We start from the raw sequence: 99,129 nt of genomic DNA on the forward strand, positions 1-99,129 counted from the left end.
CAGCCTCGGTGGCCTGACCGTCGGCGCCGCCGTCGGTCGCAGGCTCGAGGCGCGCGGCGACCTCGGCGGCGTCGAGGGGGCCGAGCAGGCGCAGCAGGTCGGCGATGCCCTCGAGGCCCCGAGCGCGGCGCTCGGGGTCGAGGCGCTGCGCTTCGCGCTCGAACTGCGCGATCACCTCCGGGTCGAGCAGCTCGCGCATCTCGACCTTGCCGAGCAGCTCCGACAGCAGCGCGGGATCGACCGAGAGCGCGGCGGCGCGGCGCTCGGCCAGCGGGGAGTCGCCCTCGTACATGAACGCGCCGACGTAGCCGAACAGCAGATCGCGCGCGAACGGCGAGGGCTGTGCGGGCTCGGTCTCGATGAGGCGGATGCGGCGCTCGCCGATGCCGCGCATGAGCCGCAGCAGCGATGGGACGTCGTAGACGTCCTGCAGCACCTCGCGGAGCGTCTCGAGGATGATCGGGAAGGTCGGGTACCGGCGGGCGACCTCGAGCAGCTGCGCCGACCGCTGCCGCTGCTGCCACAGTGGCGTGCGCTTGCCGGGATTGCGCCTCGGCATCAGCAGCGCGCGGGCCGCGCACTCACGGAACCGTGACGCGAACAGCGCCGAGCCGCCGACCTCCTCCGTCACGATCTGGTCGAGCTCGTCGGGGTCGAAGACGAACAGGTCGGCACCGGGCGGCTCGGCGGTGGCGTCGGGGATGCGCGCGATGATGCCGTCGTCGCTCGCGACGGCGGACCCGTCGACGCCCAGCCGCTCGCGGATGCGGGCGTTGACCGCGAGCGCCCACGGTGCGTGCACCTGCATGCCGTACGGGGAATGCAGGATGACGCGCCAGTCGCCGACCTCGTCGCGTCCGCGTTCGACGGTCAGCTGGCGATCGGTGGGCAGGGTGCCCGTGGCTTCGCGCTGCTCGGCCAGGTACGCGAGAAGGTTGTCCTGCGCGAAGTCGTCGAGCCCCGCTTCGCGCAGCCGCGACTCCGCCCTGTCGGGCTTGGCGGTGGAGACCTCCCGTGAGAACCTGCCGAGCGCTTCGCCCAGCTCGGCCGGACGGCCGATGCCGTCGCCGTGCCAGAACGGCACCTTGCCGGGCTGCCCGAACGCGGGCACGACGTTGACGCGGTCGTGCGTGATCTCGACGATGCGCCAGCTGGTCGTGCCGAGGGTGAAGACGTCGTTGACGCGCGACTCGTAGACCATCTCCTCGTCGAGCTCGCCGACGCGGGCGTTCTGCGACTCCCCGGCGATGAAGACGCCGAAGAGGCCGCGGTCGGGGATCGTCCCGCCGCTGGTGACGGCGATGTGCTGCGAGCCCGGCCGTCCGGTGATCACGCCGAGGTCGCGGTCCCACACGACGCGCGGACGCAGCTCGGCGAACTCGTCGGACGGGAAGCGCCCGGCGATCAGGTCGAGCGTCGCCTCGTACGCCGAGCGGGGGAGCGAGCGGAACGGCGCGCTGCGCTTGAGCGTCTCGTACCAGCCCTCCACGTCGACGGGTCCGACGGCGGCGGCCGCCACGGTCTGCTGGGCCAGGATGTCGAGCGGATTCTGCGGGATCGCGATCGCCTCGATCTGCCCGGCGAGCATGCGCTCGGTGACGATGGCGGTGTGCAGCACGTCGCCGCGGTGCTTGGGGAAGAGGGCGGCGCGACTGACCTCGCCGACCTGGTGGCCCGCGCGGCCGATGCGCTGCAGGCCCGACGCGGCGCTGGGTGGGGCCTCGACCTGGATCACGAGATCGACGGCGCCCATGTCGATGCCGAGCTCGAGGCTCGACGTCGCGACGACGCAGCGGAGCACGCCGGACTTCAGCTCCTCTTCGACCTGTGCGCGCTGCTCCTTCGAGACGGAGCCGTGGTGGGCCTTGGCGAGCACCGGATCAGCGCCGGCGGTCGCGCCCGCCTGCGCCATCATCGCCGCCGGGACGGTCTGGTCGGGAAGTTCCAGTCCCAGCCGCTCGGAGTAGATCTCGTTGAGCCGGCCGGTCAGCCGCTCCGCGAGGCGGCGCGAGTTGCAGAACACGATGGTCGACCGCTGCTGCAGGATGCGGTCCACGATGGCCTCTTCGACGTGCGGCCAGACCGATCCCGTCATCTCGGTCTCGCCGGCGCCGGTGGCACGCTGCTGCCCGGACGAGCCGTCGGCGAACCAGTCTTCGTCGATGACCTCGCCGTCGCCGGCGGGAGCGTCGGCCGCGGCATCCGTCCCGACCCAGGTCTCGGGGTCGGACGTGAAGGGGCTCGGGGGAGGCGGCGGGTTCAGCATGTCGCCGATCGGCACGACGACGCGCATGTCGAACGCCTTGGTCGCGCGCGGCGCGACGATGTCGACGGGCTCGGCGCCGCCGAGGAAGCGGGCGACCTCGTCGATCGGGCGCACGGTCGCCGAGAGGCCGATGCGCTGCGCCGGCGGAGCCTCGGGGGCGAAGGAGCGGCGCAGGGAGTCGAGCCGCTCGAGGCTGACCGCAAGATGGGCGCCACGCTTGGTCGCCGCCACCGCGTGCACCTCGTCGACGATCACCGTGTGCACGTCGCGCAGCGTCTCGCCGGCGCGGCTCGTCAGCATGAGGTACAGCGACTCGGGGGTCGTGATGAGGATGTCGGGCGGCGCCTGCACGAGCTTGCGGCGGTCCGCCGCCGGCGTGTCACCCGATCGCACCCCGACGGTCACGTCCGGAACGCTCAGGCCGAGTCGCCGCGCGGACTGCCCGATGCCGACGAGCGGTGAACGGAGGTTGCGCTCCACGTCGACGCCGAGTGCCTTCAGCGGCGAGATGTAGAGGATGCGGGTGGCCGAGGCATCCGTCCGCTTCCTTCCGCGCCCGGACGACGGCGCGTCGGCCGGCGCGGCCGCCTTGTCGTGGAAGACGCGGTCGATGGCCCAGAGGAACGCCGAGAGCGTCTTGCCCGAGCCGGTGGGCGCCACCACGAGGGCGTGCTTGCCCGCCGAGATCGCCTCCCACGCGCCCTTCTGGGCGTCGGTGGGAGCGGGGAAGGCGCCGCGGAACCAGTCCTGCGTGGCAGGACCGAACCTCTCCAGGACGTCGCCCATCCCTCCATCTTGGTCGGGATCGCCGACATCCGGCCAGGGCTTGCCCACGAGTCTCCCGTAGGCTCCTGACTGCGTGTCCCCCTGCACGCACACTCACCGCCGAGGATCGACATGGACCCGAAGCCGTCGAGCGAGCCGGACCCGTCGGCGCCGCTCACCCGCCGCGCCAACCCGGCGCTCAGCACCCGGTTCAGCCGCCGCGCGAGCACGTTCGCGCTGGGCGGCCTCGTCGGCGCGCTCGCGGTCGCGCTCCTGATCGTGGTGACGTCGATCATCTCGACGCCCCGCGACGCGGCGCCGCTGGTGCCGGGTGCGCCCGACCCGGTGGCCGAGGTGCACCCGACGCCGCGACCCACCCCGACCGCGACCCCTACCCCCACCGTCGACGTGAGCGAGTCGGCGGAGGAGGAGACGGATGCCGCGCCCGACGACCCCGCCACGGCACCGCTCGCCGACCCGCAACCCGCACCCGAGCTGGAGCCCGCGCCGAGCGAGCCGGCTGCGGAGGAGGACGACAGCGAGTCGACCACTCCCGGCCGCAGCGGCACCGCCCCCGGACAGACCAAGGAGCCGAAGAAGCCCTGACCTCCTCAGCGGCGGAGGCGACCGGGCCGGACGGGGTCAACTGGAGCCCGCCGGGGCGGGGTGATCGACGGGGAGCCCGGGTCCACGTGCCGGGCGGTGTACGGGGGCTGCCGAAGCCGTGGCCGAATCGTTGCGGGCCGCGGTTCGGAGACGGCAGGTGTCGCCGATAGAGTCGCCGCACCCCCCCTTCGATGGAGATGATGTGCGACGATCCCTCGTCCTCGCCCTTGCCGCGCTCGTCGCCCCTGGACCGCTCACGGCGTGCGCGCCGGGCGCTCAGCCCGAGTCGACCGCGACATCGGTGCCGACCGCCGACCCCGAGCCCGCCCCCTCGCCCACGCCGACCCCGACGCCGACGGTCGTCCCGGCGGGCCACCGGCCGCCGCAGGTGTTCGGCGGCGACTGCGCGGTCGCCGTGCCGGCCGAGGCGCTGACTGCCGCGACCGGCATCAGTGGCATCGTCGTGACGCCGCGCGACCATCCGTGGATGCGCTCGATCGGCAACGTCGGGGGTCTCGCCTGCGAGTGGCGCGCGGAGGGCGTCTCGGGCGACGTGACCGTCCTTCCGAAGCGGGCGCTCGACGGCGCGGCTCTGCCTGCGGCAGAGGCGGACTTCTACTTCGGGGCCTGCGATTGGGGCTGCTCGTGGCGCGGCGAGTCCGACGACCTCGTGATCACGGGGTATTCGTCGGACCTGGCGGCAAGGGGTCGCGACGAAGCCGACCGGATCGGCGCCGCGATCACCGCCGGCATCGTCGCGCGGGTGGATGCCGCGGGGCTGAACTGGCAACTCGACCGGGCGCAGTGGTGGACGACGCAGCAGTGCGACGACGTCGCCGCCCGGCTCGGCGTGCGGCTCGGTGCCACCGTCACCGCCCAGGCTGCCGGCTACCACGACCCGCCCGGCGCGGCCACCGCGCTGGCCGACATCGCCTCGCACCGGACCTGGTGCGCCTTCGAGAGCGACGGCCGACAGCTCGCCCTCGCGACACTGGATTCCGGCGCGGCGTGGGATGTCCCTGCGGCGGGACTCGGTCGGTCCGTCGATCTCACGGTGCCGGGGGTGACGAGCTACGTGTCCGACCAGGGCGGGTACCTCGGCGGGCAGGTGTACGAGGCGACCGGCGGGGTGAACGCCATGACGGTGGAGGTCGCGACCGACGCCCCGTGGCCGGTTCAGGAGCTCGCCACCGCCCTCGTCGCGGAGTTCGTCGCATCCTGACCCGCAGCTCGACGCGATCAGTGCTCGTCGGGGATCAGGATCCAGAGCACCAGGTACATCAGGATGGAGACCCCGAAGAAGACCGTCGCGGCGACCGTGAGCACGCGCACCGGCACGACGCTGCAGCCGAACCGGTCGGCGATGCCCTGACAGACGCCGGCGAGCATGCGACCCCGCGTGGGGCGGACCAGGCGATGCATGGGTTCATCATCGTCCGGCGCATCCGGCCGCGCCAGGGGGGTCAGCGCTCGGAGGGGACCAGCAGCCAGAGCAGGACGTAGATCCACAGCGACAGACCGAAGAAGAGGACGGCCGCCACGGTGAGGATGCGGACGAGGGTGACGTTCCACCCGAACCGGTTGGCCACCGCGGCGCAGACGCCCGCGATCCATCGGCCCTGCTGAGGTCTGACGAGTGCGTTCATGGGTACCATCCTCCGCTCCCGCGTTCGTGGCCGCACGGGTGCACACCCCCGGTTCGCGCCGGGGGCCGGGCCGCGGCATCCTCCCCTCATGTCGTGCGAGGATCCACCCTCCCGCGATTCCGGAACCGCGAGAGGGTGGATCCTGCACAGGGAGCACGGTCAGCGCTCGGTGCCTCGCGCGTCAGTGTTCGCTCAAGCGGCCGTCCCGGTCGAGCTCGAGCACGAGGTCGACGCCGATGCGCTCGAGGAACGCGTCGTCGTGGCTGACGACGAGCACCGCGCCGCGGTAGGCCGCGATCGCGTCGACGAGCTGGTCGACCGTGTCGAGGTCGAGGTTGTTCGTCGGCTCGTCGAACACGAGCAGCTGCGGAGGCGGATCGGCGAGCATCAGCCGAGCCAGTGCGACGCGGAACCGCTCGCCGCCCGACAGCGTGCCGACCGGACGCTCGACCGCGGCGCCCCGGATGAGGAACCGCGCGAGCCGGTTGCGCAGCTCGACCATCGTGACGTTCGGCGCCGACGGGGCGACGTTCTGGAGCACGGATGCCGCGTCGTCCAGTCCGTCGACCCGCTGCGGCAGGTAGCCGACCCGGTCGGTGTGGAGCTCGGCGCGTGCGCAACTCCGGAATTCTGCGTCGGCACCGGGCGACTCACCCGGAATTCCGGGGGAGTCCGCCTGGCTCTGCGCGTCAACTCCGGAGTTACGAACCACCTGTGTCGGCGCATCGACTCCGGAGTTGCGAACCGCCGAGCCGACGCCGACCAGCTTCTCGAGCAGCGTCGTCTTGCCGGCGCCGTTCGGACCGATGAGGGCGACCCGCTCGGGGCCTTGGATCACCCAGGACCGCGACCCGTCGCCGAGGGTGGCGATCCGGCGCCCCGCCGGAACCCCGGGGTCGGGCAGATCGATCTTGACGACGTCGTCGTCGCGGACGCGCCGCTCGGCCTGGTCGAGGGCCTCCCGCGCGGCCGCCTCGCGATCGGCCTTCTCGCCGCGCAGCTTGCCGGCCGAGACCTCGGCGGCGCGCTTGAGGTTGCCGGCGACGATCGGCGGCACGCGCTTCTCGAGCTGGGCCTTCCTGCCCATCGCCGCGCGGCGCGAGATCGTCGTCTCGGCCTCGATGCGCTGGCGCTTCTCGCGCCTGACCGCCTGCCGCGCGGCGCGTTCCGCGTCGCGCGCAGCGCCCTGCTCGGCGTCCAGCCAGGCGCGCCACTCCGAGTACGGGCCGCCGAAGACCGACAGCTCGTTCGCGTACAGCTCGGCGGTGTCGTCCATCAGCTTGAGCAGCGACGTGTCGTGGCTGACCACGACGAGCGCACCGCGCCACGAGCGCACCATGTCGTGCAGGCGCGCGCGTGCCTCACGGTCGAGGTTGTTGGTCGGCTCGTCGAGCAGGGCGATGGACGCGCCGCGCAGACGGATGCCGGCGATCGCGGTGAGCACCGCCTCGCCGCCCGACAGCTGCCCGACGCTGCGGTCGAGCATGTCGGGGGCGAGTCCGGCCTCGGCCAGCGCCGCATGGGCGCGGGCCTCGATGTCCCAGTCCGAGCCGACCGCGTCGAAATGACGCGGATCGGCGTCGCCGGATTCGATGGCGCGCAGCGCCCGGAGCGTCTCGCCGACGCCGAGCAGGTCGGCCACGGGCCGGTCGACGTCGAGGGTCAGCCGCTGCGGCAGGTACGCGGCATCCGCTGTCCGTGCGATGTGTCCCGCCGACGGCGTGAGCTCGCCGGAGATGAGACGCAGCAGCGTGGACTTGCCGGAGCCGTTGCGGCCGACCAGGCCGGTGCGGCCGGAGCCGAACGAGCCGGACACCTCGGCGAGCGCCGTGGTGCCGTCGGGCCAGGTGAATGTCACCCGGTCGAGGACGATGACCGGGGTGAGGGTGTGTGCGGGCATGAGGGCCTCCTGTGTCAGTCGAGCGCTGACACCGGTGGCCGTGACGCATCCGGGCATGCCGGATGGGAGTTGAGAACGGCCTGTCGACGGGCCAGCGCGGAATCAAGGGCGCTGGTGCGTCGAGGTACGACGGATCAGCGCGATTACAGCGCGGTCACGTCGATGATGTCCAACGGACTTCCTCACGTAGGGGACAAGGCCGGGAGCAACGATAGCGGATGCCGGATGCCCGTGGGCTGGGAATCTCCATCGCGCGGGGGAGTCGGCGACCGAAGCGGGCGTCCTAGCGTCGAGGCATGACCGAGGAGAAGGCGCCTGACGGATTCAACGGCACGGCGTGGGGTGCCGGCATCGCCCTGGGCGTCGGCGTCGGGACCTCGCTCGGCGTGGCGCTCGGCAACATCGCGCTCGGCGTCGGCCTGGGGCTGGCGTTCGGCGTCGCGCTGGCTGTGGCGCTCAGCGCGCCGGGTCGCCGCTCCGGCGGCGGCACGGACGGCGGCGGCGGGGCGGCAGCGGACGGCCGCGCCGATGGCGAGGACGGCGGGGGTGGAGGCGCCGCCGACGGCGGCGGAGGCGGAGGAGGCGACTGATCCGGGGCGTCAGCCCGCGGCAGCGGCGTCGAGGTCTTCGAGGCGCTTGTCGAGGAAGGTGCGCACGTCGTCGAGCTCCTGCTCCGACACGCTGTGGGTGAGACCCTGGTACACCCGGCCGCTGAGGTCGACCCGCTCCGGGAGCCACTGCGTCGTGTAGTCGACGAGGAACCCGGGGATCACGTCGTCGTTGGTTCCGCGGCCCCAGAACACGGGCGGCCGGCGCTCGGCCAGCTCGGCATCGCGCGGCAGGTCGCCGGGCGTGACGTATCCCGACAGGTTGACGGCGAACGCGAAGCGCTCCGGATCGAGCCGCATAGCCTGCAGCGACACCGCGCCACCCTGCGAGAACCCGAGAAGACCGACGGATGCCGCACCCTGCGCGTGTGCGTCGATCCACGTGATCACCGCCTCGGCCGCGCGGGTCACGTGGGACGGATCGCGGCTCTCGAGCCCCTCGATCGGGTACCACGACCGGCCGGGAGCGGGCCAGGGCGGCAGAAGCGGCGCCGCGAGGCTCGCGACGGCGAACCGCTCGGGCAGATAGGAGCGGAGCGGGTAGAGGTCGTGCTCGTCGGCGCCGTAGCCGTGCAGGAGCAGCAGCAGGTGGCGGTCGCCCAGCGCGTCGCGCTCGGTCGACCACAGCACCGCGTCGGCGTCGAGGACGAGTGCTTCCGGCATGCCCTCATCCTGGCACGCGGGCCCGACAGCGGGGCAGGCAGCCCGTCCCGTCGACGGGGCGGCCAGCCGCGCCGCGGGCTCGGCGGGAGTGGGCCTTCGGGCGAGGCGCCGCGCCGACCTCGTGATCGGCGGGTTCCGCGGGGTATACAAGAGGCATGTCCGTGCGCACTCCAGACCCCGAACCTGCGGGCGACGAGCCGTTCGGCCCGCCGGCCGGCAACATCTCGAACCCTGCGTGGCTGAGCGACATCGAGCTCGAAGAGGCGCGCCGACGCCTGCCCATGCTGTACGTCGAGGGCGTGCCGGTGCGCACGGACGGCATGGGGCAGGTCACCCAGGTCGGCATCCTGCTGCGCGCCACGCCGGTCGGCGAGATCTCGCGCACGATCGTGTCGGGCCGCGTGCGCTACGGCGAGACCGTGCGCGACGCGCTGTTCCGGCACCTCGAGAACGACCTCGGTCCGATGGCCTTCCCGCTCCTTCCCCCGCAGCCGACGCCCTTCACCGTGGCGGAGTACTTCCCGCTCCCGGGCGTCAGCGCCTATCACGACGATCGCCAGCACGCCGTGTCGCTCGCCTTCGTGGTGCCCGTCACGGGCACGTGCGAGCCGCGTCAGGACGCGCTCGAGGTGACGTGGCTGACACCAGAGGAAGCGGCATCCGACGCCCTCTCGGCAGAGATGGAAGGCGGACGCGGCACCCTCGTGCGCATGGCCCTCGCCAGCGTGGGCGCGCTGCGCTGAGTCGGCGCGCACGGTCAGGGATCGTGCTCGCCAACCGTCGGGGGCGCCCCCTAGGCTCGCAAGGGTGACCCCCGCACCCCTCCCCTTCCCCGCCGATGCCGCCGGGTGGGCGGCCTTCGCCGCCGACCGTCCTGCCGAGAGCCTCGCAAGAGTCGCCGAAGTCGATGCGCGGCTGAAGACGGAGTCCGCCCTGACCACGTCAGAGCGCCTCGAACTCTGGAACGACGCCGACATCGCGCTGGCCTCCGCGCTGAACGAGGCGTATGTCCTCAGTGAGGCCCACCCCGACGCGACGGTCCGCGAGGCCGCGGAAGCCCAGGTGCAGGCCGTGGAATCGCTGTCGGCCGCCCGCCTCCTCGACCACGACCTCTGGGTCGCCTTCGCAGATGCCGAGGGCGACGGGCTCGACGACGACCAGGCCCGGCTGCTCGCGCATCTGCTGCGCGACTTCCGCCGCGGGGGCGTGGGGCTGGACGACGAGGGTCGCGAGCGCGCCCGCCGGCTCGCCGACCGCGACACCGAGCTGTCGCTGACGTTCTCGCGGAACATCCGCGACGGCCGCCGTGAGATCACCGTCCCCGCCGACGCGCTCGCGGGCCTGCCGCAGGACTTCATCGACGCGCACCCGGCCGATGCCGACGGGCGGGTCGCCCTGTCGACCGATTACCCCGACCTCATGCCCGTCCGCGAGTACGCCACCGACCGCGACACCCGCGTCGCGCTGCTGAGCGCATACAACGACCTCGCGTGGCCCGAGAACGATCCCGTGCTCGCCGAGCTGCTGGAGGTCCGCGCCGAGCGTGCTCGCCTGCTCGGCTATCCGGACTGGGCCGACTACGAGACCGAGACCCGCATGATCGGCGGCGGGGTCGAGATCCCCGCCTTCCTCTCGCGGCTCGACGAGGCCTCGCGCGAGTCCGCCGACGCCGAGTATCCGCTCCTGCTCGAGCGCCTCCGGCGCGACATCGCCGACGCCGACGTCGTCTCGACGGCCGACTTCTGGTACCTCCTCAGCGCCATCAAGCGCGAGCAGTACGACGTCGACGCCCAGCTCGTGCGCTCGTACTTCCCGTTCGAGCGCGTCGTCGACGGCGTGCTCGGCGTCACCGGGCGCCTCTTCCAGGTGGAGTACGTCCCCGTCGACGCTCCCGCCTGGCACGACGACGTCCAGACGTTCGACGTCGTGCGCGACGGCGACCGCCTCGGCCGCATCCATCTCGATCTGCACCCGCGCGAGGGCAAGTTCAACCACGCCGCGTGCTTCCCGCTCGCGCCCGGTGTTGCCGGTCGTGTGCTGCCGGAGGCCGCGCTGCTCTGCAACTTCTCGCGCGGCAAGCTCGAGCACGACGAGGTCGTGACCTTCTTCCACGAGTTCGGGCACCTCGTGCACGACATCCTCGGCGGACGCCAGCGCTTCGCCCGCTTCAGCGGGGTCACGACGGAGTGGGACTTCGTCGAGGCGCCGAGCCAGCTCCTGGAGGAGTGGGCGTGGGATGCCGGAGTCCTGGCCTCGTTCACGGCGAACGACGGCGGCGACCCGATCCCGGCCGACCTGGTCGCGCGCATGCGCACCGCCGACGCCTTCGGTCGCGCCCTCGAGGTGCGCCGGCAGCTGGGCCACGCGAACGTCTCGTACCACCTGCACGTCGATCGTCCTGCCGATCTGCAGGCCGAGACGGAGCGGCTCTACGCGTCCACCAGCCCGGTTCAGCCTCTGGCGGGACTGCACTCGTATGCCGGCTTCGGCCACCTCACCGGGTACGGCGCCTGCTACTACACGTACCAGTGGAGCCTCGTGATCGCGCGAGATCTGCTGAGCGGATTCGCGGACGGGCTGATGGACCCCGCTGCGGCGCGGCGCTACCGCACCGAGGTGCTCGAGCGCGGCGGATCACGCGACGCGCGCGACCTCGTCGAGGCCTTTCTCGGGCGCCCGTCGTCGTTCGACGCGTACGGGGCGTGGCTCGCCGGAGACTGACCCGCCGCGCGCGTTTCGCGGACACAGCCGGGGGAGGTATGGTTCAGTCACCCCGATGCGCAGTCACCTGCGACACAACCCCCCGGTGTCGTCGAGGACGGTGCGGCCACCGCTGCTCGCGCGCGGCGCTCCGACGCGCCGGCGCGCCGGCGCGAGGACGCACGCCTCCGCCGAGCGCTCTCGCCGACACAGCCAGCCAGAAGCGGAGAACACCGATGTCCGACCACGCCGTGAGTGCCGGAAACCCGGGCCAGGACGACTCGAACACCTTCGACAACCTCATCGGCGAGACGGCGGTCACCGCCTTCGGGTCGGGCTTCACGACGACCTTCCGCGGCTACGACAAGGACGAGGTCGACGCCGCGATCGCCGGCCTCGACGCGCGGGTGCGCGCGGCCACCGACGAGGTGGCGCAGCTCAAGCAGCACCAGCGCCGCGCCGGCGCCGCGGTGGCGCAGAGCCGTGCCAAGGCCGAGCGACTGGAGGCGGAGCTGCAGGCCGCCGCCGAGCGGCGTCAGGCCGAGATCGACGCGGCGATCGCGGCCCGCCAGGCCGAGGCGGACGCCACCCTCGCCGCCCGCCAGGAGGAGATCGACCGGCTCGAGGCGGCGCTGGCCGAAGCCGAGTCGGCGCGCCGCGCCGAGGTCGAGCGCGTCGCGGCCGAGGCCTCGGCCGCGCGCGAGCAGGAGGGCGACGCCGCGCAGCGGCTTCAGGGCGAGCTGGAGGTCGCGAACGCCAAGCTCGCCGACGCCGAGCAGCGGATCCAGGCGCTCAGCGACGAGCTCGTCGGCGCCACCACCGAATCGCCGAACCGTCAGCAGTTCGAGGAGGTGCTGCGCGTCGCCGAGGACCAGGCCAGCCTGCTCATCCGCAACGCGACCATCCAGGGCGACCGCCTGCTCGAGGCCGCCCGCGAAGAGATCGCCAACCGTCGCTCGTCGGCGCAGGCGGAGGCCGACGGGATCATCTCGCAGGCGCAGCACGACGCGCAGCAGGTGCGCCTCAAGATCGACACCGAGCTGACCGCGCACGAGGCCCGCATCGAGCGAGAGACCGCGCACGCGGCCGAGAAGGTGTCGCAGGCCGAGCGCGAGGCCGCTGCGATCCGCTCCGAGGCCGAGAAGGGTGCGGCCGTGCTGCGCTCGACGGTCGCGCGCGAGACCGCGCGCGACCGCGCCGAGGCCGAGGAGGCGGTCCGCGAGCTGCGACTGCGCGCACTCGAGTTCGAGGCATCCCTCACCCGCCGTCAGGACGACGCGCACCAGGAGTTCCTGGTCCTCCACAACCAGGCGGTGGCGCACGCCGAGCGCATCACGCAGGACGCCAACGAGCAGGTCGCGGCGTCGCTCGAGCACGCCCAGCGCGTCTCGGTGAAGGCCGAGGACTTCGAGCGCCTCATGCGTGCGCAGTCGCAGCAGATCGAGGCCGACGCGCAGCTGCGTGCGCGCGAGCACCTCGAGCAGGCGCACGTCAAGGCCGAGCGCATCATCGATCTGGTCACCACGCACTCGCAGGCGGTCCTGCGCGACGCCGAGGACCGCACCCGCCAGCTGCGCTGGCAGCAGCACCAGCTGATGAGCTTCATGGCCGAGGTCAAGGAGCTGATCCGCCCCGAGACGGCGCTCGCCGCCGCCGCGGCGAAGATCGTGGGAGAGGACGCTGACGCGGAGACGGATGCCGCGCCCGCCGCTGACGCGGAGCCCGAGGCTCCGGAGGTCGAGTCCCCGGCCGCCGAGGCCTCGGCGGCCGAGCCCGACGTGGCCGAAGCGGAGGTCGAGGTGGCGGATGCGCCGGCCGAGGACGCCCTCGCGGACGCGGCGGAGGACGCCGAGGCTCCTGAGGCGGAGGGCGCCGAGGCTCCTGCGGTGGAGGAGTCCGAGGCTCCTGAGGCGGAGGACGCCGAGGCTGTTGAGGCGGAGGACGCCAGGGCCGAGACCGCCGAGTCCGGCGACGAGCAGCCTGGGGACGCCTCCGCCGAGCACGAGCACCACGACGGTCACGAAGACGCCGCGGCCGACGACCGCACCGAGGCGCGGCACGAAGACTGACCCTCGCCGGTCGTTGAGCGAAGGGCGCTCCAGCGCCCGAAGACGAAACGCCTCGAGCCTGCGTTCTGCGCCGAGCTCGGGGCGTTTCGTCTCGCTCGTTCCTCGCTCGCTCAACGGCCGCGGGTAGGCGCTGTGGCGGCCGCCGTTCCTCGCTCGCTCAACGGCCGCGGGGTCGCGCTGTGGCGGGCCGCCTCCGGGACTCGCTCTGCTCGCTCGCTCAACGGCCGCGGCCGGGCGGGGGGCCGCGGCCGGGACTCGGACTTCCGCCCGGGCTCGGATGAATCTGCCGAGCTCCTCCGAATCTCGGCAGATCCCCGAAATTCGGCGACAGAGCTGACAGAGGCGACCTAGGCGGCCGAGGTCTCGCGCGCGATCGCGGCGAGGAACGCGTCGATGTCGTTCTCCGAGGTGTCGAAGCTGCACATCCAGCGCACCTCGTTCTTCGCGGCATCCCAGTCGTAGAAGCGGAACGACGTCCGCAGGCGGTCGGCGACCCCCTCGGGCAGCGTCGCGAAGACGCCGTTGGCCTGCGTCGGCTGCGTGAACGCGACGCCCTGGATCGAGCCGTCGGCGAGGCCCGCTTCGATGCCCGTGCGCAGCCGCTGCGCCATCGCGTTCGAGTGCGACGCGTTGCGCAGCCACAGGTCGCCCTCGAGGAGCGCGAGCAGCTGCGCCGAGACGAAGCGCATCTTCGACGCGAGCTGCATGTCGAGCTTGCGCAGGAACTTCAGTCCCTGCGAGGTGTCGGGGTTGAGCACGACGACCGCTTCGCCGAGCATCGCGCCGTTCTTGGTGCCGCCGAAGCTCAGCACGTCGACGCCCGCATCGCGCGTGAAGTCGCGGAACGGCACCCCCAGCGAGGCGGCGGCGTTGGAGAGGCGCGAGCCGTCCATGTGGACGTTCATGCCCAGGCCGTGGGCGTGGTCGGCGATCGCGCGGATCTCGTCCACCGTGTAGAGGGTGCCCAGCTCGGTGGACTGTGTGATCGACACGACGAGCGGCTGGGCGCGGTGCTCGTCGCCCCATCCCCACGCTTCGCGGTCGATGAGCTCGGGCGTGAGCTTGCCGTCGTCGGTGGGAACGGTGAGGAGCTTGATGCCCGCCACGCGCTCGGGCGCGCCGCCCTCGTCGACGTTGATGTGCGCCGTGCCCGCCGTCACCACCGCGCCCCACCGGGGGAGCATCGACTGCAGGCCCACGACGTTCGCGCCGGTCCCGTTGAACACGGGGTACGCCTCGACGCCCTCGCCGAAGTGGCGGGCCATGACCTCCTGCAGGCGCTCCGTGTAGGCGTCTGCGCCGTACGAGACCTGGTGGCCGTCGTTCGCGGCGGCGATCGCCGCCAGCACCTCGGGGTGGATCCCGGAGTAGTTGTCGGAGGCGAAGCCGCGCAGGTTCGGATCGTGGAGCGTGGTCACAGGGGTCCAATCTCGGTCGCGGCGGCCGGGAGCGGCCGCGGAAGTTCAGAGGGAGGGGTCGGTGAGTTCGACGATGGTGTCGTTGAGGTCTGCCGCGTCGGTCATCCACAGGTCTGAGAAACGCTGCGCCAGCGCCCCTTCGAGGCCCGAGAGGCTCTTGGTGCGGAAGATGACGGATGCCGCGGCCAGCGGCCTGCCCGCATCGCGGGCGTCCTTCGCGAAGCCCTGCGCGACGGCGCGCGCCCATGCCTCGCTGGCGGCCTTGACCGCGGCGTAGTTGGCGCCGCCGGCGAGCGGGCGCTCGACCGCGGTGGACGACACGATCGCGGTGCGTGCGGACTCGGACGCGCGCAGGTCGGCGTCGAACGCGCGGCTGACGTGGCGCAGGGCGCTGAGCGAGCGCTCGAGGAAGCGATAGTCGTCGTCGCTCTGGCCTGCGAGGCCGCCGCCGCCGCGCCAGCCGCCGACGAGGTGCAGCACGCCGTCGACGGGGCCGTCCGCCTCGCGCACGCGTTCGGCGAGCGCGGCGACGTCGCGCTCATCGGTCAGATCGCACACCTCGGTGCGCACGGCGCCGGAGGAGCCGACGGAAAGGGGTCCGGCATCCGTCTCCAGAGCCTGCGCGAACCGCCGCAGCTTGTCGGGATCATGCCCGACCGCGACCACGCGCGCGCCGGCGTCGCGCAGCTCGCGAGCCGTGGCGAGACCGGACTCACTGGTCGCTCCCGCGATGAGGACGAGTCTGCCTGCGACGCTCATTCCTCCACCCTTTCACGTCGACATCGCGGTTTCTCGTCGAACAACCACGTCATCGGTGCCGACAACGTGCGATCTCGCCGAGAAACCGCGATCTCGACACAGGGTTGGGGCGCTGGGCGCGAGGGGCCGGGTGCGACGCGCCGGGGAGGGGCGGGATCAGGAGTCGCGGCCCGTGATGCCGGCCGTGGACTCGATGACCGGCTTCATCTTCTTGTCCAGCGCCTCGAAGAACATCGACAGCGGGAACTCGTCGTCCATCACCGCGTCGGTGTAGCCCTTGGGGGCTCCGGCGAGGATCTCGTCCGGCAGTCCGCGAGCCCACTGCGACGCCGGGTTCGGCGTGAGCGTCCCCCGCACGAGCTCGTACGCGGCGAGCCAGTGTGCTGTCTTCGGCCGGTCGATCGACCGCCAGTACAGCTCGTCGATCGCCTCGCCGAGGGCGACGACCGCGGCGGGCACGTCGTCCCAGTCGAACGCCAGCGCCGTGTCGGTCCAGTGCAGCACGTCGCGCTGGTGCAGCCACGCGAACAGCAGCTGGCCGCCGAGCCCGTCGTAGTTGCGCACGCGCGAGCCGGTGATCGAGAACCGGAAGATGCGGTCGAAGATCACGGCGTACTGCACGAGCCTGGCGTGCTCGAGCATCTCGGCCTCGGCGGGGTCGAGTGCTCCGTCAGGCTCGGCAACCGCCTTGGCAGCCAGGCGCTTCTCGATCGCGACGCACTCGCGGAACGCCGTGAGGTCGCAGCGCAGCTCCTCGAGCGAGTAGAGGAAGTACGGCATCCGCTGTTTGATCATGAACGGGTCGAACGGCAGGTCTCCGCGCATGTGGGTGCGGTCGTGGATGATGTCCCACATCACGAACGTCTTCTCGGTGAGCTGCTGGTCGTCGAGCATGCGGGCGGCCTCGGCGGGCAGCTCGAGCTTCGTGATCTCGGCGGCGGCGCGCACGACGCGGCGGTAGCGGGCGGCCTCGCGGTCCTGGAAGATCGCACCCCACGTGAATACGGGGATCTCGCGCATCGCGACCGTCTCGGGGAACAGCACGGCGCTGTCGGTGTCGTAGCCCGGTGTGAAATCGAGGAAGCGCAGCGACACGAACAGCTTGTTGCCGTAGTCGCCCGCCTCGAGCTGCGCGATGAACTCGGGCCAGATCACCTCGACCAGCACCGCCTCGACGTGCCGGTCCCGTGAGCCGTTCTGGGTGTACATCGGGAAGACGACGAGATGACGGATGCCGTCGACCCGGTGCCGCTGCGGCTGGAACGCCGTCAGCGAGTCGAGGAAGTCGGGGATGCCGAAGCCGCTGTCCGCCCAGCGCTCGAAGTCGCGCACCGACGCGGTGAGGTACTCGGCGTCGTGCGGGAAAGCGGGGGACAGGGCGCGGATCCCGGCCACGATCTGTGCGACGTGGTGGCGGGCCCCGTCGTGGGAGGCGGCTTCCGGAATCGAGCCGTCCTGGATCTGGAGACCCTGGAGCGCGGTCGCGGCCGCCTTGAGGCTCAGCCACGCGGCGCTGTGCTCGACGCGGTCGGCGTCCTCGACGACCTCGGGTTCGCCGACGATGACCTGCGTGGCGCGGGCGTGAGTGGACATGGTGAACCTCCGATCTTCGAGTGTGATTCCGTGCTCGATTCTAGAGAACTTCCCCCTCGTTCATGATCCCGCAGGAAATTTTCCTGTCGGCGACTAGACTCGTGCCATGCCCGGGCTTGATGACGCGATGGATGCGGCGATCGTGCGCGAGGTCTCGCAAGACGCCCGCGCGACCCTCGCCGACCTGTCGGCGGCGGTCGGGCTCTCGGTCTCGGCCGTCCAAGCCCGCCTGCGCCGGCTCGAGAACCGCGGCGTCATCACCGGGTACCGCGCCCTGGTCGACGCCGAGGCCGTCGGCAAGGCGCTCGCCGCGTTCGTCGAGATCACGCCGCTCGACCCCGCCCAGCCCGACAACGCGCCGGAGATGCTCGAGCATCTGCCCGAGATCGAGGCCTGTCACTCGATCGCGGGCGACGCGAGCTACATCCTGCTCGTGCGGGTCGCCTCGCCGCGGCATCTCGAATCGCTGATCCGCGACATCCGCTCGGCCGCCTCGGTCAACACGCGGACCACCGTCGTGCTGCAGACGTTCTACGAGAACCGCCCGATCCTCCCGGCCTGACGTGGGGAGCGCCGGAGCCCGCAGCGCAAGTCCCGGTCTCGGCGACGGCGCGTGGGTAGTCTCGCCGTATGGACCTCGCCCCGGCACCGGATCGGCGCGGCCGCGGCGTGCTCATCGTCCGCAACGCCGCGTCGGGCACGGCTGTCGTGCGGGCAGACCCCGCCGGCACGTTCGCCGAGCGCCTGCCTGAGGCGGTCGTGCACGAGCTCGCGGAGGGCGAGGATCTCGCAGACGTCGTGGCCGACGCGATGGGGACGGATGCCGCACCCGCGGTGCTCGGGATCTACGGCGGCGACGGCTCGGTCTCGCGCATGGCGCATCTCGCCCGCCGATACGGCCGGCCGCTGCTCGCACTTCCGGGCGGGACGTTCAACCACTTCGTGCGCGCGCTCGGCATCGACAGCGTCGCCGCCGCCCTCGACGCCTACGAGGCGGGAGCGACCGTCGAGGTCGGCGTCGCGGACGCGACGGCAGATGACGACGAGCCGCTGACCGTGCTCAACGTCGTGTCGGTCGGCGCCTATCCCGAGCTCATCGAGGAGCGCGAGCGCCGCACCAGCCTCGGCAAGTGGATCGGCGGCGTGGTCGCGACGGCAGCCGCCCTCCGCCGCGCGGAGCCGCTCACGATCGTGCACGAGGGCCGCCGGGCGCGCGTGTGGTCGGTGTTCGTAAGTGTCGGGCGCAACGATCCCGACCGCGTCGCCACGATGCAGCGGCAGGAGGCCGAGACCGGCGTGCTCGACGTGCGCATCCATCACGCGCGAGGATCGAAGGTGCGGGCTCTCGCCTCTCTCGCGTTCGGCAAGCGCACGGCGGCGGTGCTGCGGGCGGTGCGGCTGTTCCCGCGCGACGAGGACGTCGAGCGGCTCGTGGTGCGGGAGCTCGACCTGCAGGTGCGCCCCGAGCCCGGGCATCCGTCGGTCTTCGTCCACGACGGCGAGCTCGAGCAGCGCGCCGCCGGCGGGTTCCGGCTCCGCTGCGCGGCCGTTCCCGCCGCGGTCACCGTGTTCGCCCCGGCGGCCGAGGGCTGACGCTTCAGCCGTTTCGACGGCGGCGCCCGGAGCGGGGTGTCCACGGGCGCGCGGACGCACCCGGGCGCGACGCCGCCCCCGCGGGCGAACCCGGGCGCGACGCCGCGTCGCCCGCCTCAGTCGTGCTGGGGGAACCCCAGGTTGATGCCGCCGTGCGACGGGTCGAGCCAGCGCGAGGTGATCGCCTTCTCGGCGGTGAAGAACTCGAAGCCGTGCGGGCCGTAGGCCTTGGCGTCGCCGAAGAGCGACGCCTTCCAGCCGCCGAACGAGTGGTACGCCACAGGCACCGGGATCGGCACGTTAATGCCGATCATGCCGACCGTCGCCTCGCGCTGGAAGCGCCGCGCGGCGCCGCCGTCGTTCGTGAAGATCGCGGTGCCGTTGCCGTACCGGCTGGCGTTGATGATGCCGAGACCCTCCTCGTAGCCCTCGACGCGCACGACCGACAGCACCGGTCCGAAGATCTCGTCGGTGTAGACGGTCGACGACGTGGGCACGTTGTCGATCAGGGTCGGCCCGAGCCAGAACCCGTTCTCATCGCCGTCGATCTCGACGTCGCGGCCGTCGACGACCACCGACGCGCCGTCGGTGCCGGCGACGTCGATGTAGGAGGTGACCTTGTCGCGGTGCTGGCCCGTGATCAGTGGACCCATGTCGCAGCTGCGGGTGCCGTCGCCGACCTTGAGCCCTGCCATGCGGTCCGCCACCTTCGCGACGAACTCGTCGGCGACGGAGTCGACCGCGAGCACCACCGAGATCGCCATGCACCGCTCGCCGGCCGACCCGAAGCCCGCGTTGACGGCGGCGTCGGCGGCCAGATCGAGGTCGGCATCCGGCAGCACCAGCATGTGGTTCTTCGCGCCACCGAGCGCCTGCACGCGCTTGCCGTTCGCGGTCGCCGTCTCGTAGACGTACTTGGCGATCGGCGTCGAGCCGACGAACGAGATCGCCCGCACATCGGGGTGCTCGAGCAGCGCGTCGACGGCCTCCTTGTCACCGTGCACGACGTTGAAGACGCCGTGGGGGAGGCCCGCCTCGGTCAGCAGCGCAGCGAGCCAGTTCGCGGCCGTCGGATCCTTCTCGGACGGCTTCAGCACGACCGCGTTGCCGGCCGCGAGCGCGATCGAGAAGAACCACAGCGGCACCATCGCCGGGAAGTTGAACGGGCTGATGATGCCCACCACGCCGAGCGGCTGGCGCAGCGTGTACACGTCGATGTCGGTCGAGACGTTCTCGCTGTACGCGCCCTTGGTGAGGTGACCGAGCCCGCACGCGAACTCCACGACCTCCATGCCGCGCGCGATCTCGCCACGGGCATCCGACAGCACCTTGCCGTGCTCGGCGGTGAGGATCTCGGCGAGCTCCTCCTTGCGGGCGTTGAGCAGCTCGCGGAAGGCGAACATCACCGCCTGGCGCTTCGCGATCGAGGCGTCGCGCCACTGCAGCCACGCCGCGGACGCGGCATCCACCACTTCCCCGACGTCTTCGCGCGACGCGAACCGCACTTCCTTCTGGACCGTTCCCAGCGCGGGGTTGAACACCTGGCCGGTGCGCTCGGACGACCCGGCCCAGGGGCCACCGCCCATCCAGTGATCCAGAACCACCGTCTCGGTGCGCGGCAGGGTGTCAGTCATCGTGTTCCTCCTTCGGAAGCCCTCCTCGTGAGAGGGTGTGCACGTGTCACGCGAGGTCGCCTTCGACACTCGTCAGGGCTTCATCGTAGATCGCCATCGCCTGTCGCACCTCCTCGTCGGTGACCACGCACGGCGGCACCACGTGGATGCGGTTGTCGGCCGCGAACGGCAGCAGGCCGCGCGAGGTCAGCTCCTTCTTGAGGCGTCCGATGACGTCGGCGCCCACCGGCTCGCGGGTGTCGCGGTCGGAGACGAGCTCGAGCGCCCAGAACACGCCCTCGCCCCGGACCTCGCCGATCAGCGGGTGCCTCGAAGCCAGCTCGCGCAGGCCGGGGCCGATCGCCTCTTCGCCCACGCGGCGGGCGTTGTCGACGATGCCCTCCGACTCCATCGCGTCGATCGAGGCGACGATGGATGCCGCGGCCAGCGGATGCCCGGAGTACGTGAGCCCGCCGGGGAAGACCCGGTCGTCGAACGTCGCCGAGATCTCGTCCGAGATGATCACGCCGCCCACCGGCACGTACCCCGAGTTCACGCCCTTCGCGAAGGTGATGAGGTCGGGCACGACGTCGTAGCCCTGGAAGGCGAACCACCGCCCGGTGCGTCCGAAGCCCGCCATCACCTCGTCGAGGATGAGCACGATCCCGTACTTGTCCGCGAGCGCCCGCACCCCGGCGAGGTAGCCGGGCGGCGGGAGCATGATGCCCGCCGTGCCGGGGATGGACTCGAGCAGCAGCGCGGCGATCGTCGACGGTCCCTCGGCCTGGATGACCCGCTCCAGGTGATGCAGCGCCCGCTCGGACTCCTCTTCGGGGGTCGTCGCCCAGAACTCCGTGCGGTACAGGTACGGCCCGAAGAAGTGCACGTGGCCGCGGGCGTACTGATTCGGCATCCGTCGCCAGTCGCCCGTCGCGACGATCGCCGCCCCGGTGTTGCCGTGGTACGAGCGGTAGGTCGACAGCACCGTGTCTCTCCCGGTGTGGAGGCGGGCCATGCGGATGGCGTTCTCGACGGCGTCGGCGCCGCCGTTCGTGAAGAAGACCTTGGCGAAGCCGTCCGGCGCCTTGTCGAGGATCCGCTCCGCGGCGAGGCCGCGGTGGAGATTCGCCGTGGCCGGGCCGATGGTCGCGAGTCGCTCGGCCTGCTCGCGGATGGCGGCGACGACGGACGGATGCTGATGCCCGATGTTCACGTTGACCAGCTGGCTCGAGAAGTCGAGCATGCGATTGCCGGCGTGGTCCCAGACGACGGTTCCCGAGCCCCCGGCGATCACCGGGAGGTCGAGGCCGGCCTGCGCGGACCACGAGTGGAACACGTGCCGCCGGTCGAGTTCCTTGGCGCGGGCGTCGAGGTCTTCGGTCATGCGGCCACGTTCCCCGTTCTTCGGCGGCGGGTCAAGGGCGTTTCGTCCGGCGTGGGCCCCGCGGCGGGCGGAGTGTCCGGGAGACAGGGGTGGCGCAGGCAGCCGGGCCGGAGGGATCCGAAACCTGGCCGGAGACGGCGGCACGCCGGGCATCGGTCGTGATGCCCGGCGTGTCGAATCGTCGGCCGGGTTTCGGCACCGCACCGCACCGCACCGCACCGGCACCGGCGGCGGCACGCCCGCCCCGGGTGGCGGATCCGGCGGTGGCTCAGACGGCCAGCGCGCGCTCGGCGCGCACACGCCGCAGGACCGCAAGACCGAACCACACGGCGGGAATGAAGCCCACCGCGGTCACCGCCGCGAACAGCGCGGGCGAGAAGGGAACGACGAACATGACGACCGTCGGCACGACCGCGAACGCGAGGAGCCACCACGGCACGACGCCCGCGCGCGCAAGACCCGCCGTGGCGAGAGGCATCGCGAGGAGATTGAGCATCGGGAGCATCGAGAGGATGCCGAAGACCGAGCCACTCTGGACCGCCTCGAAGAGGGCGAGAGCGGTCGTCGCGTCGAGCTCGCGGCCGATGGTCATGGTCCAGAAGTCGAACAGCACCCAGCCGGAGACGAGAGCGTGACTGAGCGTCGCCAGGAGCGCGCCGACCAGCGTGAGCCACCCGCCCCGCGAGCCGCGGACGAGACCCGGCACCGCCAGGAAGCCCAGCGCGAGGAAGAGGTTGCCGAAGTGCAGCAGCGCCGCTGACAGCTGGGTGAGGCCGGGGTCGGCGGCCAGTGACGCGATGTAGTCGGACGCCGCCTCGGACGCCTGCGGCGGCGACGTGGCGATGCCCGCGGTGTACAGCACGGCGCCGGCGATGAGGGCGAGTCCACCCAGGGCGGTGAGGCGTCGTCCGGGCACGGATGCCGCGAAGGCCGGGGCCGGAGCGGCGGCCGCTGCCGTCGCGGCGCCCGAGCCCGGGGCCGCCGCGGGCGTGCCGGACCCGGCGGTGGTCGACTCAGCGGCGGTGGGCGGGATCTGCGGGGCGGTCATGGGGTTTCCTTCCGTTCAGGGGCTCGATGCGAGCCGACACCGAAGCTATGGGCGGCCGCGGTGCGAGTGGATCGGCTGCGCGTATCGGATACCGGCGCCGCACAGCGGAACGGGGCGCTCTCGGTGTCCGTCCCACGACGGACGCGGGCCCACCGAGACGGGCTCTAGCATTTCGGCATGACCACGCGCGAACCTCACGTCACTTCCGAGTCGTGGCTCGCGCGGCACGGGCCGACGCTCGGCTACCTCGTCGGCGGGCTTCTGGTGATCGTCCTCTCCATCGCGGAATTCCTGCTCGACGATCGGGTGGCGGTGCCGCCGCAGGCGCTGATCCCGCCGATCGCCGTCGGCGTCGTGGTGATGATGGCGCGGAAGCTGCCTCTCACGGCGGCGATCGTCGCGGCGTTGTCGCCGCCGTTCAACCTGCTGCTCGGTGCTCCGGGGCCGGGCGGCGTGCAGCTGCTCGCGATCATCCTGCTCATCGGGCGCGCCGCCGCGGTGCTGCCCCTGCGCCGCGCGATCTGGTCGCTCGCCGTCGGCGCGGCAGCGGCGCTGGCAGCCGGCATCCTGAGCTCCGCCGCGCTGTGGGAGGGGCTGTTCACGCTCGCGGTCTACGTCGCGGGGTTCGGCGTCGGTCTTCTCGTGCGCCGCGAGCGCTCGCAGGCTCAGCAGCTGAGGGAGCTCGCGATCCAGCTCACCGAACAGCGCGAGACAGCGGCGGCCGCCGCGGTGATGGCCGAGCGCGCCCGCATCGCGCGGGATGTGCACGACTCGGTCGCCCACCAGGTGAGTGTGATGGTGCTGCAGATCGGCGGCCTCCGCCGCCTCCTCCCGGAGCGCCCGGACGCACAGGAGGTGCTCCGCAACCTGGAGGGGGTCGGCCGTGAGGCGATCGACGAGATGCGGCGCGTCGTCGGGCTGATGCGCGAACCCGCCGTCGACGAGCACCCGTCGCTCACGCGCGTCGGCCGCGTGCTGGCGCCGCTGCGCGAATCGGGTATGCCGATCGAGTTCGAGGTCGTGGGCGATCCGGTACCGCTGCCGCCGCTGCAGGACATCGCGCTCGTGCGCGTCGTGCAGGAGTCGCTCTCGAACGTCGTGCGTCACGCAGGTGCCGCCGCGACGGCCATCGAGGTCGCCTATCTCGATGGCCGGGTCCGCGTCACGGTGACCGACGACGGGGTGTTCCGGACCGCCGCCCGGGTCGGCGGCAGCAGCGGGCACGGCGTGCGCATCATGCGCGAGCGGATGGCGGTCGCGGGCGGCTCGCTCACCGCCGGTCCGCTGGGCGGCGGGTGGCGCGTCGTCGCGGAGGTGCCGGTGCGCGAGACCTCCCCGGTGCGGCACGACAGCGGGGTGGGGTCGTGATCCGGGTGCTGCTCGTGGACGATCAGGCGATGGTGCGCGCGGGGCTGCGGATGGTCCTCAGCGCCGAGACCGATGTCGAGGTCGTCGGCCAGGCGTCCGACGGCGCAGAGGCGCTCCGCTTGGTCGAGCGACATCGTCCCGATGTCGTGCTGCTCGACGTCCGGATGCCGGGGATGGACGGCCTCGAGACGGCCCGACGGCTGTCGACGGATGCCTCGGCCCCCGGCATCCTGATGCTCACCACCTTCGACGAGCACGAGATCGTCGATGAGGCGCTGTCGCTCGGGGTGGCGGGCTTTCTGCTGAAGGCCTCGTCGCCGGAGCAGCTCGTAGACGCGGTGCGCGCGGTGGCCGCCGGCTCAGGTGTGCTCGACCCGGCGATCACCCGGCACGTGATCGACCGGTTCGCCGCGGCACCCCGCGCCGACCCGCGGGCCGCAGCCACGCTCGCCGAACTCAGCCCGCGTGAGGTGGACGTGCTCCGGCTCGTCGCGGCCGGCCGCAGCAACGCCGAGATCGCGTCGATCCTGTTCCTCGGGGAGGCGACGGTGAAGACGCATGTGAGCCGCATGCTGCTCAAACTGGGCCTGCGCGACCGCGTGCAGGCGGTGGCTTTCGCCTACGAGAGCGGCCTGCTCACACCCGGGGCGTGAGCAGGCCGCTCTCGTAGGCCGCCGTTCCTTACTGACCGCCCTCCTGCAGCTCGACGTCGATGGGCGAGAAGCCGTCGCCCGTCACATCGACGCCGTCGGCCTCGAGCTCGTCGAGCGCCTGCTGGATGTACTCGTTGCTCCACGCGGTGGCCGGGGGCTCTTCGGTGATGAGGTGGGCGCCGGTCTCGTTGACCGCCGCCAGCGCGCCGTCGACCGTCTGCTGCCACGCCGTCTCGTCGATGATGCCGATGCCCGCCTCGGAGGGCCAGATCAGCTTGTTCGTCTCGTTCATCATCCAGAGCTCGTGGCTCGGGCCCCACCCGGAGCCCTGGGCGAGCGTGATGTCGGCGGCGTCCTCCGGGTTGTCGCGTGCGAACGCCCAGCCCTTGACGACGGCCTTGAGGAACTTGACCGCCGTGTCGGCGTACGCCTCGTCGGATTCGAGCCGCTCGGTGTCGGCCCAGATCGCGTCCTGCAGCATCGCGCCGGTGGTGTCGTCCTGGTAGCTGATGACGTTGAAGTCCTCGGGCTGATACAGCTCGCCGGTGTCGGGGTTCACGGTCTCGAGCAGCTGGGCGTATTCGTTGTAGGTCATCGCCTGGGCCGCGTCGATGTCGCCCTGGAGGAAGGCGTTCATGTTGAAGTCCTGTGTGATGATCTCGACGGTGGTGGAGTCCAGGCCCTCCGCGGCCATCGCCGCGAAGATCTCCCATTCGTTGCCGAAGCCCCACGAGCCGATCTTCTTGCCTTCGAAGTCGGCCACCGACTCGATGCCGGAGTCGGCCCACGAGACCTGCAGCGTGCCCGAGCGCTGGAAGATCTGCGCGATGTCGGTGAGATTCGCGCCGGCCTCGATCGATCCGAGCACCTTCGGCACCCACGCGATCGCGAAGTCGACGTCGCCGTTGGCCAGCGCGTCCTGCGGGACGATGTCGCCGCCCGAGGGGATGATCTCGACCTCCAGACCCTCTTCTTCGAAGAAGCCCTGGTCGACCGCCGCGAAGTAGCCCGCGAACTGCGCCTGCGGCAGCCACTGCAGTTGGAGCTTCACCTCCGTGAGGCCGCCGGCGTCGCCGCCGTCCCCGTCGTCGGGGGAGTCGGTGTCGCCTCCGCCGGCGCAGCCGGCGAGAAGGAGGGCGGCCGACAGGGCGAAGGCGCCGGTCGCCAGGCCGCGACGTGTGCTGTGCTTCATGTCGTTCCTTTCGAGGTGGTGCTGCGATGGTGCTGGACCGGCCTCGCGGCGCGAGGACGAGCGGGGCGGGAGCGTCTCATGACGCGCCGCCGGTCGGGATGCGGCGCAGCACGAGCCTCTCGAGCAGCGCCGTGGCGAGGTAGAAGACGAGGCCGAGGGCGATCGCCGCGGCGACATACGCCCACGCGCGGGCGTAAGCGCTCGTGGCAGCCGACGTCGAGATGAAGCTGCCGAGGCCGCCGCGGGGGCCGCCGAAGTACTCTGCGACGAGGGCGGAGATCACCGCGAGCGACGAGGCGATCCTGATGCCGGTCATCAGGTACGGCACGGCGGTCGGCAGCGTCACGGTGCGGAACTCCTGGGCGCCCGAGGCCGCGTAGCTGCGCATGAGGTCGCGGTGGACGGGCCGGGTCTGCCGGAGGCCCCGGAGCGTGTTGACGAACACCGGCACGAACGCGGCCAGCGCCGCGATCGCCTGCCGGCCGAACTGGCTGTCGGCGCCGAACATCGAGTTGAGCACCGGCGCGAGCGCCACGATCGGCACGACCGCGATCGCGGCGACGATGGGCGCCGACATGCCGTCGACCGCGCGCCACCGCGCGGCCAGGGCGGCGAGCAGGATGGCGAGCACGGTGCCCACGACGAGGCCGACGAGGGCATTGGTCCCGGTGACGAGGGTGGCCTGGAGGATGGCGGGCCAGAACTCGACGAACTCCTCGGCGATCGCGGCGGGACTCGGAAGCAGGTAGTCCGAGACCCCGACGACGCTCACGAGGAACTGCCACAGCGCGAGACCGAGGAGTCCCACCGTGATCGGGGCGATCACCCGCAGCCGACGCTCGGCGGCGGGACTCCATCCGCCGCCGTGCGGCCGGCTCGTCGCGGTGGTCATCGCGCTTCCCGTCCCCCGGGCGCGACGGGCGTGCCGTGGAGCGCCTCGCGCACGGCGGTCACCCGGTCGAAGAAGGCCGGGGCCTCGCGTAGCGACTCGTCGCGCGCGGCATCCGCTCCGAATCCGGTCTCGATCACCGTCGTGATCCGGCCCGGCCGCGGTGACATCACGACGACACGGTCCGACAGGAACACCGCCTCGGGGATCGAGTGGGTGACGAACACGACCGCCGCCCCGGTCTCTGCGGCGATGCGCGAGAGCTCGGTCTGCATGCGCTCGCGGGTCATCTCGTCGAGCGCGCCGAACGGCTCGTCCATGAGCAGCAGCCGCGGTCGCTCGGCCAGCGCCCGGGCGATCGCCACTCGCTGCTGCATGCCGCCTGACAGCTGGTCGGGGTAGCGGTCGGCGAAATCCGAAAGACCGACGAGTTCCGCCAGTTCGGCGATGCGCGCCGTCCGCTGGGCGGACCCGACGCGGTGCAGCTCGAGCGGCAGCCCGATGTTGGCGGCGACCGTGCGCCACGGCAGCAGCCCCGCCTGCTGGAACGCGATGCCGTAGTCCTGGTCGCGCCGCGCGCGCTCGGCCGGCTTGCCGAACACCTCGATGGTGCCCGCGCTGGGTGCGTCGAGGTCGGCGATGAGCCGCATCAGCGTCGACTTGCCGCACCCGGACGGACCGATGAGCGACACGAACTCGCCCTCGGCGACCTCGAGGTCGACAGCCTCGAGGGCGCGGATCTCGCCCGCCTTCGCCGGGAAGGTCTTCGAGACCCCCCGCACCGACACCGCCCTGGCCGACACCGCCGTACCCGTCGGCCCGCTCACATCCGCCATCACGCCGCCTCTCCGCGTCGGTAGTCCTTGAGGATCCAGCCCAAGAAGGCGACCGCCCCCGCCGCGACGAGGCCGAGCGCGATCGCGCCGAAGATGGGCGCCCACGCCTTCGACGGGTCGCCCGAGGCCTGCCCGGCGAACTGGATCAGCAGTCTTCCGATCCCGCCCTGCAGCCCCGTCGACACCTCGGCGACGACCGCGCCGATCACCGCGTTCGCAGCACCCAGCCGGAGCGCCGGAAGGAGATACGGGACGGATGCCGGAGCCCGCAGTCGCAGCAGCGTCGGCCAGTAGCCCGCCGCGTAGGTGTGCATGAGCTCCACGTGGAGCCGGTCGGGCGACTGCAGGCCGCGCAGCGCGCCCACGGCGATCGGGAAGAACGCGAGGTACGACGCGATGAGGGCGACCGACATCCAGTCCTGCCACTCGAAGCCGCCGATCTCGATGCGCGAGCCCCAGCTCTTCACGATCGGCGCGAAGGCGATGAGCGGAACCGTCTGGCTGAGGATGATCCAGGGGAGCAGCCCCCACTCGGCCAGACGCCACCGCTGCATCACGAGGGCGAGCGCGATGCCCACCACGACCCCGACGATCCACCCGGCCGCGGCGATGCCGAGCGTCGTCAGGCCGGCCAGCGCGACCGCGGCCCACAGCGGCGGCGACCCCTCCTGGCGTGTGACCGGCTCGAGGAGCCGCGCCGCCATGTCCCACACGTGCGGCATGGCGAGATCGGTCGTACGGGGGAGCACGCGCAGCCCGCCGACCACGACGCCGTCGTCCGGCGCGAGCAGCTTGTACAGCTCCCACACCGCGATGAGGATCCCGATGCCCACGGCACCCCAGATCCAGGCGTGTGCCGACCGGGCGCGCCGCCGGGGCCGCGGTGCGCGCGACGGTCGCGCGGGATCCCCGGGCGCGGGTGGCGGCTGCTCCGACGGGGGAGCGTCCGCCGCCTGGTCGAGCGTCATGCCTTCGCCGTGACGTGCGCCTGCAGCGCCGGGATGACGGTCTCGCCGTAGACCCGGAGGGTCTCCTCCTTGTTGTCGTGCTGGAGGTATCCGGCGAACTGGGTGACGCCGAGCTCGCGCAGCTGCTCCAGCTTGGCGATGTGGTCGGATGCCGAGCCCAGGATGCAGAACCGGTCCACGATGTCGTCGGGCACGAAGCCGACGTGGTCGTTGTCGGCCTTGCCGTGGGTGTTGTAGTCGTAGCCCTGGCGCCGCTCGATGTAGTCGGTGAGCGCCTCCGGCACGCCCTCGCCGTGGTGGCCGTACTTCGCGACGATGTCGGCGACGTGGTTGCCGACCATGCCGCCGAACCAGCGGCACTGGTCGCGCATGTGCGCCGCGTCGTCGCCGATGTACATCGGCGCGGCCACGCAGAAGGCGAGCGCGTCGGGGTCGCGGCCGGCGGCGGCCGCGGCATCCTTCACCGTCTTGATCATCCACGCGGCGATGTCGACATCGGCGAGCTGCAGGATGAAGCCGTCGCCGACCTCGCCCGTGAGCTTGAGCGCCATCGGACCGTACGCGGCCACCCACACGTCGAGCTGCGACCCGCGACTCCACGGGAATTGCAGCGTCGCACCCTTGTACTCGACGGGGCGCGAGTTGGCGAGCTCGCGGATGACGTGGATCGACTCGCGCAGCTCCGCCATCGTGGAGGGCTGGCCGTTGGTCACCCGCACCGCCGAGTCGCCGCGGCCGATGCCGCAGATGGTGCGGTTTCCGTACATCTCGTTGAGCGTGGCGAAGACGGATGCCGTGACCGTCCAGTCCCGCGTGGCGGGGTTCGTCACGAACGGCCCCACCGTCACGCGCTTGGTCTCGGCGAGGATCGCCGAGTGGATGACGTACGGCTCCTGCCACAGCAGGTGCGAGTCGAACGTCCAGACGTGGCTGAAACCGTGCGCCTCTGCGAGCTTCGCGAGCTGCACCGTCCGCGCCGCCGGCGGGTTGGTCTGCAGGACGACACCGAAGTCCATGGTTGCTCCTCTCGTCCCTGAGTCTCGAACCCGGTCCCTGAGCTTGTCGAAGGGTGCGTCGACAGGCCCAGCAACCGGGTGCCGCTCAGCAATCGGTGGTTTCAGATGAGGTACTGCGAGAGTCCGCGCTTGAGGAAGCGGCCGTCGCCCTTCGCGCCGAGATACTGCCCGTCGTCGACGACGACCTTCCCGCGCGAGATCACCGTGTCGACGTGCCCGTCGATCTCGAAGCCCTCCCACGCGGAGTGGTCCATGTTCATGTGGTGCGAGGCCGCCGAGATGGTGGTGTGCCCGTTCGGGTCGTAGACCACCACGTCGCCGTCGGCGCCGGGCTGGATCACGCCCTTTCTGCCGTACAGGCCGAACATGCGCGCCGGGGTGGTCGAGGTGAGCTCCACCCAGCGCTCCAGCGTGATCTTGCCGGTGACGACGCCCTGGTACATGAGATCCATGCGGTGCTCGACCGAGCCGATGCCGTTCGGGATCGCGCGGAAGTCGTCGAGCCCGAGCTCCTTCTGGCCCTTCATGCAGAACGGGCAGTGGTCGGTCGAGACCATCTGGATGTCGTTGGTGCGCAGCGCCTGCCACATGTGGTGCTGGTGGCCCTCCTTGCGGCTGCGCAGCGGCGTCGAGCACACCCACTTCGCGCCTTCGAACTGCCCCCACTCTTCGCTGAACGCGCCGAGCTGCTCCTCGAGCGACAGGTAGAGGTACTGCGGGCAGGTCTCGCCGAAAACGTTCCAGCCCTGGTCGCGCGCCCACGCGATCTGGTCGACCGCCTGCTTGGCGCTCACGTGCACCGTGTACAGCGGAGCGCCGGTGAGGTTCGCCAGCATGATCGCGCGGTGCGTCGCCTCCTCCTCCATCTGCCACGCGCGCGCGATGCCGTGGTAGTACGGCGCCTTCTTGCCGGCCTCGGCCAGCTGCGCGGCGAGCACGTCGATCGCGGGCCCGTTCTCGGCGTGCATCATCGTGAGCAGGCCGGTCTCGGCCGACACCTGCATGGCCCTCAGCACCTGCGCGTCGTCGGAGTAGAACACGCCCGGGTACGCCATGAAGAGCTTGAAGCTCGAGACGCCCTCGTCGAGGAGCCCCCGCATCGCCGCGAGCGAGTCCTCATCGACGCCGCCGACGATCTGGTGGAAGCCGTAGTCGATCGCGCAGTTGCCCGCGGCCTTCTCGTGCCAGGCGGCCAGGCCGTCCTGCACGCGCTCGCCGTACCGCTGCACGGCGAAGTCGATGATCGACGTCGTGCCGCCCCACGCAGCCGCCCGCGTTCCGGTCTCGAACGTGTCGGAGGCATTGGTGCCGCCGAACGGCAGCTCCATGTGCGTGTGGGCGTCGATGCCGCCCGGGATCACGTACTTGCCGGTCGCGTCGACGACGGTGTCGACGGATGCCGCGACATCGGTCCCGAGCAGCTGCGAGCCGGGTGCGAGCACGGCCGCGATCGTCTCGCCGTCGATGAGCACGTCGGCTTCGCCGCGGCCCGTCGCCGAGACTACGGTGCCGCCCTTGATGAGTGTGGTGGTCATGTCAATCCTCCGGTCGCTGAGCCCGTCGAAGCGTCACGGCTTCGCGATCTTCGTGTACGAGTCGGGACGGCGGTCGCGGTAGAACTGCCAGTCGTCGCGCATCTCGAGCACCATGTTCAGGTCGAGGTCGCGCACGAGCAGCTCCTCGCTGTCGCCCGAGCCGCGCTCGCCGACGAAGTTTCCGCGCGGGTCGATCACCTGGCTCGTGCCGTAGAAGTCGACGGCGAGCTCGCCGTACTCGTTGTCCTCGCGCCCGACCCGGTTCGGCTGCAGCACGAAGTAGCCGTTCGCGACGGCCGCGGCAGGCCCCTCGACCTCCCACAGCCGGTTCGACAGCCCGGGCTTCGTGGCGTTCGGGTTGAACACGATGTGCGCGTCGTTGAGGCCGAGCTCGCGCCATCCCTCGGGGAAGTGCCGGTCGTAGCAGATGTACATGCCGACCCGGCCGACGGCCGTCTCGAAGACCGGGTAGCCGAGGTTGCCCGGACGGAAGTAGAACTTCTCCCAGAACCGGTCGAGGTGAGGGAGGTGGTGCTTGCGGTACTTGCCGAGGATCGTGCCGTCGGCGTCCACCAGCACGGCGGTGTTGTAGTACACGCCGGTCTCGGCCTCCTCGTAGATCGGGAGCACCATGACGATCCCGAGCTCCTTGGCCAGCGCCGCGAACCGCTGCACGATCGGCCCTTCGGCGGATTCCGCGAAGCGGTAGTACTTCTTGTCCTGCGTGATCCCGAAGTACGGGCCGTAGAACAGCTCCTGGAAGCACACGACCTGCGCGCCCTGGGCCGCGGCCTCCCGCGCGAAGCCCTCGTGCTTGTCGAGCATCGACTCCTTGTCGCCCGTCCAGGTGGTCTGCGATATCGCCGCGCGTACCGTCGTCATGGTTCTCCGTCCGTCCTTGGCTGGGTCCCTGAGGCTCGGACCGGCGGGGGTCGGATCGCCGGAGCGCCCCCGCACCCCGATCCTGTCGATCGGACGTTTCCCGTCGGTTTCGGCCTGTGACGCGACAGTAAAGCCTCGCTCGAACCGGCGCAATGGTCGGGTGGCCCGACCTTATGGATACATCGCGGGGCGGATGCGGCATCCGTCACGGATACAGCGGGAGACGGATGCCGCGTCACGCGCTCTCCCGTAACGTGAAACGGTGTTCCGTCCCCTGAAGACGTATCAGCTCGTCGTCGACGTCTTGCTGGGCGTGGTCTTCTTCCTCGTCGCCTGGCCGATCGAGGCGCTCCTCGTCAGCGGTGAGCCGGGCATCGACTACGGGCTGGGGCCGAACGGGCGCGACGTGCTCGGCCCTCTCATCGCCCTCATCTTCAGCGGGGCGCTGGCGCTGCGCCGGCTCTCGCCCGCCCTCGCTCTCGCCGTCGCCTGGGTCGGAGCCGTCGTGCAGATGGGGCTCGGGCGCCCGCCCAGCTTCTCCGACGTCGCGATCTTCGCAGTGCTGTACGCCACCGCGGCCTACGGCACGCGCGCGGCGTACTGGGCAGGCTTCGCATCCGCGCTCGTCGGGGCGCTCGTCATCACCGTCTATCTCATGGCCGGCCCGCAGTTCGCCGGCGGCGGACTGACGTGGCAGACGCTTCCGCTCGCGCTCGTCCTGCTGGTCGCCGCGGCCTTCGCGCTCGGCCTGTCGTGGACCACCGGCGCACTGGTGCGGACGGCGGTGCGCGCGCGAGAGAACCGCGAGGCGCAGCAGCGCGCCGAGGCCGAAGCGGCCGCCGAGCAGGAGCGCGTGCGCATCGCGCGCGACATGCACGACGTCGTCGCCCACTCGCTCGCGGTCGTGGTCGCGCAGGCCGACGGCGCCCGCTATGCCGCCGCCGCAGATCCCGCCGTCGCCACCGAGGCGCTCGCCACCATCTCGACCACCGCCCGCGCGGCGCTCGCCGATGTGCGCCTGCTGCTCGGGCAGCTCCGTCACCGCCAGGGCGACGGACCGCAGCCCACCCTCGCCGACCTCGAGGAGCTGTACGCCCAGGTGCGCGCCGCCGGCGTGCAGCTCCGGGTCGACGTCGACCCGGCACCGCCCGGAGAGCCGCCGGCCGCGGTGCAGCTCGCCGTGTACCGCATCCTGCAGGAGGCGTTCACGAACGCGATCCGTCACGGCGCTCCCGGCGGCCCGGTCGACGTGCGGCTGGCGTGGCTTTCCGACCGCGTCGAGCTCTCCGTGGTCAACCCGGTGGCGCCGGGCGTCGTCGCGCCCGGCCGGTCCGGGCACGGGCTGATCGGCATGCGCGAGCGCGCGCAGCTGGCGGGTGGCCGGCTCGACGCGGCGGACGAGTCCGGCTCGTTCGCGGTGCGGGCGTCGATCCCGATCGGAGGGCCGGCATGATCCGCGACCGGTGCACAACGTCGGAACTCTTCGCCGACACGCCGCTCCGAGGCATCCGTACGCGGCGTGTCGCTCGAAACCTCCGATTCTGTGCACCGACGGCCCACGGAGGACGCTCATGATCCGCGTTGCGCTGGTGGACGACCAGGCGCTCTTCCGCGCCGGGATCCGCATGCTCGTCGACTCGCAGCCTGACCTCGAGGTGGTCGCCGAGGCCGCCGACGGCCGCGAGGCCCTCGACGCCGTGCGCCAGGCGCGGCCCGACGTCGTGCTCATGGACATCCGCATGCCCGTGATGGATGGACTGGCCGCGACCGCCGAGCTGCTGGGCGATCCTCCCGTCGACGGCGCACCGCCGCCCCGCATCGTGATGCTCACCACGTTCGACCTCGACGAGGCGGCCGCCCGCGCGATCCGCCAGGGTGCGAGCGGGTTCCTCCTCAAAGACGCCGACCCCGAGTTCCTCCTCGCGGCGATCCGCACCGTGCACGCGGGATCCGCCGTGATCGCGGCATCCGCCACTCGTGAGCTCTTCGAGAGATTCACGGATGCCGCCCCCAGGCCGGTCCCGCCGGCCTACGGTGAGCTCACCGACCGGGAGCGCGAGATCTTCGCGCTCGCGGCGCGCGGCCTGTCGAACGCCGAGATCGCCGCGCGCGAGTATCTGTCCGAGGCCACGGTCAAGACCCACATCAGCCGGATCCTCACCAAGCTCGCGCTGCGCGACCGCGTGCAGCTGGTGGTGTTCGCCTTCGAGCACGGGCTGGCGTAGCGTCAGCGCCCCTCGAGGGCCGCGCGGTGCGCGGCGTACCTGCGTGCGCCGACGTACCGCCACAGCAGCCGCACCGGCGCCGGAAGCTCGTCGTGCAGGAGCTCCTCGCCGCCGTCGGGCTGGGCCGACAGGATCATGCCGAGGCTGTTCCACATCTGGCCCTTCGGGGTCGCCTTGCGGCCGTGCTCGGAGAACCAGTCCACCTCCTTCGGCGTGAGGACGGTCTCCATGACCGGCACGATCGTGGTCTCCTCGTCGGGAAGGTGCACCGCGAGCGCCGCATTGACGCGTTCGATCGCATCGAGCAGGGGTGCGGCGTCCGCCGCGGACGCGCTGGCGCGCCAGGACGGGAGGGCGGCGTCCAGATCGTGCAGCGGCGCGATCATTGCGAGGTGCTGCTCCTTCATGCGTGCGACGTGGCCGCCGCAGGCGGGGGCTCGCTCCTCCAGCGCACTCCAGAGGCGCTCATCCTCGCCCTCGTGGTGCGTGTGAAGACCGAGCGACAGCAGCGCCAGCTGGTCGGCCACGACCGCGGCATGCGCGTGGTCGCCGTCGCGCACGCCGCGCACCAGGTCGTCGGCCTCGCCGAATCCGGCGCGGAACACGCGATGGATCATGGCCATCCCGCTCGCGTCGCACGTCTTGGGCTGCGGGGCGTCGCCGCTCGCGGGCAGAGGTGTGGCAGGCATCGTCGTCTCCCCTTCGTCGAACCTGGCGAGACCCTACTCCCGGAGGGCGCAGCGCGCGAGATCATCCTCGGGATGTACGGCGGATGCCTCCACCGGGCGACGCGCGTGACGCGCGGTCGTCCCTAGCGTCGGAGGCATGGAACTCTCATCGACCGACCTGGGCCTCGCCGCCCGGGTGCAGCAGCTCACCAAGACCTACGGCACCGGCGAGGGCACGGTGCACGCGCTGGACGGCGTGAGCGTCGGCATCCGGCGCGGCGAGTTCACCGCCATCATGGGACCGTCGGGCTCGGGCAAGTCGACGCTCATGCACATCATGGCGGGCCTGGACGCGCCGAGCTCGGGCCGCGCGTGGATCGGCGACACCGACATCACCGGCCTGTCGGACCTGGAGCTGACGATCCTTCGCCGCCGTCGCGTCGGGTTCGTGTTCCAGGCGTTCAACCTCGTGCCGACGCTCGACGCACTCGGCAACATCCTGCTGCCGTTCGACCTCGACGGTCGCCGGCCGACGGCGCTCGAGCGCGCCCGCATCGACGGGCTCGTCGAGCGCCTCGGCCTCACCAGCCGCCTGAACCACCGCCCGCACCAGCTCTCGGGCGGACAGCAGCAGCGCGTCGCGATCGCCCGCGCGCTCGCCACCGCGCCCGACCTCGTCTTCGCCGACGAGCCGACGGGCAACCTCGACTCGCGGTCGGGCCGCGAGGTGCTCGCGCTGCTGGCGGCCGCGAGCCGCGAGCAGGGGCAGTCGATCGCGATGGTGACGCACGACCCCGTCGCCGCGTCGCACGCCGACCGCGTGCTGTTCCTCGGCGACGGGCGCATCGTCGCCGACAAGCCGTGCCAGAGCGCTGAGGAGATCTCGGCGTACATGCTCGCATCCGAGCTCGGGTCCGGGGCCTCGGGCGCCGCGACCGCGCGGGCTGGACTCGGGTCCGGCGCGCCGGGCGCCGCGGCCGCGTCGGCTGGACTCGGGTCCGGCGTGGCGGCGCCCGCGCGGACGGTGGCGTCGTGAGCGCGGTCGTCGAGGCGGGACGGATGCCGCGACCTGCGGCATCCGGATCCCCGCGCAGTTCGGCCGCGACGCTCGCGTGGCTCCGGGAGCGGGGCATGGGGGCGAGCATCCTCGTCGCGGCGATCTCGAGCGCCTTCGGTGCACTCCTGCTGAGCGCGACGGGGTTCATCGCCGCCGTGCTGCGCGCCGATCCCTTCATCGGCGAGAGCGGCATGCTCGCCGCAGTGCTCGCGATCATGAGCTTCCTGCTCATCGGCGTCGCCGTGTACGTCGCCTCGATCGTCACCGCGAACACGTTCGCCACGGTCATCGCCGGCCGCACGCGCCGTATCGCGCTGCTGCGCCTCATCGGCGCATCGGCCCGCTCCCAGCGCGCGGAGGTCGCGCGTCAGGGACTCGTCGTCGGCGTCATCGGCGCCGTGCTCGGGCTGGTCGGCGGCACGGTCGCCTCGTGGGCGGGGATCGCGCTGGCGACCGTCGCGCTGGGCATCGAGGGCGTGGAGTACGCGGTCGTGCAGCCGGTGCTCGTGCTCCCGGCGACCGTCGTCGCGCTCACCACGTGGGCGGCTGCGTGGGCGGGTTCGCGACGCGTCCTCACCGTCACGCCGCTGCAGGCGCTCGGGGGCTCGGTCGAGGCATCGCACGACGCGTTCACGCGCCGCGGCGCGCGCAACGGCGCCGCCCTCACGCTGTTCGCGATCGGCGGCGCGCTGCTCGCGGGCGGGATCGCGATCGGCCTGGTGTCGCCGCTCGGCGTGGTCGTCGCCTTCTTCGGCGGGATCTTCTCCTTCACAGGCCTCGCGCTCGGCGCCACGCTCGTCATGCCGCCCGTGCTGCGGCTCGTCGGCCGGATCTTCGGCTCTTCGGCGACGGCGCGCCTGGCCGCGGAGAACGCGCTGCGGTATCCCGAGCGTTCGAGCCGCATGGCGATCGGCGTAGTGATGGGGGTCACGCTCGTCACGATGTTCGCGGTCGCGCTCGAGACGGTGAAGGCCGTGCTGACGACGTCGGCGGGCGGCGAGGCTCCCGCCGAGCTCAGCACCCTCCTCGACACCTTCGCGGGCATCATGATGGGCCTCGTCGCGGTCTCCGCGGTCATCGCGGCCGTGGGGCTGGTGAACCTCCTCACGATCGGGGTGGTGCAGCGCCGGCGGGAACTCGGCCTGCTGAGGGCGCTGGGGGTGTCGACCGGCCAGGTGCGCCGCATGGTGCTGTTCGAAGCCGCGCACATCACGATCGCCGCGACCGCCACCGGGCTGGTTCTCGGCATCGCCTACGGATGGGCGGGCGCGCAGTCGCTCCTCGGCGCCGTCCCCATGCCGCCGTCGTTCTCCGCGCCGACGCTCGTCGCGCCGGCCGTGCCGTGGATCCCGGTCGTGGTCATCGTGATCGCGACGGCCGTGCTGACGCTCGTCGCGGCGGTCGTCCCGACGCGCCTGGCCACGCGGGTCGCGCCGGTCGAGGCGCTCGCCGACTGAGGCCGGGAGACCGGACGGATGCCGCGGCGGAGGCTTCGCGCCGCGGCATCCGCTCATCCGCCTTTCACGAAGGGGACCAGACGGAACGGTCCCTTCGCGGCGTCGGCCTCGAGCTCGAGCCACTCCTCGCCCGCGTCGAGGTCGTCGGTGGAGTAGAGATCTCCGACCTCGCGGAGCGCCGAGAGGAGCTGCGGCTTCGGCACGGCGTTGTCGGCCTTGCCGTGTACCCCCTGCCGCGTCGACATGACGGCGGCGAGCCGGGGCGCCCCGGAGCTGCGCCCCTTCCAGAGATCGTGGAGCGACCGCGGCGTGGCGTTGCGGCTGCCGTGATGGCCGACCTTGTACAGGTCGACGTCGGCGAGGCGGCGGCGCAGCTGCGGCGCGTCGGCCAGCCGGTCGAGGGTGTGCTGCCAGTTCTCGATCTGCGCGTCGCCCGGGAACAGCATCGACACCCCCTCCACCTCGAGCAGCAGGATGACGCTGGTGTTGTTGAGGGCGTCGTCGAGGTCGCGTACGAGCCGCGCGACCGAGTGGGAGCGATGGCTGGCCAGCTGGTGGATGAGCCAGTGCACCGGACCGGACCCGTTCGAGATCGGCGGGGCGGCGCCGTCGGCGTCGGCGGCCGAGCCGATCACCCGCAGCGACGCATCGAGCGCGGTCAGCCAGTACTCCGGATCGTCGGTGCGCTGCCGCGCGACGCGCGGATCCTGGTCCACCGTGGGCGGGCCGAGCACCGTCGCGCGGAGCCCCGGCACCACCGCCTCGATGCCCGTCTCCCGCCCCGCGTACAGGTAGCGGCCTCGATCGTCGCCCGACAGCTCGTCGAGGACGCCCACCGCCTCGGCGTTCTTGAGCTGCTCAGCCGCCGCAGCCCTGACGCGGTCGTCCAGGCCCGCCAGATTGCTCAGGCCGGCGACGCGTTCCTGGGCCTGCGCCAGCAGCGCGGCGTGGCGCACCGAGGCGCGCGTGAGTCCGTTCGGCGGGTCGGCGGCCGCGCCGCCCCCGCCCGGCCCGCCGCCCCCGCCCGGCCCGTCGGCCCCGCCCGGCCCGTCCGCCGTCGCCGACAGCGCCGGGTCTTCGGTCCACGAGCGCAGCACGAGCTTCGGCGCGAGCCTTCGCATGATCGCCGCGCCCGCGTCGATGCCGAACCCGCCGAGGTGGTCGCGATGCCGGTGCGTGACCACCAGCACGTCGAGCGTGCCGCCGGTGTGCTTCTCGATGAGTGCGGCGACCTCGGCCATGCCGCCGTCCGCCCGGCCGTCCCGGGGCGGGTGACTCGTGCCGTAGTCGATGAGGACGTGCCGCTCGGCTCTGCCGTCCTCGAGCGGGCCGTCGTACTCGACGGAGACGAGGAAGCAGTCGCCGAAGCCGACCTGGTACATGCGCACACGCACGCGCGTCGGAGCGCTCACCATTCCTCCCCGGATCGCTGCTCGGTGCGGTGCAGCTCGGCGAACGTCTGCCCGCGGGCAGCGCCGTCGGAGAAGCCGAGGCGCTGCTTGGTGTCGAAGCGGCCGGTGCGCGCGAGGTGCTCCAGACGGCGCTGCTGGCGGCGCCAGTCGTCGAGCCGCTTGTGGACGTGCAGCTTCAGACGGCCGAACTGGTCGAAGATCAGCGTGCCGCCGCCGAGGAGCTGCACCGTCGTGTCGGGCGGGATCGCCGGCGAGAGCTGGAGCCCCGACCGCTCGGCGAACTCGCGGGCGGTCAGGTCGGCCATCTGCACGTAGGTGGCGACCGACTCGGGCACGATCAGACCGTCCGGCCCGATCCGCTGCGTCGGCAGCACCGATTCGATCGCCGTGTAGTAGTCGGTGTCGATGTCGAGGCGCCGGGCGTTCTGCCACAGGAACCGGAACACCTCGTCGCGGTCGCTCCGGAGCCCGGCGAAGTTGATGCCGAGGTAGTGCGGCGGCAACTCGGCCTTCAGCACGTCGGTGACGCGCGCAGAGCTGCGCTCGATGCCCGCCTTGGCGAACCCGTCGAAGAGCATCCGGCGATAGCCCAGGTCGTCGTCGGGCACGACCTCGTGGTCGGCCAGCAGCACCGCGTTGAGCAGATCGCCGAAGTCGAACTCGACGGGCGGCAGGTAGTCGAGCCCCCGGATCAGCATCGTGAGCAGCTGGGACGCCGCCTTCGCACCCTCCTCGGCGGCCCGCGCGCGATCGACCGACATCCCGCGACCCGCGCCGGGCTCGGCGTTGGGGCCCCAGAACAGGGCGCGCAGTCGCTTGTCCCAGATCGCGATGAGCAGGTCGAACGCGATGGCCACCAGCACCTCGCCACGGCGATGCGGCTCGAGGAACTCGGTGCGCCTGGCCCAGTCGGCGGGCGGCGGCTTGAGCGCCGACTCCCGCAGCGCCCCGCGGCCCTGCGTCAGGACGTTGCCGATCTGCTCCGCGACGCGTGCGAGCATGCTCGCCCGCAATGCCCGGGGCTGCACACGGCTGCGAGAGATGCGGCCGCTCTTGTCGGGCTTGCCGAGGGCCTGCTCGATCACCGGTCGCATCGAGAACACCGACAACAGGGCGACGATGTCGGCGAACCCCTCGTGGAAGGCCGCCTGATCCGGCAGGCTCGGCTCGAGGAACCGACCGCGAAGGCCGTCGAGGACGGCGTGCGTCGTCTCATGCACGACGACGTCGTGGCTGAGGCACGTGTAGATGGTCTCGCCGCGCGGGTCGGGCGGGGGCACATAGCCGAAGAGCAGGGCATGGTCGTCGGACGAGTAGTAGGCATTCGCCTCGGCGAAGGCGTGCGGCACGAGGTACAGCTGGTGGCTCCGGAAACCCCACGGCAGCCGTCGCCCCAGCGCGGTCTCGAAGAGCGCGAGCGTGCGCGCCGCCGTCGCGTAGACGTGCTGAGCGTGGAAGGCCGCATCGGTGCGCAGCACCTGGTCGTCGGCGCTCGCGTAGAGGTCATCCTTGCTCAGTGCCGCGTGCTTGACGTAGCGCCCGGTCGCGGTGTCGTAGTCGACCACGTGGAGCCGTGCGCCCCGGGGGCCGTCCTCCATACGCGACCACGGCACCTTCACCTGCGCCGTGAGGATCCTGCCGTCGTCTCCGGTCACCGTCGGGTCCTGGGCGATGAGGCGCAGGGTCACGTGCGTGCGCGGTTCGTCGGCCGGTTCCGCGTACTCCACGCCATCGGTCATGTGAACACCCCCAGAGTCTTCGCTCCTACGATGCAGCGACTTGTCCCGCGGTGGAAGAGGGGCGGCTGCGCGCGGCTGATACCCGCGCGCCCGCGGCGCAAGGGGGTGTTGAGCGCAGATCCCCGGGTGCAGGCTGGCGGCATGCAGATCGAGATCGTTGAGCACGAACCGCCCTACCGCATCGGCGTCATCATCGGCAGCCTGTCGCGCGAATCCGTGAACCGGCGGCTCGCCGAGGCACTGGAGCGCCTTGCGCCGCAGGAACTGGAGTTCTTCGAGATCCCCTACGCCGCCCTCCCGCTGTACAACCGCGACCTCGATGCGGACTACCCGCAGACGGCGATCGACTTCAAAGAGGCGGTGCGCTCGGCCGATGCCGTGCTCTTCGTGACGCCCGAGTACAACCGGTCGATTCCCGGACCCCTGAAGAACGCGATCGACTGGGGCAGCCGGCCCTACGGCGACAGCGCGTGGGAGGACAAGCCCACCGGCGTCATCGGCGGATCGCCGGGCAAGATCGGCACGGCCGTCGGCCAGCAGACGCTTCGCGGCACCCTGAGCTACCTCAACGCGCGACAGATGACCTCGCCCGAGGCCTACATCCAGATCACACCCGGTCTCATCGCCGACGACGCGAGCGTGACCGACTCCGAGACCGAGGAGTTCCTCCGCACCTTCATGCGGAAGTTCCTCGAGTACACCGCGCGGGTGCTGACCGTCATCCCGCAGGACTGACGATGACGGATGCCGCGACCCGCGGCATCCGTCTCACTCCTGGTCCGGTGACTCGGGCTCGTGCGCCCACGTGGGCGCGAGGGCACGCACGCGCGCGGCGCGCCATTGCCAGACGCCCCACAGCACCGGCCACAGGAGCGGTGCCGTCGGACCGCCGATGACCAGGCGGTCCCGCCACAGCGTCTTGCCCGGCTGACCCGGTGCCGGCGACACGGCCATCTGGTGGTCCCACACGTCGAGGCTCGCGAGCGGGCCCGTGAGCGGGATCCCGCTGTCACGGAAGATGCGCACCTGCCCTCCGGGTTCGGGGGTGGACCGCTCGCTCACATGGATGAGCTGCCGGCCCATCGGCACCGCGCCGAATGCCGACAGCTGCACGGGCACGTCGTCGCCCGGCGTCCACGACGTGGGCAGGCCGCTCGGCACGAGCGGAGCCAGATCCATCAGCGGGCCGTACAGCTCGGCCACCGCCCGGGGGGAGTGCAGCGCCCGCCACGCGGCATCGGCGTCGCAGTCGATCACGAACTTGAGCAGGATCCGCATGCGCTCCAGTGTCGCACCCGCCCTTCCGCCGGGCCCGGGCTTGCGTGCCGGTGCACTTCGTGCCCCAGGTCGGAGTTCGCCGCACGTGCTCTCACCGAGAACACGCGTTGTCCGCGCGCGTGACGGGTCCTCTCGGGTGAGAACACGCGATCCTCGCACCGGGTGCGGTCGGGTGGGGTGGGGAGCGACGGATGCCCCGGCCTACGCTGGACGGATGCCCGAGAGCCCGTTCGACCAGCGCCGCTACCAAGTCCGTCACGACTGGGGCGTCGAGGGGCTGCGACGCCTCGCGCCCGCCGACGTCGTCGTGGTCGTCGACGTGCTGCGGTTCTCGACGACCGTCACCGACGCCGTCGCGAGCGGCGAGGTCGTCGCACTCGACGCCGCCGCGCACGCGGTGTCGCTCAACGGCGCGGCGGTCGCCGCCGCGGCGCAGGAGTCGGGTGGGGTCGTGCTGCTGGGATGCCTCCGCAACGCGGCTGCCGTCGCGCGCGCCGTGGTGGCCATCCAGCACGAGCGCGCCGCGCGCACGAGCATCTCGCTCATCGCGGCCGGTGAGCTCGCCGGCCGCGAGCCCGGCGCGCCGCTGCGCTTCGCGGTCGAGGACCTGCTCGGGGTGGGGGCGATCGTCGACGCGCTGGGCGACCTCGGCGTCGACCACACCTCACCCGAGGCCGCCGCGGCGTGCGAGTCGTTCCGCGGCCTGCGGGGCGCGGTGCGCCACCTGCTCACCGCGAGCGGCTCAGGTCAGGAGCTCCTCGACCGCGATGCGCGCGACGAGGTGCTGAACGCCGCCGCGGCGGACGCGGCATCCGTCGTCCCGGTCCTGCGCGACGGCGTCTTCGTCGCCTGCTGAGCGGCCGCCCGGCCGCCGCGAACCGCCCGAGCCCGCGTCGTCAGTCGCGCGGGGTCATCGCCGCGAGGCGCGCGGCGCGGCTGATCTCACGGCGGGTCCAGGTGAAGGCGTGCGCTTCGTCGAACTGCGGGGCGCACTTCGCGCACGAGGTGGGACGCGTCGCCTGGCGGTGACGGTAGGCGACGTGCCCCGCGGGGCACACCCCGATCCAGGGCGCGAGCTCGGTGGCCGTCTCGCCGTCGTGCGTCGTGCCGCCGACGTAGCCGAGCTCGCGGGCCACGGCCTTCCACCGGGCTCCGTGCCCGGCGCGCGGCCCGGCCAGCGCGTGCGCGACCTCATGGAGCAGCGTCTGGTGGTTGGTGTCGTCGTCGTACCGCGCCGCGAGATACCGCGAGACGCTGATGCGCTTGCGCGTGTAGTCGCACAGACCCGCGCGACGCTTGGCGTTGTCGAACGCGAAGGTCCACGAGGGGTCGAGGTGGGCGGCGATCAGGGCTTCGGCCCAATGCCGCACGCGATGCAGTTCCGACATGGCGCGAGACTAGAACGTATCTCCGACACTCAGTCCGCTGCGGTCAGCTGGCCACGGCGGCCGCACGGCGGCGGTCGGCGGCGTCGATCGCGAGGAGCGTCGACTCGAGCTGGTCCTCGGTGGCGCCGGACTCCTGGCGCAGGAACAGCGCGCGCTTGAAGTCCTTGCGGGCCGACTCGAAGTCACCGGCGTCGAAGTGCACCTTGCCGCGGTGCTGGTACGCGAAGGCGCCGATGCCCGCCCAGCCCTGGCCGTCGGCCTCTTCGGCGCACGTCGTGAGCTCCTGCTCGGCGGCGGCGTACGCACCGCGGGCCTGCAGCACGGTGGCGTGGAGGATGCGCGCCCGCAGCAGGTCCTTGCGGGTGCCGGCCATGCGCGCGACGCGCACCGACTGCTCGGAGATCACCAGGGCGTCCTCAGCGCGGTCGAGCACCTTCAGCAGCCACACGCGCTCGAGCAGCGCCGGAAGGCTGCGCTGCTCGCCGATCTCTTCGAGCCGCTCCCTGCACTGGCCGGGATTCACCTGCTCGCGAAGAGTGTCGGGGTCATACCCGCGGATGTAGCTCACGTCAGCATCTCCCTTCGCCGCGCCGGTGGCTCTCCCAGTGTGCCGGTCGCTTCGCCGCTGGCCGCAATGCCACGCCGGGCTGCGGCATCCGTCGCTGGCCCAGCTCCGTCGACGAACCTCGTTCTCGTCGAACGACCACGTCCTCGACGCCCAGGACGGGGTCTCTCGACGACGACGCGGTTTCTCGACGGGGGACGCGGAGTCCGGCGGAGCGGGCGGCGGAGTACGGCGGAGTGGGCGGCGGAGTCAGCGGGTGAAGACGGATGCCGAGGGCTTCGGCGACGGCGTGGCGTCGGCGTCGGTCGCGACCCGCGCGCCGCGCGCGAAGTCGTCGAGCTCGCGGCCCTCGGCGACCTTGGCCGGGTGCGGGCCCGCCGCCATGAGCCGGGGCAGCCATTCGGTCGGCAGCGGTGCGCGGGAGGCGGCGATCACGAGGTTGCCGAAGCGGCGCCCCTTGAGGGTCTGCACCTCGGCGAGCACGATGACGTTCTCCAGCACGGCCTGCACGGTGGCCACCTCGCGACGGGCGAAGGCCAGGCCGGCCCCGTCGGCGACGTTGACCAGCAGCACGCCGTCGGGCGCGAGGAACCGCGCGGCCTCGGTGAAGAACTCCACCGTGGTCAGGTGCGCGGGCGTCTGGGCGCCCGAGTACACGTCCGACACGACGAGGTCGGCGGCGCCGACGAGCGCGGCGGGCAGGCGGCCGAGGGTCTCGCGGGCGTCGCCGATCCGCACGCGGATCGACGCGCCGCGGGGGAGCGGCAGATTCTCGCGCACGATGTCCCACAGCGCCGGCTCGAGCTCGACGACCTGCTGACGCGAGCCCGGCCGGGTCGCCTCGATGTAGCGGGGAATCGTCAGGGCGCCCGCACCCAGGTGGATCGCCGTCAGCGGCTGCCCCGGCATCCGCAGTCGGTCGATCACCGCGCCCATGCGCGCGACGTATTCGAAGTGCAGGTGCGTCGGGTCGTCGAGGTCGACGTGCGACTGCGGCGTGCCGTCGACGTCGAGCTCCCACCCGCCGCCGAACGCCGAGGGCACGACGCGCGCGAGCGTTCCGTCGGACAGGCGCACGGAGGGGACGGATGCTTCCTGCCGCGCGCGTGCCATGATCCCCACGTTAGCCGCCCCCGCGGTGTCGGCCGGGCGCGTTTGACACTTCTGCCACGCCGCAGTGATGCGCGCTTCGCAGAACGCTGAGCCCACGGCATCCGTCACCTCCGAAACCGAATCGAGACACAGGTGTAACCGACGAGAGCCCCGACCCCGGGTAGCGTCGGAGCATCACACCCCGCTGAGGGCTTGCGCGCACCTCTGCTCCACGACGATGTGCAGCGGAGCCCCCACGACCTGGAAGGTGCACAGCACATGCTCCACACTGCGAGAAGGCGCTGGCTCACCGGCGCCGCCGCGGTCGCCGTCGGCGCGATCGTCCTCACCGGCTGCGCGAGTCAGCGCGAAGACGGCGGCGGCGACGACAACGCGTCGGAAGATGTCGACTCGACCTTCATCTTCGGCGCCTCCGCCGAGATCTCCGGCCTCGACCCGGCGATGGCCAACGACGGCGAGACGTTCCGCGTCTCGCGCCAGATCTTCGAGGGACTCGTGGGCGTCGAGCCCGGCACCGCGGACCCAGCACCCGGCCTCGCCGAGAGCTGGGACCAGTCGGAGGACGGCCTCGAGTACACGTTCACGCTGAAGGAGGGCGTGACGTTCCACGACGGCACCGACTTCAACGCCGACGCCGTCTGCTTCAACTTCGACCGCATGAACAACTTCACCGGGGTCGCGGCCACCGAGAGCCTGTCGTACTACTGGGGCAAGCTCATGCGCGGCTACGCCGAGACGGGCACCTCGATCTACGGCGGCTGCGAGGCCACCAGCGACACCGAGGCGGTCATCACCCTGACGCAGCCGTTCGCCGGCTTCATCCCGGCGCTCTCGCTGCCGTCGTTCGCCATCCAGAGCCCCACCGCGCTCGAGGAGTACAGCGCCGACGAGGTCGGCGGCACCGCCGAGGCGCCCGTGCTCAGCGAGTACGCGCAGGGTCACCCGGTCGGCACCGGTCCCTTCAAGTTCGACGAATGGAACTCCGGCGAGTCGGTCACGCTGAGCGCGTACGAGGACTACTGGGGCGAGCAGGGCCAGGTGCAGGAGATCATCTTCCAGGTGATCGGCGACACCACGGCGCGGCGCCAGGCGCTCGAGTCGGGCTCGATCGACGGCTACGACCTCGTCGCGCCGGCCGACCTCGGAGCTCTCGAAGAGGCCGGGTTCAACCTGGTGAACCGCGAGGCGTTCAACATCCTCTATCTCGCCATGAACCAGGCGGTGCCGGAGCTCGCCGACATCCGCGTGCGCCAGGCGATCGCGCATGCGATCGACAAGGAGCAGCTGGTCGCGCAGATCCTCCCCGAGGGCACCGAGGTGGCGCGCGAGTTCATGCCGCCCGTCGTCATCGGCTGGAACGAGGACGTCACCACCTACGAGTACGACCCCGAGGCGGCCACCGCGCTGCTCGCAGAGGCGGGCTACACCGAGGCGAACCCGCTGACGCTGCAGTTCAACTACCCCGTCAACGTGTCGCGGCCGTACATGCCGAACCCGGAGCAGATCTACACCAACCTGGCGTCGCAGCTCGAGGCGGTCGGGATCACGCTGACGCCGGTCGGCGAGGATTGGAACCCCACCTACCTCGACCGCATCCAGGGCGGCTCCGACCACGGCATCCACCTGCTCGGCTGGACGGGCGACTACAACGACCCCGACAACTTCGTCGGGACGTTCTTCGCCAGCCCGGGCAACGAGTGGGGCTTCACGAACGACGAGCTCACCGCCGCGCTGACCGAGGCCCGCGGCCTCGCGAGCGAGGAGGAGCAGGAGTCCGCCTACGCCGCGGTCAACGAGCAGATCATGCAGTACCTGCCGGGCATCCCGCTGGCGCACCCGGTCCCGACGCTCGCCTTCGCCGAGCGCGTGACCTCGTACCCCGCCAGCCCGGTGCAGGACGAGGTGTACAACATGGTGGAGCTCAGCGAGTAACGCCGAGAACGGATGCCGCTGCCGACGCGCGATCGTCGGCAGCGGCATCCGTCACCTCCGACCGCTCGCCCGCGACCGTCGTCGCCTCTTCCGGAGAACTCCACGTGCTACGCACCATCGGGAGCAGACTGCTCCTGCTGATACCGACCCTGTTCGGCCTGTCCATCCTGCTGTTCCTGTGGGTCCGGGCGCTGCCCGGCGGGCCCGCCGTCGCCCTGCTCGGCGAGCGTGCGACGCCCGAGGCGGTCGAGCAGATCAACGAGCAATACGGCTTCAACGAGCCGCTCATCGTCCAGTACTTCACGTGGCTCGGGCAGCTGCTGCAGGGTGACTTCGGCACGTCGCTGCAGACGCGCCAGCCGGTCCTCGAGGAGTTCGCGCAGCGTCTTCCCGCCACGATCGAGCTCAGCATCTTCGCGATCATCCTCGCGGTGGGGCTCGGCATCCCGCTCGGCTACCTCGCCGCGCGCCGCCACGGCAGGGCGTCCGACCATTTCCTCGTCGGCGCGAGCCTCCTCGGCATCACGATCCCGGTCTTCTTCCTCGCCTTCATGCTGAAGTGGGTCTTCGCCGTCCAGCTCGGCTGGCTGCCGTCGGAGGGCCGTCAGGACCCCCGCCTCGACGCGACCCACTACACGGGCTTCTACGTGCTCGACGGCATCCTCACCGGCGAGTGGGACGCCGCGTGGGACGCGTTCCTGCACCTGATCCTCCCCGGGATCGCCCTGGCATCCATCCCCCTCGCGATCATCGTGCGCATCACGCGCGCGTCGGTGCTCGAGGTGCAGAACTCGGACTACGTGCGCACCGGCATGGCCAAGGGCATCCCGCGCTCGACGATCCGGTCACGGTTCATCCTGCGCAACGCGATGCTGCCGGTCATCACCACGATCGGCCTGCAGGTGGGCCTGCTCATCTCGGGCGCGGTCCTCACCGAGACGGTGTTCGCGTTCCCCGGCATCGGCTCGTTCCTGGCACGCGCCATCTTCACGCGCGACTATCCGGTGCTGCAGGGCTTCATCATCTTCATCGCGATCGGCTACGCCCTGATCAACCTGGCGGTCGACGTGTCGTACAGCTTCATCGACCCGAGAGTGAGGGTCTCATGACATCCGCGATGCTTCCCCCCGCCCCCAGCGGCGGCCCCGTCGACGACACCTCCGTCGACGACAAGGAGCTGCTCGCCGCGAAGACCGCGGGCGGCGGCTTCTGGCGCGACGTGTTCCGCCGCCTGCGCCGCAACCCCAGCGCGTGGGTGGGCGGCGCGATCATCGCCCTGCTCGTGCTGGTCGCGATCCTCGCGCCCTGGCTGGCGCCCTACGGCCCCACAGAACTGCCCGGCCAGCGCTACATCACGCCGACGCACATCCCCGGCCCCGGCGAGATCCCCGAGTTCCCGCTGGGCCTGGACCGCTTCGGCGGCGACGTGCTGTCCAAGCTGATCTGGGGCGCGCGGGCGACGCTGATCATCGGCGTCGTGTCGACCGCGATCGGTCTCGTCGGCGGCATGATCCTCGGCTTCCTGTGCGGCATGTTCGGCGGGTGGGTCGACACCCTCATCATGCGCATCGTCGACATCCTGCTGTCGGTCCCGTCGCTGCTGCTCGCGGTGTCGGTGGCGGCGATCCTCGGTCAGACCCAGGCGTCGCTCATGATCGCCATCGGCGTCGCGCAGGTGCCCATCTTCGCGCGCCTGCTCCGCGCGTCGATGCTGCAGCAGCGCAGCGCCGACTACGTGCTGTCGGCCCAGACGCTCGGACTCGGGCGCGGCAAGATCACGATGAGCCACGTGCTGCCGAACGCCGTCGGGCCGGTCATCGTGCAGGCCACGCTGTCGCTCGCGACCGCGGTGATCGAGGCGGCCGCCCTGTCGTACCTCGGCCTCGGCGGCGACGTGCCGCAGACCGCCGAGTGGGGGCGCATGCTCACGTACGCGCAGCTCGAGCTCGCCGTCGCGCCGTGGCTGGCGTTCCTCCCGGGCGTCTGCATCACCGTGACGGCACTCGGCTTCACGCTGTTCGGCGAGGCCCTGCGCGAAGCCATGGACCCCCGCACCCGAGCCCGCTGACGAGGCCGGGCGGAGCAGCCGTTCCGCCGGTCCGCTTCACCGCGAGACTCCAACGGGGCGCCGAGACTGCACCTGCGGGCTGAGGTCTCGGCGCCCCGTTGAAGTCTCGGTGAAGAACGGGAGGCGACGGGAGGCCGCGGCGACGGGCGCGGGGAGGACGGGAAGGATGTCGCAGGGCGGCGCTCGTCCGGATCAGACGGCGATGTCGAGCTCGTTGCCGGGGATCGAGGCGAGGAGTCGCCGCGTGTACGGGTCGCGCGGGTTGGTGAAGATCTCCTCGGACGAGGCCGCCTCCACGAGCCGGCCGTCCTTCATGACGCACACGTAGTCGCTGATGAGACGCACCACGGCGAGGTCGTGCGAGATGAAGAGGTAGCTGAGGCCGTACTCGCGCTGCAGGTCGCGCAGGAGCGTCAGCACCTGGTCCTGCACCAGCACATCCAGAGCCGAGACGGGCTCGTCGCAGACGATGAGGTCGGGGGAGAGGGCGAGCGCCCGCGCGATCGCCACCCGCTGGCGCTGCCCGCCCGACAGCTCCGACGGGTAGCGCCGCAGCATCGTCTGGGGCAGAGCCACGTCGTCGAGCAGCGTGCGCACCCGCGCCGCGCGCTCCTTGGCGTTTCCGCGCTTGTAGAACTCCAGCGGCTCGGAGATGATGCGCTCGATCGAGAACATCGGGTTGAGCGACGAATAGGGGTCCTGGAAGATCGGCTGCACGCGCTGCCGGAAGAGCTTGAGGTCGCGGCCCTTGAGCGCGGCGACATCCTGGCCGTCGAACCGGATGGTGCCGCTCGTGGGCTCGACGACCCGCAGCATCATGCGGGCCGTCGTCGTCTTGCCCGACCCCGACTCGCCCACGATCGCGACGGTCTCGCCGCGCGGGATCGAGAACGACACGTCCTGCACCGCGGCGAAGTCGTCCTTGCTCCCGCGCACCTTGTAGATCTTCGTCAGGCCCTCGACCTCGACGATGCTGTCGGGAGCGGATGCCTCGGCCCCCGGTGCGTCTGGGGCCGCGGGCTCGTCGGCCCGGGGCGCGGTGACGGCGGCGGGTGCGGCATCCGTCCGCCCCTCCGCGGCGGCCTCCGTGGGCTCGCCGTCCGGTGTCGCGGCCGGTGCGATGTCGGGTGCGGGAGCGGCCGGGGCGGTCGTGCGGAACACCTCGGGCCGCAGGCGCACGGCCGCGACCGACGGGGCCGCCTTGACGAGGGCCTGGGTGTACGGGTGCTGCGGATCCTCGAGGATCTGCCGGGCCGGGCCCTGCTCGACGATCCGGCCGCGGTTCATCACGATGACGCGCGAAGCGCGCTCGGCCGCGAGACCGAGGTCGTGCGTGATGAGCATGACCGACGTGCCGCGCTCGCTCGTCATGCGCTCGAGCTGGTCGAGGATCGTCTTCTGCACGGTGACGTCGAGCGCGCTGGTGGGCTCGTCGGCGATCAGCAGCTTCGGGTCGCACGCCAGCCCGATCGCGATGAGCGCGCGCTGGCGCATGCCGCCCGAGAACTCGTGGGGGTACTGCTTGGCCCGATCGGCGGCGTTCGGCAGGCCGGCGGCCGCGAGCGTCTCGACGACCTTGCGATCGACGTCCTTGCGGGTGGCGAGGTCGTGGGCGAGCAGCGTCTCGGCGATCTGGGTGCCGATCTTCGTGACCGGGTTGAGGTTCGACATCGGGTCCTGCGGCACCAGGCCGATCGAGCGGCCGCGGATGCTGCGCATCCGGCTCTCGGGCGCGCCCGCCAGGTCCTCGCCCTCGAAGAGGATGCTGCCCTGCGTCACCTTGCCGTTGCCCGGCAGCAGGCCGATCACGGCCATCGCGGTGGTGGACTTGCCCGAGCCCGACTCGCCGACGATCGCCAGTGTCTCGCCGGCGGCGAGGTCGAGGTCGACGCCCTCGACGGCGTGCACCGGACCGTCGATGGTCTGGAACTCGACGGCGACGTCGCGGACCTGGAGCAGCGGCGATCCGGCCGCGAGACGTTCGGTGGTTCGGGCCATGGGGTCCATCCTGCACGTCGGCGCCCTTTCGCGCACCGGTGCGGGGTCAGCCTTTACGGATCCGTAACGCGCGGCGGCCTCGGCTGCGCAATCTGCTCCCGACCTCCCTCCCGAGTGCCGAAAACCTGGTCGGAGACGAGACGCGCCGTGTTGCGGCATCCGTCGCCGGCGTGTCGCGGTGACCGACCAGGTTCTCGGCACCTGCTCCAGAGGCCGAGCCGAGGCCCGCGAGTCGTCGCGGGACGCGCAGTAGCGTGGTCGCATGGCGGCGATCGACCTCAACGCGGACCTCGGCGAGACGGTCGACGGCGTGCCGACGGCCGACGACGAGGCGATGTTCGCGGTTATCTCCAGCGCCAACGTCGCGTGCGGCGGGCACGCCGGCGACACCGCGTCGATGCGCGCCGCGGTCGAGCGGGCGACCCGCTTCGGGGTCGCTGTCGGAGCTCACCCCTCCTACCCCGACCGCGAGAACTTCGGCCGGGTCGCCGTGGCGATGGACACGGCCGATCTGTCGGCCGAGGTCGCCGCGCAGCTCGACGCGCTGTGCGCCGCCGGCGCCGACCTCCGCTACGTGAAGCCGCACGGTGCGCTGTACCACGCGGTCACCCGCGACCGGGCTCAGGCCGACGCCGTCGCTCGCGCCGTCGCCGATCTGTCCGCGCGGCTCGGGCGGCCGCTGCCCGTGCTGGGCCTTCACGGCGAGATCGCGCGGGCCGCGGCATCCGTCGGCCTGCCGTTCGTGCAGGAGGCGTTCCTCGACCGCGGCTATCTGCCGGACGGCTCGCTGGTGCCCCGCGCGCAGGCCGGCGCTCTGCTCGACGATCCCGGCGTCGTGGCCGCGCGCGCCGTGCGCCTCGCACGGGAAGGCGTGGTGGAGGCGGTCGACGGCACGGTGGTGGGGGCGGATGCCGCTTCCCTGTGCGTGCACGGAGACTCGCCGTCCGCCGTTGCCATGGCACGCGCCGTGCGGGCAGCGCTCGATGCGGCGGGTGTCGAGGTGCGGGCGCCGTGGTGAGCCGGACGGCCCTGGCGGGCGCGGTCGGTGCGATCGATCGTCGGTGTACCGCGATTCCGGGCGGTGCGGCGGTGCGGCGGTGGTGAGGGCCGAGGTGCGGCCGATGGGGGAGCGCGCGCTCCTCCTCGAGGTCGACGGCCGCGAGGACGTGCTCGCCCTGCACGCGGCGCTCGCCGCATCGCGGCCCGCCGGGGTCATCGACCTCGTGCCCGCCGCGCGCACTCTGCTCGTGCGCGTCGACCCGCGAGTGCTCCCGCTCGCCTCCGCGCGGGCGTGGGCACTCGCGGAGGCCGCGCGGGCGCGGGCGGGCGGCGGTGCGATCGGACCGCTCGTCGAGCTCGACATCGTCTACGACGGCGCCGACCTCGCCGAGACCGCGGCGCTGCTGGGCATCGCCGCGGATGAGCTCGTGGCGCGCCACGCGGCGGCCGAGTGGCGCGTCGCGTTCACCGGGTTCGCGCCGGGGTTCGGCTACCTCGTGAGCGACGACTGGGGGTTCGATGTGCCGCGGCTGGCGTCGCCCCGCACGCGTGTCCCCGCCGGCGCGGTGGGTCTGGCGGGCGGTTTCACCGGCGCCTATCCCCGCGACACCCCGGGCGGCTGGCGGCTCATCGGCACGACCGACGCGACGCTGTTCGATCCGGATGCCGCGACCCCCGCTCTCCTCACCCCGGGCGCGCGGGTCCGCTTCCGGCCCCGCGCGGAGCGCGCAGCGGCCACGGGTGCCGCAGCCGCAACGGATGCCGCCGCAGCCGCAAAGGGCACCGCCGCAGCCGCAGAGGGTGCCGTGGCCGCGCCGGGCGCCGCCGCAGACGCGACGGGTGCCGCGGCCGCTGACCCGGCTCGCACGTCCGAGTCCGGCGCGTCGCCGGAGCCGACCGCATCGATGCCGCAAGCGCAGACCGCCGGCATCCGGATCCTCGAGCCGGGCCTCCTCGCGACCGTACAGGATCTCGGGCGCGCGGGCGCGGCATCCCTCGGCGTCGCCGTCTCGGGAGCGCTCGACCGTGGTGCCCTGCGCACCGCCAACCGACTCCTCGGCAACCCCGAGGGCGCGGCCGGCCTCGAGGTGACGATGGGCGGGCTGCGCGCCGTCGCCGAAGCCGACCTGTGGGTGGCCGTGACGGGCGCATGGGGTTCCGTGCGCATCGGCGGTCGAGAGGTCGATCCCTACCAGGCGCACGCGTGGCCGGCCGGAACGGAGCTTCGGCTCGACTGGTTCGCACACGGCGCCCGCGCCTACGTCGCGGTGCGGGGCGGCGTCGACGGCCGGGTCGCGCTCGGCTCACGGGCGACCGATCTGCTGGCCGGACTCGGACCCGCCGCGCTGCGCGCCGGCGACGTCGTGCGGGTCCGCGACGACACCGCCGCACCGATCCCGGTCGCACCGCCCGGCGCGTGGGGCGCACCCCACGACGACGAGATCGAGCTCGCGCTCGCCGCAGGGCCGCGGGCGGACTGGTTCGCCGCCGGCGCGCTCGAGACGCTGTTCGAGACGGTCTGGACCGTCTCGAACCACGCCGACCGGGTCGGCGCACGACTCGACGGGCCGGAGCTCGAACGCGCGCGGCCCGGCGAGCTCGCGAGCGAGGGCATGGTGCCCGGGGCGCTGCAGGTGCCGCCCAGCGGCCGGCCCACCATCCTGCTGGCGGACGGGCCGGTGACCGGCGGCTACCCCGTCATCGCGGTGGTGACGGATGCCGCGCTCGACCTGATCGCGCAGGCCCGGCCGGGCACGCGCATCCGGTTCCGGCACGCGCGCCCGCCGGCGTGACGCGTCCCGCTGCGAGGGTGACGGGACCAGAAGGGGTCAGTCCGCGCCGCCCGCTTCGAGAAGGTCGGCCGTCGCCCTCAGGATCGCGACGATCGCCGCGGTGCGCACCCCGGTGTCGGTGACGCGATCGAGCACCGTCACGAGTCCGGACGGAGCCGTCGGCGTGGTCGCATCCGGGTCGTGCGGCGACAGCACGGGCACCTCGGCGAGACCCACGCCGGGCTCGAACGACGGCTTCTGCTCCCACAGCTGGGCCATCGCATCGCGCACCGCTGCATAGAACTCGCGGTTGGTGGCAGCCGGGTTGGCGAGCAGGATCTTGGTGGCGTTGGTCGTGAACACCCCGTGCCCGCCTGTCTCGAGGGCGACCTGATCGGGCTGGCACGCGCTGAACAGCACCTCGCGGACGGCCCGCGGGGCGTCTTCGACGGCGCGGCCGGACTCGGCGTCGATGACCTCGTCCTTGGCCGCCTTGCGCACCGGGTCGTCGAGAGAGGCGCTGCGAGTCGCGCGGAAGCGCTCGCGCTCGGCGGGCTCGAGCTCCAGCTTGCGCGCGGTCGTGCCCACCGGGATCTTCATAGCCGCCTTGTCGGCGTCCGTCAGCTTGCGGTTCGCGGTGCCCGAGTGGCACGAGTCGAAGAACAGCGACACCGACACCCCGTCGGGGATCGCGTCCCACACGACGGCGAGATCGTCGTCCAGCACGAGCTGCCCGTCGAACACGTCGATGGGGCAGAGGGCCTCGTCGTTGGTGCCGAAGGAGTCCACCTCGTCGCCGTTCAGGTCGGGCACCGAGGTGCCGTGGCCGGCGAACTGGATCGCCACGACGTCGCCCGCCGACGAGGTCGTGACCAGCGCGAGCATCGCCCGCAGGATCGCCTCGCGCGTGGCCTCGGCGTCGCGCAGCGTCGGCTCGATCTCGAAGCCCAGGGACCGGAAGGTGTCCTCCCACGTCTGCGCGTCGGCGACGCAGCCGCTGAGCGGACGCCGGACGTACTTGTCGATGCCGATGCAGAGCGCCCGCTTGCGCGGAGCGGCACCGCGCGGTGCCGTCGGCTCTGCCGGCGGTGTGGGGAACGCGTCGCGGCTCTCCGCACCGAACAGCTGGGCGATGTCGTCGTCGTCACCGGTCGCGCGCGTGCCGACCACCCGGCGGGCGAGGCTCGTCATGGTGTCGGCATCGTTGTCGAAGTCGCCGTGCGAGGTGGCCTTCGAGCTCGTGCGCTTGCCATCGGCGACCGGACCGAGCACCAGCCGCTCACCCTTCTGCCGCAGGTATGCCATCGTGGGCCCGGCCTTGCTCAAGTGCTCTTCGAGCCCGAGGATCTTCGCCTCCTTCTCCACTTCGAACGACCGTGAGACCAGCCAGAGCAGCGACTTGCGGTAGACGCCGCCGGTGTTGTCGCGCTTCTCGTGGTCCTTGTCCATGGTGAAGATCGACAGATCCTCGATGCCGCCCCGCCGGGCCAGCGGGAGGAGCTTCTGCTCGAACGTGTCGACGCGCACCGCCGGCGCGAGGAAGGTGACCGTCTCGACCTTCTCCACCGCGTCGTCGCCGTCGAAGAGCAGCGGCACGAACGCGCTGTGGTAGATCGATCCCGCACTGTGCCCCGCGGCGTGCAGCGCGATCGACTTCGGGTTCTTCTGCAGATAGTCCCGCAGTGCCGCCGCCAGCACGAAGCCGCCGCCGGGTCCGTGGCCGTCCAGCGGACCGAGCGACGCCGCCGCGGCGTCCACTTTCATGTCGTCCCAGAACTTCCGGCCGCCGAGCAGGCGTGCCGCCGCCTCGACGGCGATGTCGGTGACGTCGGTGAAGCCGCGCTGCCCGGCCTGCTTGCCGCCGATGACGTCCTCGAGCGTGCTCCAGAACCCGCTCTCCCACACCGCGTGGATGGGGTACACGCCGTTCTTCAGCCACCACCCCGCCTGCCGGTGCGCGGTGAGCATCCCCTGCTCCTTCGTCGTCAGCCCGCCGTGCGCCCAGATCAGCACCGGCACCGGGCCGCGCTGCGGGTTCTTCTCCTGCTGCGCCCGCACGAACGCGTCGAGGTGGGTGTACACGATCGCCTTCACGTCCTCCGCCGTGGTGCGGTACGCGTCGAGGTCCTGCGGATCGGGGGTGGAGGAGTCGGCGAGCTTGCCGTCGGCCGTGTAGACGACGTGGGCCCGCAGGTTCGCGAGCTGATCGGGTGTCAGGGTGGGCTGGGACATGACAGGCCTTTCGGAGTAGCGGCCCGCAGTCACGCCGGGCCCGGTGGATGACGGATTCAGGTTCGGACGACGTGGGCGCGCGGATCCGCGAACACGGTGAAGGCCAGCGCCGTCAGATCGTGCGCCTCGCGCGTGGCGATGCGCGCGGCGGCGACGGCTTCGCCGAGCGTCGACCCGCGGGTGAGGAGCTCGGCGTAGAGCGTCTGGGCGAACGCCGCGGTGACGTCGTCGCGAACGGCCCAGCTGCACCCGATGAACACCCCCGCGCCGCCGCGAAGGAACGCCTCCGCGAACCCCCCGGGCCCGGTCGTGCCCGGCTGCAGGCGGCCGACGTCGCAGGCGCTCAGGAAGACGAACGGCGCCGTCGCCCGCACCGTGAGCTGCTCGGGCACGTCGACGTGACGGTAGGACGCCGATCCGTCGTCCTGGGTCTCGGTGAAGGCGGCGAGGGCGATCTCCTGCGCGCGCGGATCTTCGCTGCGCCAGCGCCCGTGGCCGGCGAAGTGGAGCAGGTCGAAGCCGGCGCGGATGTGCTCGCTCACCTCGTCGCGGGTGAGCAGGGGCGGCGGCACCTCGCGCTGGAAGCACGCGTAGAGCGCGCTCACCTCGTCCTTGGTCGCCGTCAGCTTGAGATTGGGGTCGGCGTAGTCCGGAGCGATGCCGATCACACGATCGCCCTGCACCGACAGCTCGACAGGACGCGGCGTTCCCCACAGCCATCGGGTGAGGCCCTGGTCGCCGAGGAAGTAGGAGGCATCGTCGGGATCGCCGTCGCCGACGCGGACGGGGTGCACGATCTCCCACGGGATGTCGAGCTCGCCCGAGGTCTGCACCACCAACCCTGCCAAGCGCCGCCGCTTCGACCACAGCAGAGCATTCACCTCGTCGCCGAGCAGCGCGTCGGCGATGCCGGCGCCGAGCTCCCGCAGGCTCTCCTCGGCCCTCGCGACGGCGTCCTCCTCATCGACGCCGTCGCACGTGACCGCCTTCTTGTACGCGTCGCGGATGCCGCCGAGCTTCTTGTAGACCTCGTCGACGTAGGCCACCTTGTCGAGGAGGCAGATGGTGTTGGTCGCCGAGACGGAGTCCACCTTCGCGATGGTCGTCAGCACACTGTGACCGTGCGACGTGGTCTCCTCGATGACGATGGTGGGCAGCTCCGTCAGCGCCTTGGGCGGTGCCGTGGCGCCGGTCTCCGCACGGTTGGGCGCCGCCGGCAGGAGCGGCTCGACGAGCGGGGCCTCGTCGGCGGGGAGGATCCTCGTCGACAGCTCGATCGTCGCGAGCGGCGTGACCTCGGGATCCTGCGTGACCGTCACCCTGACACGGCCGATGCCCGCAGCGCCGGGCACCAGCAGGAACCGATGCTCCTCGGGCTTGCCGCGGGCGGGCAGTCGCGCGATCACCTCCGACGCGGCGCCGGGCGCGATGTCGAACCCGGTGGCCTGCACGGCGATGCGGATGTCGCGCTTCTTGTCGAACGCGACCACGGTGTCGTCGCCGGCATGGCCCTTGGGGATCTTGATCGCTTCGCGCGAGAGCGTCACGGTGACGTCGAACGGCACGTCCTCGAACAGGTCGGCGGGCATCTGCGCGGCGACATGGGCGTCGACACGGGCGCCGCCGTCGACGTCGGGTGCGGTGTCGGCCACGCCCTCGCCGTCCGCCGCCTCCGCGAGCGGCTGGTCGGGCGCGAGCCCGAGATCCCGTCCGCCGTCGGTGTCGATCGCGTCCGCGAAGTCTTCGAGCATCTCCGGAGAGGCGGGAACAGCAGGCGGCAGCTCGGGCTCCATCGGCGCGTCGAAGGCCGGCGGCTCCGCCGCGGTCGCTTCCTCCGCAGGCGACTCCGCCGCGGCCTCCTCACCTCCGCCCATGCCGAAGCCGCCGGCGTCGACCTGAGCCTCGAGCCGCTCCAGCCCGGCCTCGGCGTCGCTGCCGACGACCGACAGATGCAGGCGCTCGTCCGCGCCGATCACGAGATCGGCCGCGTGCGCGCCGTCCGCGCGTCTCGTCAGGCGCACGAGCTCTCCGGCGCTGCCCCGCCACACCACGAGGGCGTAGCGGAGGTCATCGCTGCCGCGGACGACGATCGTGGCCACGCCTCCGGAGAATCCGCGCAGCGTGACGTCGGCGAGCGTCGTGACGCCGTGCTCGTCCGGGCCGGTGTGCGCCGGCGCGGGGCTGATGTCCGCGGCGAAGGCGCCGGCGTCCCCCTCGACGTCGACGGTGCCGTGCGGCGCGTCTGGAACCAGAGCCATCTCGACCCCCTAGCACCGGCGCCCGATCCCCACGGGCGCCGACTCCCGACCGATGGAGGAGCGCGGTCCGGTGCACAGCCTAGGGGCCGCCTCTCCACCGCACCAGAGCACGTCACCCGTGCCGCTGATACCTGCGGAGACGGATGCCCGGGGCCCCCGGCATCCGTCATCGACTACCAGCCGTGCAGCTTGTCGGCGATCGAGGCGTGCTCGTGCTCGGGGAGCGCCAGCTGCAGCGCCTCGCTCACGGTGAGCTCGGCGCCGGCGAGCTCACCGGCTGCGACGCTCTGCGGGTCGCGTCTGCGCAGGATCTCGAGGTGCGGTGTGTGGACGGTGAACGCCTCGACGTCGAAGATGCCGATGCGCCGGCGGATCTCGCCGGCCGCGACGGCGAGTGCAGCCGCACGCCACGCCTCGCCGTGCGCCGCTGCGACCGCGCAGATGCCCTCGAGGCCGTACGCGACGCCCTCCTCGTAGTGCAGACCGACCGACAGCAGGAGCGTCCGGACGAACTCGTGCTCGGCCTCTTCGGTGCGACCGAGCTGGAAGTTCAGCCGCGCGCGCAGGTTGCCGGCGACCGACGTCGTGAAGAGGTCGCCGCTGGACTTGGCGACCAAGGTTGCGCGGTCGAAGTGCGCGAGGGCGTCATCGGTCGCTCCGCGCACCCACGCCAGCCGGCCGAGCGAGACCTCGGTGATGGCCTCCGCCCACGTGTTGCCGCGCTCGCGCAGCGTCACGACCGCCGACCGCAGCTCGGACTCGGCCTTGTCGGTGTCGAGGTGTGAGAACTGCACGCGTGCCGTCGCGCGCGCGGCGAGCGCCATGGCCGCGGCGTCCTCGTCCCCGCTCTCGCTGAACAGCCGTACGCACTCGCCGAGCCCCGCCACCACCTGCTCGCTGGGCCGCTGCCACATCTCGCCCCACAGTGCGAAGAACCACGCGATCGCCCGCGTGTGCGGAGTGATCGGCTGGTCGTGCTGCTTCTCGAGGAGCTCGAGCATCCAGACCCGCACCTCGGCGAAGAAGCCCGAGATCCACCAGTAGATGAGAAGGCTCCACGCGAAGTCGCCCGCGTCGTCGAGGCGGTCGGTGTAGACGAGGTGACGCACGGCCGCGCGGAGGTTGGGCAGCTCCAGTCCCAGGCGAACGACCGCATCGGCCTGGCCCGGACCGCCGAGGTCGGGTGCCACCCGCTGCACGAACTCTCGGTAGTAGTCGGCGTGCGCGCGGCGCACGCGCACTGCGTCGCCGCGCTCCTTGAGCCGCCCGAGGGCGTACTCGCGCACGATGGCCAGCAGCGAGAACACGCGCCGCCCGCCGACCTCGCTCTGCTTCACGAGCGATGCGTCGATGAGCGCGGCGAGCGCGTCGATCGCGCCCGGTCCCCACGCGCGGCCCACGCCCAGGGCCTCGACCGCTTCCAGCGTGAACCGCGTCGCGAACACGCCGAGATCCTCGAGCAGCTCGCGTGGCTCGTCGGGAAGCAGGCTCACGCTCCAGTCGATCGTCGCCCGCATGGTGCGATGCCGCTCGGGCAGATCGCGTACCGCGGCGGTCAGCAGCGGCAGGCTCCGCTCCAGACGGGCGGCGATGCCGGCCGGACTCAGGATGCGCACCTTCGCCGCCGCCAGTTCGATCGCCAACGGCAGGCCCTCCAGCCGACGGCAGATGTCGGCCAGATCGCGCGCGTTCTCGGGGTCGACCTCGAAGCGAGGATCGATCGCCCGCGCGCGGTCGACGAAGAGCGCGACGGCGGCCGTCCGCGTGGTCGGATCCAGACTGGCGGGCCGTTCGCCGGCGGGAGTCGTCAGCGGCGCGACGTCGTAGACGCGCTCTCCGCGAATCCGCAGGACGACGCGGCTGGTGACGAGGAACATCGCGGTCGGCGCCACCGTGTAGAGCCGCACCAGAACGGGCGCTGCATCCACGATCTGCTCGAAGTTGTCGAGCACGATCAGCACTCGGCGATCGGCCAGCGCATGCGCGATGCGCTCCTCGAGGGCGGCTTCGCCGTTGTCGCGGATGCCGAGGTAATAGGCGATGGTCGGCAGCAGCAGGCCGGGCTCGAGGACGCCCTCCAGCAGCACGAAGTACACGCCGTCCGGGAACAGGTCGCCGCACGCCAGCGCCGACTCGATCGCGAGCCGGCTCTTGCCGATGCCTCCGGGGCCGATGAGGCTGACCACCCGGTCCGTGCCCCGGGCGAGCAGGGTGCGCACGGCCTCGATGTCGCCCTTCCGGCCGATCGTCGTGGTGTACGGCACCGGCACACGCCCCACCAGGGTGGGCTTCACCTCGTCTTCGACGGCGACCGTCGCCCGCGACTCGTCGAAGCGCTCCGCCAGAAGCATGGCCAGGTCGCCGGCCACCTGATCCGCCAGCTCGTCGGCGGAATGGAAATGCAGGTAGGCGGCGGTGTCGTCGGCTTGGATGCGGGCGATCAGCTGGGCGAGGCGTTCGTCGCGGGTGTCGCCGTCCTTGACGTAGATGAGCTTGGGCATTGCGCGCGGGGCGAGGTTGTATTCGTCCTCGAGACCCGAGACGGCCTCGTCGGGTGCGATCCAGCCGTAGCTGCTGCCGTAGATGCCGATGAACACGTCGCTCTGCGCGAGGTAGGAGCGGTACAGGTCGCGCGGCGGGTGGGGCCGGGCGCCCAGCTCGAACATCACCGGGGCCAGTCTCAGCCGCTCGATCGCCGACCGCACCGCTTCACGCTCTGCCGCGAGTTCGCGCAGGGTCGAACTCACGAACACCCGGATCCGCTGGTCGGGCGTGCGGATCACGGGGGAGTGCTCGGGGCCTGTCACCACGTCGGAACCCTCTCCCGCACATCGGCGTCGGCGTCAGGCAGCGCGATCGCGATCGCTTCGGCGAGGCCCATGTCGCGTCCTTCCCGCTCTCCGGCCGCGACGCCGGCGGGGTCAGAGGCGCGCAACGCCTCGAGCGGTTCGAGGTGCACGGCGAAGCCGGCGATGTCGTAGATGCCCGTCGTCTCGCGGATGGTGGCCGCCGCGGCCGCGAGCGCACCTGCCCGCCAGGCCTCACCACGCGAAGCCGCGATGGCGCACATGCCCTCCAACCCGTAGGTCGCCCCGTCGACGAAGTGCAGGCGGATGGACAGTGTGAGCGTGTGCAGGAACTCCGCCTCGGCGTCCTCCCGCTCGCCGAGGAGGAACCGCAGCCGTGCGCGGTTGTTGCCCGCGACCACGCGCGTGAAGGCGTCGTCGGCTGCGTCGGCGATCTCGACGGCTCGGTCGAAATGATGCAGCGCCTCCGGTATGTCGCCGACCAGAACGCCGAGCTGCCCGAGCGGCACCTCCGCGAGGGACTCCGCCCAGCGGTCGCCCAGCCGGTGGAGTGTGGCGATCGCCGTGCCCAGCTCCGAGCGGACGACCTCCGGGTTCATGTCGGGGAACTGCATGCGCGTCGAGGCGCGGGCGGCCAGCGTCATCGCGGCGGCCTGCTCGTCACCGCTCTCCGAGAACCATCGGACGGCATCGCCGAGCCCGTCGACCACCTGATCGCTCGGCCGCTGCCACATGCCCGCCCACAGTGGGAAGAAGGTCGCGACGGCGCGCGTGCGCGGCGAGATCGGCAGGCCCTTGCCGACCAGCTCCTCCATCCACAGGCTCACATCGGCGAAGTAGCCCGAGATCCACCAATAGGCCAGCAGCGTCCAGGCGAAGTCGCCCGCGTCGTCGAGGCGGTCCTCCTGCACGAGGTGCCGCGCGGCCGCCCGGAGGTTGGGCACCTCGAGCCCGAGCTCGGCGACCGCCTCGACCTGCTCGGTGCCGCGCAGGCGCGGCGCGATGCGCCGGACCAACCCGAGGTAGTAGTCGGCGTGTGCGATCCGACTGTCCGACGGTCCCCCGTGCGCATCGAGTCTCTCGAGCGCGTACTCCCGCACGATCGCCAGCAGCGAGAAGACGGTCCGGCCTCCGGCATCCATCCGCTGCACCAGGGAGGCGTCGATGAGGGCGGCCAGGGTCTCGATGGCCTGATCGCCCCACGACCTCCCGGCACCGACGGCCTCGACGGCCTCGAGCGTGAACCGCGCGGCGAACACGCCGAGGTCTTCGAGCATGGCCCGCTGCTCCCCGGTGAGCAGGCCGACGCTCCAGTCGATCGTCGCGCGCATCGTGCGATGCCGCTCGGGAAGGTCGCGCACCGAGGTGGACAGCAGCGGCAGCGTCCGACCCAGACGCTCGGCCACGTCGTGCGGCGAGAGCAGGCGGATCTTCGCCGCCGCCAGCTCGATCGCCAGGGGCAGACCGTCGAGCTGCCGGCAGATCTCGGCGACGTCTGCCGCGTTGTGCGAAGACAGCTGGAACCCGGGAAGGGCGGCGGCGGCGCGCTCGGCGAAGAGGCGGCACGCCGCCGAAGCCTGCGCCTGAGCGAGCGTCACGGGGACGCCAGGTGCGGGGGTGTCGAGCACCTCGACCTCGAACACCCGCTCGCCCCGGATGCGCAGCACCGACCGGCTCGTCACGAGGAAGCAGGCGCGCGGCGCGAGGGTGTAGAGCCGCACGAGCACGGGCGCCTCGTCGATGATCTGCTCGAAGTTGTCGAGCACGATCAGCGCGTGCCGATCTCCGATCGCCTGGGCGATGCGCTCCTCGAGTGCTGCGGCGCCGGTGTCGCGGATGCCCAGGATGTACGCGATCGTCGGGAGCAGCAGCCCCGGCTCGAGAACGCCCTCCAGCGGCACGAAGTACACGCCGTCGGGGAAGAGGTCGGAATTCGCGTGGGCAGCCTCGATGGCGAGGCGACTCTTGCCGATGCCACCGGGACCGATGAGGCTGATGACCCGGTGGAGCCCGCCGCCGAGCAGCGCGCGGATCTCGGCCAGCTCGCCCTCGCGCCCGATCGTCTCCGTGTACGGCTCCGGCACGCGCGCTGCGAGCGAGATCCCGGACGCCGTCTCGGGCTCGGGCGGGCGTGACTGGTCGAAGCGCTCGGCGAGGAGCATCGCCAGGTCACCGGCGACATGCTCTTCGAGCTCGGCGGAGTCGGCGAAGTGCAGGTAGGCGGCGGTGTCGTCGGCTTGGATGCGGGCGATCAGCTGGGCGAGGCGTTCGTCGCGGGTGTCGCCGTCCTTGACGTAGATGAGCTTGGGCATTGCGCGCGGGGCGAGGTTGTATTCGTCCTCGAGACCCGAGACGGCCTCGTCGGGTGCGATCCAGCCGTAGCTGCTGCCGTAGATGCCGATGAACACGTCGCTCTGCGCGAGGTAGGAGCGGTACAGGTCGCGCGGCGGGTGGGGCCGGGCGCCCAGCTCGAACATCACCGGGGCCAGTCTCAGCCGCTCGATCGCCGACCGCACCGCTTCACGCTCTGCCGCGAGTTCGCGCAGGGTCGAACTCACGAACACCCGGATCCGCTGGTCGGGCGTGCGGATCACGGGGGATCGTCCCCCAGACATATGCACATCATGGCCCTGCGCGGGCGTTCGCGCCACAGGTCCGGTACACCGATGTATCGGCGGCCGGACGTGAGAGCCCTTTCGCACCGCGGTCCGCAGGAGTATGTTGCGGCGGTGACGGCGTCGGTGAGGATGTCGTCCGTCTGGATCGGGGTTCCGGGCGTCACTCATGGGAGGGGAATGCGATGAAGAAAGCTTTGGCGTGCGCAGCCGTCGCGATCGGGCTGGTGCTCGGCAGCGGCGGAGCCGCGATGGCGGGCGAAGTCAACGGCAACGGGGAAGAGACGCCGATCGCGGGGCATGACACCGCCGCCTCGATCTGCGCGTTCTCGGGTCTGGACACGGCGGACTCGATCGAGGGCGTCATCCCCTTCCCGGATGACATGCTCGCGTACCGCGGCAACCAGGCGCCGGCAGGCAAGGAGCGCCATCACGGCGTGCAGAACTACGGCATGTTCCAGCGCCCCTTGGCAAAGGAGATGGGCATCAACGAGTTGGTGCCTTCGCCGGGCGCGGAGTGCCGCGGCAACCTGCAGAGCACGGCACCGTAACGCCAGCCTTCGTCGCCGCCCCCGCCCGCCGCGGGGGCGGCTTCGGCGTCCCGGGCGGGCTTATACCGCAGCATCCGGAACTTTTCAAGAATCTGACTGGACACGGCGCGTCATCCGACGTATAGTGGGTCTTTGCGCTCTTGGATTCCCCCTGCCCTCATATGGTGGTCGGCTGTGCCTGCGCCCCCTCACGTTCACGTGGGGAGTGCCGCGCGGGTTTCGGGGATGAGGAGCACTCCACCTGACGACAAGGAAACGAGCCCTACGGGCCCACGGAGGTAATCCCCTTGGCTGCTGCGCGCAACGCATCCAACCCCACCACCCCCAAGAACGGACGCGGAGCATCCCGCCTCTCGTTCGCCAAGATCTCCGACACGCTGACGGTCCCCGACCTTCTGGCGCTGCAGACCGAGTCGTTCGACTGGCTCGTCGGCAACGAGGCCTGGAAGGCGCGCGTCGCCGCGGCGAAGGCCGACGGCCGCACCGACGTGCCCGAGGTCAGCGGCCTCGAGGAGATCTTCGAGGAGATCTCGCCCATCGAGGACCTGAGCGAGACCATGCAGCTCTCGTTCACGAACCCCTACCTCGAGCCCGAGAAGTACTCCATCGAGGAGTGCAAGGAGCGCGGCAAGACGTACGCGGCCCCGCTCTACGTCGAGGCCGAGTTCATGAACCACCAGACCGGTGAGATCAAGACCCAGACGGTCTTCATGGGCGACTTCCCGCTCCAGACCGACAAGGGCACGTTCATCATCAACGGCACCGAGCGCGTGGTCGTGTCGCAGCTCGTCCGTTCGCCCGGCGTCTACTTCGACAAGACCCCCGACAAGACGTCCGACAAGGACATCGTGTCGGCGCGCGTCATCCCGTCGCGCGGCGCCTGGCTCGAGTTCGAGATCGACAAGCGCGACCAGGTCGGCGTCCGCATCGACCGCAAGCGCAAGCAGTCCGTCACCGTCTTCCTCAAGGCGCTCGGACTGACCTCGGAAGACATCCTCAACGAGTTCGCCGGCTTCGACTCCATCGAGGAGACGCTCTCGAAGGACGCGATCCTCACCAAGGAGGACGCGCTCCGCGACATCTACCGCAAGCTCCGTCCGGGCGAGCAGGTCGCCGCCGAGGCCGCCCGCGCGCTCCTGGACAACTTCTACTTCAACCCGAAGCGCTACGACCTCGCCAAGGTTGGCCGGTACAAGATCAACCACAAGCTCGGTCTCGACAAGCCGCTCACCGACTCGGTGCTGACGGTCGACGACATCGTCTCGACGATCAAGTACCTCGTCCGCCTGCACCGCGGCGACGTCACCTTCGACGGCGTGCGCGGCGGCAAGCCGGCGGAGATCCGCCTGGACGTCGACGACATCGACAACTTCGGCAACCGTCGCATCCGCGCGGTGGGCGAGCTCATCCAGAACCAGGTCCGCACCGGTCTGTCGCGCATGGAGCGCGTCGTCCGCGAGCGCATGACCACGCAGGACATCGAGGCGATCACGCCGCAGACCCTGATCAACGTCCGCCCTGTCGTGGCCGCGATCAAGGAGTTCTTCGGAACCTCGCAGCTGTCGCAGTTCATGGACCAGAACAACCCGCTCGCGGGTCTGACGCACAAGCGCCGCCTCTCGGCCCTCGGCCCCGGCGGTCTGTCGCGTGAGCGCGCGGGCGTCGAGGTCCGTGACGTCCACCCCTCGCACTACGGCCGCATGTGCCCGATCGAGACGCCGGAAGGGCCGAACATCGGTCTGATCGGCTCGCTCGCGTCGTTCGCGCGCATCAACGCGTTCGGCTTCATCGAGACGCCGTACCGCCGTGTCGTCGAGGGCAAGGTCACCGACCAGATCGACTACCTGACCGCCTCCGAGGAGAGCGACTACATCGTCGCGCAGGCCGGTGTCGAGCTGAAGGCCGACGGCAGCTTCGCGCAGGACCGCGTCCTCGCCCGTCGCGGCCAGGGCGGCGAGGTCGACCTGTTCCACGCCGAGGAGATCGGCTACATGGACGTCTCGCCGCGCCAGATGGTGTCGGTGGCGACCTCGCTCATCCCGTTCCTCGAGCACGACGACGCCAACCGCGCCCTCATGGGTGCGAACATGCAGCGCCAGGCCGTGCCGCTTCTCCGTTCGGAGTCGCCGGTGGTCGGCACGGGCATGGAGGGCTTCGCCGCGATCGACGCCGGTGACGTCGTCACCGCCGAGAAGCCCGGTGTGGTCGTCGAGGTCTCGGCCGACGTGGTGACCGTGCAGCTCGACGAGGGCGGCACGCAGGACTACTTCCTCCGCAAGTTCGACCGCTCGAACCAGGGCACGTCGTACAACCAGCGCGTCGTGGTCTCGGCCGGCGAGCGCGTGGAGGCCGGCGAGGTCATCGCCGACGGTCCCGCGACGGAGAACGGCGAGCTCGCGCTCGGCAAGAACCTCCTCGTCGCGTTCATGACGTGGGAGGGCCACAACTTCGAGGACGCCATCATCCTCAGCCAGGACCTCGTGAAGGACGACACCCTCTCCTCGATCCACATCGAGGAGTACGAGGTCGACGCCCGTGACACGAAGCTCGGCAAGGAGGAGATCACGCGCGACCTCCCCAACGTGAGCCCCGACCTGCTGAAGGACCTCGACGAGCGCGGCATCATCCGCATCGGCGCCGAGGTGCGTCCCGGCGACATCCTCGTCGGCAAGGTCACGCCGAAGGGCGAGACCGAGCTCTCGGCCGAGGAGCGCCTGCTCCGCGCGATCTTCAACGAGAAGAGCCGCGAGGTGCGCGACACGTCGCTGAAGGTGCCCCACGGTGAGCAGGGCACGATCATCGCGGTCAAGGAGTTCAACGCCGAGGACGGCGACGACGAGCTCGGCTCGGGCGTCAACCGCCGCGTCGTGGTCTACATCGCCCAGAAGCGCAAGATCACCGAGGGCGACAAGCTCGCCGGCCGCCACGGCAACAAGGGCGTCATCGCGAAGATCCTCCCCGTCGAGGACATGCCGTTCCTCGCGGACGGCACGCCGGTCCAGGTCATCCTGAACCCGCTCGGCATCCCCGGTCGAATGAACTTCGGCCAGGTGCTCGAGCTGCACCTCGGCTGGATCGCCAAGCAGGGCTGGAAGGTCGAGGGCACGCCCGAGTGGGCCGCCCAGCTGCCCGAGCAGGCCTTCGAGGCGCCCGCGGGCACCAAGGTCGCCACGCCCGTGTTCGACGGCGCGTTCGAGGCCGAGATCGCGGGTCTGCTCGACTCGACGAACCCGACCCGCGACGGTGAGCGACTGATCGACTCGTCGGGCAAGACGCAGCTGTTCGACGGCCGCTCCGGCGAGCCGTTCCCGGCTCCGATCTCGGTCGGCTACATGTACATCCTGAAGCTGCACCACCTCGTGGACGACAAGATCCACGCGCGCTCGACGGGCCCGTACTCGATGATCACCCAGCAGCCGCTCGGTGGTAAGGCGCAGTTCGGCGGTCAGCGCTTCGGTGAGATGGAGGTGTGGGCCCTCGAGGCCTACGGCGCCGCATACGCGCTCCAGGAGCTCCTCACGATCAAGTCCGACGACATCCTCGGCCGCGTCAAGGTGTACGAGGCGATCGTCAAGGGCGAGAACATCCAGGAGCCCGGCATCCCCGAGTCGTTCAAGGTGCTCATGAAGGAGATGCAGTCGCTCTGCCTGAACGTCGAGGTGCTCTCGGCCGACGGCACGGCGGTCAACCTCCGCGACACCGACGACGAGGCCTTCCGTGCCGCCGAAGAGCTCGGCATCAACATCTCCAGCCGGTTCGAGTCCTCGTCGATCGACGAGATCTGAACCCGGCCAGGCAAACGCAAGATTCCGACACAGGAGAACTAGTGCTCGACGCAACAACTTTCGATGAGCTTCGCATCGGCCTGGCCACCGCCGACGACATCCGTCGTTGGTCCTACGGCGAGGTCAAGAAGCCCGAGACCATCAACTACCGCACGCTCAAGCCGGAGAAGGACGGCCTCTTCGGCGAGCAGATCTTCGGCCCCTCCCGCGACTGGGAGTGCGCCTGCGGCAAGTACAAGCGCGTCCGCTTCAAGGGCATCGTGTGCGAGCGCTGCGGCGTGGAGGTCACCAAGTCCTCCGTCCGCCGTGAGCGCATGGGCCACATCGAGCTCGCCGCGCCCGTCACCCACATCTGGTACTTCAAGGGCGTGCCCTCGCGCCTCGGGTACCTGCTCGACATGGCGCCGAAGGACCTCGAGAAGGTCATCTACTTCGCCGCGTACATGGTGATCTCGGTCGACGAGGAGGCGCGTCACCGCGACCTCTCGACGCAGGAGAACAACATCCGCCTCGAGCTGAAGACGCTCGCGGACCGCCGCGACGCCCGTGTGGCCGCTCGCCTCCAGAAGCTGGAGGAGGAGCTCGCCGCGCTCGAGGAGGAGGGTGCCAAGGCCGACCAGAAGAAGAAGGTCAAGGACGCCGCCGAGAAGGAGATGGCCTCGATCCGCAAGAGCGCGGACGACCAGGTCACCCGCCTCGAGAAGGTGTGGGAGGACTTCCGCAACCTCGAGGTCGGCCAGCTCAAGGGCGAGGACGAGATCTTCCACGAGCTGCAGGACCGCTTCGGTCAGTACTTCGAGGCGCACATGGGCGCCGAGTCGATCAAGCGCCGCCTGGAGTCGTTCGACCTGCAGGCCGAGGCCGACAGCCTCCACCTGCAGATCTCGGAGGGCAAGGGCCAGCGCAAGATCCGTGCGATCAAGCGCCTCAAGGTCGTCAACTCGTTCCTCGCGACGGGCATGAGCCCGGCCTCGATGGTGCTCGACGTCGTTCCGGTGATCCCGCCGGAGCTTCGTCCGATGGTCCAGCTCGACGGTGGCCGCTTCGCGACCTCCGACCTGAACGACCTCTACCGTCGCGTGATCAACCGCAACAACCGCCTCCGCCGCCTGATCGACCTCGGCGCGCCCGAGATCATCGTCAACAACGAGAAGCGCATGCTGCAGGAGGCCGTCGACGCGCTGTTCGACAACGGCCGCCGTGGTCGCCCCGTCACGGGCACCGGCAACCGCGCGCTGAAGTCGCTGTCCGACATGCTCAAGGGCAAGCAGGGCCGCTTCCGTCAGAACCTGCTCGGAAAGCGCGTGGACTACTCGGGCCGTTCGGTCATCATCGTCGGTCCGCAGCTCAAGCTGCACCAGTGCGGTCTGCCCAAGCAGATGGCGCTCGAGCTGTTCAAGCCGTTCGTGATCAAGCGCCTGATCGACCTCGGTCACTCGCAGAACATCAAGGCGGCCAAGCGCGCCGTCGAGCGCACGCGTCCCGAGGTGTGGGACGTGCTCGAGGAGATCATCCGCGAGCGCCCCGTGCTCCTCAACCGCGCGCCCACGCTGCACCGCCTCGGCATCCAGGCCTTCGAGCCGCAGCTCGTCGAGGGCAAGGCCATCCAGCTCCACCCGCTCGTCTGCGCCGCGTTCAACGCGGACTTCGACGGTGACCAGATGGCCGTGCACCTGCCGCTGTCGGTGGAGGCCCAGGCCGAGGCCCGCATCCTGATGCTCGCCTCGAACAACATCCTCAAGCCGTCGGACGGCCGCCCGGTGACCCTGCCCTCGCAGGACATGATCATCGGTCTGCACCACCTGACCACGGTCGTGGACGGTGCCGCCGGTGAGGGTCGCGTGTTCGGCTCGGTCGGCGAGGCGATCCTGGCCAAGGACGAGGGCACCCTCGACCTGCAGGCGAAGGTCCGCATCCGCATCCCCGGTCTGACCTTCCTCGAGGGCGAGGCTCCCGAGGGCTACGAGCGCCACGGCCTCGTGGACGCGTCGCTCGGCCAGGCGATCTTCAACGACACGCTGCCCAAGGGCTACCCGTTCGTCCGCGAGCAGGCGGACAAGGGCAAGCTGTCGCAGATCGTCAACAAGCTCGCCGAGGAGTACCCGAAGGTGGAGGTCGCGGCTTCGCTCGACCGCATCAAGGACGCCGGCTTCTACTGGGCCACCCGCTCGGGTGTCACGGTGGCGCTCAGCGACATCCTCACGCCGCCGAACAAGGCCGAGATCGTCGCGGGCTACGAGAAGCAGGCCGCGAAGGTCCAGGGCCAGTTCGAGAAGGGTCTCACCACCGACGCCGAGCGTCGTCAGGAGCTCATCAAGATCTGGACCGAGGCGACCGACGAGGTCCAGAAGGCGATGCGCGACCACTTCCCGGCCGACAACACCATCAACCGCATGGTCTCGTCGGGCGCCCGTGGTAACTGGCTGCAGATCCGCAACATCGCGGGTATGCGAGGCCTGGTGAACAACCCGAAGGGTGAGATCATCCCGCGCCCGATCATCTCCTCGTACCGCGAGGGTCTGTCGGTGGCGGAGTACTTCATCGCGACGCACGGTGCCCGTAAGGGTCTGGCCGACACGGCCCTCCGTACGGCCGACTCGGGCTACCTGACCCGTCGTCTCGTCGACGTCTCGCAGGATGTCATCATCCGCGAGGAGGACTGCGGCACGACCAAGGGCCTCGAGTTCACCATCGCCGCCCCCGGCGCCGACGGCGAGCTCGTGCGCGACGCGAACGTCGAGAACTCGGTGTTCGCCCGCACGCTCGCGGCTGACGCGGTCGGCCCGCAGGGCGACGTCGTCGCCTCGGCCGGTGAGGACGTCGGCGACGTGCTCATCGACAAGCTCGTCGGGGCGGGCGTCGAGACGATCAAGGTCCGCTCCGTGCTCACGTGCGACTCGGCGGTCGGCGTCTGCGCGAAGTGCTACGGCCGTTCGCTCGCGACCGGCAAGATCGTCGACATCGGCGAGGCCGTCGGCATCATCGCGGCCCAGTCGATCGGTGAGCCCGGCACGCAGCTGACGATGCGCACCTTCCACACCGGTGGCTCGGCCTCGGCCGACGACATCACGCAGGGTCTTCCCCGCGTGCAGGAGCTCTTCGAGGCGCGCACCCCCAAGGGCGCGTCGCCGATCGCGGAGTCCGACGGTCGGATCACGATCGACGAGACCGAGAAGTCGAAGAAGGTCATCCTCACGCCCGACAACGGCGACGAGCCGCACGTCTACCCGGTCCTGAAGCGCGCGACGCTCCTGGTCGAGGACGGTCAGCACGTCACGGTCGGTCAGCCCCTCCAGGTCGGCACGCTCGACCCCAAGGAGGTCATGCGCGTGCAGGGTGCCCGCGAGGTGCAGAAGTACCTCGTCAACGGCGTCCAGGGTGTGTACCGCTCGCAGGGTGTGCCGATCCACGACAAGCACATCGAGGTCATCGTCCGTCAGATGCTGCGGAAGGTCACCGTGGTCGACCACGGCGACACCACGCTGCTCCCGGGTGAGCTGGTCGACTTCAAGAAGTACCAGAACATCAACCGCGAGGCGGTCGGCGAGGGCAAGCGCCCCGCGTCGGGTCGTCCCGAGCTGATGGGTATCACGAAGGCGTCGCTCGCGACGGAGTCGTGGCTGTCGGCCGCGTCGTTCCAGGAGACCACCCGCGTCCTCACGCAGGCGGCCATGGAGGGCAAGAGCGACCCGCTCGTCGGCCTCAAGGAGAACGTCATCATCGGAAAGCTCATCCCCGCCGGAACCGGACTTGCGAAGTACCGCAACGTCTCGGTCGAGGCGACGGAAGAGGCCAAGAGCGAGCGGTACCCCAACCGCATCTTCGCCTCGGACGGCGCGTACACCGACGCCGACCTGAGCTACGTCGACTTCGACAGCTTCTCCACGGACGGCTTCACCACCGACTACAACTGAGTCCGGGGTCTCCCACGAGGCCCTCGACACGAACGAAGGGCCCCGGCTGTGCCGGGGCCCTTCGCCGTTGCGGCGGGACGGATGCCGCGTCGCTCAGTACTGCGTCGGCGATGTGGTGGGCGTGGTGCCGAGGTCGGCGGTGCCCGTCGTGCCGGGGGAGCCGGTGCTGCCGCCCGAGACGTTCTCGGTGACGTTGCCCTTGACCCGGTCGGTCGTGGCCTGCGCCTCGTCCTTGACCGTCTCGGCCGAGGAGACGGCCGACTCCTTGACCTGGTTCACCGCGTCCTTCGCCGGCTCCTTGAGGTTGCCGGCCACCTCCTGCGCGGCATCCTTCGCCTTGTCCACGGCCTTGTCGACCAACGGCTGCGCCTGATCGCGCAGCTGGGTGCTCCACCGCTTCTCAGCGTCGGTCGTGGGAATGAGGCTCGCGACCAGGAAGCCGACACCGGCGGCGAGGAGGCCCACCACGAGCGGCGTGCCCTGGGTCTGCTGCCGGGCCTTGTTGGGCAGGTCCTTCACGGCGTCGCCCGCCGCGCCGAGCTTGTCGCCGACGGCGTGCCCGGCCGATGATGCCGAGTCGCCGACGTCGTCGGCGGCCCCCATCACGCGGCCCTTCACGTCGCCGAGCACCTGACGCACGCGGGTCTTCTGGCGCTCCATGATCTTCGGGGGCGAGACCTTGTCGGCGAGGGCGTCCACGTCTCGTCCGAGCTCGTCGCGCGTCGCTTCGATGTCGGCGCGGATCTGTTCGGGGTTGCTCATTATCGGTTCTCCTCGTTCCTCTTGAGCGCTTCGGGGATCTCCTTGACGGTCTCCACCGTCCGAGGCGCTCCTTGCACGGACTTGAGCCGGCTTCGCCCGACGGCGAACAGGATGCCGGCGATGATGGCCCAGATGACGGCCACGATGACGGCGGACCAGCCCAGGCTGTCGAGCAGGTCGCCCAGGGCCCACCACAGGGCGATGCTGAGGAACAAGACGGCCATGGAGCCGGCGTATCCCGCGCCGCCCAAGAGTCCCGCACCCTTGCCCGCCCGCTTGGCGGACTCGCTCAGCTCGGCCTTGGCCAGCTCGAGCTCCTGCCGCATCAGGGTGGACAGGTCGCGCGAGACTTCGCCGACGAGGTCGCCCAGCGAGGTGTCGGCCGCCTTCTGCTGAGACGGCGTGGGCATGTCGGTCATCGTCGTTCCTCTCCGCCCGTCGTCCACTCGTCGCCGGTCGTGCCGGCCGGCGGCGTCCAGACATCCCCGGAGGCCATCGACGACTCCGTGCCCGCGGACAGCGGGTCACCGGTCTGGTCGCCGGCGAGGGCGTCGCCGATGGGCGTCTCGCCCTCGTAGACGTCGGTGCCGACACCCGCACCCGCGGCTCCCACGCCCGCCGCGCCCGCGTAGGCGCCGGTCGAGTCACCGTAGCCGCCGGTCGTGCCGGTGTATCCGGTGCCGGCGCCTTCGGTCAGCATCGGCCTGCGACCGGTCGAGCCCGACGTGCCGTTGCTGTCGCGCGCGTCCGAGACGAGCGCGCGTGTGACGCGGCCTGCGATGAGACCGACCCCGACCGCGAGGGCGAGGAAGGCGCCGGTGTGGCGGCGCGCGAAGCTGCGCACCTCGTAGACCACGTCGGCCGGTTCACGCTGCTCGAGCCAATCCGCGACACGTCGCGTCTGCTCGCCGACCGCCCGCACCGCGCTGGTCGCCGCTCCTCCGGACCCGGTGGCGGTGCCGTCTGCGAGCCCGGAAAGCTCGTCACTGGTGCTGCGCAGGGCGTCTGCGGCACGGCGCTGCTGGGTCGACGCCTGGTCCGTCAGCTGCGACCGCGTCTCGTGCAGGAAGCCCTTCGCGGCGTTCTTCGCGTCGTGCGCCACGCCCTTGACCTCCTCGCCGGCGACGCTCGCGACGTGCTTCGCACCCGCGTCCACCTCGGCGACCGAGTCGGCCACGCGTTCCTTCATGTCGCCGGAGCCCGTGCTCTGGCCCGTACCCGTGCTCTGGGTCGCATACGGATCGGTGTCGTAAGTCGACATGCTCCTCCTCCATCTCACGTGCGGCGTCGGGCTGGCCACGTGCCTGCCCTGGGGGGACCGCCGTGGCAAATACCGTCCGTCATCGGACGCGTTTGTAAGAGGGGGTCGCAGTCCTGGCGACGGCGGAGTATCCTGCACGCCCGTCGCGCGCGCGAGAAACGGGTGTGTTGCGTTGCTGCCCGACCCTGCGTGCCGCCCTCGCGCGCTCCCCCTCCCGGCTTACCGTGGAGGGGGAGGTGGGGGCCCATGGCACGCATCGGCGGTCGCAACCGATGGATCGCGGTGCCCGCCGGCCTCCTGTGCCTCGCGGTCGTGGGATCGCTCGTGTGGCTGTCGCTGCCCATGGTCCCCGTGGCGATCGGGTGGGTCGGCGACACGCTGCGCAGTGCCACCGCGCCGAGGCCGGCTGCCACACCTGCCGAGACCCCGGCGCGGCTTGCGGCGGGCGGCGGTGCGGTCGACTGCCGCACGCTCTACGCCGACGATCTCTGGAACGAGCTGCTGTGGCGGCCCGGGTCGCTGCTGAACCAGTCGATGGCCGCGCCCGCGACCTCCGCGACGGCGTTCTCGGATGCGGCGACGCCAGAGGTGGTGGTCACCTGCACGTGGCGATTCGACGCGGGCGGGATCGTCACCACGCTCGCCAGAGTCGACGCTGCCACCGCGTCGGTGGCTGCGGCCTCGCTGGGCGGTGACGGCTTCTCGTGCGAGGAGTCCTCGGCCGCGACGGTGTGCTCGCGCACGAGAGCGGGCGTCCGCGAGGAGCACACCGTCCGCGACGGGCTGTGGCTCTCGAGCGTCGAGACCCGCTGGCACCCCGAGGACTACGGCGCACGCCTCGACCACGTGGTGTGGGGCTGAGGCGCGGCGCACCCGCGCGCCGGTTCAGCCGAAGATGCTTCCGACCACCGCGGCCGTGTAGCCGGTCGGGGCGAGGGCCGAGTACCGGGTGTCGATGAGGATGCCGTCGCGCCAGAACAGCGTGCGCCCGTCGGTCACCGGGTAGGTCTCGTTCGGCCAGGTCTTCTCGCACCGGGTGCCGCCGTCGGGCGTGTAGCAGGTGTAGCCTTCGTCGGCGACGAGCTTGTTGAGCATGTCGAGCGCCGGCCCGCGCGAGGCGTAGGTGATCGTGGTCACCAGTCCGGTCGTGTCGGCGGCGGGATCGCCCCACACGCACACCAGGCTGCCGTCGGACTGCGGCCCCGACGCACCGAACGCGGGGTCGTTCAGCGGCACGTCCTCGAGCTGCGCGAGCACGTCGGCGGTGAGGATCGCGCGGCAGTCGTCGGGGATCTCGGCCTGCGCGGTCGGCGTCGGGGTGGGGGTGGGCGTCGCCGATGCCGCCGTCGACGGCGTGGGCGTGAAGGTGAAGCCGGAATCCGGGGTCCCGTCGTCGGGCGCGCACGCCGTCAACGCGGCGAACGCGAGGAGAACGGATGCCGCTGCCGCGGCGAGCCGCGTCGCTCGTGGTGCCATGGTGCCCAAGGTAGCGGGCGGTGGCCGCGGATGCCGTTCGCCCCTCCGCCGTGTGCGATCGCGCCGCCCGGACGACTGCGCCACGCCCGGCACGCCTCCGTCGGATGCGCGGAGGGGAGGGCTACTCTGCCTCTGCGGGGACTTGCCCTGCGTGAGGAGTGCCTGCGATGAGTGACCCCAAGTCGTCCTACGGCGAACCCGTCGAAGAGCCCGCCGGCGTCGACGACGTCGTCGGTCGTGCGAACGAAGGCCTCGCCGACGCGGAGGCTGTCCGCCGCGAGCCCGCGACTCCCGCAGAGACCCCGGCCGACGCGCCCGGCGACGAGTCCGCCGACACGGTGACCCGCTCCGACGCCGACGGTCCCGTCGTCGTCGAGGAGACCCGACCGACCCCTGCCGATGTCGCCGCCGACCACACTTCCGCCACCGCACCCGCCGCGACGCCGGTCGACGAGCCCGATCCGTGGGACTCGCCGGAGGCGGCCTCCCTCGACTACTCGACCCCTGCGGCGTCGACCACGGCCCCACCAACCACAGCCTCGTCGACGACCTCGGCCGACGACTCGCCGACCGTCGTCGTGGCACCGGTCGTGACGCCGAGCGAGCCCGTGGTCGAGCCGGTCGAGCCCGCGGCCGCGTCACCTGTCGCCCCGCAGCCGATCTTCGTCCAGGCGCCTGAGGCGCCGCGCCCGCGCGGCAACCGCGCAGCCGCAGGGGCGATCGGACTGCTCGCCGCGATCGCGTTCGCGGTGCTGTACCTCGCGGTGTGGCTCGGCGTCGACGCGATCGAGGGCGAGGTGACCGGCGAGAACTTCGGCACCGCAGCGCTCGGTGCCCTCGGCACCTGGTCGCTGTGGGTTCCCGTGGTGGTGTTCTTCATCGCGTTCTGGCTGCTCGGCGCGATCATCAACCGCGGCCGCTGGGGCGCGTGGGTGGTCTTCGGCATCCTCGTGGGCATCGCCGCGTACGGCGGGCACATCCTGGGCGCGCTGTTCCAGGCGCCGTTCTGGGAGCTCACCGCGAGCGAGGGCGGCGAGCTCGCCGAGGCCGAGCTGCTGACCCCGCTCGCCATCGCCGCGTTCGTCATCGGCCGCGAGCTCACGATCTGGTTCGGTGCGTGGGCGGCGGCGCGCGCGAAGCGCGTCACCGAGCTCAACGTCGAGGCCCAGCGCGAGTACGAGCGCACGCTCGAGGCGGGTCCGCAGCTCGTCCGCGCCTGACGCCGGTCTCGCCCAGGCGCCCAACGCCGGTGCCGCCGGCGCGGCGCGGACGTAGGCTGGCGGCATGGCCGCTGACGGTGAGCCCGGAGCGTCGTCGGGCCCGGTGCGACCGATCGTCGCGCTCGCTTTCGCGACGATCGGGTTCGCCGCGCTCGCGATCTTCGGGCTCGGCATGACCAGCCTCGCCACCGGCGAAGACGTCATCGCGACTCCCGGCCTCGGCCAGGTGCCCGGCATCGCCGGCATGGTGTGCGCCCTGCTGGCGTTCGCGGGCGGGCTCTGGGCGACGATCGGCCGCGAAGCGCGGAGAGCGGATGCCGCGACCGCCGACGGCGCCACGGCCCCGCAGCCGGCGGGCCCCCGCATGCCGGCCGGCCCCGGCGGGCCGGTCGACGCCGGGACGCGGCATCCGTCGTACTGGGGTGCCGCGTGGACGACCGCCGCGAGCTTCCTCGCGTACGTCGGCGGCGTGTGGCTCGGGGCGCTCTTCACCGGCGCGGACCTCGGCGTCGCGACGTCCGTCGCGGGCCGCCTGGCGACCTCGTGGTTCGGCTTCGCCGTCGCCGCGGCGGCCTTCGTCTCGGCGTGGTCGGGCATCGCGCTGGTGCGCACCCGCGCGCATCGCCCGCGCTGGCCGTGGGAGGACGAGTTCGACGAGTGAGGCCCGCGCACCGGCCCGAAACCGCGGGAATCCGGGCGCGACGGGATGACGCGTACTAGCGTGGGGCGGGTGGAGCGGTCGCTCGAGACCCAGGTCAGCCAGGCGGTGGACGCCTGGCTCGCCTGGCTGCCGCGCTGGGAGCCTGCCACGCATCGCGGTCGCACGGCACCCTGTCGGCGGTGCTTCGGGTCGCCGGTCCTGTCGGCGGCGGGTCTCGGCGCCGACGTGCCGCACGGCGTGCAGCACGGGCTCTCGACGCGGATCAAGACGATCGTCGATCGCTCGGTGGCCGAGTACACGGCGCTGAACCTGCCGATGCTGCAGGCCGAGCTCGATCAGCAGGCGACCCGCAATCGCGCCCGCAGCTACCGGCCGGGGGAGGGTCTCGACCCCGAGTTCGAGGGGCTGCCGATGGACCCCGATCCCGTCCCCGGTGCCCCCTTCCTGTTCACGATCGCCGGTCTCGCCGAGCAGGCGGATGCCGACATCCCCGCCCTGCCGCCCCTGACCGACGAGGCCAAGGCGGCGCTGCGGCAGGAGGTCAGCCTCGCGGACGACTACGCCAACATGGTGGGCCGCGAGGTGTGCACGATCCTGCTCCACCACCGGCTGCGCATCCAGGCCGCGGTGACCGAGTACGTCGAGCCGCAGATCGAGGCCATGCTCGCCGACCTCACCAAGTCCCTCGACGCCCCGTTCGACCCGCACGACCCCGGCGAAGCCCCCCGCCTGGACTGACCCGCGCCCCGGGGCCACCGGCAGCTGGTCCCCGCGAGCGGGGTTGTTCGTCGGACGCCGGGTGGCGGCATCCGTCACCGAATCGTTGCGGGGCCGAGAACAGGGTCGCTGGCGTCGACCGGACGGGCACGGATGCCGCGGCGCGGCGCGTCGGCTGACGGGCCGGGATCTCGGGCCCGCGGTGACCGCGGAGAACGGATGCGGTCGGCCGCCGTTTCCACAGGCGGCGGCACGGAACGCGAAGCTGGTTTTGCTAGCATGGCCAGGTTTGTTGCCGTTTCGACGGCGTACGTCGTGTCTTGGTAGCGGACTCTGGGGAGGTGTGGTGGCCACACGGCTTCCGTCGGCGCCTCCGATCCTTCCGGGCCTCGCCTACATCCGCCCCCTCGGGTCGGGCGGTTTCGCCGACGTCTTCCTCTACGAGCAGGACATGCCGCGCCGCAACGTGGCGGTCAAGGTCATGCCGAGCGACGTGCGCGACCCCGAGCTGCGGCGCATGTTCAACGCCGAGGCTGACGTGCTGGCGCACCTCTCGGCGCATCCCTCGATCGTGACGGTGTACCAGGCGAGCATCTCGGCCGACGGCCGCCCGTACATCGTCATGGAGTACTGCCCGGGCTCGCTGGCGCAGCGGTATCGCGTCGAGCGCATTCCCGTCGAGGAGGTGCTGGCGATCGGCGTGCGGATGGCGAGCGCGCTGGAGTCCGCGCACCGGGCCGGCCTCATCCATCGCGACGTCAAGCCGAGCAACATCCTCATCACCACGTTCGGCACGCCCGTGCTCGCCGACTTCGGCATCTCCGCGTCGCTGCAGCGCAAGAGCGGCGGCGAGGTGCTGGCGATGTCGATCCCGTGGAGCGCGCCCGAAGTCGTCGCCGAGCAGACCAGCGGCACCGTCGCGAGCGAGGTGTGGAGCCTCGGGGCGACGGTGTACTCGCTGCTGGCCGGGCACAGCCCGTTCGAGCGGCGCGAGCGCGGGCAGAACACCAAAGACCTCCTGCGCCGGCGGATCGCGCGCGCCACCTATGTCGAGATCCCGCGCACCGACGTGCCGGCGTCACTGCAGGTCGTCCTGTCGACCGCGATGAGCCGCGACCCCGCCCGCCGCTACGACTCGGCCCGCGCACTGGGCGAGGCGCTGCGGGCGGTGCAGTCCGAACTCGGCCTCTCGCCGACGCCGCTCGAGATCCCCGACGACGAGTGGTCTCCGGCATCCGCCCCCGTGGACTTCTCCGACTCGGCCCTTCGCGGCCCGGCGCGCTCGCACATCGAGCGCGACCTGACCCGGCGCAAGTCTCGCGCCGGCACGGGGGTCGCCGCCCTCGCCCGTGACGAAGACACCGAGATCTCGGCGCCCTCCCGCCGTCGCCACGGCAGCGCGCTGCCGTGGGTCATCGGCATCGCCGCCGGACTGGTGGCGGGCGCTGCGGCCGTCGTGGTGACGCTGTTCGCCGCCGGGGTGCTGTGATGGCACGCGGCGATCAGTCCACCGCGCGGACCACCGCGCCTCTGCGACGCGGCACGATCGCCGGGCTCGTCGCGGCCGGCGCCGTCATCGCCACGGTGATCGGGATCAGCGTCGTGTGGCCGGGACTCGACGCCCAGGAGACCCCCGACGTCGACGCCGCGGTCTGGGCGCTCCAGACCGGCGACGGCCGCCGCTACGCCCGCGTGAACACGTCGGTCGGCGAGCTCGACACCGTACGCAGCATCAGCAACCCCGACCAGGTCGTGCAGACCGGCGATGCCGCGTACCTCTTCAGCGACAGCTACAGCACGCTCACCCGCATCGACTCCGCGATGCCGGCCGACCTCGACGAAGAGGCGCTGGAGTCCTCGCAGAAGACGCCGGCCGGCACCACCGAGGCGGTCACCGCCGGTGACTACGTCGCCTACCTGACGGACTCCGGGGCGGTGTTCGCCGGACGCCTCTCGACCGGCTCGTCGTCGCAGCTCGATCCGTTCCGATCCGAGGACGACGAGGACGCGCCGCAGTACACCGCCGAGGCGATCGCGGTCGACCGGCGCGGCATGCTCTTCGCCTACTCCCGCGCGGACGGCTCGGTGCTGCGCTACGACATCGGCGAGGCCGACGTCCGCGGCCGTGACGCCCTCGACGCCGACGGGCTCGATGCGCCGGCCATCACCGCCGCGGGCGACACATGGGCCGTCGTCGACACCGATGACGGAGACGTGTGGCTGCGGGGACAGGATGCCTCGACCCAGGCTGCGACCACCAGCAGCGTCGTGGTCGGCACGCCCGATCCGGCCGGCTCGTCCGTCTACCTCGCCGATGACACCGGGCTCGTGCGCGTGGCCGCCGACGGCTCGGGGATCGAGAACGTCGTGGGGGAGCGCAACGGCGCCGTCCTCGGCACGCCTGCGCAGCCGATCACGCACGCGGGCACGACCTACGCGGCGTGGCTCGGCCAGGGCGATACCGGCGGGCAGCTGTGGCGTTCGAACGGGGAGCGGGTCGCGCTCGACTACGGCGACGAGACGATCGCCGATGAGCGGCGGCCGGTGTTCGTCGCGAGCGCCTCGTCGGTCATCCTCAACGAGACGCGCTCGGGATGGGCGTGGTCGGTGCCCGACGGCACCCTCATCACGTCGAGCCAGGACTGGAGTCTCGACGACCGCACCGACCCCGACGCCGTGCCCAGCGAGGAGCAGCTGCAGGTCGTGCTCGACCCGAAGCCGCCGATCGCCGAGCCCGACGCGTTCGGCGTGCGCGCCGGCGCGCTCGCGACGCTGCCGGTGCTGCTGAACGACCACGACCCCAACGAGGACGTGCTGACCGTCGACCCGGAGTCCGTCACCGGCCTCGACCCTGCCTTCGGCGTGGTCTCGGTGACCGACGACGACCAGCGGCTCGCGGTGCGGGTGCAGCCCGGCGCCACGGGCTCGGCGACGTTCTCGTACGCGGTCAGCGACGGCACCGCTGCCGACGGACTGCTCTCGGAGCCCGCGACGGTCACGCTCACGGTGGCGGGCGCGGGCGCCGACTCGGCGCCGGAGTGGTGCGGCGTGGAGCGCTGCCTCGTCGAATGGCCGCAGCCGGAGGTCGCCCGCGGCGGCACGGTCACGGTTCCCGTGCTCCCAGGCTGGGTCGATCCCGAGGGCGATCCGCTGCTCCTCCTCGCCGTCGAGAACGTCACCGGACAGGGCAGCGTCGCCGCGACGCCCGGCGGCGACGTGGTCTACCAGCACAGCGACAGCGGCGACGGCGGCGAGGAGCTCATCGACCTCGCCGTGACCGTCGCCGACACGCAGGGACAGACGGCGGTGAAGTCGCTGGTGGTGAAGGTGTCGCCGCAGCCGCAGCTGGCCGCGCAGTCCTTCGCCGTCACCGACACCGTCGCCTCGGGCATCACCATCGACGTCGCCGACCACGTGACCGGCACGGCCGGCACGCTGTCGCTCGACTCGGTGCGGGTGCTCGACGACGCCGCGGCGACGGCGACCGTGGTCGGCGGGTCGACGTCGTTCGACTTCTCGGCGCAGAACCCGGGTACGTTCCGCGTGGACTTCACCGTCACCGACGGCACGACCGACGCGACCGGCACCGCGCGGATCACCCTGCTGCCCGCCGACGCACCCGCTCAGCTCGCCACCTCTCCGGTCGTGGCCTTCGTGCACCCGCAGCAGGACGCGACGCTCGAGATCTTCGACGCGGTGTCGAACCCCACCCGACGGGTGCTCCTGCTGAGCGACGTCGTCGCGAGGGCGGATGCCGGGGCGACGCTGTCCGTCGACGCGGTCGGCCAGAACCACCTGCGCGTGTCGGGTACGACCGCCGACGGCGCGGCCGGTCGGCTGGGCACCGTCTCGTACATCGTGAGCGACGGCACGGAGGACGCCGGTTCGAGCGTCGAGGGCGAGGCGACCGTCTACCTGCTGCCGCCGGCGCCCGAGCTCGCACCGATCGCCGTCGACGACACCGTCGTGGTGCGCGCGGGCGCCCAGATCGACATCCCGGTCCTCGACAACGACATCTCGCCGTCGGGCGGCCGGCCGACGCTCAATCCCGAGTCGGTGCGATCGTCGTCGGATGCCGCGCTGGCGTTCGCCTCCGGCGATCTGCTGCGCTACCTCGCGCCCGACGAGCCCGGCGAGTACGGCATCGAGTACTCGGTCTTCACCACCGGCGCACCCGCGCTGGCCGACACCGCCATGGTGCGCCTGCGCGTCATCGACGACGACGCGAACCGGGCGCCGGCCGCCGACACGCTCGAGGGCCGCGTGCTGAGCGGCCAGTCCGCGATCATCGAGTTCGACGGATTCGGCTCCGATCCCGACGGCGACGTGGTGACGCTCGACCGCATCGTCGACCAGCCCGCACGCGGCGCGGCCACGATCACCGCCGACGGCGCGGCGATCATGTACACGAGCGTGCCGGGCGACAGCGGGCAGCAGTCCTTCCGGTACCGGGTGGTCGACGCGTTCGGCGAGACCGCGGAGGGCACGGTGCGCGTGGGGGTGCTCGACAGCGAGGCCAACCCCAGCCCCGTCACGTTCACCGACTACGTGCAGGTGCAGGCGGGCGAGAGCAACACGATCCGTGTGAGCCCGCTGTCGAACGACGTCGACCCCACGATGGGCGAGCTCGCGGTCACCGACATCCGTCCGGACGTGCCCGCGACGCTCGTCGACGGCAGCGAGAATCCCGAGTACGCGCGCCTCGACGGGCACATCGTCGAGGCCGACGGCGCGACCGTGCGCATCGCCGCCGGTGACGCACCGGGGACGATGTCGTTCCTCTACGACGTCGAATCCTCGTCGGGCAACACCGGCCGCGGTCTCATCGTGGTCCGGGTGGTGCGCGAGAGCGTGCCCGACTACCCCGTGGTGGCCGACACGATCCTCACCGTCGAGACCCGCGACGACTTCGTGCGCGGCGTGGACGTGCTGGCCGGCAAGGTCACCTGGTCGGGCGGCGATGTCGACGATCTCGAGCTGTCGCTGTGGGGCGAACCGGCCGGCGTCTCGGTGCAGGGCTCGTCGCTGCGCGGCGAACTCCCCGAGAAGACGCGGCTCATCCCCTTCGCGGTGACGAGCACGGGCTCGCCGGACGAGGAGGAGGTCACCTCGTACGGCTTCCTCCGCGTGCCCGGCGACGACGACCTCGCGCTGACGCTCCGCGCCGGTGCCGAATCCCCCGAGGTCACCGAGCAGGAGTCGACCACCTTCGACATGGCGGACCTGGTGGCGCGTCCCAAGGGCGCGCGGCTGGAGGTCGGCGCCGAGGTCAAGGCGTCGGGCGCCCGACCCGAGGCGGTGTGCGCGGTCGAGTCCGGCCCGACGGTGCGCTACGACGCCGGCACCGGGGCCCCGTGGGTCGACGCGTGCCAGGTGCCGGTCCGCCTCGACGGGAAGACCGACTGGACCTACCTGTCCGTGCCGATCACGGTGAACCCCCGCGACCCTCAGCCCGAGCTGCGTCCGGCGTCGATCACGGTCGGCCCGGGCGAGACGACGACCTACGACCTCAAGACCATGACGACGTGGCAGCTGCGCGAGGACTGGGACGGCATCGCCTACGCGACCGAGCACTCCGGCGCCGCGTTCGAGGTCGGGCAGAACGGCTCGACGCTCACCGTGACCGGTGCCGATCGTGCGGTCCCGGGCTCGGAGGAGGTCGTGATGGTCTCGGTGACCAGCCACCCCGCCGTGGCGCCGGCGCGCCTCATCCTGCGCGTCGGCGCGGCGCCGTCGACCCTGCCGCAGGGCGGCACGGTGACCGCGCAGTGCACGCAGGCGTCGGGCTCGTCGTGCGGCATCCCGGTGATCGGCGCCGGCGGCGAGGTCAACCCGCTGCCGGGGACGCCGCTCGAGCTCGTCGACGTGCGATCCACCGGCGCGTGCGTGGGCGTCAGCTTCGCGGCGGCCTCGGCGACCTCCGTCACCGCCTCGTGGACGGGCGACGCCCCCGGCGCGACGTGCACCGCGTCGTTCTCGGTGCGCGATGCCCAGGGCCGCATCACCAACTCCGAGCGCGACGGCCGTGTGCTCCTCGATCTGCTCGGCTACCCGAAGGCGCCCGCGAGCGTGTCGCAGATCGCGTACGCGAACGGCACCGCGACGCTGCGCGTCGACCCCGGCGAGGCGCGGCAGGCGTACCCGGGGCTGACGGGCTTCGTCCTGCGCTGGAACGGGCAGGAGGTCGCGCGGTGCGCGGCCGACGGCGTGTGCCCGGCGATCCCGGCGCCGAACGGCGAGCAGCGCACGTACGAGGCGTGGGCCGTCAACGCCGTCGGCGAGTCCAAGTCGAGCGTGCGCACCGTGGCGTGGGCGTACGACGCGCCGCCGGCGCCGCAGAGCGTCACGGCCGTGCCGGTCGTGACCGGCGACGGCCAGGGCGGCATCGTGTCGATCGTGATCGACGGCGTCGACACCGGATCGACCGGCAGCCTCGAGATCAAGAGCGACACCGGCGAGACGGTGCGCGTGCCGGTGAACGGGAACCGTCCGACGGTCGACGTGCCGTGGTACCGCGTGGGCACGAACGACGCGACCCTCGTGACGGTGACGCCGTTCTCGCGCTTCGAGCTGCCGCCGGGCCTCGCGGGCAGCTCGTCGGGTCGCAGCACCACGGTGCAGACGAACGGCGTCGGCAGCCCGCAGTCGCCCGACCTCACGCTGAGCTCCTCGTCCAACGGCGACGGCACTTCGACGATCACGGCATCGGCGTCGGCGGTGCCCAACGGGACCGGATCGACACTCCGCTACGGCATCGTCGCCGACGGCGAGCGCTGCGTGACCGGCGGGGGCCCGACGGCATCCTTCGTCGTGGAGGACGGTCGCGAGTACACCTACCGCATGTGCGTCGAGTCGTACTGGGGACAGGGCGACCGGGCGTACGGACGCGCCGAGACCACCGAGAGCGTGCGTGCCCGCCAGTCCGGCAAGAACCCGCAGAACTGGACGTTCGTGGTGGATGCCTCGCCGAACGTCGATGAGAACGCACAGCGCGCCGCGTGGGTCATCCGCGCCGAGCCGACGACGACCGAGAGGATTCCGCGCAACAACCACGTCGAGTGGAGCGGCTGGGGCCCCGGCACCGGCGTGATCGGGCAGGATCCCGGCATCCAGGTGCGCTACGTGCACGACTGGTGGCCCGAGGCGACGGGCTGGTCGACGGTCACCCCGCGTGCGGGCAGCGCCCCCTATCAGGTGCAGGCGAACTGGGCGATCACGTCGTGCGTGGGCGGCAGCAAGCTGACCATGAAGGGCTCGTCGTCCAGCGCTCCCAACGGCACGGTCGCGAAGATCACGTTCGACACCTCGGCCACGCGCTACTTCAGCCGCAACGGCCGCGACATCACCGATACCGCCGACCGCACGATCGTGCCGGCCGGCACGGTGCGCGTCGAAGGCGTCAAGGTGATCGTCGACTGGAGCGCCCAGGGCTGGGGGCTGTCGTCGGCGCAGGCCACGATCCCCGCCGTCACCAGCTGCACCTCCAACGACCCGCTGCCCTCCGGCGTGGTCGCCGGTTCGCCCGGATACTTCACGCCCGACTACGCGCGGCTGCCCGGCAACCTGAACGAGCTGCGGAGCCTCGGCGCGCTCGGCCAGACCGCCGCGTGGACGACCGGCCAGTACGTCGCGCTCGGTGACGGCAGCGAGGCGCACTGGAACGGCACGGCCTGGCAGAGCGGCCGAGCCCCCGCCCCGCCCCCGCCGGCGACGACCCCCTGATCCGCGCGGCACGGGCCGCCGGCATCCGTCCCCCACTTCCTCCCCCGACCCCAAGGAACGACATGACCATCACGCAGGAGCAGGCCGACTGGTTTGCGCAGACGTTCGGCCAGATCGCCGACAACGTCGAGCGCGCCGTGCTCGGCAAGCGCCACGTCGTGGAGCTCGTCCTCACCGCGATGCTCAGCGACGGGCATGTGCTGCTCGAGGACGTGCCCGGCACCGGCAAGACGTCGCTCGCGCGCGCGATGGGGCAGTCGGTGCAGGGCACCAACACCCGCATCCAGTTCACGCCCGACCTGCTGCCGAGCGACATCACCGGCCTCAGCGTCTACGACCAGAAGGAGGGGGTCTTCGAGTTCCACGCCGGACCGATCTTCGCGAACATCGTGCTCGCCGACGAGATCAACCGCGCGAGCCCGAAGACCCAGTCCGCCCTGCTGGAGGTCATGGAGGAGGGGCGCGTCACGATCGACGGCGTCTCGCGCGAGGTCGGGGTGCCGTTCCTCGTGCTCGCGACCCAGAACCCGGTCGAGCAGGCGGGCACCTACCGCCTGCCCGAGGCGCAGCTCGACCGCTTCATGATGCGCACGTCGCTCGGCTACCCCGACCACGCCGCGACCGTGCGCATCCTCGACGGCGCGGCGGTGGCGACCGCCGACCTGTCGCCGATCATCACGCCGCAGGCCCTCGTCGGCATGGCGGACCTCGCCGCCCAGGTGTACGTCGACGCCCTCGTGCTCGACTACATCGCGCGGCTCGTGGAGGGCACACGCACGACCGACGAGGTGCGGCTCGGCGTCAGCATCCGCGGCGCGCTCGCCCTGACCAAGGCGGTGCGCACGCGCGCCGCGTCGCAGGGCCGCACCTACGCGACCCCCGACGACGTCAAGGCGCTCGCGGTGCCCGTGCTCTCGCACCGCCTCATCCTCCACCCCGAGGCCGAGTTCGACGGCGTCACGCAGGAGACCGTCGTCGGCCAGGTGCTGCTCGACGTGGCACCGCCGTCCAGGCGCGAGGCGGTATGAGCACAGCCGAGCGCCGGCGCGGATCGACGGGCATCTTCGAATCGCGCCTCACCCGCACCGTCCAGTCCACCGGTACGGCCGGACGCACGCACCTGACCGCCACGGCGACGAGCGTCGGCTCGTCGCGCCGCAGTCGGGCGTTCGTGCGCGCCGCCGTGTGGTGGAGCGGGGTGTGGCGTGCGCTCGGCACCGGCATCACGACCGCCGCGGAGTGGGCGGGCCGCACGATCCGGCCCGCGGGCACGCTGGTCGCCGTGGCGGCGACCATCGGGCTCGTGCTGGGGATCGTCTTCGGCTGGGTCGAGTTCATGGTCGCGGGCGCGGCATCCCTCGTCCTCCTCGTCGCCGCCGTGCCGTTCCTCTTCGGCGCCCGCGCCTACGACGTCGACCTCACGCTCACGCACGAGCGCATCGTCGCCGGGGACGGCGTCGACGGCCGCATCGTGGTGCGCAACGACGGGCACCGCCTGGCGCTGCCGGGTCGTATCGACATCCCCGTCGGGCAGGGCCTCGTCGAGTTCGGCGTGCCGCTGCTGCGCCCGGGTCACGTCGTCGAGCAGCCGCTCGACATCCCGGGCCTGCGCCGCGGCATCGTCACCGTCGGCCCCGCGACCACGGTGCGCAGCGACCCGATCGGCCTGCTGCGACGCGAGCACTCGTTCCCCGACGTCCACGAACTGTACGTGCACCCGCGCACCACGTCGCTGCCGACCACGAGCGCGGGCCTCATCCGCGACCTCGAGGGCAGCCCCACCCGGCGCCTCGTCGACGCCGACATGTCGTTCCACGCGATCCGCGAGTACGCTCCCGGCGACTCGCGGCGGCAGATCCACTGGCGCTCGACGGCCAAGACCGGCCGGCTCATGGTCCGGCAGTACGAGGAGTCCCGGCGCTCGCGCATGGCGGTCGTGCTCGCGGTCGCCGAAGCGGAGTACGCCGACGCCGACGAGTTCGAACTGGCCGTCTCGTGCGCCGCGTCGCTGGGTCTGCGCGCCGTGCACGACGCACGTGACGTGCAGATCGTGACCGGCTCCGAGATCCCCCGGGTCGTCCGGGGACGCCTGCGCGCGATCCGCCACATCCCGTCCGCGGCGCCCCGGCCGATGCTCGACGGCTTCAGCGGGGTCGAGCTGCTCGAGAGCACCATGCCGGTCGGCGAGGTGTGCAAGCTCGCCGCCGAGTCGGGTGAGCGGCTGTCGATCGCGTTCGTGGTCGTGGGCTCCCGCGTGCCGCTGACGCGGCTGCAGCAGGCGGCGCTGGCCTTCCCCGCCGACACCACCGTGGTCGGACTCATCTGCGACGAGCGCGCCCACCCGCGCATGCAGCCGCTGTCGGGCATGACGGTGCTCACGGTCGGCACCCTCGACGACCTCTCCGGCCTCCTGCTGAGGGGGGCGACGACGTGAGCGCCGCTCCGGCACAGAAGAGGACGGATGCCGCGGCCCGCGGCACGACCGATGCGCCCGTGCGCGTCCCCCGTATCGAGCCCCGCATCTGGGCGGGCGCCGCACTCGCGCTCGTGATCGCGGCCATCGCGGCCGTGGCCGCGTGGCCCATCTACCGTTCGGGCAGCTTCCTGCTGCTGGTCGGCGTCGGCACCCTCGTCGGCGGCGCGGTCGCGACCATCGCGTGGTGGCGGCGCTGGAACGGCTGGATCGTCGCGGGCGTGCTCGCGGCGGCGGTGCTCGTGCTCGGCATCCCGCTCGCCGTCCCCTCGCGGCTCGGCCCCGTGGACGAGCTGCTGCGCGGCCTCGGCGAACTGACGAGCGGTCTCGTGTTCGGGTGGAAGGACCTCATCACCGTCGAGCTGCCGGTCGGGTCGTACCGCAACCTGCTGGTGCCCGCGCTCGTGGTGTTCCTGATCGGGACCTGCGTCGTGCTGCTGCTCGCGTGGCGCGACGGCCGCTCCGCCTATGCGGCGGTGCCGGTGGCCCTCGGCATGGTGACGTTCGGGCTGTTCTTCGGGCGCACGACGGTCAGCGCGCCGCTCGAGCTCGGATCCGTCGTGCTGTACGCGCCGATCGAGACGGCCGTGGGAGCGGCCGCCCTGATCACGTGCCTGCTGTGGCTGGCCTGGCGCACGCACGATGAGCGCGTGCGCGCGCTGCAGCGGGCGGCGGCGTCCAGCGGCGTGCGGATGTCGCGCACGCCTTCGCGCGCCGACCGCAGACGCACCGCCCTGGGTGCGGGCATGGTGGTCGGTGCCCTTGTGATCGCGGTCGCGGTGGTGCCGTTCGCCGCCCGCGGCGCCGAGCGCGAGGTGCTGCGCTCCGCCGTCGGGCCCGACATCGACCTCTCGGCCGAGGTGAGCCCGCTGTCGCAGTACCGCGGCCTGTTCGCCGACGACCGCGCCGAAGAGGTGCTGTTCCGCGTCGGACCGGTCTCCGGAGGGTCGGCGACCGCCGCCCTGCCCGAGCGCGTGCGGATCGCCACGCTCGACTCCTACGACGGCGAGGTCTATCGCTCCGGGGGAGAGGGCGCCGTGGACGCGGGCCGTTTCGTCCGCGTGCCCTCGGCGCTCGACGCGGGCGAAGGCTCCCCGGTCGAGGCACGGATCGAGATCGACGCGTGGGACGGCATCTGGATGCCGACGGCAGGCCGCCTCGCCGCGGTCGAGTTCGCCGGCGACCGGTCGGCGTCGCTCGCGGACCGCTTCTATTACAACGCCGCGGCGTCGGCGGGCGTGCAGACGGCAGGCGGAGGGCTCGAGGCGGGCGACAGCTACGTCGTGCGGGGCGTCGAGCCCGAGTCCGGCGACCTCGCAGGGCTCGAGCCGCCGGGGAGCCCGGGGGGTGTCGCCGCGCCCGACAGCCTCCGCACCTGGATGGATCAGCACACCACCGGAACGGGCGGCGCCGCCCTGGCCGGCATGGTGTCGCTGCTGCGCGAGCGCGGCTACCTCAGCCACGGGCTCGACGAGGGCGACGGCGACGCGGCGTGGGTCGCAGCCCTGCCCGACTACGCGTTCCAGCCGAGCGCCTCGGGGCACTCGCTGGCCCGCGTCGACACCATGTTCTCGCGTCTGCTCGAGCGCGAGACCGACCCGCGCGCCGAGGCGTCCGGCAACTACGTCGCCGCCATCGGCGACGACGAGCAGTTCGCCGTCGCCGTGGCCCTCATGGCGCGAGAGCTGGGCTTCCCCTCGCGCGTCGTGCTGGGCGCGCGCCTGACCTCGGCCGAGCGCGGCCTCGCCGTGTGCGACGACGGCGCGTGCGGTGCGCAGGACCTCACGGCCTGGACCGAGGTGCAGTCGGCCGGCGGTCAGTGGCTCGCGGTCGACGTCACGCCGCAGTACGCCGAGTCGCCGAGCCTCGACGTCACGGAGCAGCGCGACCCGGAGAACGTCACGGAGGTGCGCCCAGAGTCCGTCGAGGAGGTCGTGCCGCCGGATCCCACGCAGGAGGACTCCGCCGAGGATCGCGCGCCCGAGGAGGAGAGCGGCGTCGACCTCGCATGGCTGTGGCCGCTGCTGCGGACCGGCGGCATCGTCCTGCTCGTGCTGGTCCTGGCGCTCGGGCCGTTCGTCATCGTGCTCGGCACCAAGGCTGCGCGCCGTCGCTCGCGTCGACGCGGCGGGACGCCGGCCACACGCATCGCGGGCGGCTGGGACGAGTACGTCGACGCGGCCGTCGACAGCGGCCGCGCCGCACCCCGCACGCTCACCCGCAGCGAGCTCGCCGCGTCGTTCGACACCGCCGCGGGGGCGACCCTGGCGCGAGACGCCGATCGCGCGGTGTTCTCGCACGGCGACCTGTCTGCCGATGACGCGCGGAGCTACTGGCAGACCGTCGACGCCGAGCGCCGCGCCCTCCGGCGCGGACGCGGGTTCTGGCGCGGGGCGCTCGCGACCGTATCTTTGAGATCGTTGTTCCGTCCACTGGCGCCCGAATCGGGCGGCCGCACGCGACTCGCCGAGAGGGGGAGACGACGGGCCGAGCCCGCGCGTCCCATGCCATGAACGCCACCGATGCCACCGCGGCCGTCTTCGGCTCGCTGATCAGCCTGCTGCTGTCCGTGGGCCTGTACGTCTGGATCGCGCTCGCGCTGTCGGCGGTCTTCCGCAAGTCGGGCGTCGAGCCGTGGAAGGCGTGGGTGCCGATCCTCAACGCGGTGGTCGTGCTGCAGCTCGCCGGGCTCTCGCCGTGGCTGCTGCTGCTGGGACTCGTCCCCGTCGTGAACATCGCGCTGCTCGTGGTCTTCGTGATCGCGATCCACCGGATCAATGTCGCCTTCGGCCTCGGTGTGGGCATGACTGTGCTGGGCGTCCTCCTGTTCCCGGTCTGGGCGTCGCTCGTCGGCTGGGGGAGTGCGCGCTGGATCGGACGGGAGACGGATGCCGGAGCCCGGCGCACCTCCGCCGAAGCAGCCGCCGGTCTGCCCCCGCTGCCGCCCTTCCCCACTCCGACCTCGCGTTCCGGGGAGCCCGTGGTGTTCCCGCCTGTCGCACCGGGTGCCGGCAGCGGCTTCGCGCCGCCGTCCGCCTACGCCCCGGCCGCGGGCGCCGTCGCCGGACCTCCGCCCGGGGTCCAGGGCTTCGCGCCGACGACGGCGCCTCGGCCCGTCGCCCCGGTCTCGAGCGCTCCCGACCAGTCCGCTCCCGGGGCGGCCGCACCGAGCGCCCCCGTCGCGCCCGTCGGGCCGGTTCCGGGCGCGCCCGTGGACGGTCTCGCGGCGGTCGCGCCTCCGGTGGGCGGGTGGACGCCCCCGCCGCTTCCCGGCCGCCCCGTCGCTGCGGCGCCCGGCGCGACCGACGCACCCGCCGACGCCGCCGACCCGTGGCAGGGCTTCGCGCTGGACGCCACCGAGCTGAGCGGCGAGGTCACCGGTGCCGTGTCGGGTGCGCCCGCCCCGATCTCGGCCGTTCCCGAGGCGCCCGCCGCCCCGGTGCCGCCCGCGCCCATCACATCCGCGCCGCTCGCCGATGACGAGCCCTACGCCGCACCGGAGGCGGCGACGACGAGCGAGGGCATCACGCGCCCGCCCGTCACCCGCGTGCCGGCGGCCGCCGCCGACGACGATCGCGAGCCGTGGGCGCCCGCACGCTCCCCGATGAGCGAGTCGGACGCCTTCCCCGAGGCTTCGGGGCCGGTCTCGGCCATCGCGGGCGCACCCGATGCCGGAGCGCCGCGCTCTGCGCGCTCGTCGGTGTCGGCCTTCCACACCAAGCCCGAGATCCCCGACGAGCAGGACGTGCTCGACGAGACGATCATCGCGCGCCGGAAGCGCACCGACTGGACGCTCCTGCCGCCGACCGGCGACCCGGTCGCGCTGTCGGCCGAGGTCGTCATCCTCGGCCGTCGCCCCGCCGGCGACCCCGAGTTCCCGGGCGCCCAGCTGGTGTCGATCTCGGATGGGACCGTATCGAAGACCCACGCACGTCTCCAGCTGCGCGACGACCGCTGGTACGTCACCGATCTCGATTCCACGAACGGCGTGCTGTTCGCCACTGTGCTGGGCACCGAGGTCGAGGCTCCTCCGGGCGAAGAGGTCGAGGCCGGTGACCGGTTCCTGCTCGGAGACGCCGAGGTCCGGCTGCAGCGGAGCGACGGGTGATCGATCCCGACGACGAGCTGACGCACCGCGCGACGCCGTCCGGCGCCGACGACGTGCCGGACGACGCGACGGTGCTCTCGCTGCGCCGGTCTCCCGCGCCCGCGCCCGACGTCGACGAGGCCACGGTGCTGTCGTCGCGGCGCGCGGCGGTCGGCGAGCCGGAGCCTGCCGTGGACGAGGCGACCGTGCTGTCGAGGCGCCGGTCTCCCGCGCCCGCGCCCGACGTCGACGAGGCCACGGTGCTGTCGTCGCGGCGCGCGGCGGTCGGCGAGCCGGAGCCTGCCGTGGACGAGGCCACCGTGCTGTCGTCGCGACGGTCGGTGCCGCCCGACGACGCGACCGTGCTGTCCACCAGGCGTGCGGCCGGAACCGCGCCGGCGGCTGAGCCCGAGATCGACGAGCAGACGTTCCTCGCGCCGTCCCGGCGCACCGCCGAGCCACCCGCCGAGGATCTCGACGCGACCTCGATCGCCGGCCGCCGCCCCACGGCGGCCGAGCCGTTCGCGAGCGCGCCCTCCTCGTCCGTCACCCGCACCGAGAGCGGGACGACCATGGAGGAGCGCACCGACGAGACGATGCTGCGCTCGGTCCGCCGCGCGGCGCCCACGGCCCCGCCGGAGGCAGCCGACGCCGCCGCGGTGCGCCGCACCGCCTACCTTCCCGGTGGGGAGCGTGACATCCGGCCGCCTCGCACGAGCGGCCCGACGATGGCCGTGCGGACGCCGGTCGCCCCGCCCCCGTCCGCGACGCCGCCGCCCGCCCTCGACGCACCCGCGTCGCGTCGCCGCCGCTACCGCCGCCGAGTGCTGATCGTCGCCGCCGTGATCGTCGCCTCGGTCGTCGTCGCCGTCGCCGCGCTGGTGCTGCTGCTGACCTGATCCTCGAGGAAGCCGATGACCCTCCCCGCATCCGTCCCCCCTCCCGCCCCGGATTCCAGCCCCGAAGCCGCCGCTGCTCTCGGGATCGTGCCGGCCGCCACCGGCATCCGGTCGCTCGCGTTCGCCATCGACGCGGCCATCTGGCTGCTCCTGGCCTCGCCCGCCGTCATCGGCGCCGTCATGATCGCGCTCGGCGACACGTCGTTCGTGGGGCCGCTGCTGATCGTCATCGGCGCGGCGCTGCCGCTGCTGTTCGGTCTGTTGCAGCTCGTGCTGCACGGGCGGCGCGGCGTCACCGCGGGCAAGGCGGCGATGCGACTGCGTTCCATCGACGTGGACGACTTCGGACGCGTCGGCTTCTGGCGCGTCGTGCTGCGGATCCTCGTGCTGTGGGCGAGCGGGATCGTGCCGCTCGTCGGACCGGCGCTCATGTTCGCGTCCGGCGTGTGGGATCCGCAGGACCGGGGGCGCAGCATCCTGGATCGCGTCGGCCGCTGCTGGGTGATCGACGCCCGCGCCGGACTCGACCCGTTCGACGCCAAGGCGCTGCGCCACGCACGCCGCGCCGCCGCCGGCCGACCGGATCAGAGCGAAGAGCTGCCCTCGATGGCCAGCGACGCCGACGCCGCCGTCGCGCTGCGCATCCCGGGCGCGCGCTCGCGCGCCGGGGTGGTCGGTCCCGGCAGCACCGGCGCCCAGTGGGAGGGTCCCGCCGACGGAGTGGACGCGAGCGTCATCGCGCAGGTGCCGGGCGGCGCCGCGACCGCGCACGCCGCCACCGGCCTCGTGACCGGGGCACCCGGCATCTCGGCCGCCGCACCGGCACCCGCCGCGCCGGCTGCCGCCCCCGCGCACGCTCCCGCCCCCGCCCCCGCCCACGCTCCCGCCCCAGCGACGCCCGCCGCCCAGCCACCCGCCGCAGCGCCCATGCCGGCCCCGGCCCAGCCGGTACCGGCAGCGGCCCCGCCCGCCGCAGCCCCGCTGTCGGCATCGGCTTCCGGCGCAACTGCAGCGGCCGCCGGACCTGCGCCCGTCGTGCAGTCGTCGCCGGGCACCGGTCCGTCACCGGTCGGCTCGCGGCGTGCGCAGGCGATGATCCGCTTCGACGACGGCTCGATCGTGCGCGTGCCCGGGCGCGGCCTCATCGGCCGCGACCCGGAGCCGGCGCAGGGGGAGCAGGTCGAGGCGCTCGTGCGCCTCGAAGACCCGCAGCGGCTCATGTCGAAGACCCACGCGGCGTTCGGGCAGGACGCCGACGGCCTGTGGGTGGTCGACCGCGGCTCGCGCAACGGCACGCAGCTCGTGTCGCCGGGCGGTGACGTCGTCGACGTGCCGGCAGATCAGGCGGCCCGTGTGCCGCTCGGCTGGTCGGTCCAAGTGGGCGGCAGGTCGTTCGAACTCGTGGCGAGAGGTGCCGATTCGTGAAGCTGAAGCTGAGCCTGCGTCGTGGCGTGGGATCGACCGTCGACGTGCTGGTGACCGCCGACGCGACGGCCACCGTGCAGGACGTCGCCCGCGCCCTCGCCGACGGCGATGCCCTCGCGGCACCGGGCGGCGTCAACGCGAGCGAGGTTCCGACGCTTCTCGTCGCCTCGCCCGCGGGACAGCCGGTGCACCTGGCCCCCTCCATGCCCATCGCCGATGCGCCCATCGGCTCGGGATTCGACGCGTCCGTCGTCCCGGCGCTCGCGACGGGGGCGGATGCCGCCACCGCGGCGGTCATGCGCATCCACAACGGACCCGACGCCGGCCGCACGATCCCGCTGCCGGCAGGTTCGAGCATCATCGGCCGGGTCGCGCCGGCGCAGGTGCTGCTGAACGACGCGCAGGTCTCGAAGCGCCACGCGCGCGTCGACGTCGATCAGGGCATCGACCTGATCGACCTGAACTCGGCCAACGGCCTCATCGTCGACGGCGGCCTCGTGCAGCGCGTGCGCGTGCTGCCGGGCCAGCGCATCACCATCGGCGCGACCGAGGTGTCGTTCGCCCTCGCCCCGCGCCCGCAGACCGACGACTCGCTCGTGCTCGAGCGCGGCGGCGCGCTGATGTTCAACCGTTCTCCGCGCGTGGAGGACCGCTACACGGGCCGCGAGTTCCGGCATCCGATCATCCCGAACGAAGCCGACCCGCGGATCTTCCCGTGGCCGATGATCATGGCGCCGGTGCTCCTCGGCTTCGCGATGTTCGGGATCACGCAGCGTCCCACCTCGCTGCTCATCGTGTTCATGGCCCCTCTCATGATGCTCGGCAACTTCATCGGCCAGCGCACGCAGCAGGGCAAGAAGCTCGCACTCGAGATCGACACCTTCGAGACGCAGATCGACGAGCTCGAGGAGCAGCTCGAGAACGAGGAGCAGCGGGAGCGGGAGCGGCGACGCGCCGAGGCGCCGGCGACGGCGACCATCTACGAGAACGCGATGTCGCTCGGTCCGCTGCTGTGGACCCGCCGCCCCGAGCACTGGAACTTCCTGGGTCTGCGCCTGGGCGTCGGCACGGCCGACAGCCGCAACACGGTGCAGGAGCCCAACGACCAGCGCGGCATCGCCCAGTACGCGCAGCAGGTGCGCGTGCTGCGCGACCGGTTCGCGCAGATCGACGACGTGCCCGCGATCGAGCTGCTGCCCTCGGCCGGCGCGATCGGCATCGCCGGACCGCGCGAGCTCGCCGCCGACGTGGTGCGCGGCCTCGGCGTGCAGCTGTTCGGCCTGCACGCGCCGAACGAGGTCGTCACAGCCGCGATCATCGACCCGGCCTGGACCGGCGACATGGAGTGGATGAAGTGGCTGCCTCACACCACGAGTCCGCGCTCGCCCTTCGCCGAGATGGCGCTGGCCGACAGCCAGTCCGCCGGCACCGCTCTGCTCAACGGGCTGGAGGAGGCCATCCTCGAGCGACTGTCGGGCTCGGCGACGCGCCGCGGCCCGGTATCGGAGAGCGAGACCTCGATGGCGCTCGGCAAGTCCGTCGGCGAGGGGCGCGACAACACGTCCGTACCGGACGTGTCGCTCGTGCTCTTCGTGACGCACGATGCGCCGGTGGACCGTCCTCGGCTCACGCAGGTCATCGAACGCGGACCGGATGCCGGGGTCTACACGATCTTCGTCGCCCCCACCGTGGAGTCGCTGCCGGCCGCCTGCCGCACGTTCATCGACGTCTCCGGCGGCCTCGACGACGCGATGGTCGGCTGGGTGCGTGCCGGGCACCGGGCGCGGACCGTGCAGATCGAAGGCGTGTCGCGCGGCTACGCCGAGATCTTCGCCAAGCGCCTGGCTCCCGTCGTGGACTCCAGCTCGGTCGCCGCCGACTCGTCCGACCTGCCGGCGAGCGTGTCGATGCTGCGCCTCATCGGCACCGACATGGCCGCAGAGCCGCAGGCGGCGGTCGAGCGCTGGCGGCAGAACAACTCGATCCTCGACCGAAGCCGCGGACCTCGCCCACGCCTCAAGCGCGCCGGAACCCTCAAGGCCTACATCGGGCAGGGGAGCCCCGACGCGATGTCGCTCGACCTGCGGACGCAGGGCCCGCACGCCCTGGTCGGCGGGACCACCGGCTCGGGCAAGTCCGAGTTCCTGCAGGCCTGGGTGCTGGGCATGGCCGCCGAGTACAGTCCCGACCGCGTGACGTTCCTGTTCGTGGACTACAAGGGCGGCTCGGCCTTCGCGGACTGCGTGGAGCTGCCGCACACCGTGGGTCTGGTGACAGACCTGTCGCCGCACCTGGTGCGGCGCGCGCTCACCAGCCTGAGGGCGGAGCTGCACCACCGCGAGCACCTCTTCAACCGCAAGAAGGCGAAGGACCTGCTCGAGCTCGAGAAGCGCCAGGACCCGGATACGCCGCCGGCGCTCATCCTCGTCATCGACGAGTTCGCGGCGCTCGCGACCGAGGTGCCGGAGTTCGTGGACGGCGTCGTCGACATCGCCCAGCGGGGCCGGTCTCTCGGCATCCACCTCATCATGGCGACGCAGCGGCCGGCCGGCGTCATCAAAGACAACCTGCGCGCCAACACGAACCTGCGCGTCGCGCTGCGCATGGCAGACGCCGCGGACTCGAACGACGTCGTGGGCGACGTGGTCGCCTCGACGTTCGACCCGTCACTGCCGGGCCGCGGCATCGCCAAGACGGGTCCCGGTCGCCTCGTGCCGTTCCAGTCCGGCTACGCCGGCGGCTGGACGACCGACGAGCCCGACCGTGCACAGGTGCGCGTGGCCGAACTCCGGTTCGGGTCGGTGACGCTGTGGGAGAGCGACGCAGAGGGCGAGTCCGACACGCACGACGAGGACCTCGGGCCCAACGACCAGAAGCGGCTCGTCGCGAACCTGGTCGCGGCAGCCGCCGACGCCGGCATCCCCGCTCCTCGACGGCCGTGGCTCGACGACCTCGCCACCACGATCGACCTGCGCGATCTGCCGATGGAGGGCGACGGACGCATCCCCCTCGGCCTGGCCGACATCCCCCAGCGCCAGCTGCAGGAGGCGGTGTTCTTCACGCCCGACACCGACGGCCACATGCTCGTGTACGGCACGAGCGGCGCCGGCAAGTCGGCCGCTCTGCGCACGGTGGGCATCGCGGCGGGCGCCCGCCCCGAGGCCGGACGCGTCGCGGTGTACGGCATCGACTTCGGGACCGGGGCGCTCCGCTCGCTCGAGACGATGCCCCACGTCGGATCGGTCGTCGCGGGCGACGACGTCGAGCGTGTGCAGCGACTGCTGCGCACGATGCGGCAGATGCTCGACGACCGCGGCAAGCGGTACTCCGAGGTCAACGCGGCGTCGCTGAGCGAATACCGCAGCATCACCGGGGACTTCTCCGAGCCGCGTGTGATCCTCCTGCTCGACGGCTTCGGCGTCTTCAAGCAGGACTGGGAGACGACTTCCGCCCGCGCCTCCTACTACGCCATCTTCATGCGCATCCTCGGTGAGGGCCGTCCGCTCGGCATCCACGTCGTCGCAACGGCCGACCGCTACGGCGCCGTGCCCACCGCGGTGAGCGCGAACGTCACCAAGCGGATCGTGCTGCGCATGTCGGACGAGGGCGCGTACTCCATCCTCGGCGTGCCGAAGGACGTGCTCAACGAGCGCAGCGTGCCGGGTCGCGCCATCGTCGACGGCCTCGAGACGCAGATCGCCGTCCTGGGCGGCACCACCAACGTCGCCGAGCAGAACGCCGCCGGCGAGCAGTTCGCCGCCGCCCTTCGGGCGGCCGGCGCGGTGGAGGCGCGCAACATCGGCTCGCTCCCGACCGAACTGGATGCCGCCTCGCTGCCCGACCGCGCCGACGAGATGCCCGTTCTCGGCATCGGCGACGACACGCTCGGCCCCAAGGGCTTCGAGCCGGTCGGCACGTTCGTGGTGGCAGGTCCGCCGCAGTCGGGCAAGACGACCGCGGTGCGCGGCATCGTGGACGCGCTCGTGCGCTTCGATCCGGCGGTGGAGCTGTTCCACTTCGGCGGGCGACGTGCCGTGCTGCGCGAGGAGCGGCCATGGCGCCGCAGCGCGATCGGCATCGAGGATGTGCGCGCGCTCGCCAAGGAGCTCAAGGAGATCGTCGCCGACGACACGGTGCCCAGCCGCATCGCGATCGTCGTCGAGAATCTCACCGAGTTCGGCGACACCGACGCCGAGCGGCCTCTCAAGGAGCTCTTCCAGGCCGTCAACCGCAGCGATCACTTCCTCGTGGCCGACGGCGACGTGACGCAGCTCTCCAGCGGCTACGGCCTCGTGGGCGAGCTCAAGGCCGGCCGGCACGGCATCGCGCTGCGCCCGGAGAGCTACGACGGCGAGTCCCTCTTCAAGGTGCCCTTCCCCAAGGTGCAGCGCCACGAGTTCCCGCCGGGACGAGGCCTCTTCGTCGAGAACGGGCGCTTCGTCACGGTGCAGCTGCCGCTGGTCGGGTGACACGGACGGGTCGGTCCGCCTGTTTTGTCCATATGGGGAATGGTCCCCATCGTGGGGGCGTGGCGGGTGGCGCTAGCCTGCGGGAGGACCTGATCGGGTCCGCTGGTTTCGAAGGGATGGATCATGGCTGATTTCAAGGCGTCGTATGGCGAGA

At 71.9% G+C, this 99,129-nt stretch carries 72 protein-coding genes (1 of these 72 cut by a window edge); 37 read left to right on the forward strand and 35 right to left on the reverse strand.

Annotated elements, in window-relative coordinates:
• Positions 1-3,052: the 5' portion of an Lhr family ATP-dependent helicase gene (locus tag IM770_RS13865; RefSeq protein WP_203581743.1), read on the reverse strand. 1,769 nt of this gene lie to the left of the window's left edge; only the first 3,052 of its 4,821 coding nucleotides appear in the window; the start codon lies at positions 3,050-3,052; the stop codon falls past the left edge of the window.
• Positions 3,053-3,163: 111 nt separating this feature from the next.
• On the opposite strand from IM770_RS13865, the gene IM770_RS13870 reads away from it, so the two are divergent.
• Together IM770_RS13870 and IM770_RS13875 are read left to right on the forward strand one after the other, a co-directional pair.
• Positions 3,164-3,637, forward strand: coding sequence for a hypothetical protein (locus tag IM770_RS13870; protein WP_203581744.1), 474 nt, complete (start codon positions 3,164-3,166; stop codon positions 3,635-3,637).
• Positions 3,638-3,839: 202 nt separating this feature from the next.
• A complete protein-coding gene (locus tag IM770_RS13875; RefSeq protein ID WP_203581745.1) occupies positions 3,840-4,859 on the forward strand; it encodes a hypothetical protein in 1,020 nt (339 codons plus the stop codon).
• Positions 4,860-4,876: 17 nt separating this feature from the next.
• Here the strand turns inward: IM770_RS13875 and IM770_RS13880 are convergent, their stop codons facing one another.
• The 3 genes from IM770_RS13880 to IM770_RS13890 form a co-directional block, all read right to left on the reverse strand.
• Positions 4,877-5,059 carry a PspC domain-containing protein gene (locus IM770_RS13880; RefSeq protein WP_203581746.1) on the reverse strand — a complete coding sequence of 61 codons (183 nt, stop codon included), beginning with the start codon at positions 5,057-5,059 and terminating at the stop codon, positions 4,877-4,879.
• Positions 5,060-5,100: 41 nt separating this feature from the next.
• Entirely contained in the window at positions 5,101-5,283 is a 183-nt protein-coding gene (locus tag IM770_RS13885) for a PspC domain-containing protein (protein WP_203581747.1), read from the reverse strand.
• Positions 5,284-5,464: 181 nt separating this feature from the next.
• Positions 5,465-7,183 (reverse strand): ABC-F family ATP-binding cassette domain-containing protein, encoded by a 1,719-nt coding sequence (locus IM770_RS13890; protein WP_203581748.1) that lies wholly within the window; start codon positions 7,181-7,183, stop codon positions 5,465-5,467.
• Between the two features lie 296 nt (positions 7,184-7,479).
• Here IM770_RS13890 and IM770_RS13895 point away from each other — a divergent pair, with 296 nt between their 5' ends.
• Positions 7,480-7,773: a glycine zipper domain-containing protein gene (locus IM770_RS13895; protein WP_203581749.1), complete on the forward strand. Its 294-nt coding sequence runs from the start codon at positions 7,480-7,482 to the stop codon at positions 7,771-7,773.
• A gap of 9 nt (positions 7,774-7,782) precedes the next feature.
• Here the strand turns inward: IM770_RS13895 and IM770_RS13900 are convergent, their stop codons facing one another.
• Positions 7,783-8,454 (reverse strand): alpha/beta hydrolase, encoded by a 672-nt coding sequence (locus IM770_RS13900; RefSeq protein WP_203581750.1) that lies wholly within the window; start codon positions 8,452-8,454, stop codon positions 7,783-7,785.
• A 155-nt stretch (positions 8,455-8,609) separates the two neighbouring features.
• Between IM770_RS13900 and IM770_RS13905 the strand changes: the two genes are divergently transcribed.
• The 3 genes from IM770_RS13905 to IM770_RS13915 all read left to right on the forward strand — a co-directional run bounded on the left by IM770_RS13905 (position 8,610) and on the right by IM770_RS13915 (position 13,223).
• Positions 8,610-9,197, forward strand: a complete 588-nt coding sequence (locus IM770_RS13905) for an NUDIX hydrolase family protein (protein WP_109210553.1) — start codon at positions 8,610-8,612, stop codon at positions 9,195-9,197.
• A gap of 64 nt (positions 9,198-9,261) precedes the next feature.
• Entirely contained in the window at positions 9,262-11,175 is a 1,914-nt protein-coding gene (locus IM770_RS13910; RefSeq protein ID WP_203581751.1) for a M3 family metallopeptidase, read from the forward strand.
• Positions 11,176-11,390: 215 nt separating this feature from the next.
• A complete protein-coding gene (locus IM770_RS13915; RefSeq protein WP_239066235.1) occupies positions 11,391-13,223 on the forward strand; it encodes a coiled-coil domain-containing protein in 1,833 nt (610 codons plus the stop codon).
• A gap of 347 nt (positions 13,224-13,570) precedes the next feature.
• Here the strand turns inward: IM770_RS13915 and IM770_RS13920 are convergent, their stop codons facing one another.
• The 3 genes from IM770_RS13920 to IM770_RS13930 all read right to left on the reverse strand — a co-directional run bounded on the left by IM770_RS13920 (position 13,571) and on the right by IM770_RS13930 (position 16,993).
• The gene (locus tag IM770_RS13920) at positions 13,571-14,641 is read right to left on the reverse strand and encodes a threonine aldolase family protein (RefSeq protein ID WP_203581752.1); all 1,071 of its coding nucleotides are present in this window, start codon (positions 14,639-14,641) and stop codon (positions 13,571-13,573) included.
• 45 nt (positions 14,642-14,686) lie between these two features.
• Positions 14,687-15,400 (reverse strand): SDR family NAD(P)-dependent oxidoreductase, encoded by a 714-nt coding sequence (locus IM770_RS13925; RefSeq protein ID WP_203581753.1) that lies wholly within the window; start codon positions 15,398-15,400, stop codon positions 14,687-14,689.
• Between the two features lie 156 nt (positions 15,401-15,556).
• A complete protein-coding gene (locus IM770_RS13930) occupies positions 15,557-16,993 on the reverse strand; it encodes a DUF6421 family protein (protein ID WP_203581754.1) in 1,437 nt (478 codons plus the stop codon).
• Between the two features lie 106 nt (positions 16,994-17,099).
• Here IM770_RS13930 and IM770_RS13935 point away from each other — a divergent pair, with 106 nt between their 5' ends.
• On the forward strand, positions 17,100-17,555 hold the full coding sequence (locus IM770_RS13935; protein ID WP_203581755.1) for an Lrp/AsnC family transcriptional regulator: 456 nt from the start codon (positions 17,100-17,102) through the stop codon (positions 17,553-17,555).
• Positions 17,556-17,623: 68 nt separating this feature from the next.
• Complete coding sequence (locus IM770_RS13940; RefSeq protein WP_239066236.1) at positions 17,624-18,586, forward strand: diacylglycerol/lipid kinase family protein; 963 nt, start codon at positions 17,624-17,626, stop codon at positions 18,584-18,586.
• Between the two features lie 116 nt (positions 18,587-18,702).
• On the opposite strand, the gene IM770_RS13945 is transcribed toward IM770_RS13940, so the two are convergent.
• From IM770_RS13945 to IM770_RS13955, 3 genes are all read right to left on the reverse strand, one after another.
• Positions 18,703-20,220, reverse strand: coding sequence for a CoA-acylating methylmalonate-semialdehyde dehydrogenase (locus IM770_RS13945; protein ID WP_203581756.1), 1,518 nt, complete (start codon positions 20,218-20,220; stop codon positions 18,703-18,705).
• Positions 20,221-20,266: 46 nt separating this feature from the next.
• A complete protein-coding gene (locus IM770_RS13950; protein ID WP_203581757.1) occupies positions 20,267-21,583 on the reverse strand; it encodes an aspartate aminotransferase family protein in 1,317 nt (438 codons plus the stop codon).
• A 268-nt stretch (positions 21,584-21,851) separates the two neighbouring features.
• Positions 21,852-22,631 carry a hypothetical protein gene (locus tag IM770_RS13955; protein ID WP_203581758.1) on the reverse strand — a complete coding sequence of 260 codons (780 nt, stop codon included), beginning with the start codon at positions 22,629-22,631 and terminating at the stop codon, positions 21,852-21,854.
• A gap of 177 nt (positions 22,632-22,808) precedes the next feature.
• Here IM770_RS13955 and IM770_RS13960 point away from each other — a divergent pair, with 177 nt between their 5' ends.
• Together IM770_RS13960 and IM770_RS13965 are read left to right on the forward strand one after the other, a co-directional pair.
• Positions 22,809-23,999, forward strand: coding sequence for a sensor histidine kinase (locus tag IM770_RS13960; RefSeq protein WP_203581759.1), 1,191 nt, complete (start codon positions 22,809-22,811; stop codon positions 23,997-23,999).
• On the forward strand, positions 23,996-24,652 hold the full coding sequence (locus IM770_RS13965; protein ID WP_307785468.1) for a response regulator: 657 nt from the start codon (positions 23,996-23,998) through the stop codon (positions 24,650-24,652). Before IM770_RS13960 ends, IM770_RS13965 begins: the two co-directional genes overlap by 4 nt.
• Before the next feature lie 28 nt (positions 24,653-24,680).
• On the opposite strand, the gene IM770_RS13970 is transcribed toward IM770_RS13965, so the two are convergent.
• The 7 genes from IM770_RS13970 to IM770_RS14000 all read right to left on the reverse strand — a co-directional run bounded on the left by IM770_RS13970 (position 24,681) and on the right by IM770_RS14000 (position 31,970).
• Positions 24,681-25,844, reverse strand: coding sequence for an ABC transporter substrate-binding protein (locus IM770_RS13970; protein WP_203581760.1), 1,164 nt, complete (start codon positions 25,842-25,844; stop codon positions 24,681-24,683).
• Positions 25,845-25,920: 76 nt separating this feature from the next.
• Positions 25,921-26,736: an ABC transporter permease gene (locus IM770_RS13975; RefSeq protein WP_203581761.1), complete on the reverse strand. Its 816-nt coding sequence runs from the start codon at positions 26,734-26,736 to the stop codon at positions 25,921-25,923.
• Complete coding sequence (locus IM770_RS13980) at positions 26,733-27,569, reverse strand: ABC transporter ATP-binding protein (RefSeq protein ID WP_203581762.1); 837 nt, start codon at positions 27,567-27,569, stop codon at positions 26,733-26,735. Before IM770_RS13980 ends, IM770_RS13975 begins: the two co-directional genes overlap by 4 nt.
• A complete protein-coding gene (locus IM770_RS13985; RefSeq protein ID WP_307785469.1) occupies positions 27,569-28,402 on the reverse strand; it encodes an ABC transporter permease in 834 nt (277 codons plus the stop codon). The genes IM770_RS13980 and IM770_RS13985 overlap by 1 nt, the downstream gene beginning before the upstream one ends.
• A 131-nt stretch (positions 28,403-28,533) precedes the next feature.
• Positions 28,534-29,553, reverse strand: a complete 1,020-nt coding sequence (locus IM770_RS13990) for a TIGR03842 family LLM class F420-dependent oxidoreductase (protein WP_203581764.1) — start codon at positions 29,551-29,553, stop codon at positions 28,534-28,536.
• 101 nt (positions 29,554-29,654) lie between these two features.
• A complete protein-coding gene (gene hydA, locus IM770_RS13995) occupies positions 29,655-31,088 on the reverse strand; it encodes a dihydropyrimidinase (RefSeq protein ID WP_203581765.1) in 1,434 nt (477 codons plus the stop codon).
• A gap of 33 nt (positions 31,089-31,121) precedes the next feature.
• Positions 31,122-31,970, reverse strand: coding sequence for a nitrilase-related carbon-nitrogen hydrolase (locus IM770_RS14000; protein ID WP_203581766.1), 849 nt, complete (start codon positions 31,968-31,970; stop codon positions 31,122-31,124).
• Positions 31,971-32,232: 262 nt separating this feature from the next.
• On the opposite strand from IM770_RS14000, the gene IM770_RS14005 reads away from it, so the two are divergent.
• The gene (locus IM770_RS14005; RefSeq protein WP_203581767.1) at positions 32,233-33,423 is read left to right on the forward strand and encodes a sensor histidine kinase; all 1,191 of its coding nucleotides are present in this window, start codon (positions 32,233-32,235) and stop codon (positions 33,421-33,423) included.
• A 118-nt stretch (positions 33,424-33,541) separates the two neighbouring features.
• A complete protein-coding gene (locus IM770_RS14010; protein ID WP_203581768.1) occupies positions 33,542-34,195 on the forward strand; it encodes a response regulator in 654 nt (217 codons plus the stop codon).
• A gap of 2 nt (positions 34,196-34,197) precedes the next feature.
• Here IM770_RS14010 and IM770_RS14015 read toward each other — a convergent pair whose 3' ends face one another.
• Positions 34,198-34,884, reverse strand: a complete 687-nt coding sequence (locus IM770_RS14015) for a hemerythrin domain-containing protein (RefSeq protein WP_203581769.1) — start codon at positions 34,882-34,884, stop codon at positions 34,198-34,200.
• A 136-nt stretch (positions 34,885-35,020) separates the two neighbouring features.
• Here IM770_RS14015 and IM770_RS14020 point away from each other — a divergent pair, with 136 nt between their 5' ends.
• Complete coding sequence (locus IM770_RS14020) at positions 35,021-35,899, forward strand: ABC transporter ATP-binding protein (RefSeq protein ID WP_239066237.1); 879 nt, start codon at positions 35,021-35,023, stop codon at positions 35,897-35,899.
• On the forward strand, positions 35,896-37,377 hold the full coding sequence (locus tag IM770_RS14025) for an FtsX-like permease family protein (protein ID WP_307785470.1): 1,482 nt from the start codon (positions 35,896-35,898) through the stop codon (positions 37,375-37,377). Before IM770_RS14020 ends, IM770_RS14025 begins: the two co-directional genes overlap by 4 nt.
• Positions 37,378-37,430: 53 nt before the next feature.
• Here IM770_RS14025 and IM770_RS14030 read toward each other — a convergent pair whose 3' ends face one another.
• Together IM770_RS14030 and IM770_RS14035 are read right to left on the reverse strand one after the other, a co-directional pair.
• Positions 37,431-38,789 carry a ComEC/Rec2 family competence protein gene (locus tag IM770_RS14030; protein ID WP_203581770.1) on the reverse strand — a complete coding sequence of 453 codons (1,359 nt, stop codon included), beginning with the start codon at positions 38,787-38,789 and terminating at the stop codon, positions 37,431-37,433.
• Entirely contained in the window at positions 38,786-40,528 is a 1,743-nt protein-coding gene (locus IM770_RS14035) for a gluzincin family metallopeptidase (protein WP_203581771.1), read from the reverse strand. The genes IM770_RS14030 and IM770_RS14035 overlap by 4 nt, the downstream gene beginning before the upstream one ends.
• 141 nt (positions 40,529-40,669) lie before the next feature.
• On the opposite strand from IM770_RS14035, the gene IM770_RS14040 reads away from it, so the two are divergent.
• A complete protein-coding gene (locus tag IM770_RS14040) occupies positions 40,670-41,263 on the forward strand; it encodes an NADPH-dependent FMN reductase (RefSeq protein WP_203581772.1) in 594 nt (197 codons plus the stop codon).
• A gap of 33 nt (positions 41,264-41,296) precedes the next feature.
• Here IM770_RS14040 and IM770_RS14045 read toward each other — a convergent pair whose 3' ends face one another.
• On the reverse strand, positions 41,297-41,806 hold the full coding sequence (locus IM770_RS14045; RefSeq protein ID WP_203581773.1) for a hypothetical protein: 510 nt from the start codon (positions 41,804-41,806) through the stop codon (positions 41,297-41,299).
• A 214-nt stretch (positions 41,807-42,020) separates the two neighbouring features.
• Here IM770_RS14045 and IM770_RS14050 point away from each other — a divergent pair, with 214 nt between their 5' ends.
• Entirely contained in the window at positions 42,021-42,662 is a 642-nt protein-coding gene (locus IM770_RS14050; protein ID WP_203581774.1) for a 2-phosphosulfolactate phosphatase, read from the forward strand.
• A 40-nt stretch (positions 42,663-42,702) separates the two neighbouring features.
• Here the strand turns inward: IM770_RS14050 and IM770_RS14055 are convergent, their stop codons facing one another.
• The 3 genes from IM770_RS14055 to IM770_RS14065 all read right to left on the reverse strand — a co-directional run bounded on the left by IM770_RS14055 (position 42,703) and on the right by IM770_RS14065 (position 44,872).
• Complete coding sequence (locus IM770_RS14055; RefSeq protein ID WP_203581775.1) at positions 42,703-43,194, reverse strand: SprT-like domain-containing protein; 492 nt, start codon at positions 43,192-43,194, stop codon at positions 42,703-42,705.
• Positions 43,195-43,237: 43 nt separating this feature from the next.
• A complete protein-coding gene (locus tag IM770_RS14060; RefSeq protein WP_203581776.1) occupies positions 43,238-43,762 on the reverse strand; it encodes a tetratricopeptide repeat protein in 525 nt (174 codons plus the stop codon).
• Positions 43,763-44,008: 246 nt separating this feature from the next.
• A complete protein-coding gene (locus IM770_RS14065) occupies positions 44,009-44,872 on the reverse strand; it encodes a spermidine synthase (RefSeq protein WP_203581777.1) in 864 nt (287 codons plus the stop codon).
• Positions 44,873-45,130: 258 nt separating this feature from the next.
• On the opposite strand from IM770_RS14065, the gene IM770_RS14070 reads away from it, so the two are divergent.
• A complete protein-coding gene (locus IM770_RS14070) occupies positions 45,131-46,804 on the forward strand; it encodes an ABC transporter substrate-binding protein (protein ID WP_203581778.1) in 1,674 nt (557 codons plus the stop codon).
• Here the strand turns inward: IM770_RS14070 and IM770_RS18085 are convergent.
• Positions 46,794-46,922 carry a hypothetical protein gene (locus IM770_RS18085; RefSeq protein ID WP_275403169.1) on the reverse strand — a complete coding sequence of 43 codons (129 nt, stop codon included), beginning with the start codon at positions 46,920-46,922 and terminating at the stop codon, positions 46,794-46,796. The two genes, IM770_RS14070 and IM770_RS18085, sit on opposite strands and share 11 nt — an antisense overlap.
• Between IM770_RS18085 and IM770_RS14075 the strand changes: the two genes are divergently transcribed.
• Positions 46,909-47,913 (forward strand): ABC transporter permease, encoded by a 1,005-nt coding sequence (locus tag IM770_RS14075; protein WP_203581779.1) that lies wholly within the window; start codon positions 46,909-46,911, stop codon positions 47,911-47,913. The two genes, IM770_RS18085 and IM770_RS14075, sit on opposite strands and share 14 nt — an antisense overlap.
• Positions 47,910-48,872 carry an ABC transporter permease gene (locus tag IM770_RS14080; protein ID WP_203581780.1) on the forward strand — a complete coding sequence of 321 codons (963 nt, stop codon included), beginning with the start codon at positions 47,910-47,912 and terminating at the stop codon, positions 48,870-48,872. Before IM770_RS14075 ends, IM770_RS14080 begins: the two co-directional genes overlap by 4 nt.
• 192 nt (positions 48,873-49,064) lie before the next feature.
• On the opposite strand, the gene IM770_RS14085 is transcribed toward IM770_RS14080, so the two are convergent.
• On the reverse strand, positions 49,065-50,870 hold the full coding sequence (locus tag IM770_RS14085) for an ABC transporter ATP-binding protein (protein WP_203581781.1): 1,806 nt from the start codon (positions 50,868-50,870) through the stop codon (positions 49,065-49,067).
• A gap of 262 nt (positions 50,871-51,132) precedes the next feature.
• Between IM770_RS14085 and IM770_RS14090 the strand changes: the two genes are divergently transcribed.
• Positions 51,133-51,888: a 5-oxoprolinase subunit PxpA gene (locus IM770_RS14090; RefSeq protein ID WP_203581782.1), complete on the forward strand. Its 756-nt coding sequence runs from the start codon at positions 51,133-51,135 to the stop codon at positions 51,886-51,888.
• Positions 51,889-51,991: 103 nt separating this feature from the next.
• Complete coding sequence (locus tag IM770_RS14095) at positions 51,992-53,662, forward strand: 5-oxoprolinase subunit B/C family protein (protein ID WP_203581783.1); 1,671 nt, start codon at positions 51,992-51,994, stop codon at positions 53,660-53,662.
• Between the two features lie 36 nt (positions 53,663-53,698).
• Here the strand turns inward: IM770_RS14095 and IM770_RS14100 are convergent, their stop codons facing one another.
• The 4 genes from IM770_RS14100 to IM770_RS14115 all read right to left on the reverse strand — a co-directional run bounded on the left by IM770_RS14100 (position 53,699) and on the right by IM770_RS14115 (position 63,532).
• Positions 53,699-55,873, reverse strand: coding sequence for a caspase family protein (locus IM770_RS14100; RefSeq protein ID WP_203581784.1), 2,175 nt, complete (start codon positions 55,871-55,873; stop codon positions 53,699-53,701).
• A gap of 56 nt (positions 55,874-55,929) precedes the next feature.
• Positions 55,930-58,131 carry a CHAT domain-containing protein gene (locus IM770_RS14105; RefSeq protein WP_203581785.1) on the reverse strand — a complete coding sequence of 734 codons (2,202 nt, stop codon included), beginning with the start codon at positions 58,129-58,131 and terminating at the stop codon, positions 55,930-55,932.
• Positions 58,132-58,304: 173 nt separating this feature from the next.
• Complete coding sequence (locus IM770_RS14110) at positions 58,305-60,941, reverse strand: DUF4062 domain-containing protein (RefSeq protein ID WP_203581786.1); 2,637 nt, start codon at positions 60,939-60,941, stop codon at positions 58,305-58,307.
• Positions 60,935-63,532 carry a DUF4062 domain-containing protein gene (locus tag IM770_RS14115; RefSeq protein ID WP_203581787.1) on the reverse strand — a complete coding sequence of 866 codons (2,598 nt, stop codon included), beginning with the start codon at positions 63,530-63,532 and terminating at the stop codon, positions 60,935-60,937. The genes IM770_RS14110 and IM770_RS14115 overlap by 7 nt, the downstream gene beginning before the upstream one ends.
• Positions 63,533-63,738: 206 nt before the next feature.
• Here IM770_RS14115 and IM770_RS14120 point away from each other — a divergent pair, with 206 nt between their 5' ends.
• The 3 genes from IM770_RS14120 (at position 63,739) to rpoC (ending at position 71,803) form a co-directional block, all read left to right on the forward strand.
• Positions 63,739-64,104, forward strand: a complete 366-nt coding sequence (locus IM770_RS14120) for a hypothetical protein (protein ID WP_203581788.1) — start codon at positions 63,739-63,741, stop codon at positions 64,102-64,104.
• 287 nt (positions 64,105-64,391) lie between these two features.
• On the forward strand, positions 64,392-67,889 hold the full coding sequence (gene rpoB, locus IM770_RS14125) for a DNA-directed RNA polymerase subunit beta (RefSeq protein ID WP_203581789.1): 3,498 nt from the start codon (positions 64,392-64,394) through the stop codon (positions 67,887-67,889).
• A gap of 41 nt (positions 67,890-67,930) precedes the next feature.
• Positions 67,931-71,803 carry a DNA-directed RNA polymerase subunit beta' gene (gene rpoC, locus IM770_RS14130; protein ID WP_203581790.1) on the forward strand — a complete coding sequence of 1,291 codons (3,873 nt, stop codon included), beginning with the start codon at positions 67,931-67,933 and terminating at the stop codon, positions 71,801-71,803.
• A gap of 93 nt (positions 71,804-71,896) precedes the next feature.
• Here the strand turns inward: rpoC and IM770_RS14135 are convergent, their stop codons facing one another.
• Genes IM770_RS14135 through IM770_RS14145 form a run of 3 tightly spaced genes read right to left on the reverse strand, consistent with a single transcriptional unit; the run spans position 71,897 to position 73,826 of the window.
• Entirely contained in the window at positions 71,897-72,565 is a 669-nt protein-coding gene (locus tag IM770_RS14135; RefSeq protein WP_203581791.1) for a DUF3618 domain-containing protein, read from the reverse strand.
• On the reverse strand, positions 72,565-72,984 hold the full coding sequence (locus IM770_RS14140; protein WP_203581792.1) for a phage holin family protein: 420 nt from the start codon (positions 72,982-72,984) through the stop codon (positions 72,565-72,567). Before IM770_RS14140 ends, IM770_RS14135 begins: the two co-directional genes overlap by 1 nt.
• Positions 72,981-73,826: a hypothetical protein gene (locus tag IM770_RS14145; RefSeq protein WP_203581793.1), complete on the reverse strand. Its 846-nt coding sequence runs from the start codon at positions 73,824-73,826 to the stop codon at positions 72,981-72,983. Before IM770_RS14145 ends, IM770_RS14140 begins: the two co-directional genes overlap by 4 nt.
• A 246-nt stretch (positions 73,827-74,072) precedes the next feature.
• Between IM770_RS14145 and IM770_RS14150 the strand changes: the two genes are divergently transcribed.
• A complete protein-coding gene (locus tag IM770_RS14150) occupies positions 74,073-74,687 on the forward strand; it encodes a hypothetical protein (protein WP_203581794.1) in 615 nt (204 codons plus the stop codon).
• Between the two features lie 24 nt (positions 74,688-74,711).
• Here IM770_RS14150 and IM770_RS14155 read toward each other — a convergent pair whose 3' ends face one another.
• Positions 74,712-75,302, reverse strand: a complete 591-nt coding sequence (locus IM770_RS14155; RefSeq protein WP_203581795.1) for a hypothetical protein — start codon at positions 75,300-75,302, stop codon at positions 74,712-74,714.
• Positions 75,303-75,469: 167 nt separating this feature from the next.
• Here IM770_RS14155 and IM770_RS14160 point away from each other — a divergent pair, with 167 nt between their 5' ends.
• From IM770_RS14160 to IM770_RS14215, 12 genes are all read left to right on the forward strand, one after another.
• Positions 75,470-76,522, forward strand: coding sequence for an ABC transporter (locus IM770_RS14160; RefSeq protein ID WP_203581796.1), 1,053 nt, complete (start codon positions 75,470-75,472; stop codon positions 76,520-76,522).
• Positions 76,523-76,586: 64 nt separating this feature from the next.
• Positions 76,587-77,183 carry a hypothetical protein gene (locus tag IM770_RS14165; protein WP_239066239.1) on the forward strand — a complete coding sequence of 199 codons (597 nt, stop codon included), beginning with the start codon at positions 76,587-76,589 and terminating at the stop codon, positions 77,181-77,183.
• A gap of 69 nt (positions 77,184-77,252) precedes the next feature.
• Positions 77,253-77,921 (forward strand): spermidine/putrescine ABC transporter substrate-binding protein, encoded by a 669-nt coding sequence (locus IM770_RS14170; RefSeq protein WP_203581797.1) that lies wholly within the window; start codon positions 77,253-77,255, stop codon positions 77,919-77,921.
• A 325-nt stretch (positions 77,922-78,246) separates the two neighbouring features.
• Positions 78,247-79,389 carry a serine/threonine-protein kinase gene (locus IM770_RS14175; RefSeq protein ID WP_203581798.1) on the forward strand — a complete coding sequence of 381 codons (1,143 nt, stop codon included), beginning with the start codon at positions 78,247-78,249 and terminating at the stop codon, positions 79,387-79,389.
• Positions 79,389-85,622 (forward strand): Ig-like domain-containing protein, encoded by a 6,234-nt coding sequence (locus IM770_RS14180; RefSeq protein WP_239066240.1) that lies wholly within the window; start codon positions 79,389-79,391, stop codon positions 85,620-85,622. The genes IM770_RS14175 and IM770_RS14180 overlap by 1 nt, the downstream gene beginning before the upstream one ends.
• A gap of 62 nt (positions 85,623-85,684) precedes the next feature.
• Positions 85,685-86,650, forward strand: a complete 966-nt coding sequence (locus IM770_RS14185) for an AAA family ATPase (protein ID WP_203581799.1) — start codon at positions 85,685-85,687, stop codon at positions 86,648-86,650.
• The gene (locus tag IM770_RS14190; RefSeq protein WP_203581800.1) at positions 86,647-88,056 is read left to right on the forward strand and encodes a DUF58 domain-containing protein; all 1,410 of its coding nucleotides are present in this window, start codon (positions 86,647-86,649) and stop codon (positions 88,054-88,056) included. Before IM770_RS14185 ends, IM770_RS14190 begins: the two co-directional genes overlap by 4 nt.
• A complete protein-coding gene (locus tag IM770_RS14195; RefSeq protein WP_203581801.1) occupies positions 88,053-90,608 on the forward strand; it encodes a transglutaminase domain-containing protein in 2,556 nt (851 codons plus the stop codon). Before IM770_RS14190 ends, IM770_RS14195 begins: the two co-directional genes overlap by 4 nt.
• Positions 90,605-92,203 (forward strand): DUF5684 domain-containing protein, encoded by a 1,599-nt coding sequence (locus tag IM770_RS14200; RefSeq protein WP_203581802.1) that lies wholly within the window; start codon positions 90,605-90,607, stop codon positions 92,201-92,203. Before IM770_RS14195 ends, IM770_RS14200 begins: the two co-directional genes overlap by 4 nt.
• Positions 92,200-93,081, forward strand: coding sequence for a hypothetical protein (locus IM770_RS14205; protein ID WP_203581803.1), 882 nt, complete (start codon positions 92,200-92,202; stop codon positions 93,079-93,081). The genes IM770_RS14200 and IM770_RS14205 overlap by 4 nt, the downstream gene beginning before the upstream one ends.
• Positions 93,082-93,096: 15 nt before the next feature.
• Complete coding sequence (locus IM770_RS14210; RefSeq protein ID WP_203581804.1) at positions 93,097-94,506, forward strand: RDD family protein; 1,410 nt, start codon at positions 93,097-93,099, stop codon at positions 94,504-94,506.
• Positions 94,503-98,975, forward strand: coding sequence for a type VII secretion EssC family protein (locus IM770_RS14215; RefSeq protein ID WP_203581805.1), 4,473 nt, complete (start codon positions 94,503-94,505; stop codon positions 98,973-98,975). The genes IM770_RS14210 and IM770_RS14215 overlap by 4 nt, the downstream gene beginning before the upstream one ends.
• Positions 98,976-99,129 lie beyond the last annotated feature (154 nt).

Source organism: Microbacterium hibisci (assembly GCF_015278255.1).
Taxonomy (GTDB): Bacteria; Actinomycetota; Actinomycetes; order Actinomycetales; family Microbacteriaceae; genus Microbacterium; species Microbacterium hibisci.

Excerpts from the sequence above, each read along its gene's own strand:
- IM770_RS13870 (WP_203581744.1), top strand. The coding sequence starts at position 3,164 with ATGGACCCGAAGCCGTCGAGCGAGCCGGACCCGTCGGCGCCGCTCACC.
- IM770_RS13880 (WP_203581746.1), bottom strand. The coding sequence starts at position 5,059 with ATGCATCGCCTGGTCCGCCCCACGCGGGGTCGCATGCTCGCCGGCGTC.
- IM770_RS13885 (WP_203581747.1), bottom strand. The coding sequence starts at position 5,283 with ATGAACGCACTCGTCAGACCTCAGCAGGGCCGATGGATCGCGGGCGTC.
- IM770_RS13890 (WP_203581748.1), bottom strand. The coding sequence starts at position 7,183 with ATGCCCGCACACACCCTCACCCCGGTCATCGTCCTCGACCGGGTGACA.
- IM770_RS13895 (WP_203581749.1), top strand. The coding sequence starts at position 7,480 with ATGACCGAGGAGAAGGCGCCTGACGGATTCAACGGCACGGCGTGGGGT.
- IM770_RS13900 (WP_203581750.1), bottom strand. The coding sequence starts at position 8,454 with ATGCCGGAAGCACTCGTCCTCGACGCCGACGCGGTGCTGTGGTCGACC.
- IM770_RS13905 (WP_109210553.1), top strand. The coding sequence starts at position 8,610 with ATGTCCGTGCGCACTCCAGACCCCGAACCTGCGGGCGACGAGCCGTTC.
- IM770_RS13915 (WP_239066235.1), top strand. The coding sequence starts at position 11,391 with ATGTCCGACCACGCCGTGAGTGCCGGAAACCCGGGCCAGGACGACTCG.
- IM770_RS13925 (WP_203581753.1), bottom strand. The coding sequence starts at position 15,400 with ATGAGCGTCGCAGGCAGACTCGTCCTCATCGCGGGAGCGACCAGTGAG.
- IM770_RS13930 (WP_203581754.1), bottom strand. The coding sequence starts at position 16,993 with ATGTCCACTCACGCCCGCGCCACGCAGGTCATCGTCGGCGAACCCGAG.
- IM770_RS13935 (WP_203581755.1), top strand. The coding sequence starts at position 17,100 with ATGCCCGGGCTTGATGACGCGATGGATGCGGCGATCGTGCGCGAGGTC.
- IM770_RS13940 (WP_239066236.1), top strand. The coding sequence starts at position 17,624 with ATGGACCTCGCCCCGGCACCGGATCGGCGCGGCCGCGGCGTGCTCATC.
- IM770_RS13945 (WP_203581756.1), bottom strand. The coding sequence starts at position 20,220 with ATGACTGACACCCTGCCGCGCACCGAGACGGTGGTTCTGGATCACTGG.
- IM770_RS13950 (WP_203581757.1), bottom strand. The coding sequence starts at position 21,583 with ATGACCGAAGACCTCGACGCCCGCGCCAAGGAACTCGACCGGCGGCAC.
- IM770_RS13955 (WP_203581758.1), bottom strand. The coding sequence starts at position 22,631 with ATGACCGCCCCGCAGATCCCGCCCACCGCCGCTGAGTCGACCACCGCC.
- IM770_RS13960 (WP_203581759.1), top strand. The coding sequence starts at position 22,809 with ATGACCACGCGCGAACCTCACGTCACTTCCGAGTCGTGGCTCGCGCGG.
- IM770_RS13970 (WP_203581760.1), bottom strand. The coding sequence starts at position 25,844 with ATGAAGCACAGCACACGTCGCGGCCTGGCGACCGGCGCCTTCGCCCTG.
- IM770_RS13975 (WP_203581761.1), bottom strand. The coding sequence starts at position 26,736 with ATGACCACCGCGACGAGCCGGCCGCACGGCGGCGGATGGAGTCCCGCC.
- IM770_RS13980 (WP_203581762.1), bottom strand. The coding sequence starts at position 27,569 with ATGGCGGATGTGAGCGGGCCGACGGGTACGGCGGTGTCGGCCAGGGCG.
- IM770_RS13990 (WP_203581764.1), bottom strand. The coding sequence starts at position 29,553 with ATGGACTTCGGTGTCGTCCTGCAGACCAACCCGCCGGCGGCGCGGACG.
- hydA (WP_203581765.1), bottom strand. The coding sequence starts at position 31,088 with ATGACCACCACACTCATCAAGGGCGGCACCGTAGTCTCGGCGACGGGC.
- IM770_RS14000 (WP_203581766.1), bottom strand. The coding sequence starts at position 31,970 with ATGACGACGGTACGCGCGGCGATATCGCAGACCACCTGGACGGGCGAC.
- IM770_RS14010 (WP_203581768.1), top strand. The coding sequence starts at position 33,542 with ATGATCCGCGTTGCGCTGGTGGACGACCAGGCGCTCTTCCGCGCCGGG.
- IM770_RS14015 (WP_203581769.1), bottom strand. The coding sequence starts at position 34,884 with ATGCCTGCCACACCTCTGCCCGCGAGCGGCGACGCCCCGCAGCCCAAG.
- IM770_RS14020 (WP_239066237.1), top strand. The coding sequence starts at position 35,021 with ATGGAACTCTCATCGACCGACCTGGGCCTCGCCGCCCGGGTGCAGCAG.
- IM770_RS14035 (WP_203581771.1), bottom strand. The coding sequence starts at position 40,528 with ATGACCGATGGCGTGGAGTACGCGGAACCGGCCGACGAACCGCGCACG.
- IM770_RS14040 (WP_203581772.1), top strand. The coding sequence starts at position 40,670 with ATGCAGATCGAGATCGTTGAGCACGAACCGCCCTACCGCATCGGCGTC.
- IM770_RS14045 (WP_203581773.1), bottom strand. The coding sequence starts at position 41,806 with ATGCGGATCCTGCTCAAGTTCGTGATCGACTGCGACGCCGATGCCGCG.
- IM770_RS14050 (WP_203581774.1), top strand. The coding sequence starts at position 42,021 with ATGCCCGAGAGCCCGTTCGACCAGCGCCGCTACCAAGTCCGTCACGAC.
- IM770_RS14055 (WP_203581775.1), bottom strand. The coding sequence starts at position 43,194 with ATGTCGGAACTGCATCGCGTGCGGCATTGGGCCGAAGCCCTGATCGCC.
- IM770_RS14065 (WP_203581777.1), bottom strand. The coding sequence starts at position 44,872 with ATGGCACGCGCGCGGCAGGAAGCATCCGTCCCCTCCGTGCGCCTGTCC.
- IM770_RS14070 (WP_203581778.1), top strand. The coding sequence starts at position 45,131 with ATGCTCCACACTGCGAGAAGGCGCTGGCTCACCGGCGCCGCCGCGGTC.
- IM770_RS18085 (WP_275403169.1), bottom strand. The coding sequence starts at position 46,922 with ATGGTGCGTAGCACGTGGAGTTCTCCGGAAGAGGCGACGACGGTCGCG.
- IM770_RS14080 (WP_203581780.1), top strand. The coding sequence starts at position 47,910 with ATGACATCCGCGATGCTTCCCCCCGCCCCCAGCGGCGGCCCCGTCGAC.
- IM770_RS14085 (WP_203581781.1), bottom strand. The coding sequence starts at position 50,870 with ATGGCCCGAACCACCGAACGTCTCGCGGCCGGATCGCCGCTGCTCCAG.
- IM770_RS14090 (WP_203581782.1), top strand. The coding sequence starts at position 51,133 with ATGGCGGCGATCGACCTCAACGCGGACCTCGGCGAGACGGTCGACGGC.
- IM770_RS14095 (WP_203581783.1), top strand. The coding sequence starts at position 51,992 with ATGGGGGAGCGCGCGCTCCTCCTCGAGGTCGACGGCCGCGAGGACGTG.
- IM770_RS14100 (WP_203581784.1), bottom strand. The coding sequence starts at position 55,873 with ATGTCCCAGCCCACCCTGACACCCGATCAGCTCGCGAACCTGCGGGCC.
- IM770_RS14105 (WP_203581785.1), bottom strand. The coding sequence starts at position 58,131 with ATGGCTCTGGTTCCAGACGCGCCGCACGGCACCGTCGACGTCGAGGGG.
- IM770_RS14120 (WP_203581788.1), top strand. The coding sequence starts at position 63,739 with ATGAAGAAAGCTTTGGCGTGCGCAGCCGTCGCGATCGGGCTGGTGCTC.
- IM770_RS14135 (WP_203581791.1), bottom strand. The coding sequence starts at position 72,565 with ATGAGCAACCCCGAACAGATCCGCGCCGACATCGAAGCGACGCGCGAC.
- IM770_RS14140 (WP_203581792.1), bottom strand. The coding sequence starts at position 72,984 with ATGACCGACATGCCCACGCCGTCTCAGCAGAAGGCGGCCGACACCTCG.
- IM770_RS14145 (WP_203581793.1), bottom strand. The coding sequence starts at position 73,826 with ATGTCGACTTACGACACCGATCCGTATGCGACCCAGAGCACGGGTACG.
- IM770_RS14150 (WP_203581794.1), top strand. The coding sequence starts at position 74,073 with ATGGCACGCATCGGCGGTCGCAACCGATGGATCGCGGTGCCCGCCGGC.
- IM770_RS14155 (WP_203581795.1), bottom strand. The coding sequence starts at position 75,302 with ATGGCACCACGAGCGACGCGGCTCGCCGCGGCAGCGGCATCCGTTCTC.
- IM770_RS14160 (WP_203581796.1), top strand. The coding sequence starts at position 75,470 with ATGAGTGACCCCAAGTCGTCCTACGGCGAACCCGTCGAAGAGCCCGCC.
- IM770_RS14165 (WP_239066239.1), top strand. The coding sequence starts at position 76,587 with ATGGCCGCTGACGGTGAGCCCGGAGCGTCGTCGGGCCCGGTGCGACCG.
- IM770_RS14180 (WP_239066240.1), top strand. The coding sequence starts at position 79,389 with ATGGCACGCGGCGATCAGTCCACCGCGCGGACCACCGCGCCTCTGCGA.
- IM770_RS14185 (WP_203581799.1), top strand. The coding sequence starts at position 85,685 with ATGACCATCACGCAGGAGCAGGCCGACTGGTTTGCGCAGACGTTCGGC.
- IM770_RS14190 (WP_203581800.1), top strand. The coding sequence starts at position 86,647 with ATGAGCACAGCCGAGCGCCGGCGCGGATCGACGGGCATCTTCGAATCG.
- IM770_RS14200 (WP_203581802.1), top strand. The coding sequence starts at position 90,605 with ATGAACGCCACCGATGCCACCGCGGCCGTCTTCGGCTCGCTGATCAGC.
- IM770_RS14210 (WP_203581804.1), top strand. The coding sequence starts at position 93,097 with ATGACCCTCCCCGCATCCGTCCCCCCTCCCGCCCCGGATTCCAGCCCC.